At 62.4% G+C, this 115,343-nt stretch carries 97 protein-coding genes and 1 pseudogene (2 of these 98 only partly in view); 47 read left to right on the top strand and 51 right to left on the bottom strand.

The window, feature by feature from the left end; translation table 11 throughout:
- Nucleotides 1-2,828: the 5' portion of an acetoacetate--CoA ligase gene (locus tag B0G75_RS05470; protein WP_106301476.1), read on the bottom strand. The gene continues 238 nt to the left of window position 1, outside the view; only the first 2,828 of its 3,066 coding nucleotides appear in the window; it begins with the start codon at nucleotides 2,826-2,828; its stop codon lies beyond the left edge, outside the window.
- Between the two features lie 431 nt (nucleotides 2,829-3,259).
- Between B0G75_RS05470 and B0G75_RS05465 the strand changes: the two genes are divergently transcribed.
- Nucleotides 3,260-4,483 (top strand): GDSL-type esterase/lipase family protein, encoded by a 1,224-nt coding sequence (locus B0G75_RS05465; RefSeq protein WP_106301936.1) that lies wholly within the window; start codon nucleotides 3,260-3,262, stop codon nucleotides 4,481-4,483.
- Nucleotides 4,484-4,507: 24 nt separating this feature from the next.
- On the opposite strand, the gene B0G75_RS40520 is transcribed toward B0G75_RS05465, so the two are convergent.
- The 7 genes from B0G75_RS40520 to B0G75_RS05435 form a co-directional block, all read right to left on the bottom strand.
- Nucleotides 4,508-4,675: a hypothetical protein gene (locus B0G75_RS40520; RefSeq protein ID WP_181309166.1), complete on the bottom strand. Its 168-nt coding sequence runs from the start codon at nucleotides 4,673-4,675 to the stop codon at nucleotides 4,508-4,510.
- Nucleotides 4,676-4,928: 253 nt separating this feature from the next.
- Nucleotides 4,929-5,147: a hypothetical protein gene (locus tag B0G75_RS05460; protein WP_106301473.1), complete on the bottom strand. Its 219-nt coding sequence runs from the start codon at nucleotides 5,145-5,147 to the stop codon at nucleotides 4,929-4,931.
- Nucleotides 5,148-5,542: 395 nt separating this feature from the next.
- A complete protein-coding gene (locus B0G75_RS05455) occupies nucleotides 5,543-7,192 on the bottom strand; it encodes a hypothetical protein (protein ID WP_106301470.1) in 1,650 nt (549 codons plus the stop codon).
- Nucleotides 7,193-7,235: 43 nt separating this feature from the next.
- Entirely contained in the window at nucleotides 7,236-9,053 is a 1,818-nt protein-coding gene (gene glmS / locus B0G75_RS05450; RefSeq protein ID WP_106301467.1) for a glutamine--fructose-6-phosphate transaminase (isomerizing), read from the bottom strand.
- A gap of 176 nt (nucleotides 9,054-9,229) precedes the next feature.
- The gene (locus B0G75_RS05445; protein ID WP_106301464.1) at nucleotides 9,230-9,928 is read right to left on the bottom strand and encodes a FadR/GntR family transcriptional regulator; all 699 of its coding nucleotides are present in this window, start codon (nucleotides 9,926-9,928) and stop codon (nucleotides 9,230-9,232) included.
- Nucleotides 9,929-10,110: 182 nt separating this feature from the next.
- Nucleotides 10,111-11,247, bottom strand: a complete 1,137-nt coding sequence (locus B0G75_RS05440) for a glycosyltransferase (protein WP_106301461.1) — start codon at nucleotides 11,245-11,247, stop codon at nucleotides 10,111-10,113.
- A 315-nt stretch (nucleotides 11,248-11,562) separates the two neighbouring features.
- Nucleotides 11,563-12,624 (bottom strand): EpsG family protein, encoded by a 1,062-nt coding sequence (locus B0G75_RS05435; RefSeq protein ID WP_146142476.1) that lies wholly within the window; start codon nucleotides 12,622-12,624, stop codon nucleotides 11,563-11,565.
- Nucleotides 12,625-13,091: 467 nt separating this feature from the next.
- Here B0G75_RS05435 and B0G75_RS05430 point away from each other — a divergent pair, with 467 nt between their 5' ends.
- A complete protein-coding gene (locus B0G75_RS05430) occupies nucleotides 13,092-14,267 on the top strand; it encodes a glycosyltransferase (RefSeq protein ID WP_106301933.1) in 1,176 nt (391 codons plus the stop codon).
- A gap of 22 nt (nucleotides 14,268-14,289) precedes the next feature.
- On the opposite strand, the gene B0G75_RS05425 is transcribed toward B0G75_RS05430, so the two are convergent.
- The 9 genes from B0G75_RS05425 to B0G75_RS05385 form a co-directional block, all read right to left on the bottom strand.
- Entirely contained in the window at nucleotides 14,290-15,264 is a 975-nt protein-coding gene (locus tag B0G75_RS05425; protein ID WP_258194224.1) for a hypothetical protein, read from the bottom strand.
- Between the two features lie 67 nt (nucleotides 15,265-15,331).
- Entirely contained in the window at nucleotides 15,332-16,069 is a 738-nt protein-coding gene (locus B0G75_RS05420) for a DUF2334 domain-containing protein (RefSeq protein WP_106301452.1), read from the bottom strand.
- Between the two features lie 38 nt (nucleotides 16,070-16,107).
- Entirely contained in the window at nucleotides 16,108-17,298 is a 1,191-nt protein-coding gene (locus B0G75_RS05415; protein ID WP_106301449.1) for a glycosyltransferase family 4 protein, read from the bottom strand.
- Between the two features lie 71 nt (nucleotides 17,299-17,369).
- Nucleotides 17,370-18,494: a glycosyltransferase family 4 protein gene (locus B0G75_RS05410; RefSeq protein ID WP_106301446.1), complete on the bottom strand. Its 1,125-nt coding sequence runs from the start codon at nucleotides 18,492-18,494 to the stop codon at nucleotides 17,370-17,372.
- A gap of 52 nt (nucleotides 18,495-18,546) precedes the next feature.
- A complete protein-coding gene (locus B0G75_RS05405) occupies nucleotides 18,547-19,707 on the bottom strand; it encodes a glycosyltransferase family 4 protein (RefSeq protein ID WP_106301443.1) in 1,161 nt (386 codons plus the stop codon).
- Nucleotides 19,704-21,071: a murein biosynthesis integral membrane protein MurJ gene (gene murJ / locus B0G75_RS05400; RefSeq protein WP_106301440.1), complete on the bottom strand. Its 1,368-nt coding sequence runs from the start codon at nucleotides 21,069-21,071 to the stop codon at nucleotides 19,704-19,706. Before murJ ends, B0G75_RS05405 begins: the two co-directional genes overlap by 4 nt.
- 85 nt (nucleotides 21,072-21,156) lie before the next feature.
- Entirely contained in the window at nucleotides 21,157-22,188 is a 1,032-nt protein-coding gene (locus tag B0G75_RS05395) for an SDR family oxidoreductase (protein ID WP_106301930.1), read from the bottom strand.
- Between the two features lie 76 nt (nucleotides 22,189-22,264).
- Nucleotides 22,265-23,542, bottom strand: a complete 1,278-nt coding sequence (gene tviB / locus B0G75_RS05390) for a Vi polysaccharide biosynthesis UDP-N-acetylglucosamine C-6 dehydrogenase TviB (RefSeq protein WP_106301437.1) — start codon at nucleotides 23,540-23,542, stop codon at nucleotides 22,265-22,267.
- Between the two features lie 92 nt (nucleotides 23,543-23,634).
- Nucleotides 23,635-25,878, bottom strand: coding sequence for a polysaccharide biosynthesis tyrosine autokinase (locus tag B0G75_RS05385; protein WP_106301434.1), 2,244 nt, complete (start codon nucleotides 25,876-25,878; stop codon nucleotides 23,635-23,637).
- Nucleotides 25,879-26,445: 567 nt separating this feature from the next.
- Between B0G75_RS05385 and B0G75_RS05380 the strand changes: the two genes are divergently transcribed.
- Nucleotides 26,446-26,901, top strand: coding sequence for a ribonuclease (locus tag B0G75_RS05380; protein ID WP_106301431.1), 456 nt, complete (start codon nucleotides 26,446-26,448; stop codon nucleotides 26,899-26,901).
- A gap of 8 nt (nucleotides 26,902-26,909) precedes the next feature.
- On the opposite strand, the gene B0G75_RS05375 is transcribed toward B0G75_RS05380, so the two are convergent.
- The 3 genes from B0G75_RS05375 to B0G75_RS05365 all read right to left on the bottom strand — a co-directional run bounded on the left by B0G75_RS05375 (nucleotide 26,910) and on the right by B0G75_RS05365 (nucleotide 29,456).
- Complete coding sequence (locus B0G75_RS05375; protein ID WP_106301428.1) at nucleotides 26,910-27,407, bottom strand: CPBP family intramembrane glutamic endopeptidase; 498 nt, start codon at nucleotides 27,405-27,407, stop codon at nucleotides 26,910-26,912.
- Between the two features lie 266 nt (nucleotides 27,408-27,673).
- Nucleotides 27,674-28,075, bottom strand: coding sequence for a hypothetical protein (locus B0G75_RS05370; RefSeq protein ID WP_106301425.1), 402 nt, complete (start codon nucleotides 28,073-28,075; stop codon nucleotides 27,674-27,676).
- A 403-nt stretch (nucleotides 28,076-28,478) separates the two neighbouring features.
- Nucleotides 28,479-29,456, bottom strand: coding sequence for an SDR family NAD(P)-dependent oxidoreductase (locus B0G75_RS05365; protein WP_106301422.1), 978 nt, complete (start codon nucleotides 29,454-29,456; stop codon nucleotides 28,479-28,481).
- 122 nt (nucleotides 29,457-29,578) lie between these two features.
- On the opposite strand from B0G75_RS05365, the gene B0G75_RS05360 reads away from it, so the two are divergent.
- Nucleotides 29,579-30,157 (top strand): TetR/AcrR family transcriptional regulator, encoded by a 579-nt coding sequence (locus B0G75_RS05360; RefSeq protein WP_106301419.1) that lies wholly within the window; start codon nucleotides 29,579-29,581, stop codon nucleotides 30,155-30,157.
- A 39-nt stretch (nucleotides 30,158-30,196) separates the two neighbouring features.
- Here B0G75_RS05360 and B0G75_RS05355 read toward each other — a convergent pair whose 3' ends face one another.
- Nucleotides 30,197-31,000 carry a hypothetical protein gene (locus tag B0G75_RS05355; RefSeq protein ID WP_106301416.1) on the bottom strand — a complete coding sequence of 268 codons (804 nt, stop codon included), beginning with the start codon at nucleotides 30,998-31,000 and terminating at the stop codon, nucleotides 30,197-30,199.
- A 145-nt stretch (nucleotides 31,001-31,145) separates the two neighbouring features.
- On the opposite strand from B0G75_RS05355, the gene B0G75_RS05350 reads away from it, so the two are divergent.
- Complete coding sequence (locus B0G75_RS05350) at nucleotides 31,146-31,688, top strand: DUF488 family protein (protein WP_106301413.1); 543 nt, start codon at nucleotides 31,146-31,148, stop codon at nucleotides 31,686-31,688.
- Nucleotides 31,689-31,733: 45 nt separating this feature from the next.
- Entirely contained in the window at nucleotides 31,734-32,345 is a 612-nt protein-coding gene (locus tag B0G75_RS05345) for a uracil-DNA glycosylase family protein (RefSeq protein WP_106301410.1), read from the top strand.
- Nucleotides 32,346-32,384: 39 nt separating this feature from the next.
- Here the strand turns inward: B0G75_RS05345 and B0G75_RS05340 are convergent, their stop codons facing one another.
- Complete coding sequence (locus tag B0G75_RS05340) at nucleotides 32,385-32,573, bottom strand: hypothetical protein (RefSeq protein ID WP_106301407.1); 189 nt, start codon at nucleotides 32,571-32,573, stop codon at nucleotides 32,385-32,387.
- A 262-nt stretch (nucleotides 32,574-32,835) separates the two neighbouring features.
- On the opposite strand from B0G75_RS05340, the gene B0G75_RS05335 reads away from it, so the two are divergent.
- A complete protein-coding gene (locus tag B0G75_RS05335) occupies nucleotides 32,836-33,114 on the top strand; it encodes a DUF1488 family protein (protein WP_012426572.1) in 279 nt (92 codons plus the stop codon).
- Nucleotides 33,115-33,139: 25 nt separating this feature from the next.
- Entirely contained in the window at nucleotides 33,140-33,931 is a 792-nt protein-coding gene (locus B0G75_RS05330) for a phosphate/phosphite/phosphonate ABC transporter substrate-binding protein (protein WP_106301404.1), read from the top strand.
- A gap of 23 nt (nucleotides 33,932-33,954) precedes the next feature.
- On the opposite strand, the gene B0G75_RS05325 is transcribed toward B0G75_RS05330, so the two are convergent.
- The 4 genes from B0G75_RS05325 to B0G75_RS05310 form a co-directional block, all read right to left on the bottom strand.
- On the bottom strand, nucleotides 33,955-36,024 hold the full coding sequence (locus B0G75_RS05325; RefSeq protein WP_106301401.1) for an acetyl/propionyl/methylcrotonyl-CoA carboxylase subunit alpha: 2,070 nt from the start codon (nucleotides 36,022-36,024) through the stop codon (nucleotides 33,955-33,957).
- Nucleotides 36,025-36,104: 80 nt separating this feature from the next.
- A complete protein-coding gene (locus B0G75_RS05320) occupies nucleotides 36,105-36,890 on the bottom strand; it encodes an enoyl-CoA hydratase/isomerase family protein (protein ID WP_106301398.1) in 786 nt (261 codons plus the stop codon).
- Between the two features lie 41 nt (nucleotides 36,891-36,931).
- The gene (locus B0G75_RS05315; RefSeq protein ID WP_106301395.1) at nucleotides 36,932-38,539 is read right to left on the bottom strand and encodes a carboxyl transferase domain-containing protein; all 1,608 of its coding nucleotides are present in this window, start codon (nucleotides 38,537-38,539) and stop codon (nucleotides 36,932-36,934) included.
- A gap of 49 nt (nucleotides 38,540-38,588) precedes the next feature.
- On the bottom strand, nucleotides 38,589-39,770 hold the full coding sequence (locus B0G75_RS05310; protein WP_012426567.1) for an isovaleryl-CoA dehydrogenase: 1,182 nt from the start codon (nucleotides 39,768-39,770) through the stop codon (nucleotides 38,589-38,591).
- A 298-nt stretch (nucleotides 39,771-40,068) separates the two neighbouring features.
- Between B0G75_RS05310 and B0G75_RS05305 the strand changes: the two genes are divergently transcribed.
- The 3 genes from B0G75_RS05305 (at nucleotide 40,069) to B0G75_RS05295 (ending at nucleotide 42,996) form a co-directional block, all read left to right on the top strand.
- A complete protein-coding gene (locus B0G75_RS05305; protein ID WP_106301393.1) occupies nucleotides 40,069-40,818 on the top strand; it encodes a TetR/AcrR family transcriptional regulator in 750 nt (249 codons plus the stop codon).
- 92 nt (nucleotides 40,819-40,910) lie between these two features.
- Nucleotides 40,911-41,750: a DUF72 domain-containing protein gene (locus B0G75_RS05300; RefSeq protein WP_106301390.1), complete on the top strand. Its 840-nt coding sequence runs from the start codon at nucleotides 40,911-40,913 to the stop codon at nucleotides 41,748-41,750.
- Between the two features lie 127 nt (nucleotides 41,751-41,877).
- Nucleotides 41,878-42,996 (top strand): 3-deoxy-7-phosphoheptulonate synthase, encoded by a 1,119-nt coding sequence (locus B0G75_RS05295; RefSeq protein WP_106301387.1) that lies wholly within the window; start codon nucleotides 41,878-41,880, stop codon nucleotides 42,994-42,996.
- Between the two features lie 202 nt (nucleotides 42,997-43,198).
- Here the strand turns inward: B0G75_RS05295 and B0G75_RS05290 are convergent, their stop codons facing one another.
- Nucleotides 43,199-43,477 carry an HU family DNA-binding protein gene (locus B0G75_RS05290; RefSeq protein WP_006049832.1) on the bottom strand — a complete coding sequence of 93 codons (279 nt, stop codon included), beginning with the start codon at nucleotides 43,475-43,477 and terminating at the stop codon, nucleotides 43,199-43,201.
- 350 nt (nucleotides 43,478-43,827) lie between these two features.
- Here B0G75_RS05290 and B0G75_RS05285 point away from each other — a divergent pair, with 350 nt between their 5' ends.
- Complete coding sequence (locus B0G75_RS05285; RefSeq protein ID WP_106301384.1) at nucleotides 43,828-44,211, top strand: hypothetical protein; 384 nt, start codon at nucleotides 43,828-43,830, stop codon at nucleotides 44,209-44,211.
- Nucleotides 44,212-44,395: 184 nt separating this feature from the next.
- Nucleotides 44,396-46,369 carry a bifunctional diguanylate cyclase/phosphodiesterase gene (locus B0G75_RS05280; protein WP_106301381.1) on the top strand — a complete coding sequence of 658 codons (1,974 nt, stop codon included), beginning with the start codon at nucleotides 44,396-44,398 and terminating at the stop codon, nucleotides 46,367-46,369.
- Between the two features lie 29 nt (nucleotides 46,370-46,398).
- On the opposite strand, the pseudogene B0G75_RS41175 reads toward B0G75_RS05280, so the two are convergent.
- A pseudogene (locus B0G75_RS41175) lies at nucleotides 46,399-46,683 on the bottom strand (cytosine permease); the annotation flags it as partial.
- A gap of 49 nt (nucleotides 46,684-46,732) precedes the next feature.
- Nucleotides 46,733-47,464 (bottom strand): DUF899 family protein, encoded by a 732-nt coding sequence (locus tag B0G75_RS05270; RefSeq protein ID WP_106301379.1) that lies wholly within the window; start codon nucleotides 47,462-47,464, stop codon nucleotides 46,733-46,735.
- A gap of 236 nt (nucleotides 47,465-47,700) precedes the next feature.
- On the opposite strand from B0G75_RS05270, the gene B0G75_RS05265 reads away from it, so the two are divergent.
- Nucleotides 47,701-48,639, top strand: coding sequence for a LysR substrate-binding domain-containing protein (locus tag B0G75_RS05265; protein WP_106301376.1), 939 nt, complete (start codon nucleotides 47,701-47,703; stop codon nucleotides 48,637-48,639).
- A gap of 107 nt (nucleotides 48,640-48,746) precedes the next feature.
- The gene (locus B0G75_RS05260; RefSeq protein WP_106301374.1) at nucleotides 48,747-49,997 is read left to right on the top strand and encodes an MFS transporter; all 1,251 of its coding nucleotides are present in this window, start codon (nucleotides 48,747-48,749) and stop codon (nucleotides 49,995-49,997) included.
- A gap of 76 nt (nucleotides 49,998-50,073) precedes the next feature.
- On the opposite strand, the gene B0G75_RS05255 is transcribed toward B0G75_RS05260, so the two are convergent.
- On the bottom strand, nucleotides 50,074-50,679 hold the full coding sequence (locus B0G75_RS05255; protein ID WP_106301371.1) for a peroxidase-related enzyme: 606 nt from the start codon (nucleotides 50,677-50,679) through the stop codon (nucleotides 50,074-50,076).
- 180 nt (nucleotides 50,680-50,859) lie between these two features.
- Here B0G75_RS05255 and B0G75_RS05250 point away from each other — a divergent pair, with 180 nt between their 5' ends.
- The 4 genes from B0G75_RS05250 to B0G75_RS05235 all read left to right on the top strand — a co-directional run bounded on the left by B0G75_RS05250 (nucleotide 50,860) and on the right by B0G75_RS05235 (nucleotide 54,474).
- A complete protein-coding gene (locus B0G75_RS05250) occupies nucleotides 50,860-51,276 on the top strand; it encodes a cupin domain-containing protein (protein WP_106301368.1) in 417 nt (138 codons plus the stop codon).
- A gap of 335 nt (nucleotides 51,277-51,611) precedes the next feature.
- A complete protein-coding gene (locus tag B0G75_RS05245) occupies nucleotides 51,612-52,631 on the top strand; it encodes a VTT domain-containing protein (protein WP_106301365.1) in 1,020 nt (339 codons plus the stop codon).
- Between the two features lie 116 nt (nucleotides 52,632-52,747).
- A complete protein-coding gene (locus tag B0G75_RS05240) occupies nucleotides 52,748-53,281 on the top strand; it encodes a MarR family winged helix-turn-helix transcriptional regulator (RefSeq protein ID WP_106301362.1) in 534 nt (177 codons plus the stop codon).
- A complete protein-coding gene (locus B0G75_RS05235; protein WP_106301360.1) occupies nucleotides 53,278-54,474 on the top strand; it encodes an MFS transporter in 1,197 nt (398 codons plus the stop codon). The genes B0G75_RS05240 and B0G75_RS05235 overlap by 4 nt, the downstream gene beginning before the upstream one ends.
- Before the next feature lie 25 nt (nucleotides 54,475-54,499).
- On the opposite strand, the gene speB is transcribed toward B0G75_RS05235, so the two are convergent.
- The 3 genes from speB to B0G75_RS05220 form a co-directional block, all read right to left on the bottom strand.
- Complete coding sequence (speB, locus tag B0G75_RS05230; RefSeq protein ID WP_106301357.1) at nucleotides 54,500-55,468, bottom strand: agmatinase; 969 nt, start codon at nucleotides 55,466-55,468, stop codon at nucleotides 54,500-54,502.
- A gap of 115 nt (nucleotides 55,469-55,583) precedes the next feature.
- Entirely contained in the window at nucleotides 55,584-57,077 is a 1,494-nt protein-coding gene (locus tag B0G75_RS05225) for an aldehyde dehydrogenase (RefSeq protein ID WP_106301354.1), read from the bottom strand.
- 115 nt (nucleotides 57,078-57,192) lie between these two features.
- Nucleotides 57,193-57,744: a cupin domain-containing protein gene (locus B0G75_RS05220; RefSeq protein WP_106301351.1), complete on the bottom strand. Its 552-nt coding sequence runs from the start codon at nucleotides 57,742-57,744 to the stop codon at nucleotides 57,193-57,195.
- Nucleotides 57,745-58,188: 444 nt separating this feature from the next.
- On the opposite strand from B0G75_RS05220, the gene B0G75_RS41170 reads away from it, so the two are divergent.
- The 12 genes from B0G75_RS41170 (at nucleotide 58,189) to B0G75_RS05160 (ending at nucleotide 72,333) form a co-directional block, all read left to right on the top strand.
- Nucleotides 58,189-58,410: a hypothetical protein gene (locus B0G75_RS41170; protein ID WP_370577238.1), complete on the top strand. Its 222-nt coding sequence runs from the start codon at nucleotides 58,189-58,191 to the stop codon at nucleotides 58,408-58,410.
- Nucleotides 58,411-58,714: 304 nt separating this feature from the next.
- Entirely contained in the window at nucleotides 58,715-59,509 is a 795-nt protein-coding gene (locus B0G75_RS05210; RefSeq protein WP_106301349.1) for a gamma-glutamyl-gamma-aminobutyrate hydrolase family protein, read from the top strand.
- 32 nt (nucleotides 59,510-59,541) lie between these two features.
- Nucleotides 59,542-60,876 carry a glutamine synthetase family protein gene (locus tag B0G75_RS05205; RefSeq protein WP_012426550.1) on the top strand — a complete coding sequence of 445 codons (1,335 nt, stop codon included), beginning with the start codon at nucleotides 59,542-59,544 and terminating at the stop codon, nucleotides 60,874-60,876.
- A gap of 28 nt (nucleotides 60,877-60,904) precedes the next feature.
- Nucleotides 60,905-62,353, top strand: coding sequence for an aspartate aminotransferase family protein (locus tag B0G75_RS05200; RefSeq protein ID WP_106301346.1), 1,449 nt, complete (start codon nucleotides 60,905-60,907; stop codon nucleotides 62,351-62,353).
- 73 nt (nucleotides 62,354-62,426) lie between these two features.
- Entirely contained in the window at nucleotides 62,427-63,548 is a 1,122-nt protein-coding gene (locus B0G75_RS05195) for a polyamine ABC transporter substrate-binding protein (protein WP_106301343.1), read from the top strand.
- A 212-nt stretch (nucleotides 63,549-63,760) separates the two neighbouring features.
- On the top strand, nucleotides 63,761-64,924 hold the full coding sequence (locus B0G75_RS05190; RefSeq protein WP_106301340.1) for an ABC transporter ATP-binding protein: 1,164 nt from the start codon (nucleotides 63,761-63,763) through the stop codon (nucleotides 64,922-64,924).
- A complete protein-coding gene (locus B0G75_RS05185; RefSeq protein WP_106301337.1) occupies nucleotides 64,921-65,895 on the top strand; it encodes an ABC transporter permease subunit in 975 nt (324 codons plus the stop codon). Before B0G75_RS05190 ends, B0G75_RS05185 begins: the two co-directional genes overlap by 4 nt.
- The gene (locus tag B0G75_RS05180; protein ID WP_106301334.1) at nucleotides 65,892-66,803 is read left to right on the top strand and encodes an ABC transporter permease subunit; all 912 of its coding nucleotides are present in this window, start codon (nucleotides 65,892-65,894) and stop codon (nucleotides 66,801-66,803) included. The genes B0G75_RS05185 and B0G75_RS05180 overlap by 4 nt, the downstream gene beginning before the upstream one ends.
- Before the next feature lie 38 nt (nucleotides 66,804-66,841).
- Nucleotides 66,842-68,416, top strand: coding sequence for a DUF3138 family protein (locus B0G75_RS05175; RefSeq protein ID WP_106301331.1), 1,575 nt, complete (start codon nucleotides 66,842-66,844; stop codon nucleotides 68,414-68,416).
- Between the two features lie 71 nt (nucleotides 68,417-68,487).
- On the top strand, nucleotides 68,488-69,780 hold the full coding sequence (locus tag B0G75_RS05170) for an FAD-binding oxidoreductase (RefSeq protein WP_106301328.1): 1,293 nt from the start codon (nucleotides 68,488-68,490) through the stop codon (nucleotides 69,778-69,780).
- Complete coding sequence (locus B0G75_RS05165; protein WP_106301325.1) at nucleotides 69,780-71,120, top strand: FAD-binding oxidoreductase; 1,341 nt, start codon at nucleotides 69,780-69,782, stop codon at nucleotides 71,118-71,120. Before B0G75_RS05170 ends, B0G75_RS05165 begins: the two co-directional genes overlap by 1 nt.
- A 202-nt stretch (nucleotides 71,121-71,322) precedes the next feature.
- On the top strand, nucleotides 71,323-72,333 hold the full coding sequence (locus B0G75_RS05160; protein WP_106301322.1) for a DUF2891 domain-containing protein: 1,011 nt from the start codon (nucleotides 71,323-71,325) through the stop codon (nucleotides 72,331-72,333).
- A 198-nt stretch (nucleotides 72,334-72,531) separates the two neighbouring features.
- Here B0G75_RS05160 and B0G75_RS05155 read toward each other — a convergent pair whose 3' ends face one another.
- Nucleotides 72,532-72,957 (bottom strand): PRC-barrel domain-containing protein, encoded by a 426-nt coding sequence (locus B0G75_RS05155; RefSeq protein WP_106301319.1) that lies wholly within the window; start codon nucleotides 72,955-72,957, stop codon nucleotides 72,532-72,534.
- A gap of 227 nt (nucleotides 72,958-73,184) precedes the next feature.
- Here B0G75_RS05155 and B0G75_RS05150 point away from each other — a divergent pair, with 227 nt between their 5' ends.
- Together B0G75_RS05150 and B0G75_RS05145 are read left to right on the top strand one after the other, a co-directional pair.
- Complete coding sequence (locus tag B0G75_RS05150; protein ID WP_106301927.1) at nucleotides 73,185-75,560, top strand: DNA polymerase II; 2,376 nt, start codon at nucleotides 73,185-73,187, stop codon at nucleotides 75,558-75,560.
- Between the two features lie 49 nt (nucleotides 75,561-75,609).
- Nucleotides 75,610-76,590 (top strand): LLM class oxidoreductase, encoded by a 981-nt coding sequence (locus tag B0G75_RS05145; protein WP_106301316.1) that lies wholly within the window; start codon nucleotides 75,610-75,612, stop codon nucleotides 76,588-76,590.
- Between the two features lie 26 nt (nucleotides 76,591-76,616).
- On the opposite strand, the gene B0G75_RS05140 is transcribed toward B0G75_RS05145, so the two are convergent.
- The 4 genes from B0G75_RS05140 to B0G75_RS05125 are packed head-to-tail and all read right to left on the bottom strand — an operon-like array spanning nucleotide 76,617 to nucleotide 81,720.
- Complete coding sequence (locus tag B0G75_RS05140; RefSeq protein ID WP_106301313.1) at nucleotides 76,617-77,885, bottom strand: MFS transporter; 1,269 nt, start codon at nucleotides 77,883-77,885, stop codon at nucleotides 76,617-76,619.
- A gap of 1 nt (nucleotide 77,886) precedes the next feature.
- On the bottom strand, nucleotides 77,887-78,441 hold the full coding sequence (locus tag B0G75_RS05135; RefSeq protein ID WP_106301310.1) for a GAF domain-containing protein: 555 nt from the start codon (nucleotides 78,439-78,441) through the stop codon (nucleotides 77,887-77,889).
- Nucleotides 78,442-78,474: 33 nt separating this feature from the next.
- Nucleotides 78,475-79,887, bottom strand: a complete 1,413-nt coding sequence (locus tag B0G75_RS05130; RefSeq protein WP_106301307.1) for an MFS transporter — start codon at nucleotides 79,885-79,887, stop codon at nucleotides 78,475-78,477.
- Between the two features lie 48 nt (nucleotides 79,888-79,935).
- Complete coding sequence (locus tag B0G75_RS05125) at nucleotides 79,936-81,720, bottom strand: gamma-glutamyltransferase family protein (RefSeq protein WP_106301304.1); 1,785 nt, start codon at nucleotides 81,718-81,720, stop codon at nucleotides 79,936-79,938.
- A gap of 223 nt (nucleotides 81,721-81,943) precedes the next feature.
- Between B0G75_RS05125 and B0G75_RS05120 the strand changes: the two genes are divergently transcribed.
- Both B0G75_RS05120 and B0G75_RS05115 read left to right on the top strand, forming a co-directional pair.
- Nucleotides 81,944-82,600: a FadR/GntR family transcriptional regulator gene (locus B0G75_RS05120; RefSeq protein ID WP_106301301.1), complete on the top strand. Its 657-nt coding sequence runs from the start codon at nucleotides 81,944-81,946 to the stop codon at nucleotides 82,598-82,600.
- 279 nt (nucleotides 82,601-82,879) lie between these two features.
- On the top strand, nucleotides 82,880-84,811 hold the full coding sequence (locus B0G75_RS05115) for an SMP-30/gluconolactonase/LRE family protein (protein ID WP_106301298.1): 1,932 nt from the start codon (nucleotides 82,880-82,882) through the stop codon (nucleotides 84,809-84,811).
- 39 nt (nucleotides 84,812-84,850) lie between these two features.
- On the opposite strand, the gene B0G75_RS05110 is transcribed toward B0G75_RS05115, so the two are convergent.
- The 4 genes from B0G75_RS05110 to B0G75_RS05095 all read right to left on the bottom strand — a co-directional run bounded on the left by B0G75_RS05110 (nucleotide 84,851) and on the right by B0G75_RS05095 (nucleotide 90,502).
- Nucleotides 84,851-86,317, bottom strand: a complete 1,467-nt coding sequence (locus B0G75_RS05110; RefSeq protein WP_106301295.1) for an MFS transporter — start codon at nucleotides 86,315-86,317, stop codon at nucleotides 84,851-84,853.
- A 122-nt stretch (nucleotides 86,318-86,439) separates the two neighbouring features.
- Nucleotides 86,440-88,401, bottom strand: a complete 1,962-nt coding sequence (locus tag B0G75_RS05105; protein WP_106301292.1) for an aconitase family protein — start codon at nucleotides 88,399-88,401, stop codon at nucleotides 86,440-86,442.
- A gap of 200 nt (nucleotides 88,402-88,601) precedes the next feature.
- Nucleotides 88,602-89,504 (bottom strand): LysR family transcriptional regulator, encoded by a 903-nt coding sequence (locus tag B0G75_RS05100; RefSeq protein WP_106301289.1) that lies wholly within the window; start codon nucleotides 89,502-89,504, stop codon nucleotides 88,602-88,604.
- Between the two features lie 332 nt (nucleotides 89,505-89,836).
- Nucleotides 89,837-90,502 carry a GntR family transcriptional regulator gene (locus tag B0G75_RS05095; RefSeq protein ID WP_106301286.1) on the bottom strand — a complete coding sequence of 222 codons (666 nt, stop codon included), beginning with the start codon at nucleotides 90,500-90,502 and terminating at the stop codon, nucleotides 89,837-89,839.
- A gap of 243 nt (nucleotides 90,503-90,745) precedes the next feature.
- Here B0G75_RS05095 and B0G75_RS05090 point away from each other — a divergent pair, with 243 nt between their 5' ends.
- From B0G75_RS05090 to B0G75_RS05065, 6 genes are all read left to right on the top strand, one after another.
- Nucleotides 90,746-93,016, top strand: a complete 2,271-nt coding sequence (locus B0G75_RS05090; RefSeq protein WP_106301283.1) for an alpha/beta hydrolase domain-containing protein — start codon at nucleotides 90,746-90,748, stop codon at nucleotides 93,014-93,016.
- A gap of 26 nt (nucleotides 93,017-93,042) precedes the next feature.
- Complete coding sequence (locus B0G75_RS05085) at nucleotides 93,043-93,855, top strand: hypothetical protein (protein WP_106301280.1); 813 nt, start codon at nucleotides 93,043-93,045, stop codon at nucleotides 93,853-93,855.
- A 440-nt stretch (nucleotides 93,856-94,295) separates the two neighbouring features.
- The gene (locus B0G75_RS05080) at nucleotides 94,296-95,030 is read left to right on the top strand and encodes a gluconate 2-dehydrogenase subunit 3 family protein (RefSeq protein ID WP_106301277.1); all 735 of its coding nucleotides are present in this window, start codon (nucleotides 94,296-94,298) and stop codon (nucleotides 95,028-95,030) included.
- A complete protein-coding gene (locus B0G75_RS05075) occupies nucleotides 95,030-96,808 on the top strand; it encodes a GMC family oxidoreductase (protein ID WP_106301274.1) in 1,779 nt (592 codons plus the stop codon). The genes B0G75_RS05080 and B0G75_RS05075 overlap by 1 nt, the downstream gene beginning before the upstream one ends.
- A complete protein-coding gene (locus B0G75_RS05070) occupies nucleotides 96,805-98,160 on the top strand; it encodes a cytochrome c (RefSeq protein WP_106301271.1) in 1,356 nt (451 codons plus the stop codon). The genes B0G75_RS05075 and B0G75_RS05070 overlap by 4 nt, the downstream gene beginning before the upstream one ends.
- Nucleotides 98,161-98,354: 194 nt before the next feature.
- Nucleotides 98,355-99,548: a porin gene (locus B0G75_RS05065; protein WP_106301924.1), complete on the top strand. Its 1,194-nt coding sequence runs from the start codon at nucleotides 98,355-98,357 to the stop codon at nucleotides 99,546-99,548.
- A 59-nt stretch (nucleotides 99,549-99,607) separates the two neighbouring features.
- Here B0G75_RS05065 and B0G75_RS05060 read toward each other — a convergent pair whose 3' ends face one another.
- The 4 genes from B0G75_RS05060 to B0G75_RS05045 form a co-directional block, all read right to left on the bottom strand.
- Nucleotides 99,608-100,471 (bottom strand): helix-turn-helix domain-containing protein, encoded by an 864-nt coding sequence (locus tag B0G75_RS05060; protein WP_106301268.1) that lies wholly within the window; start codon nucleotides 100,469-100,471, stop codon nucleotides 99,608-99,610.
- A 113-nt stretch (nucleotides 100,472-100,584) separates the two neighbouring features.
- Nucleotides 100,585-101,133 carry a carboxymuconolactone decarboxylase family protein gene (locus B0G75_RS05055; protein ID WP_106301265.1) on the bottom strand — a complete coding sequence of 183 codons (549 nt, stop codon included), beginning with the start codon at nucleotides 101,131-101,133 and terminating at the stop codon, nucleotides 100,585-100,587.
- Between the two features lie 185 nt (nucleotides 101,134-101,318).
- Nucleotides 101,319-102,539: a porin gene (locus B0G75_RS05050; RefSeq protein ID WP_106301263.1), complete on the bottom strand. Its 1,221-nt coding sequence runs from the start codon at nucleotides 102,537-102,539 to the stop codon at nucleotides 101,319-101,321.
- A 58-nt stretch (nucleotides 102,540-102,597) separates the two neighbouring features.
- Complete coding sequence (locus B0G75_RS05045; protein ID WP_106301260.1) at nucleotides 102,598-103,140, bottom strand: hypothetical protein; 543 nt, start codon at nucleotides 103,138-103,140, stop codon at nucleotides 102,598-102,600.
- Between the two features lie 454 nt (nucleotides 103,141-103,594).
- Here B0G75_RS05045 and B0G75_RS05040 point away from each other — a divergent pair, with 454 nt between their 5' ends.
- Both B0G75_RS05040 and B0G75_RS05035 read left to right on the top strand, forming a co-directional pair.
- Nucleotides 103,595-104,296, top strand: a complete 702-nt coding sequence (locus B0G75_RS05040; RefSeq protein ID WP_106301257.1) for a GntR family transcriptional regulator — start codon at nucleotides 103,595-103,597, stop codon at nucleotides 104,294-104,296.
- Entirely contained in the window at nucleotides 104,293-105,600 is a 1,308-nt protein-coding gene (locus B0G75_RS05035) for a LysR family transcriptional regulator (RefSeq protein WP_106301254.1), read from the top strand. Before B0G75_RS05040 ends, B0G75_RS05035 begins: the two co-directional genes overlap by 4 nt.
- 31 nt (nucleotides 105,601-105,631) lie before the next feature.
- Here B0G75_RS05035 and B0G75_RS05030 read toward each other — a convergent pair whose 3' ends face one another.
- The gene (locus tag B0G75_RS05030; RefSeq protein ID WP_258194223.1) at nucleotides 105,632-105,898 is read right to left on the bottom strand and encodes a DUF1932 domain-containing protein; all 267 of its coding nucleotides are present in this window, start codon (nucleotides 105,896-105,898) and stop codon (nucleotides 105,632-105,634) included.
- Between the two features lie 95 nt (nucleotides 105,899-105,993).
- Here B0G75_RS05030 and B0G75_RS05025 point away from each other — a divergent pair, with 95 nt between their 5' ends.
- Nucleotides 105,994-106,590 carry a molybdopterin-dependent oxidoreductase gene (locus B0G75_RS05025; RefSeq protein ID WP_106301250.1) on the top strand — a complete coding sequence of 199 codons (597 nt, stop codon included), beginning with the start codon at nucleotides 105,994-105,996 and terminating at the stop codon, nucleotides 106,588-106,590.
- Nucleotides 106,591-106,661: 71 nt separating this feature from the next.
- On the opposite strand, the gene B0G75_RS05020 is transcribed toward B0G75_RS05025, so the two are convergent.
- The 3 genes from B0G75_RS05020 to B0G75_RS05010 are packed head-to-tail and all read right to left on the bottom strand — an operon-like array spanning nucleotide 106,662 to nucleotide 110,303.
- Nucleotides 106,662-107,768 carry a porin gene (locus tag B0G75_RS05020; protein ID WP_106301247.1) on the bottom strand — a complete coding sequence of 369 codons (1,107 nt, stop codon included), beginning with the start codon at nucleotides 107,766-107,768 and terminating at the stop codon, nucleotides 106,662-106,664.
- A gap of 52 nt (nucleotides 107,769-107,820) precedes the next feature.
- Nucleotides 107,821-109,149, bottom strand: a complete 1,329-nt coding sequence (locus B0G75_RS05015; RefSeq protein ID WP_106301244.1) for a uracil-xanthine permease family protein — start codon at nucleotides 109,147-109,149, stop codon at nucleotides 107,821-107,823.
- A gap of 38 nt (nucleotides 109,150-109,187) precedes the next feature.
- Complete coding sequence (locus B0G75_RS05010) at nucleotides 109,188-110,303, bottom strand: aryl-sulfate sulfotransferase (RefSeq protein ID WP_106301241.1); 1,116 nt, start codon at nucleotides 110,301-110,303, stop codon at nucleotides 109,188-109,190.
- 103 nt (nucleotides 110,304-110,406) lie between these two features.
- On the opposite strand from B0G75_RS05010, the gene B0G75_RS05005 reads away from it, so the two are divergent.
- Entirely contained in the window at nucleotides 110,407-111,363 is a 957-nt protein-coding gene (locus tag B0G75_RS05005; protein ID WP_106301238.1) for a LysR family transcriptional regulator, read from the top strand.
- Here the strand turns inward: B0G75_RS05005 and B0G75_RS05000 are convergent.
- Nucleotides 111,356-113,500, bottom strand: coding sequence for a tetratricopeptide repeat protein (locus B0G75_RS05000; protein ID WP_106301235.1), 2,145 nt, complete (start codon nucleotides 113,498-113,500; stop codon nucleotides 111,356-111,358). The genes B0G75_RS05005 and B0G75_RS05000 overlap by 8 nt on opposite strands.
- Before the next feature lie 271 nt (nucleotides 113,501-113,771).
- Between B0G75_RS05000 and B0G75_RS04995 the strand changes: the two genes are divergently transcribed.
- Together B0G75_RS04995 and B0G75_RS04990 are read left to right on the top strand one after the other, a co-directional pair.
- A complete protein-coding gene (locus B0G75_RS04995; protein WP_106301921.1) occupies nucleotides 113,772-114,182 on the top strand; it encodes a DUF2946 domain-containing protein in 411 nt (136 codons plus the stop codon).
- A gap of 82 nt (nucleotides 114,183-114,264) precedes the next feature.
- A protein-coding gene (locus B0G75_RS04990; protein ID WP_106301232.1) for a TonB-dependent receptor crosses the window boundary here: on the top strand, nucleotides 114,265-115,343 show its 5' end (the start). Its footprint extends 1,324 nt past the window's final position; 1,079 of the gene's 2,403 nt are visible here — the first part of the coding sequence; it begins with the start codon at nucleotides 114,265-114,267; its stop codon lies off the right edge, out of view.

Below are 115,343 nucleotides of genomic sequence, written 5' to 3'. Positions count from 1 at the left end.
TCGCGAACCTGCCGCAGTACCGGCGGCAGCCCCTGCGTGTCGGCTGCCGGCCTGGCGGCCATCCGGCCGAGCCGCATGCGAATCCGGTCCGCGGCTCCGAACACTCTGTCCTTCATGTAGGCCATGCGACCGCGCGCAGACAGTGCGCGGAACGCTCGCACGCGCTCCGCCATGACTTCGTACTGGAACGACAACCACTCGTGCAACGGCAAATAGCGTTCGTCCACGTAAGTATCGAGCAGACACAGCAACTCGATCTTCTCGCCCGCCGCAACAAGTTGCTGCGCCATCTCGAACGCGACCAGGCCGCCAAACGAATAGCCCACCAGCGCATACGGACCGCGCGGCTGCACCGCGCGCATCTGCCGGACATAGACCCTCGCCATCTCCTCGACGCATCGCTGCGGCTCCTCGTCGCCATCGAGCCCGCGCGCCTGCAGACCGTACACAGGCCGCTCGCTTTCCAGCGCGCCGGCCAGCGTCAGGCACTCCATCACCGAACCCGTGATGCTATGAAGCATGAACACAGGCCTTCCGCGGCCCGCGCGCATCGGCACGACGTTCGGATGCGCGTCCTGCGTTCGCTCGCCCGTGATGACGGTCGCGAGCCGCGCAATGGTCGGCGCGATGATGAGCGTGGCAAGCGGCAGCGTTCGGCCGGTTGCCAGCCGTATTTCGGCGAGCATCTGCGCGGCGAGCAGCGAATGGCCGCCGAGTTCGAAGAAGTTGTCGTCGCGACTGACCGGCGAGAAGCTGAAAAGCTGCTCCCAGAGCGCGCATAAATAGACTTCGACCTGCTCGGCCGACTCACGCGGTTCCGGCAACTCGCGACGTGTGCGGGCGAGCGCGGGATGCGCGCTGATCTTCTCGACGCATCCGGGGTTCGCCAGCGAAGACAGGTTGCGCACCGGCAAGCCGTTCACCGCATCACGCGCGGCCGCCTCCGATGCCTTGCCATTGTGCGTGACGGGCAGCGCTTCGACTTCGGCGATCACGTCCGGCACGAGCGCCGCCGAACCCTGCAGCATCAGTTCACGCCGCACGCGCGAAGCGAGTGCGGCGCTCATCTTCGCGCCCCGCCGCAACACGAGCAGCAGTATGACGCGCTGGCCTGATCCGCTCGCGTCATGGGCAGTCTGCGCGACGACCATCGACTGATTGATCTCGCCAATAGTGCTGACAATGCGGTAGATCTCGCCGGGGCTTACGTTGATGCCGCGCACATTCAGCACGCCGTCGCTGCGTCCGTGCAGACGCGCCGATCCCTGCGCCGAAAACTCGATGATGTCGCCGTGCGTCCACACGCCCGGGTTCGCCTTGAAATAGGCGGCGTGAAAGCGCGAGCCGTCCGCGTCGCCGAAGAAGCCAAGCGGGCGCGACGGAAACGGATTGACGCAAACCAGCTCGCCGGTCATGGAGGTGGGCGCGCCCTCGTTCCACGCCTGAACATCGAGGCCCAGACTCCTGCACTGTGCTTCGCCGGCATAGACCGGCAGATTCGGATTGCCCAGCACGAAGCAGCCGATGATATCGGTGCCGCCGGAAATGGACTGAAGCTGCAGCGGCTTGACGTAGGCGCGCACCCATTCGAACTGCGAGTCGTACAGCACGGCGCCCGTCGACATCATCGCGCGCAGCGAATCCAGCCCGAACTGCTCGCCGGGTTTCAGGCCCGCGTCCTCGCACATCTTCAGATAGGCGGGACTCGTGCCGAACACGGTCACGCGCTCATCGGCGACCAGCCGCCAAAGCGTGTCGACTTCCGAAACCGGTCCGTCGTACGTGACGATCTCGACGCCCGAAGCCAACACTGACAACTGCCAGTTCCACATCATCCATGAGCAGCTCGTGTGAAAGTACAGCTTGTCGCCAGGACCCAGGTCACTGTGCAACTGATGCTCTTTCAGATGTTCGAGCAAGGTGCCGCCGGCACCGTGCACGATGCACTTGGGTTTTCCCGTCGTGCCCGACGAGAACATGATGAAAAGCGGATGATTGAACGGAAAGCGACGCCATTCGAAGCGCGCGGCGTCGCCCTGAACGATGAGATCGCGCAGCGAATGCTGAGGCTGGCTCACCGTGCTCGGCAGCGGCGTTTCATCCAGGCAGATGACGTGCGTGAGCGTCGGCAGCGCCGCGGCCACTGCGGCGGCGTGCGAAGCGATCGAGCCGGCCGTGTCGAATGAGCGCTGCGTCGTGTGCGCGAACAGCATGCGCGGCGCGAGCGGCTCGAAGCGGTCGAGGATCGCCTGCACGCCCGTTTCAGGCGCCGCGGTGGAGAGCGTCGCGCCCAGCGCCGTCACCGCGAGCGCGGTAATGATTGCGTGCGCGTCGTTGCGCATCATCGCGACCACGCGGTCGCCCGGACGCAGACCGAGCTCGTTGAGCGAACAGGCAAGGCGCGCGACGCGCTCGCGCAGCTCGCCGCGCGTCATCGTTTCGCGACGGCCATCGGCATAACGCGCGGTGAGTGCCGGCGACTCGTCCGGCGCGATCTTCGACCCAAGAACGCTTTGGGCGTAATTCAACTCGACGTTCGGAAAGAAGGAAGCGGTCTCGCAATCGTCGCCGACGCAAGCCGGCTCCACCTTACCGCCCCATTCCATTCCCTCGGTCCACTGCAGAAAGCACTGCCAGAACCGGCGAAATTCGCGCGTCGAATAAGCATGCAGTTCTGGATAGTCCGCGAAACGCTCACCAGTGAAGTTTTCCAGCGCCGCGGTAAAGCGTGACATGCGTGATCCGGCGACGTGCTCCGGCAAGTTCTGAAATACGGGTTCGCGCGCATACATACGCATGCTGGCCCCGACGAAATTCTCGTGATTCATCCCGCCACCAGTTGTGGAATAAAGCGTTATATGTAGTTATCTGCCTGCCGGCCGGCGGGCGCCGGCGAACAGTCGCATTCCGACAATGCCTCTTATTTGGCCTTGGGCACTCTTCCCTCACAAACAGATTACTGCGCGAGACAACGATGCTATGTGCGACCTCACACAAAATTACATGCGTCGCCGCGCGACGTCCCGCGCACGATGTTCGACCGCCGGCTCTTTGCGGGCAAGTATCTGAATTCGCTCGCCGTCCGCCACAGTGTTGTCTACCGTACTGAACGCATATGCAAAGAACGTTTAAATCGACAGACAGCGAGTAGGCCTACCAAAGAGGATCAGGCTCGCGCGCTGCACGACAAGAACATTGTGCGATGCGTCTGCAACCGTCATTGCACTCACTGAAGCTCGCGTTCCACGAGGAAAAAGACGTGAACCGATGGATTCGGGCGCTTTTCAAAGCGGCCCTGGTCATCTCTATCGTGCTGCCTGGTACCGCCAGCAATAGCGTGCAAGGCGTCGAGACGTCCGCGCCCTGGATAGGCACGTGGTCGGCTTCGCCCTCCATCACCGACGATGCCGGCTTCAATAACCAGACGTTGCGGCAGATAGTGCACACCAGCATCGGCGGGACATCGGCGCGAATCCATTTGTCCAACCTTTTCGGCTCCGAGCCGCTGGTAATCGGCGAAGCGCGAATCGCGCGGGGCGCGCAAGGTCAGGAAACGGTGCCCGGCAGCGACCGCGCCGTCACGTTCGGCGGTCAGCCGAACGTGACGATTCCCGTGGGTGCTTCGGTCGTGAGCGACCCGGTCGCGTTCGAATTTCCTCCGCTATCCGATGTCGCCATCAGTCTCTATCTACCCGTGCGGACGGCGCCGCGCTCGACCGGCCACGTCGACGGCCTGCAAGATATCTATATCGCCGCTGGAGACGTTGCCGCCGACCCGGCCTTCACCGGCGGGAGCATAGTCTCCCCGGGCGGCCAGTCCTACTACTTCCTGACGAACGTCGACGTGTTGAACCCGGCCGCAACCGGGGCGGTGGTCACGTTTGGCGCTTCCATAACCGATGGCCTCGTGTCGAGTGTGAATGAAAACCGCCGCTGGCCCAATCGCCTCGCCATACGGCTGCAACAGGCCGGCATGACTGTGGGCGTGCTCAACCAGGGCATTAGCGGAAATAACTTCTTTACCGATAACTTTGGACAGGCCGGTCTCAAACGCTTCGGTCGCGACGTGCTCCAGCAAGCGGGCGCGAATTGGGTGGTCATCTCGGACGATGCAATCAACGATCTGAACGCCGACAAACCGCCCACGGCTCCCCGCTTGATCGGTGCACTGCGACACCTCATCGAGCGCGCGCATCGCGCCAACATCAAGGTGATCTGCTCTACGCTGACGCCGTTTGCCGCAACGGGACCCGTCGAAGCAGCGCGGCAAGACATTAACGCCTTCATCCTGAGTCCGACAAGCGGCTGCGACGCGGTACTCGATCAGGCGAAGGCCGTCAGCGACCCCGCCAATCCCGCTGTTTTGCTGCCCGCTTATAACAGCGGCGATAACCTCCATCCGAACGAGGCGGGCTTGCAAGCCATCGCCGACGCGATGGATCTGGATGCGCTCACAGCCGGGCCGCCCGTCCAGGCACCCTGATAACGGCTGCGCAGGCGAAACGACTCATTTACGCAAGCATCGTCGACGTCCGCCCAGTTTTCGCGCTCCAGCACCGGTCTTCAACATTTTCTTTTTATCGGACGTGAATAGCAGGACATCCATCACCGCCAACAGCGAGAGCAAGACAATCGCGACGAAAACAAACGTCCCGACGATGCTCAAAAGTGTCATATGTCCTCCGTGAGTTAAGGGAAGCGGGGATCGATGCGCACTTTATCATTCCCACGGGCGCGGCCGCGATTTGAACGCTGCCCGCTCCGCCACACCTGATCAGCCGGCTCAACCCTGCACTCTCCTATAACGCTCCATTAAGTTGTTAGCAAGACATGCACGTCCGACCTGGCGTCCTGCGCTGTGTCTCGGATGCGGACATACGCCATGCCGCAGCATGAATTACATCTTAAGAGTAAACCCACAGCGGCATTCACCACTCCCGGAGCACCGCCACCAGCCGGGTGTTTATTGTCCGCGCATTCCTGAGCAGTTTAATTTCTGTGTGCGCCGTGCCGCAGAACGGGCTCGCCTTTAGCTTCAACATCGGCACCAAATACATCAAAACGGGGGAGACAAAGTGGCAATCAGTAAATTTGAGGCACCAGGTTGAGTCGCCTGGATTGAACGCTTTACCGCTGTTCACGCCCATAAATCAATTCCAATATGCAGGCTCGCCATGTGCACATCAACCACAATCGTTGTCGTCGTTTCCGTATGGATCACCGTCGTAGTCCTGCTTTGGCTACTGGTTCGCAACGGCGCACTACGAGAGCGCGAGGAATATGAAAATCCGCTCGCCAGCAAGCAGAAGCGGCGTGCCGCGAACGAACGGCGTTATGGAGATGCCGATAACGGTCACGCAGACTCGCCCGATATTCACGGGCCGTCCGGAAGAAAGAGAACACCGTGAGATAAACGGACGCGAACAGAGACAGCCCCGGCGTAACGCGGGGCTGTCGCTTTAGTGCTCTCGTATCCTGGATCTGCCCGGATAGACGATCGCCGGAAGATCCGACGCCGCGCGCCGGATACGGAAGTGATTCGTTATTTACCGCGCTTTTTCATCCCGTCGATGAGGGTCAACCGCCCCACCCGGTTGAACGTGTGCACGCGATCTATGCTTGCGTCCCAGTTTGCTTCAATCCGGCTCGCCGGCGTTTCCTTATAGGTAGTCTCGTCGATCGCGTCGATACGCTGAAACGACAACGCGCGCCCGTACTTACCACTGCAATCTTGCGCGGGCCGATACCATTGCCCGTGATGTTCGAAGATGGTCCCCGCGGGGCGAGCAGTTCTGATATCCGACACGATCGGGTTGCAGGGATGAGGATGCCAGTCCTTGCTCAACAGCGTGTCCGACCAGAACAGAAACAACTCGTCGGACAGCGGTGCGTGCTCGTTTTCCCGCATGCAGGCGAACAGCCAATATTTTCCGTCGTGACGCCAGATCGTCGTGTCCACGGCCATAACGTCATCCATCAGGTTCATGACGTGTTCCCATTGATCCGGGAACCGCGTGCACCGATAAAGCTCGATGGCCTTGCTCTCGTTGGTCTCAGGAATCATGTAGAGTTCGCCGTCTTCCTCCAGCATGAATGGATAAGACAGGTGATAAGGCCGCTCCAGAATTTTCACGGGAGGCAGGATCGGCTGGTCGTTTGCATCGAAACGGATAACCGAGAGATGCCCCCTGTTCTTCGAATATTCGAGTTCTTCGATAAAGACCGCATACTCGCCATTTCTTTCGACCACGAAGGGGTCTGCCCAGAAGCGGTCCTTGGGCGGCAGCAGTTGCTTGAATTCGAAAAGACGCTCAGGGAGGTGATCGTTCTCGCCGAAGTGGTACAGCAGCATCCACTGTTCGAACTTGCGCAACCCGCTTGCCTTCTTTGCGACGGTTCTCGCCATCAACTGGCCAATGAACTTGCCGTAAGCGCCGCTGGTCGGTTCGGCGATTTTCTCTCCGGAATAGAACGCCGGTGGCGCATCAGCCTGCGTGTATTTCAGCCTGAATTTGTCTTCGCCGATCTCCCTCAGCTCGCGCAACTTTCGCGGCGCGAAAGAAAGCGTCTTCCAGTAGCAGTGGCTGCGATTCCTGTGAATCGACACAGGATAGGTCATCGACCATGATCTTTGCAGCGTGTGCGGGCGTTCGCCTGCCCGGGTCTGAAACTGCAAGGCGGATGCCGTCGTTGTGCGGTCCAGAAGAATGTCCCACACGCCGACGGGTCCATCACGTTCGACTACTTCATCGCCATGCCGATACGACCAGATGCCGCAAGAGGCCGTATCGAAGATCTCGCCGCACGGCCGCAACGGGCCCAGCCGCAGGAATACGGTGATGCCGTGCGCGGCGATTTTCGCGAGGTCGCGAGGATCGAAATGATCCCCGCATTCCTTGCTCTCCACCTCGACATTCAAGGTCGGCACTTCCGCCAGCGCCGGAGTCAACGACTCGGTCCTGAATGCGTCGTGCCCAACCTTAACGAGCCGCTTGTCTAGCGCCATCCACAGCGACAAGGGCCACGGACCGGCCTGCGAAGCGGTTTTCCTCGCCGGCCGCCGTTGGTACGCATATTTGACGACCAGGGCGATCTCCATTCCCTGCTCGGCGGCAATCAGTCCGAGCATGTGATTCACCCAGGCCGGCAACGCGACGTCGTCGACGAGAACCCCAACCTTTATCGTGTTCATCACTGATTGTCTTGATGGATCGATATGCAACGTGCCCCGCGCTTCATTCCACCGTCACCGATTTCGCGAGGTTGCGCGGCTTGTCGACGTCGGTCCCGCGCGTGCACGCCGTGTGATACGCGAGCAGTTGCAAAGGCAGCACGTGCAGGATCGGCGACAACGCCCCGTAGTACTCGGGCATCTGAATGACGCGCAACCCTTCCTCGTTCGACAGATTCGCATCGGCATCGGCGAAGACGTACACCTGGCCCCTGCGGGCGCGAACCTCCTGAATGTTCGACTTCAGCTTCTCCAGCAAGCCGTCGTTCGGCGCGGTCACGACGACCGGCATCGCATCGGTCACGAGCGCAAGCGGTCCGTGCTTCAGTTCGCCGGCGGGATAGCCCTCGGCGTGAATGTACGAAATCTCCTTGAGCTTTAACGCGCCTTCCAGCGCGATCGGGAAGTGCGATCCGCGGCCGAGGAAGATCGCGCTATCCGTGCGCGCGATCTCGTGTGCCCACGCGATGATTTGCGGTTCGCGCGCCAGCACGCCCTGCAGTGCCGTGGAGAGGCCCGAGAGCTGCGAGCGGTAGCTCGCTTCCTGCTGTGCATCGACGTACCCGCGTGCGCGGCCGAGCGTCACCGCGAGAACAAACAGCGCCACGAGTTGCGTGGTAAACGCCTTGGTCGACGCGACACCGATCTCGGGACCGGCTTGCGTAATGAACGACCAGCGCGACTGCCGCACGATCGCGCTCGTCGCCACGTTGCAGATCGCAAGCGTGTGGTCCTGACCGAGCGATTGCGCATGCATCAGGGCGCCGAGCGTGTCGGCGGTCTCGCCCGATTGCGAAATCGGCACTACGAGCGTGTTCTTGCCCGGGATCGTTTCGCGGTAGCGGTATTCGCTGGAAATCTCGACCTGCGTGGGAATCTTCGCGATCGACTCGAACCACGCCTTGGCGGTCAACGCGGAATAGTGGCTCGTGCCGCAGCCGAGCAGCAGGATGCGGTCGATCTGCGCGAACGCCTGCGGGTCAGTGGCGCCGAAGAGCGTGGCGTCGAACGCGCTGTTGCGGGGGAATGTTTTGGACACAGCCAGCGGCTGCTCGAAAATTTCCTTCTGCATGAAATGACGGTACGGTCCGAGCGCCGCCTCGGTGGGCGGATGGAGCAAAGTGCGCGCCTCGCGCACGACCGGCTGGCCGTCGCGGTTCATGACCCGGGTACCGTTGTGCGACAGATCGGCGATGTCGCCGTCCTGCAAAAAGATGAACCGGTCGGTGACGTCGGAAAGCGCGAGCGGGTCTGACGCAAGAAACGATTCCTTGCCGTTTATCCCGATCACGAGCGGCGAACCATACCGCGCCCCCACCACGCGCTCCGGCTCGGATTTGCAGAAGACCGCGATGGCATAGGCGCCACGCAGCTCGCTCACGGCGCGACGCACGGCTTCCGCCAGATCGCCCTGGTAGTAACTGTGAATCAGATGAGCGATCACTTCCGTGTCAGTCTGGCTGGCGAATTCATAGCCCGCGCCGCTCAGCGTGACTTTCAGCGCCTCGAAGTTTTCAATGATACCGTTGTGAACGATTGCGATCTCGTTCTGCGAGAAGATGGGATGCGCGTTCTGGGTCGCCGGCGCGCCGTGCGTCGCCCAGCGCGTGTGCGCGATGCCCGTCCAGCCTTCGAGCCCCATCTCGCGGACCTCGCGATCCAGAGAGCGGACGCGCGTCAGACTGCGCACGCGGTGTGGCGCGCCGTCCCGCAGCACGGCCACGCCGCAGGAGTCGTAGCCGCGGTATTCCAGCCGCCGCAAGCCTTCGAGCAATACCGGAACGACGTTGCGTTCCGCAATCCCAGCCACGATTCCACACATATTCCCCTCCGATGGTTTAGTCCGTTGCGCGACTCAACCGTGTTGGGATATCGCGTGGACTTCATAAAGTTTCTTCTGTTGCGCTAAAGCAGTCCGTTGCTTCGCGCATCCTTCTTCTTTATAGGCATCCGAATTAAATCGTCCCCTCCCGACACCGACGGCGGCCGGCACTCACCTCAAACCGTTTCCGCAAGCAACTGGTCCGCGCTATGGGTGATGAGTTGCATCATCGCCGCCTTGGCGCCGTCCGCATCTCCGACTTCGATCGCACGCACGACCTTGCCGTAGTCGGCGACCCGCGCCTCGTATGCGAGTGCTTGCATGCGGAAGACCGGCTGCATGGCCGTCAGCCCCATCCTGACGATGTGGCCCATCTGGCAGAGCAACGCGTCGCCGCTTGCGTCGATGATCGCCACCTGCAACGCGTCTTCGGCGGCCTTGCGCGCGACGGGATCCCCGCTCGCCTGCTGCAGATTCTGATACATGGCGGCGATGGCGATGCGCTGGTGCCGGCTCGCCCGGGTGGCCGCGAACGCAGCCGCGCGAGGGTCGACGAGCTTGCGGAATTCGATCAGCCCGTGCAGATACTCGGGATCGGGCGTGGCGCGAAGCCGCCACTCGGCAACCTCATGATCGATGATGAGCCAGTCTTTAGCCGGCTTGACGCGCGTGCCCGTCTTGGGCCTGACATCGAGAATCCGGCGCGAAATCAGGATGCTGATCGCTTCGCGCATGATCGAGCGGCTCACGCCGAGCTTCTTCGAGAGGATGACCTGCGGAGGAAGCATGTCGCCATCGAAATCCCCGTTGATGATGCCGGTCACCACCTGGTTGACCACTCGCTTGACTAGCGATGTTTCGTATCCGTGGTTCATTTTGTTTTCTCGTGGTCCTATGAGGCGTTACCTGCAAGGTCCGTCTTTTCCCGGATCCTCGCCGCGGTTTTCAAGGCTTGTCCCCGTGCCTTTGTATGTTCATATGGTGCATCGGGTTCCGTTCCCGCAACGTACGTCCTCACACACTACCTGCGTAAATGATTGGAAATCGCAGCGCCAGGTCAGTGGCGAGGCTCCTCCGCGCCACGCGGCGCGACGACCGGTGCGTGCCCCGTGATCACCAGCCAGCGCGGCGTCCTGATGCGTACGATCGCCACATAGATGTGAACGTAGATCGTAACGAAGGCGATGGTTGCCCCGGCGAGCGCGATAGGCGTGTCCCAGAAGAACGTAGCCGGCACGATGCTGACGAGGCTCAGCACCCACAGATAAACCGAGGTGCAGGAATTGCGCATCGCGCGCCGGCGCAGATTGCCACCATCGATACCCTTGCGCACCACACGCCGATACACGAGCGTATGCAGATGAAGTCCGTCCGGAGCGCCCGCCGGCCTTCCGCGCACGATCCTGCGGCGATAGATGGAAAAGAGCGTCTCGAAGGTCGGATAGATTGCGACGGCCATTGCGTACCACGCCGACACGCTCGGGTTGCGCACGATCAGCAGCACCAGCAGCTCCGCCATGATGAACCCGATGAAATAAGCTCCGCCGTCGCCAAGGAAGACGGAAGGCACCGGAAAATTCCAGAGCACAAAGCCGCCGATCGCTCCGATCATGGTCAGTGCCATGCTCATGACAAGCCAGTCGTTGACGCTGTGGGCCACGTAGCCGATCGAGGCGAAGATCAGCATGGTCACCACCGAGGCGAGTCCGTTGAAGCCATCGATGATATTGACCGCGTTCGTCAGCCCGGCCACGCCGAGCATCGTGAAGCCGATCCCGATCGGCACAATGCGCAGCCACTGATCGACGAGCGGCAAATCCACCCGCGTGAGCGTCGCGTGCATCAGCAGGCAGGCCGCGAGCGCCGAAGCGAGCGCGCACAGCAGCCGCACTCGCGGGCTCACGCGCTTGGTCATGTCCTCGATCACGCCGCCTGCGAACACCGGTACGGCGCACAACAGGAGCACCAGTTGGCCCGTGCCAGGGGCGGTCGCCCACAGCGGCTGGATGAGCGGAATGACAGTGGCGGCGCAGGCAATTCCAACTCCACCGATTCTTGGCACCGCATAGGCGTGGTTCTTCTGAATGCCGCGCAAGTCGTGGTCCATCGTCAGCGACCCGTGCAGCCCCGAACTTCGCACGATAAAAAAGATAACAAGGAATGAGACAACAAAGCCAAACGCAAGATTTAACATCTCGGTCTCCAACATAAACGGAGGAATTTTTATTTTCTTGTCGCTTTAAAAACGCATGCTTAGGACAAGGTTAGTGATGCACACCGTCTCTCACTTTGAATCTTTCCTCTGTGGCATTCCCAACACAACCCGGACACGATCATTTTATGAGCCGACAAATCAGCGTTAATACGATGTGCCATGGCATACGCCGGTTCAGCTTACCGGCGCATCGGAATATGTGTATGAAATGACCATTGCCCGCTTTTACTCGCGCTGCCCACAGGAGCGCGCTTTGCACCGGCAAGCATTACCTGGCGGCTAGCGGAGAACCGCTCAGAGAAAGTACTTATAAGTGTCCAGCAGATAATTCTTGTGAATGTCGTAAGTCAAAATAGCCAGGATAAAAGCGACGATCCACAGGATCAGCGAATTCTTGATACGGATCTCCGGCAGCATGAAGGCCAACAGCAGCGGTCCATAGTAGACAATGCGCTGAGTCCCGAATGGATAGACGAAGAAGGAGATGATCAGGAACATGATCAGCCCGATATGCATGATCGCGATCTCATGGACGACCATTTCGCGCACGACGTGCTCGATATGCTTTCGACGCAGCACGATCACGAGCACCGGTACGATCAGATACAGAGCGAGCGAGATCAGGAAGTTCACGGTGAATTCTTCCTGCTGCGTGTATTCCTCGAGCCGGCGGCCGCCGAACCTGGCGAACAGCCAAGCCGACGCCAGCGACATCGCGAGCGCCGCGCCGACCACGCCCACGATCGCCAGCGCCTTGCTTCGCCTCATGAGAAAGTGCGCGAGAATCAGGAACAAGGCCGGATACGCAAAGGTGGTGTGAACGATACTCGCGAGCAGCGCGCCTCGAACGGGTTGCTGCCGGCACATCGCGAAGTACATGGCGATCGAGAGGGCGAAGCCCTGGCGGATCTGGAATAACCCGACCGTCGCGAGGCCGGTGGGAATCAGCGCCCACAACAGCAGGCCGAGAAGGGGCCGGCGCGTCCGGCTAAGAGCAAGCGCCATGAGCACGTTCAGCACGACAACCGTCACGCGGACCGCGACGTCCGGTGAGAGGCCAAGTGAATCGAGGCCTAGCACCCACAGCCGCCAGCCGAGCTCATCCGTGATGGTCTTCACGATGAAAAGCACGACCGACTGGCTGCTGGACCAGAGATGGACGATCCAGAGCGGATCGGCGTCCCTGAAGTACGCAACGTAATTGTCCTGATCGAGCAGCATGCTCCGATCGCCGAGGGCGATCTTCAGGAGAATGAACGCCGACAGCGCCAGGAATCCAAGCATGGAAGGCCGCAGCCACCGGTAGCCGATTGAATGGATCTGGAACTTCGAGTTGAGTTGTTGTGCCACTTTCATCCCTCTCTTGCCCGTCAGCTTGCCGGTGCCGCGCAAACCGGAGGAGGTGCGTTGATTTTCTTGCCTCTCAGACGTGCTTTCGGCACTCGCCGTTCAGCGGACCGTGCCCGGTGATCGGTATTGCCATCTGCCCGTTGAACGGCCTTGAAACTAACTTTTCCTTACGCCCCTGCACGCTATCAGCTTTTGATTGGACCTTACGAGCGGAACGGCACATAAGATTTGCATCGATGCCGAAGCTCGGGTCCGTAGACTCGTATAAACAATAAATCGCATTCGGGCATAAGCAGGGGCAATTGTCCTGGCCTGTGTTCGATGCCGAACGGTATGGCGGCGGCTCGATCACTTAGCCTTCCATTGTCCTTTCGTGATTACGGATATCGAGTCCGTTAAAAACAAGCGGCTCAGATTGATCTGATTGAATAGCAGCGGTTCTACGTCACCGAATGCCGTACCGTGCAAACAAAATGAAAATTGTCCATATTATTTCGGGACTCGGAGTGGGCGGCGCCGAAACCTTGCTTCTGAACCTGGTTTCGGAGTCCCGCACCGCCGGCGGTACGCATGTCATCATTTCCCTGTCCGCCATCGACAAGATGGCGGACCGTCTGCGCGCAGCCGGCGCGGAGGTCAGGTTTCTGGGAATGCGGCCCGGTGTTCCGAATCCACTGCTCCTGATTCGACTGGCCAGGTGGATCGTCGAAGCGCGCCCCGATGTCGTCCAGACGTGGATGTATCACGCGGACATTTTCGGCGGCGTGGCAGTGTTGCTGGCGCGGCTCATGTTTCGGCTCAGCAGGCAGCGCCACCGCTTCGTGCTCGTCTGGGGCATCCATCGAACCGAAGTGCCCACGGCCAAAGTCGGGCGCGTTCTGAATACGCTTGCCCGGATGGGCGCGGCGACCTCCAACCGTTTGCCGGATTCGGTCATTTGCTGTGCCAACGCGTCGTTCCGAACTCACGTTGAGTACGGCTACGAGCGCACGAAGATGCGCGTGATCCATAACGGCTTCGATGTTCGCAAGTTCGTGCCGGACGCCACCGCAAGGACCGCACTGCTGAATGAGCTCGGCCTGCCGCCGGGTTCCATACTGATCGGAATCGTAGGACGCTCCAATCCCGCCAAAGACTACGATAACTTTCTGCGTGCGGCCGCGATGCTTCACCAGCGCGTGCCGGAATGCCATTTCGTCATGGTCGGTAAAGACGTCGATGCCAACAACAAAGCGCTCGCACGCACGATGAACGAGCTTGGCCTGACAGGCGTCTGCCACTTGCTGGGCGCCCGCAACGACCTGCATCGAATCATGCCGGCGTTCGACATGCTGTGCCTCTCGTCCCGAACAGAAGGTTTGCCCACGGTCGTGGGCGAAGCGATGGCTTGCAGCGTTCCGTGCGTGGTCACGGACGTGGGCGATACCGGCCAGCTGGTCGGCGACACCGGTCTGGTTGTTCCACCGCGCGATCCCGTCAGTTTGTCGGACGCGCTCGAGCAGATGGCGACGTTGAGTCTGGAGCAGCGCAAGACACTGGGAAGGCTGGCACGCGAGCGGATCGTCGAATCTTTTTCGATTACGGTGTGCTGGCAACAGTATCGGGACATGTACGCGACATTGCTACGCGCAAAAGGCGTGACGCGTTAAGCGCCACGACCCTTGCGAGCGGCTACCGGACGATGGTGGGATTCGTGATATCGATCCTGGGTCCCGCACGGTCATAGTCGGCGCTGACAAAAGCATCTCGCCTCGGACGAATCCACGTTGGCGAATTGCTCGTGATATAGCCGGTGACCACGCTGCCTTTCATCTTCAATCCGGATACGCTGAAGGCCGCTTCCCTGCTGTCTTCGTCCTTGTGTCCGCTGATCACGACGCTGACGTTCTTTTCCCGGCTTCCCGGCAGTGCTTCAAGATAGACCAGAATGCCGAACTGGCAGTGCCGTGTGGTCGGATTCACAATGCGGATGTTTTCCACGACGTCCGTGTTCGCGTTCGGCTCGATATCCAGTCCGGCGGAAGGAAGCGTGCCGGCTATGTTTTCCCACACCGGACTGTCGAACAGAATATTCTTGCCGCTGATAATCGAAACACCTTGCCGACGACAGCCGGACGCATAGTGATTCATTACCCGGATGTCGCTCGAATAGGGCAGACCGTTGCCGAAGCTGTTGGCGATATAGATGCCGTCTCCCCAACAGTTGATCGTGCTGGGCGACAATATCGTTATATCGGTGCTTCCCGCAATGGATATGCCCATGCCCCACTCTCCGCCCTTCACGGTGTTCAGCTCTTTACTGCCGTCGACGCGAGGATTTTCCAGCACCACGTGGCGCACGTCCCAGACACGGATGACCTCGTAGTTTTGGGTGTCATGCGGAAGGAGTTTGATCGAGGCGCCGGGAGCGAAGCGCACGCGGCTGTTGTTGCGCATGTGCAGCCCTTCCGCGTCGATCCGGCAAGGGCCCGTAATCACCAGCGTCTTGCCGATCGAATTATCGACCGCCTTCTGAAGCGCGGCGCGGTCATTCGTCTTGCCGTCCGCCGCGACACCGAACGATCGATCGATGACCTCGTCGGGCGCGGCATGCTTTTTGGTCACGACGTCGGCCACCGCGGCGAGAGGTCGCGTGATCGCACCCACCAGGCTGCTGAGGAGAAATGCATTTACCGCTCTCCGGCTGTTGCGCACCGTGCACCCCGTAAAGAATTCAGCCCCTCAAGCGGCGCATTGCGCGCAACGGGGTAGAGGTTAAAAAGCGCATCGCCATCGCGACGCCCGGGACAGGAGTTCTGACGCTCGCGGCTTCTTCAAAGGAGATGAACCGCGAGCGGTTCTTCTTCACGAAGCCGACAATCCTGTCGATCTCGGCCTCGCCGAGCGTATTGACATGCAGGCAGATGGAATACACGCCGAAACCAAAATGCAGCGGCGTTGCGAACAACTGCGGCACCGCCGTGAGAGCGCCGAATTTGTACGGATAGACGCCGCTGCCGTCCGTCAAATATTTGAAGTCGAGATCGGCCAGCGCGCGGAGCGTCGCTTCATCGAACGAGTGGGAGGGCGCCATGAATACCGGCTGCCAGACGCCCTCTCGCTGAAGAATCGTCTTTCCCGCCTGCAGCTTGGCGAACTGCTCCTCGTAGGAGAGACCGGCCAGCTCCGATTTGCTGCCCAGACGCAACAGCCCGGGATGCTCGGTAACGTACTGGTGGGTGTAGCCGTGCTGCGCGATGCTCCAGCCGCGATCGACCCAACCGCGCACCGTATCCCAGAACGCGTCTCTCGCCGGCTCGACGACGAGCGTCTGATCGAGACAGTTCGGCACGACGCCGACGAGCAACGGCAGGTCCTGATCCATGGAAAGCTCATCGAACGGATCGAAGCGCGACCAGGCCATTTCCGGAGTGATGTCATCGAAGCGCAATATGAATTTCGGAACGACCATGGCCACTCAATCTCCTTCAGGATGTTTCGCTGACACCGTTAAATCTGCCGCTCGCGCTGACTCGCCACGACGACGTCGCGAGGCGCCGGGTCCAGCAATTCGCTATAAACCCGCAGCGTCTTGCTGATTACGATCGATTCGTCGAATTCACTCAACGCTTTGGCTTGAGCCGCAAGCCCGAGTTTCCGGCAAAGCTTGCGATCGTCGTCGAGCAGGCGAATCGCATTGGCCAGCGCCGCGGCATCGCGCACCGGAATGAGCAAGCCATCGTCTCCCGTACCGCTGACGACTTCACGGCAGCCCGGGACATCGGTGGTGATCAGCGGCAACGCGCACGCGGCCGCCTCGATCAGCGTCTTGGGCAAGCCTTCCCGATAACTCGGCAGCACAACGACGTCCACTTCGGACAGCAGCTTCGGCATATCGCTGACGTGTCCCAGCCACGTGAGAAGCCCGTCGTTAGCCCAGCCTTCTACTAGCTCGCGGGGGACGGAGGCGGGATTGCCGTCGTCGGGGGAGCCGGCAAGAAGAAAGCGCACCGTGCGGTTTTCATCTCGCAGTGCGCGAGCCGCCTCGACGTACTCGGCAATTCCCTTGTCCCACAACAGGCGAGCAGCCAGTACGACCCGCAATGGAGCCTGGGCGTCCTCATAGGTCTCCGGCCGGGCCGAGAACCGCGAACAGTTCACGCCGGAGCCTTTAATGAGCTGTATCGACCGGTCGTCGACAATTTTCGCGCGTTTGAAAATCGCGACGTCGTCGGGATTTTGCAGAATCAGCGCATTGCGCCGGCCGTTAAGAGCGGACCGCATCAGTTGGCGCACGATAGGCCGCAGCATGCGAGCTTTCAAATCCCGGCTCGTGAAGACGTAGCCCATGCCCGCCACAGCGTTGATTCGCGCGGGCACGCCGGCCAGCTTGCTCGCGAGCGAGCCGTACACCGCGCTCTTGATCGTGAAGCCGTGGACCAGGTCGGGCTTTTCACGGCGCAGAAACCGGACGAGCCATGCGAGCACGCCCACTTCCCGCAACGGATTGAGGCTGCGGCGATTCATCGGCACCGCGTGCCAGCTAAACCCGAGTGCCTGCAGCTTCGGTCCGAATTCTCCCGGCGGCGACAGCAGGACCACGTCATATCCGTCTTGCCGCAGTCTCTGCGCCAGCGAGAGGCGGAAGTTGTAGAGATACCAGTCGGTATTGGCAAAGAGAACTACTTTACGTCCGTTCATGTCCGCTCCTGAATCTCTGAGCTGTATGTAAATACGGCAGGTCACGACCGCAACCAGGCCGCCGGGTTTATTCAGTGCGTCGACTCGGCAGCCTTCGCACGTGCCCCAACCCGTTCGAACAACTGGTCCCAGATATGCAATACCGCCTTCAACGAATAGCGCTCCCGTACCGACATGGCGGCCTTTCTGCCCAGCTCGGCGCGCAGCGGGTCGTCCGAAATCAGCCGGCGCAGCGCGGCAGCCATGGAGTTCGCGTCGCCTGGCGGAATGAGCAGGCCGTCCTCGCCGTTGCGTGTCAATTGCCTCGGTCCGCTAGGACAGTCGAAAGACACAACCGGCAGTCCGATCGCCATGCCTTCCATCAGCGCCATGGGCAAGCCTTCATGACTCGACGACATCGCAAAGACCTGGCCCTTGGCCAGTTCGCTCCACGGCGTCAGCGTCCGTCCCGGCAGGAAGATCCGCTCGCCCATGCGCAGTTGCGCGATCTGCGCCTCCAGCGCCGCGCGCTCCGGTCCTTCTCCCCAGATCCACAAGTCCCAGTCAGGCCACTCGTCCGCGAGCAGTGCAAAGGCGCGGATCAGCAAATCGAACTGCTTTGTCCTGTTCAGCCGTCCCAGCGAAATGACGCGCTTGCGCGCGGTGGCCGGTTGCCGTTGCTGCAGGAACAGTCCATCGGGCAATGGGTTGGGCATTACCGCGATGTCCTTCATGCCCGGCACGACTTTTCTGAACGGCGCGACCACGTCGTCGGTCAACAGCGTCAGCAGATCGGCCTTCGGATAGACGAACCGGCACAGCAGCCGCCATAGCAACGAACGGTTATCGGCAAGTGGATTCGTGTGCTCGCTCACGATGATGGGAATGCCGAGCCCTCGCGATGCGAGAATCGTCGTGACATTCACGTTGGTCAGAAACGATACGATCACATCCGCCTTGCTCTCGCGCATGAGCGCGCGCAACGCCCTCATGCGTTCGATATAGGCGAGCGGTCCCCGGCCGCGCCGCGTCACCAGGTCAGCCAGATAGACGAACTTAACGCCGGGCGAAACGGGGTAATTGCAGGCGCTGCGCCCGGAATACGTGGCGACGAGCGTGACCGAATCGCCGCGCTCGACCCAGGCGTTGACAAGCGTTGCGGCGACGCTCTCGGCACCGCCATCCTGCATCGCGCTAATGAACAGGACGATATTCATGAACGGTCCGGATTCGGTCCACAGGGTTGATGGAATGCAGCGCGCCCGGTACTCATTCCGTCACCCGCACGGAAGGACGATCGACGAGCCCTGAAGGTCTCGCGCCGGTTTGCGTGAACACGTCGCGCCACAGGGAGAAGACTCTCGCCACCGAGAACCGCTCGACGACAGCACGCGCTCGCGATGCCATCAGTGCCCGGGTCTCGTCATCCTTCATCAAGATCGACAAGGCATTGGCGAGTGCCTGCGGGTCGCCGACCTCGCGAACCAGCAGGCCGTCGTGGCCGTGCGTGATGATGTCGCCAGGGCCGGCGTCGCAGTCGAAGCTGACCACCGCGCAGCCGCTCGCCATCGCCTCGACGATCGTCATCGAGAAGCCTTCGAAGCGCGAACTCAGAACGTAAAGGTCGGCACGCTCGTACCAGTCAGGCATATTGCCGACCTGACCCGGCAGCAGCACGCGGTTCGCCAATCCCGCCGCTGCTACTTGTGCAGTGAGTGCGCGCCGGTCATCGCCGTCGCCGAGAATGACGAGATCCCACGCCGGAAAATCGCTCGCGATCCGGCCGAAGGAATCGATCAGGATATCGAAGCCCTTCTGTTCGGCCATCCGTCCCGCCGCGAGCAATACGCGACGCTGCGCGCCTACCACCGTCTGCGGCGACACGAGAGGTTCCACGACAGGAATCGGCAGCGAGATCGAATTCGGAATGACGGTGACGCTTTTGCAATGGCAGTGTTCCTGCAGCCATACCTTGCTTTTCTCCGTCAACGCGACCACCTTGTCCGCGAACGGGTAAGTCCAGCGGCGCAGGCATTCCCAGAATCTGCCTTCGAACAGCATCGGCGGATGAATGTGCTCGGTCGCGATCACCTTGCATGGCAAGCCGAAGCCAGCCAGGATCGCAAGAATCGAGGGCCTCGTCTCGATACCGAGCACCACGTCCGGGCGCACCTGTTTGAGCACACGCCGCAATGCCAGCATCCGGCTCGCATTCGCGAAGACCGCGCCCGCGAGGCCGCTAGTGGCGCCCGCGAGATCGAGCGTCACACGCTTGACCGAGTCGTGCAGCGAATAAAAGTCGCTCGCGGTGGAAGTCAGCGTCACGACACAGACTTCGTGACCTTGTGCCGCCCATTCGCTCGACAGGTTCATGGCCACGCGTTCCGCGCCGCCGTAATGCAGTGAATGGATGAACAGCAGAATCTTCATAGCGGACCTGCCTTTTTATTCTCTAATGATCCGTGTGACAGCGTGAGAGACAGATAGCACACGAACGAACTGGCGCCCATGACGCCGGTTGCAAGAACGACCCCCGTGATACCAAACCATCGAATCAGGAAGAAATTTGCAACTGCCTTTACAGCGAAGTTCACGGCCGCTATGGCGGCCATGGCTTTAAAGCGACCCTGGCTTGCGAAAAGCTGCACCAGCACCAGCACCGAAAAATAGAAAGGAATCTGAATCAATCCCCAGCGGAACAGGCTGGACACCGCTACCGTATCCGCCGCGCTAAAGGCGCCGCGCTGAAACAGCAACTTCACGACGAACGGCGCGAGAAGCCACGCCACCACCACCACCACGCCGCTCATCGCCAGCATGAACAGCGACCACTTTAGCGCGATGCTTCGGGCCCGAACGTTATCTCCTGCACTCAACAGCTCCGATAAAACCGGCAAGGTCGCCCTGCTGATCGCCACCGCGCCCATGCTGACCAGCAGGCCGAGCACGCGGCTTGCATAGCCGAGCGTCGCGATGTTGCCGTCGCCGAGACCGGCCACGAAATACTGATCCAGCGGCGTGGCCAGACTCATGACGAGCTGGCCGATCATGAACACACCGACCGCGCGGTACATGTGCGGCCACTGCGGCGAGCTGAGAGAGAAGCTGAGCCGCGCGCGGATCTGGTCGGCACGCCCGGAGAGGACGCCCAATAGCACCGCCTGGAGAATGAACCCGAGCGTGCTGCCCCAGATCAGCGGCGCCGGCGAGCTTGCGTCGTGCCAGGCCAGCACGAAGCCCAGCAACACGAGCGCCGGCACACACTCCAGCAGCGTGTTGACGTGCTTTTCGCGTGCCTGGAGGCGTGCGGCATAGACGCAGATCGTCAGCATGACGATGCCGACCGGCGCCATGCCGAGCATCATCCGGCGCGACATCACGCGGGTCTCTTCCGAGAGGTTGCGCGCCATCAGGTCGAGCGCATACGGCCAGGAGAAATAGAGAAGGACCGCGAACGCCATGCCGACGACAATCGCCATCACGTCGAGTTCGCCGAGAAACTTCGCTTGCTCCTGTTTGGGCCTCGAGCGCAGTTCGACCAGCGCCGGCACGAGCACGACGCTCAGCACAGCGACAAACGTAGCCGGCAACCAGGTGATCAGCGTGAGCGTGAGCTGATAGGCATCGACGACGTTGCTGATGCCATAGCGATACGCGATCGACATTTCCTTGAGCGCGCCCGCCGACTTGCCGATGAGCGCGAACATGGAAACCCAGATCGCACTGCGCGCAATCCGGCTATGGTCGGGATGAATCTGCGCGAGACGGTTTCGCCAACCTGCGATCTGAGACATTGACGTTACCGCCTTAAAAGAATCGACGCGTTCAGCATGAACCTGTCATGCCGAGTGCGGCGGTGAGCTTGGGCGACTGAAGGCATTACCGTTTCGATACGAATTCGATGTACCAGGGCATCGCTCTGGACAAGCCTTCGACGAAGGGGATCCTGTTTTCATAGCCCAAAAGCCGCTCCGCCTTGTCGACATTGGCCTGTGAATGCCTGACATCGCCGGCGCGAAACGGGCCGAACACCGGGCGCTTGTCGCAACGCACGCCGTTGTCGGTGAGCACGGACCGCAAGCCGTCGTAGAGCTGGATCAAGGTTGTGCGATCGCCGACGGCGACGTTGTACACCTCGTTCCTCGCCGCCTCGTCCGACATCGCCGCGAGGATGTTCGCCTGCACCACGTTGTCGACAAAGCAGAAGTCCCGGCTGGTTTCGCCGTCGCCATTGATCAGGACGTCGTCGCCGGCAATCAGCGCCGCTGTCCATTTGGGAATGACCGCGGCATACGCGCCGTCCGGATCCTGGCGCTTTCCGAATGCGTTGAAGTAACGCAGGCCGATCGTCTTGAAGCCGTACGCACGAGCAAACACCGACGCGTACAGTTCATTGGCGTACTTGGTGACGGCGTACGGCGAAAGCGGCTGGCCGATCTGGTCTTCGACTTTCGGCAAGCCGGGATGGTCGCCATACGTCGAACTCGACGCGGCATACGTGAAGCTCGACACTTGCGCGTCGCGCGCGGCCACCAGCATGTTGAGGAAGCCGCTGATGTTCACTTCGTGGGTCGCGATCGGATCGACCACCGAACGCGGAACCGAACCCAGCGCCGCCTCATGCAGCACGTGATCGACGCCATGAACCGCGCTCACGCAATCTTCCAGACGGCGGATATCGCCTTCGATGAATCTGAAGCGCTTCCATTGCTCCGGCGAAACAACGGAACGTACTTCGTCGAGATTGCGCTGGTAGCCGGTGGAAAAATTGTCGAGTCCGACCACGGTCTGATCGAGCTTGAGCAGCGCCTCCAGCAGATTCGAGCCGATGAAACCGGCCACGCCGGTAATCAGCCACTGCTGTGGGCGCCCGGCGAGTTGTTGCCGTATTGTGTCGTAACGATCGGGCATCATGCCTCCGGATCAGATGAGGAAGCCATCACGTCGTGATGGCGTTGCGTGCGATGTGCGTGGCATCTGGCATTGGTTAGAGACGCAGATCGCTGGCCTCGGGAGGCAGCAGGTATTTCAGGTCGTACAACACATGCTCGGGCTTGCCGAAGACGCGAATGGCTTCCGCGCCCAGTTCAAGGAACCGGCGGTGCGCGACGGCCACGATCGTCGCGTCGTAAACACCTTTGGCAGGATGCTCGATCGGGTCCAGGTTGTGTTCGCGACGGGCGTCTTCTTTCGAGACCCACGGGTCGTAGACATCGACTTCGACGCCATACTCCCGCAACTCGGCAACGATGTCGACGACCTTGGTGTTGCGCAGGTCGGGACAATTCTCCTTGAAGGTCAGACCCATGATCAGCACGCGGGCACCGGCGACGCCGATCTGCCGCTTGGTCAACGCCTTCACGAGCTGCGACGCGACATACCCGCCCATGCTGTCGTTCAGGCGCCGCCCGGCGAGGATGATCTCCGGGTGATAGCCGATCGCCTGCGCCTTGTGCGTCAGATAATACGGATCGACGCCGATGCAATGCCCGCCCACCAGACCCGGTCTGAACGGCAGGAAGTTCCATTTGGTTCCGGCTGCCTGCAAGACCGACTCCGTGTCGATTCCCATCTTGTTGAAGATGATCGACAGTTCGTTGATCAGCGCGATGTTGACGTCGCGCTGCGTGTTCTCGATGACCTTGGCCGCCTCCGCCACGCGAATGCTGCTCGCCTTGTGCGTGCCCGCGACGATGATCTCGCGATACAGCTGATCGACGAGTTCGGCGGTTTCCGGTGTCGATCCCGACGTGACTTTGCGGATATCCGTCACGCGGTGCGCCTTGTCGCCAGGATTGATGCGCTCCGGACTGTAGCCGACAAAGAAATCCACGTTGAATTTCAACCCGGAAACGCGCTCGAGAACCGGCACGCACTCCTCTTCCGTCGCCCCCGGATAGACGGTCGATTCATAAATGACCACGTCGTTCTTTTTCAGCACGCTGCCGATGGTCTCGCTGGCGCCGATCAAGGGCCTGAGATCGGGACGCTTGTAGTCGTCGATCGGCGTGGGAACGGTTGCGATGTACACGTTGCAGGCTTTCAGCTCTTGCGCGTCCGACGTGAACGTCATGCCCGTGGCGGCGGCCAGCTCTTCGTTGCAGACTTCGAGTGTGACGTCCCGTCCTTCACGCAACGCCGAGATGCGGGCACCGTTGATATCGAAACCCACTACCGGGCGATGCTTGCTGAACTCCACCGCGAGCGGCAATCCCACATAGCCCAGACCGATCACGGCGAGTTTCAGCTCGTTTAACGAATGCATGATTGTTGCTCCCCTTTATTATGGATTCGCGTCTTCGTCCAATCCCCGGGCGCGATTCAGCAGAACCGAATCTTTGCCCAGGGCCACGCGCGTTATTTCGTGACCGAATCGGAGTAGTAAGCGTCGTACGCGTAGCCGCCGTACCGGCGCGACTGAGCGTAATTGGCGCGGCTCACCTTGAATCCGTTCAGCAGAATGCCTTCGACTTTCGCACCCGTTTGCGCCAGACGTTTGACCGATTCCGAGATCTCGCCGGCACGCGTATCGGCGAAACGCGCGACCATGAAGATCGAATCGGCGACGGGCGCCATGGTCACCGTGTCCGACACGGCAAGAATGGCGGGCGCGTCGAGCAGCACGATGTCGTACTGCTCCGAAGCGGCGCGAATGGTTGCTCTGAAATTGGCGCTCAACAGCAGTTCGGCCGGGTCGTGCGGATACTCTCCGCACTGCAGGACGTCGAGATTCGGCAGAACTTCTTTGTGCACGGTATCTTCGAGCGAACGTTCACCCGTGATCAGATCGGCCAGCCCCGCGCCGCGTTCCAAGCCGAAGTACTGGTTCAGATGGCCGCGGCGCAAGTCGCCGTCCACCAGCAGCACACGCTTGCCGCCCGAGGCGAGCAAGGTGCCGAGATTCGCCGACAGGAACGACTTGCCGATGCCCGGCAGCGGCCCCGCGAGCATCACCACGTTGTTGCGCTCGCCGTTCAGCGCGAATTGCAGTGCTGCCCGCATCGTGCGCAGCGCTTCGACAGCCGGGTCCATCGGATAGCGGAAAGCCAGAGCCAGTTTCTCCGGGCCGCGGATCGCCATTTTCTGCGTCAGTTGCTCCTGCTGATCGCTGACCGGAATCGTCGCGTACACGGTCAGGCCGGTGCGCGATTCCAGCTCTTCAGGATCGGCCTCGCCCTTGAACAGATAGTCGCGCAGGAAGGCCAGCCCGATCGCGACGAACAGCCCCAGCACTGCCGAAATCAGCAGCACGAGCGTTTTTGCCGGCTTGACCGGGCGCTCGGGGACGTCCGCGGTATCGAGCAACTGCACCGAAGCGGACTGGCCGGCCTTGACCAGCCGCAGCGTGTCGATGTTGCTGCGCAACGCCGCGTACATGTCGGAGCTCATGCGCATGTCCCGCATCAGACGCAGCGCACCTTGCTCCGCCGTCGGCATGGACTTGACGCGTGCCGCGAGACTCTCGACGTACTTGTTGGTGCTGGCGATCTGCTGATCGATCGCCACCACGCTCGGGTGCTCGGCGGTCAGGTGAGCAGTGAGGTCCTGGCGCTGACGCTTGAGGTCATAGAGGCGCGAGTCCGCTTCAGTAGCCTGGCGCAGGATGAGCCGGCTTTCCTCGTCCGCATCCAGAAGACCGTGACTGTTGCGATAGGTGTTGTAGGCTTCTTCGGCCTGCTCCATCTGGCGCTTCGCGCCCGGCAACTGCTGCTCCAGGTAGTTCAGCGACTTCTCGGCGTTGGCACCCTTCTGGTTCACGTTCTGGCGCACATACACCGCACCGATATCGTTGAGGATGTTGGTGACGAGAACCGGATCGCGGCCTTCCAGCATGACGCCCAGCACATTCGACTTGTTGCCTTGCTCGTCGATCTGAAGGCCCTTTTGCAGCTGCTCGAGGGCCTGCTGCCGCGAGTGGCGCGTGAGCTTGAACTCCGCCCCGCTCTCGCCGTCGATCTTGCTCACGAGCAGATTGACCGGCCCGTGGCTGGTTTCGAATTGCTCGTCGACGCCGACGCGTCCGGTGACCGGCTGTTCCAGTCCCGGCCCGCGCAACTGGTACTGGCCGCCGGTCAATGCGGTGACGGTGTACGCGTTGCCCTCCTGCTTCCTCGGCACTTCGAAGGTCGACACGCTGATCGACTCGTCACCCCAGACGAAGCCGCCCCAGCCGAAGATTCCGGGCGTCATGCGTGTGTCGGTGTGGCGCGCGATCAGGCCGCCGAGCACAGGCAGGCGCTTCGGCTCGGCTTCGATGTAGAGCTTGAGGTAATCCACCGTCTGCATCGCGATGGCTTTCGACCTCAGGATCTGCATTTCGCTTTCGGCCGAGGACTTCTCCTGGAACAACGACGACGCATTGCGCACCAGATCCTTCGAATCCGGCAGCGCGGTCGGCGAATTGTCCTCGACCCTGATCGAAATACTGGCTCGATAGATAGGCGTCGCACAAAACGCGTACAGCGCGCCCACCAGAATGAATGCCATTGTTATAACGGCGATCATTTTTCGGTGATTAATCAACGTATCGATGATCGATCCGGGATCGAATTCGTCGTTACGTTCGGATAATCCCTCTGACGCTTGATATTTGAGTTTCATGGGCACGTCTCGTCACTGGTTTTATTTGACCGCTCAGGTAAGCGGATTCGAACGAGGGAAATGTGCGATTAACGGTATTGGTCCTTTCCCTGACGCAACAGTACGCATAAGGCTGCACCAAGTATGCGCGGTAGTGCACACAAAAAATCCCGGACTTTATTCGCTATAAACGACTTGCAAAGCGCCTCGGGAAGCGCGAAACGGATTCTTTGAAATAAGGGAAAACCACAAAATGTCCGACCAGACAGATCCGTGTTTTCACGTAAGGCAGAGGCGCCGCGGCCCGCTTCGTCTTCGGCTAGTTGCACAACCCGCTGCCAGCCGTCGAGATTGACCGTGGACGGCTCGCGCCCTTCGATCGCCATCCAGACGGCGCGAGCAGTGCTTCAAAAGCGACGTCGAACACCGGGGCAAAATCCGTTGCGTCAACCAGTTTCATAACTGGTGCATCACCCTGGTTGCGGTGTAAAAAGCGGCTATCTGCCGCCGAACATTGATTTGGTCCGCCATTAGCGATACCTTCTATTCTGGTCGTCGAACTGCGGTCAACGAGAGGAGACCCGTTTCGTGAAAAGAGCGTGGGCTTTCTCCGGCATCGTCGCCTTGAGCGCGATCCTCGGCGGATGCGGCAAGGGGGGATCGCAAAACCCCACCGAGGCGTCGGGCGCATCCGCGAGCGAGGCGTCGGCTCCGCCGGCGGCAAGCGCGAGCGGCACAGCCGTCGCGTCCGGCGCAGTCGGCACCATCACCAGGACACAGTTGCCGGCGGAGGCAACCGAAACATTGCGGCTGATTAAGGCGGGCGGCCCCTTCCCTTTCTCGGAAGACGGCGTCGTGTTCCGTAACAGCGCGGCATTGCTGCCGCAGCATCCACGCGGCTATTACCACACATACACGGTTCGCACGCCTGGGTCGACGGATCGCGGGCAGCGCCGGATCATATGTGGTGGACCACGCAAGCAGACAGCCGACTGCTATTACACCGACGATTACTACGTCAGTTTCAAGCGCATTGCAGAGTAACGCCGCCTTTACAGAACGAATAGCGTGATTGCTGCCGTTATTCCGTTGCGCAACGCATGCACAGCAAGCGTCGCGATAAAGGGATGACCTTTGCGCGAATCCTCAATCGCGAAGACCGTCGCTAAAATGCCACCCACAAGCGTGCCGAGTACAACGTACGGTGCACTGTAGCTATGACTCAAGCCGAATATCAGAGCCGAAATACAGATTGCGATGCCAGTCTTGCAACGGAGTTTGCCCAGGACCCGAAGACATCCCCACTGATGAATTGTGGTCTCGATGAGCGGTGCCGCAACGCACCCTATCGCAATCAATTTGAAGACGTTGCCTTTTCCTAAGTCGGGCCCGCCCAGCGTCTGCCCAGGCGTTAAAAAAGGAGCGCAAATTAGCAGCGGAATTATGGCCAGATACGTACCCGCCAACGCCAGCACTATCAGCTTTGCCGTCGGCAACTCCAGTAGCCAAAGTTTCACTCTCTGCAGGCATCTATGAGATGTCGTTAGCATGGGCGGTCCATGGTCTCTCAGGTCGTCGTTTTTTCCGTCTTGATTGTCAGCGATCCGGGCGTTGTTGTCGATCGGCGGCTCCTTGCGGGAGCGGTCTGACCGCGATGCGCCGAAGGGCTGTCGTCGCGTTCCGATACGTCAGCAGGTCCACGCTGAAACGATCGGAATTTTCTTCGTCAAGCATTGCTACATAATCGCCGTGGAAACGCCCGGTTTGCAGTTTGCTCAAGGACCTTCGACCGGTGGCCAGAGAGTCGACCGATAGGTCATCCGAAAACCCTGGCCCACGCCGCCCGAAGACGTCGCGCGCGGTCTTCAAAGAGATATGACGCAGCCAGCGTCAAGAGACCTGAAATAACACCCGTGACGATGTGCTCGACATAAGGGATGCGGTAGTGACTCACGTGTGCATAGGTGTCGCCCAATGCTGTCAGCAAGCCGACGATCAGCGCGTTGCCGTATCGATTGCCGTAGAGTTTCGCAGCGGGCGTGAAGGTCAGAAGCACGGCAAAGAGTCCGGTGAGCAGACCGGTATGGAATGCAATCGTCCAGTGGGCAAGGCTCATGATGTTGCCCCAGCTCCCCGGCATGCAGGTCATGCACGCGCTGGTCGGCTGCCAGAAACGCTGGACGAACAACTTGAAGCGGCGCTTCCACTCGATTGACATGAGGTTTTTCCCACCAATGCCGCTGTTACGGCCAACGCGAGCCTGGCTGCCGTTGGACGGCTTTGCAGACCTTTTGACCAGCCTGCCGTCCTCGTTATGGATAAGCCAGATCAGCACCGTCGAGGCCGCGCAATAGCGTGGACATGTGGGGATACTACACCGCGATTGGACAGCCGCCGTTTCAACCGGGATCGCAATTCGGCCCTTGCGATAAGCGGCCGCCCGTCGCAGCGCAGCGTCGCGCGAACCATCGCCCCAGCACGAGCGTGGTTCAACAAACTAATTCCGCACTGCATCTGCAAGTCGCTGTTCGCGGCGCGCCAAAGCGGCCGCGCGCCTTCGATTCTCAGACTGCCGCAGACGTTATGAAAAAGACACGCCGACAAGCCTCTACGGCCTGGCGTCAGAACGATTCACCCACCATTTCTTCACTCTTGCGCCAGAGCGCGTCAGCGTGCGCAGCGTCAAGCGCATATTGTCGGACGCCTTCGCTGACGGGTGTGATGACAACATCGTCGGCAACGGTTTCGCTGACATGGCAGTTCTCGCAGTATCTGCCGCCAACGGCATCAGCTGCCGCCACCACCGCCGCCCACACGGAAGTCGCCGCCCCTTGTGGCACGGTCTTGAACTGAAACGGCGCCTTCCCCTCCGACTCGAGCTGCTTGTTGATACCTTCGAGCAACGCAGTCATCTGGCCTTCGTCCATGTGACGAGCGAGTTCCGTGTGGATTCCACCCGGATGAACCGCGGTGGCGCGAACACCGCGCGCTCGATGCCGCTGATCGAAGGCCACCGCAAAGAGGATATTCGCCGTCTTGGCGCGCCCGTACGCAACGAACGGATCGTAAGGTGTTCGCTCGAAGCCCGGGTCGTCGAGATCCACGTCAGCGAAACGATGACCCGACGACGCGAGCATCACGACTCGACCACCCGATGGGATCAGCGACGCCAACCGGTTCACCAGCACGAAATGCCCCAGATGGTTCGTGCCGAACTGCGTCTCGAAGCCGTCCGCGGTTTTGCCGAAGGGCGTTGCCATCACGCCCGCGTTCGCGATGATGACGTCGATGGGTTTCCCCTCCTCCCGCAACCTGTTCGCGCAATGCCTGACGCTCTCGAGACTCGCGAGGTCGAGCGCAATCAGCTCGATGCTGCCGCCAGCCGCGGCGGCCTCCCGCCGCGCATCGGCGATTGCCTGGGTTGCTTTTTCCAGATCTCTAGCCGCGCCGATCACGTCGGCACCGCGCGCCGCCAGCGCCCGCGCCGTCTCTACGCCCAATCCCGCCGACACGCCAGTCACCAGAATTCGCTTGCCATGAAGATCGACGCCTGCGAGCACGTTGTCAGTCGTCGAAGTTGCCCCAAATTTCTCAATCATTTCCGCTGCTCCAACACAATGAAGGTTGACGTCATTCCCCGTCCGGGATAAAACGGAGCTTCCCTCCGTTTTTTTCGATATTAAACGGAGGCACCCTCCGTTTGCAAGGACCCAACGTGTAAATGACCGATTCAACGCCAAAAGAACGAAAACCCAGAGCCGACGCGCAGCGCAATCGCGAGCGCATCCTTGAAGAGGCAAAAACGGCGTTCACTCGCGCCGGTGGCGAAATCAGCATGGAGGACGTCGCGCGCCAGGCGGGGGTCGGTGCAGGCACGCTATACCGCCACTTCCCTACGCGCGATGCGTTGCTGGAGAGCGTCTATCGCGCCGAGGTGGCGAAGCTAGCCGAGGAGCAGCGCAGACTGTCCGACTCGCTGCCTCCCGCCGATGCGCTGCGATCGTGGATGTTGCTCTTCGTGGATTACATTGCAACGAAGAAGATCATCGCGCCGGCATTGAATTCAATCGTCGGAGGACCGACGAAGCTATTCGAATCGTCCGGTGCGCAGATCACGGAGGCGATTCACTCGCTCGTCACGAACGCCATCGCAAGCGGCGATGTCCGCTCGGACATCGAGCCACTGGATCTGCTTCGCGCGCTCGTCGGCGTTTCGAATGTCGCGTCGGCGCCGGACTGGCAGCAAAGCGCGAAGAGGCTGGTCGATATACTTTTGCTTGGGTCGAGGCCGACGGAATAGGTTTGGTAAGTTGGCGCGGAAGCGGCCATTCGAACGATATCAGCCCTTCCCATCCTCCTCTCTCGCCCCAATCGCCGCGACAATCCGGCTCTGTGCGGCAACGAGCTGGTCATCCGTAGTCGCCACCAGCCACAGACGTGCGCGCTCCGCGAGCCGGCGATTGTGGTCCTTCAACGGGCCCATCGCGGCAGCAGCCTTCCAGACCACCGGGCCGACCCGGCTTTGTCTGCCCGACGGCGCGCCGACAAGCAGGCAGTAAGGTCCCAGCGGAAGCGACACGAACGGAAGTGCCGGACTCGCGCTCACGCGCCAGTCGATAAAAGGCGTCTCGCTGATAAGCAGCGGTGCGGGCAAGCCGTAAAGCACGCTGTAGTCGTACAGCGCCAGCTGTTCCGGCATGCGGGCGTACCTGCGCCGGACGTCGTCGACAACCGCCGCGCGGATCTCGTCGTCGAACATGGGTTCCTGCGCATAGCGGGCAAATGCCTCTCGCGCCTCCCATTGATAGGCGCTGAACACGCCGAGTTCAACGCAATCCTGCACTGCGCGTTGAACCTCCGCGACAGAACCGGCTTCCTCCGGCTTGCCTAACTGCGCAGCCCGCAAAAACCGGGCAAGTCCCGCGTCCTGGATCGCGGGACCCTCCTCGGACACATCGTCTTGAGCGTCCTTGCCGAGGGGCACGTAGGTATATTTTTCGGCGGCGAAATGCGACTTCTTGCCTTCATCGAATTTGATCACGCCATCGACGCAATCCAGATAGCGAGTACCGACTCGACCATGCTCCCAAATCCAATTTTTCAGGAGTGGACGCAGTGGATGCGGTCTGTCTTGTTCGGCCATTGAAACCTCCAGGTGCCCCAGTATAGTTCCAAGTTGCGGATTGCTCCGTGGAGAACATGGCGATCGTTAGCGCCGGCACGTTGACCTTTCGCAACCCACGTTGTACACAACGTGGAATGGACGCAAGCGCTTCAGGAAGGCACCGATGAGCCGCCCCTTTTTCACGATTGGTCATTCCAACCGGCCGTTGCCCGAATTCGTGAGTCTGTTGAAGGAGGCGGAGATCGCGACGCTGATCGATGTGCGCAGTATTCCTCGCTCACGAACCAATCCGCAGTTCAATCAGGACACGCTGCCGGATGCGCTCGCGCCGGAACATATCGACTACGTGCATCTTGCAGAACTGGGTGGGCGCCGCAGCAGGTGCAAAGACGATGCAGCGTCGCCCAATGTGTACTGGACTCATCCGGCGTTCCGCAATTACGCGGACTATGCGCTGCGCGACGCTTTCCGCGATGGTCTCGCGCAGCTTCTCGCGCTCGGCCGCCGGCGCCGCTGCGCGATCATGTGCGCGGAGGCGGTCTGGTGGCGCTGTCACAGGCGTATCATCACGGATTACCTGCTGCTGCACGGCGAAACCGTACTGCACATCATGGACGCGCGTCACACAACCGTTGCAACGATGACACCGGGCGCGCAACCTCAACCCGACGGCACGCTAATCTATCCGGCTCCAACCACGGCCTGAGCCGGCACGCGAAGCGACTGCCCGTCCGCTGTATTGCACGATTGCATGACTGTCACCACACAAGCCACGTCGCTCGATATCCTTCTTCGCGAGATTCGCGCCTGCACACTCTGCTCGCCGGTGCTGCCGCACGCCCCGCGGCCGGTGCTGGCGGCATCCGCGCAGGCGCGCATTCTGATCATCGGCCAGGCGCCGGGGGCGCGCGTCCATGCGTCCGGCGTTCCGTGGAGCGACGCGAGCGGTGCGCGGCTGCGCGCATGGCTCGACGTCGACGACTCCACCTTCTATGACACGTCGAAATTCGCCGTCGTGCCGATCGGCTTCTGTTTTCCAGGCCGCGGCGCGAGCGGAGATTTGCCGCCGCGGCCCGAGTGCGCCGCCCGCTGGCACGAGGAGTTGCTCGCGCACATGTCGTCGGTCCGGCTCACGCTGCTGGTCGGACAATACGCGCAGCGATTCGGACTGGGCAACGCATTCGGGCCGACCTTGACGGACACGCTCGTGCGGTGGCGCGAATTCGGCCCACAAGTTGTGCCGCTGCCGCATCCGTCGCCGCGCAACATTGCCTGGTTCAAACGCAATCCGTGGTTCGATGCGAGCGTTTTGCCGACATTGCGCGAGCGAGTCGCGGCGGCATTGGCGACGCCCGACGCGTGAAAGTCTGGGCTGATCGACAGGCCAAGTCTGGTTTATCCGTCAGCGGCAACCGATCGCGCAGCCGAGCAGACTGAACGCGCCGACAATCCCGACGCCCGCGCCAAGCCCGAACGTTTCGAGCGACGTGGCGCAACCTTGCAGACCGCAGGCGCCCGCCAGCGCGGCCACCATGAGAAGTTGCCGGATGCGGCTGCGCGCAAGCCCGCTATAGCGAGTGCTGTGGATCATCGTTCCCCTCCCGTGTTGATTGGCCTGTGCCAACGCGAAACGCCGCAGCGAGTGTAGCCAGCCGGCTTCATCGCGAAACGGTCGAATACCGGGGACAAAGAGGGAGCCGATTACAAAAGCTTCCGCGGACGTATTCGGTTTCTGCTCCGCACAGCCCGTAAAGTCGCGGCCATTTCACACCGAATGCCGGTTTTCCCACATACCGACAGCTTACGGCTTGTCATCCTGATGGCTCAGGCGTGTGTTTTGGCGGGAGATGGCTATGTCGGTCTATGTCGATGAAGGGTTCAGGCCCTGTGTGACGGAATGCGCGACGGTCGCGTTCCGGGTGTGCTGTGACGATCGCGCGCAGATTTTCGAGGTCAGCGCCGACGCACTCGTAACCTTTTGCGGCGCGGCGAGCAAGCGCAAGGAGGATCTGCTTGTCGCATTCGAGGATGCGCAGTTCGAGATCCTCTCGGTCGCGGCGCAGAAATGGGCATTCAGACCGACGGAGCCGGTGCGTCTCGGCCTCGACGAATTCCGTATGGTCAGACATTAAACAGCAGATATGCCAGAATCGCATCATGACCTGGATCGCCGCCTTGCCAATGTATAACGTCACGGCCTCGCTCGACCTCGAGTGGCGCGAGTGGCTCGCCGACGTGCTGCGCATGGTGAAGCCCGCGTGCCGCATCGTCGAACCGGACGAGGAATTGCACGGCTTCTGGCGGCGTCCCAATCTGCTGATCTCGCAGACCTGCGGTTATCCGTTCATGCATGGTCTGCAGGAACAGGTTCAACTGGTCGCGACGCCGCGCTTCGACGCACCCGGCTGCGAAGGCGCGCATTACTCGAGCGTGCTGGTCACGCGTGCCGACGCGCGGTTCGATACGCTCGCGGCCTGCCACGGCGCGCGCGCCGCCTACAACCAGGACGATTCGAATAGCGGCATGAACGTGTTTCGCCACGCGGTGGCGCCGTTCTCGCGCGCCGGCATGTTCTTCAGCTCGGTGTTGCGAACCGGCTCGCATCTCGGCTCGTTGCGCGCGGTGGCGGAAAATCGCGCGGACGTCGCCGCGATCGATTGCGTGACCTTCGCTTTCGTGTGCGACGAAATGCCGGAACTGGCCCGCCAGGTTCGCCGGATCGGCATGACAGCACCCTCGCCGGGCCTGCCTTTGATCGCCTCGGACACGGTGCCCTCGGCGACGATCGAGGCACTGCGCGAAGCGCTGAACGAGGCGCTCGCGATCCAGCCCGAACGCGCAAAACGCCTGCGTTTGCAGGGCTTTTCCGTGTTGCCGCCCTCGGACTACGAGCGCATCGAGCAACTCGAAAACGAGGCGCGCGCCGTTGGCTATACGCGCCTCGCCTGAGGCCTGAAGCCTGAGCCGCGGAATTACTGCTGCTGCACGTCCAGCACCAGAAGCTGCGCGCCATCGGCAACCTGATCACCGACCGCATACAGCACCTCCGACACCGTACCGGCCGCCGGCGCACCGATGGTGTGCTCCATCTTCATCGCTTCCATCACGATCAGCGGCGTGCCCTTCTCCACCACGGCGCCAGGCTCGACCAGCACCGCGATCACCTTGCCCGGCATCGGCGCGGTCAGGCGGCCTTCGCCGCCTTCGGCATCCGCGGCGTGCGCAAGCAGGTTCTGCCATTCGAACGACAGCGCTTCGCCGAGGCAGAACACATGGAACGTATCGCCATCGACGAACACGCGGCCCGTTGCGCGCGCATCGCCGATCGTCGCGCGGTATTCATGCAGGCCGCTGCCGTCGGACCAGCTGAAGTCCTCGCGCACGCCGTCGTGTTCGAGCGTTTGCGTGCCGCCGTCGCGCGCGAACGTGACGGTGAAGGTGCTTTCGTTGTCGTTACCCGCGCTGCCACTGTCAATATCTCGCCAGCCGAGCGTCTGCGTGTAGCCGCCATTCAGGCGCCAATGCGACAGCGCATCCCACGGCGACGCGCCATGCGCCGTGCCGCCTTCGCGCTTGAGCAAGGCCGCGCAAGCCAGCGCGAGCGCTTCCTTGAACGGTTTCTTGCGCGGCGCGAACAGGGCGTCGTGATGACGTTCGATCAAACCGGTGTCGAGATCGCCCGTTGCAAACGGCTCGCTCGCCACGATGCTTTGCAGGAACTCGACGTTGGTATGCGGGCCGACCACCTCGCAGGCATGCAACGCGCGGCTCATACGCGCAAGCGCCTCTTCACGCGTCGCGCCGTGCACGATCAGCTTGGCGATCATCGGATCGTAGAACGGTGTGATGGTGTCGCCTTCACGCACGCCGCTGTCGATACGTACCGGCGCCTTGCGTCCAGATTCGCCGAGGCCCGCCGCGCCCGAGCCGGCCGCGTCGAGGGTGAACTCCACGCCTTCCGGCATGCGCAGATGCTTGAGCGTGCCGGTCGACGGCAGGAAGCCGCGCGCCGGATGTTCGGCATAGATACGCGCCTCGATCGCGTGGCCGTCGATCTTCAACTGTTCCTGCGTGAGCGGCAGCGGTTCGCCGGCGGCCACGCGCAGTTGCCATTCCACCAGATCCTGGCCGGTCACCATCTCCGTGACCGGGTGTTCGACCTGCAGGCGCGTGTTCATTTCCATGAAGTAGAAGTCGCCCGTGCCGGTCATGATGAACTCGACCGTGCCCGCGCCGACGTAATTCACCGCGCGCGCCGCCGCTACCGCCGCCTCGCCCATTTCGCGCTTGATTTCAGCGGCCAATCCGGGTGCCGGCGCTTCTTCCAGCACCTTCTGGTGACGCCGCTGCACGGAGCAATCGCGATCGAACAGATAGACTGCGCCGCCGTGACGATCCGCGAACACCTGCACTTCCACGTGACGCGGACGCGTCAGATACTTTTCGATCAGCACGCGATCATTGCCGAAGCTGCTTGCCGCTTCTCGCTTGCACGACGCCAGCGCCGCGTCGAAATCCTCGCTGCGTTCCACCACGCGCATGCCCTTGCCGCCGCCGCCCGCGCTCGCCTTCAGGAGCACCGGATAACCGATCGCGTCCGCCTCGCGGTGCAATAGTTGCGCGTCCTGATCGTCGCCGTGGTAGCCCGGCACGAGCGGCACGGCGGCTGCATGCATCAGCGCCTTCGCGGCAGCCTTCGAACCCATCGCCGCGATGGCTTCGACCGGCGGTCCGATGAAGACGATGCCGGCCGCCTCGCACGCATGCGCGAAGTCCTCGTTCTCCGACAGAAAGCCGTAGCCCGGATGCACCGCCTGCGCGCCGGTGGCGCGCGCGGCTTCGATAATCCGTTCGACGCGCAGATAGCTTTCCGCCGCCGTCGAGCCGCCGATGTGCACCGCCTCATCGCACGCGGCCACGTGTTTCGCGTTGGCGTCCGCATCGGAATAGACGGCCACGCTCGCGATGCCGAGCCGCTTGCAGGTCGCGGCGACGCGGCACGCAATCTCGCCCCGGTTGGCAATCAGGATCTTGTTGAACATGAAGTGTCTCGATGAAGTGAGCCGTTTTTTTCGGGGCTGTTGTTCTGATCAAGGCGCGGCGGCGCCCTGGAATAGGTGCTTCAGTTGCGCCAGGCCGGCGTGCGTTTTTCGAGGAACGACGCGACGCCTTCGCGGCCTTCCGCGCCGGCACGCGTACGTGCGATACGCGCCGCCGTGTCCTCGATCATCGCGTCGTTCAACTCGCGGCCCGCGATGTCCTGCACGAGTTGCTTGCACGCGCGCACTGCTTGCGGACCGTTGGCGCAAAGCGTATCGGCAATCTGCCGCACGGTGGCGTCGAGTTGTTCCGTGCTCACCGCTTCGCTGACGAGCCCGAGACGCAACGCCGTCGCGCAATCGAACTGCTCGGCGGTCGTGAAATAGCGGCGCGATGCCTGCTCGCCCAACGCGCGAATCACGTACGGCGCGATGGTGGCCGGTATCAGACCGAGCCGAGCTTCCGAGAGGCAGAAGCGCGCGCTTTCGACCGCCACCACGATGTCGCATGCCGAGATCAAGCCCATGCCGCCTGCGTACGCGTCGCCGTTCACGCGCGCGATCACCGGTTTGTTGCAGCGATAGATAGACGACAGCATGTTCGCCAGCAGCATGGCGTCGGCGCGGTTCTCGTCGTCCGAGTAACCGGCCATCTTCTTCATCCAGTTCAGATCCGCGCCCGCGCAGAACGCCTTGCCGTTCGCGGCGAGCACCACCGCGCGCACGTCGTCGCGCTCGTCGAGCGCCGTGAAGGCCGAGGTCACTTCGGCGATCATCGTTTCGTTGAACGCGTTGCGCACGTCCGGACGATTCAGCGTGACCGTCGCGATCGCTCCGGCGAATTCGACATTCAGTGTTTCGTATTGCATCGTCGCTGCTCCTGCGCGTGGTTGCGTTGCCTGGCGCATCGTCACATTCTGAACACGCCGAACCGCGTGTCTTCGATCGGCGCATTCATCGTGGCCGACAAGCCGAGACCGAGCACGTCGCGCGTTTGCGCCGGGTCGATCACGCCGTCGTCCCACAGACGCGCGCTCGCGTAGTACGGGTGGCCCTGATGTTCGTATTGGTCGCGGATGGGCTGCTTGAACGCCTCTTCTTCTTCGGCGCTCCACGAACCGCCCTTGCCTTCGATGCCGTCGCGCTTGACCGTGGCCAGCACCGACGCCGCCTGTTCGCCGCCCATCACCGAGATGCGCGCGTTCGGCCACATCCACAGGAAGCGCGGCGAATACGCGCGGCCGCACATGCCGTAATTGCCCGCGCCGAACGAACCGCCGATGATCACCGTGAACTTCGGCACCTTGGCCGTGGCCACGGCTGTCACCATCTTCGCGCCGTTACGTGCGATGCCTTCGTTTTCGTATTTGCGGCCCACCATGAAACCGGTGATGTTCTGCAGGAACACGAGCGGAATCTTGCGCTGGCAGCACAGCTCGATGAAGTGCGCGCCCTTGAGCGCGGACTCCGAAAACAGAATGCCGTTGTTCGCGATGATGCCGACCGGGTGTCCCCAGATATGCGCGAAACCGGTGACGAGCGTGGTGCCGTAGCGCGCCTTGAATTCGTCGAAGGCGGAGTCGTCGACGATCCGCGCGATCACCTCGCGGATATCGAACGGCTTGCGGGTATCCACGGGAATCACGCCGTACATGCTCTTCACGTCGTAGCGCGGCGGCTTCGGCTCCTGCAACGCAACCGGCACCTGCTTGCTGCGATTCAGATTGCCGACGATGCTGCGCGCAATCCCCAGCGCATGCGCGTCGTTCTGCGCGAGATGATCGACCACGCCGGACAGACGCGTGTGCACGTCGCCGCCGCCGAGGTCTTCCGCGCTCACCACTTCACCGGTGGCGGCTTTCACCAAAGGCGGGCCGCCGAGAAAAATCGTCCCCTGATTCTTGACGATGATCGACTCGTCGCTCATTGCCGGCACATACGCGCCGCCCGCGGTGCACGAACCCATCACCACGGCGATTTGCGGAATGCCTGCCGCCGACAGATTCGCCTGGTTAAAGAAGATGCGGCCGAAGTGATCGCGGTCCGGAAACACGTCGTCCTGATTCGGCAGATTCGCGCCGCCCGAGTCGACCAGATACACGCACGGCAAGTGATTTTCCGCGGCGATTTCCTGCGCCCGCACGTGCTTTTTCACGGTGATGGGGTAGTAAGTGCCGCCCTTGACCGTTGCATCGTTACAGACGATCACGCACTCCTGCCCGGCGATCCGGCCGATACCCGTGATCACGCCCGCGCCCGGCGCATCGTTGTGATACATGCCGTAGGCCGCGAGTTGCGAGAACTCCAGAAACGGCGTGCCCGGATCGAGCAGCTTCTCGATCCGCTCGCGCGGCAGCAGTTTGCCGCGGCCCGTGTGTTTGTCGCGCGCGGCCTGACCGCCGCCCAGTGCGAGCTTCTCGACTTTCGCGCGAAGGTCGGCGACCAGCGCTTCGAGCGCCGCCGCGTTGGCGCGGAAGTCGTCCGAGCGCGGATTCAGCTTTGATTCGATGATCGGCATTACGTGGCTCTCCTGTTCACCGCTTCTTATTCGCTTCGGGCCATGGCGCTCATGCCGTTTCGGCGAACAACTCGCGGCCGATCAGCATGCGGCGGATTTCGCTCGTACCGGCGCCGATTTCATAGAGCTTCGCATCGCGCCACAAGCGGCCGACCGGATACTCGTTGATGTAGCCATTGCCGCCGAGAATCTGGATCGCCTCGCCCGCCATCCACGTGGCCTTTTCGGCCGTGTAGAGAATCACGCCCGCGCAGTCTTTACGGACCTGGCGCACGTGTTCCTTGCCGAGCGTGTCGAGTTGGCGGCCCACCGCGTAGAGATACGCGCGGCACGCCTGCAACGTGGTGTAGAGATCGGCCACCTTGCCCTGAATGAGCTGGAATTCGCCGATCGACTGGCCGAACTGCTTGCGGTCGTGGATATACGGCACGACCGCGTCCATGACGGCGACCATGATGCCGGTCGGGCCGCCCGCGAGCACGGCGCGTTCGTAGTCGAGACCGCTCATCAGCACCTTCGCGCCGCCGTTCAACTGGCCGAGAATGTTTTCTTCCGGCACTTCCACGTCCTGGAACACGAGTTCGCCGGTATGCGAGCCGCGCATGCCGAGCTTGTCGAGCTTCTGCGCAACGGAGAAACCCTTCATGCCCTTCTCGACGATAAACGCGGTAATGCCGCGCGAATTCGCTTCGGGATCGGTTTTTGCGTAGACCACCAGCGTGTCGCAATCCGGGCCGTTGGTGATCCACATCTTGGTGCCGTTGAGCACGTAGTGATCGCCCTTCTTCTCGGCGCGCAGCTTCATGCTGACCACGTCCGAGCCGGCGTTCGGCTCGCTCATGGCGAGCGCGCCGACGTGCTCGCCCGAAACGAGCTTGGGCAGATACTTCTGTTTTTGCGCTTCCGTGCCGTTGCGATGAATCTGGTTGACGCACAGATTCGAATGCGCGCCGTAAGAGAGACCGACCGAGGCCGACGCGCGCGAGATCTCCTCCATGGCGATCATGTGCGCCGTGTAGCCCATGTTCGCGCCGCCGTATTCTTCCGAGACCGTCATGCCGAGCACGCCCAGATCGCCGAACTTGCGCCACAGGTCCATGGGAAACTGATCCGTGCGATCGATTTCCGCGGCACGCGGGGCGATCTCTTTGGCAGCGAATCCCGCAATGCTGTCGCGCAGCATTTCGATTTCTTCGCCGAGCGGGAATTGCAAACCGGGCAGGTTGCTCATTGCTGTGTCTCCAGAGTTCGTTGGCGGCCGGCCTTGGGTGGGCGCCGGCCGGTCCGGTTGCGGCTCGGCGGACGGCGGCGGCCTTGTGGGCCGACGCTGTCGTCACGCGCGAGGCGCGAAACGTTCAAGGCGCATTTCACGCTAGATTTACGTAAGCGTCAATAGGTATTTTTGAGTGTTACTCAGAAACTGAAGCGACCGCCTACAACATCACTATGGCGTGATAGCATCGCACTCATCAGGCTCGATCCGCGCCTACGTGGACGCAATAAGCCTCACAAATCTGAACTGGACTCATATGACGGTTGCCACGAAGGCCGAGTTACCCGCGTCGCGCCGCCAGCCGGCCGGGCGCAAGTCGCAGCAACGCGTGAAGGAGATTCTTCAGGCGGGGCGCGACGTGTTCTCCGAAAAGGGCTACGAGCGCGCAACCACCGCCGAAATCGCGCAGCGCCTCGGCATTTCCGAGGCGACCGTGTTCAGCTATTTCCGCGGCAAGCGCGAGCTGTGCGCGCGGGTGATCGGCGACTGGTACGACGAGATCATCGAAGCGATCGAATCCGGCTTGCCGCGCGACGGCAATGTGCGCCAGCAGTTTGCATTCATCGTTCGCACGCACTTGCGGTTGATGCTGGTGAACGGCACGGATCTCTGCGCGCTGGTGTTGTCCGAAGGCAGGGCGCGGCACCATGAGCTGAGCGAGGCGCTCACCGAGTTGCAGCGCCGCTATACCGCGCCGTTGATGCGCGTGCTGGCGCAAGGCCAGGAGAGCGGGCAGATTCGTGCCGACATGCCGTTGCGCCTGTTGCGCTCGATGGTGTTCGGGCCGATGGAGCATGTGCTGTGGGATGCCACGCTCGCAAACCGGCACATCGATATCGATGCCACGGCGGATCAGTTGATCGACGTACTGTGGGCCGCGCTGACACCGCCGGATCTCGCGGTGAGCGCGTTGCAGCAGTTCAGGGTGGAGGTGGCGGAGGCAAACCGTCGGTTCGAGAAGGCTACACGCGAAGCAACGGATACACCTGTTGACGGCGGCGAATAGCGGCCGCAATTTCGTAGCTGTGCACTTCGGTTCTACGACGAAAAAACGGCTAATCTACTGCTTCCCCGCGCGAAGTCAGATGGAGAAGCCAAGTGCCGAAAGAACCAGCCGAAAAGACGACAAAGACCTCAAAGACCGCAAAAACCTCGAACATCCGCATCGGCATAGGCGGCTGGACCTACGCGCCCTGGCGCGGAACCTTCTACCCGTCCGACCTCACGCAAAGTCGCGAACTCGAATACGCGAGCAGGAACCTCACATCGATTGAAATCAACGGCACGTTTTACGGTTTGCAAAAACCGGCGAGCTATGAAAAGTGGTACCAGGAAACCCCGGACGATTTCGTCTTTTCGCTGAAGGCGCCGCGTTACGCGACCAATAGAAAAGTGCTCGCCGACGCGGGCGAAACGATTGAACGCTTCTTCGGCAGCGGAGTGCTGCTGCTCAAACAGAAGCTCGGTCCAGTCAACTGGCAATTCGCGCCCACCAAGAAATTCGACAAGGAAGACTTCGAAGCGTTTCTGAAGTTACTGCCGGCCAGTATCGAAGGCCAGAAGCTCAGGCATGCGATCGAAGTCCGCAACGACACCTTCAAGACGCCGGACTTCATCGCGCTGGCCCGCAAATACAAAGTTGCCATCGTCCTCGCCGGCGACAGTGAATACCCACAGATCGCCGACATCACTGCGCCCTTCGTGTACGCCCGCATCATGGGCACCACGGACAAACAGGCCAAAGGCTATTCGACCAAAGCGCTCGACGCGTGGGCCGAACGCGCGCGGCAACTGGCGGCAGGCATCACACCGGACGACCTGGAAACCTCCGCGGAGGCACCCGCGAAAGCCGCCGCGCGCGATGTCTATCTCTACGTGATCAGCGGCTTCAAGGAACGTAATCCGGCGGCCGCCATGGCGCTGATCAAACGGCTCTGACACGCGGCTCCCGGCCGCATGGCGCGAGTGTCATAATCCCGGCAGCGAAGACAAGCACAATCGACGCACCCACACACACGCAGTCAGGCCGCGAGGCCGCTTCATCACCAAGGTCCGGGAGAATATTTTGAGCGCCATCGACAATCCTTTGCACGATCAGGAAGTCGGCTCGGCCGACGCCACCCAGGACACCACGCGCATCGACGACGTTCGGATCGGCGCGGTCCGTCCACTGATTTCCCCTGCCCTGCTGCAGGACGAGTTGCCCGTACCGCCTTCGGTGCAGACGCTGGTCGAAAAGACCCGCGCGGAAATCGCCGACATTCTGCATGGCCGCGACGACCGGCTCGTGATGATCGTCGGACCGTGTTCGATTCACGACCACGACCAGGCAATCGAATACGCGCACAAACTGAAAGTCGCCGCCGACACCTACAAAGACGACTTGCTGATCGTCATGCGGGTCTACTTCGAGAAGCCGCGCACCACGGTCGGCTGGAAAGGCTATATCAACGATCCGCGTCTGGACGGCAGTTTCCGCATCAACGAAGGTCTGCGTCTTGCGCGGCAACTGCTGCTCGACATCAACGGTCTTGGCTTGTCCACGGCCACCGAGTTTCTCGATCTGCTGAGCCCGCAGTACATCGCCGATCTGATCGCGTGGGGCGCCATCGGCGCGCGCACGACGGAGAGCCAGAGCCATCGTCAGCTGGCTTCGGGACTGAGCTGCCCGATCGGTTTCAAGAACGGCACGGACGGCGGCGTGCAGATCGCCGCGGACGCGATCGTCGCCGCACGCGCGAGCCACGCGTTCATGGGCATGACGAAAATGGGCATGGCCGCGATCTTCGAAACGCGCGGCAATGACGACGCGCACGTGATCCTGCGCGGCGGCAAGAAAGGGCCGAACTACGACAGCGCGTCGGTGGAAGCCACCTGCGCGGCGCTCAAATCAGCGGGTTTGCGCGAGCAGGTCATGGTCGACTGTTCGCATGCGAACTCCGGCAAGTCGCATTTGCGTCAGCTGGAGGTGGTGCAGGATCTGGCGCAGCAACTGTCGCAGCGCGAGCGCCGCATTATCGGCGTCATGCTGGAAAGTCATCTGGAAGAAGGCCGTCAGGATCTGAAGCCAGGTGTGCCGTTGCGTCACGGCGTGTCGATCACGGATGCCTGCGTGAGTTGGGCGCAGACCGAGCCGGCGCTCGAAACACTCGCCGAGGCCACCCGCAAACGTCGCGCGGGCTGAGCGCGCGGCGGGCCGCAAACGCCGCGTCGAGCACGCCCCCGAGGAAGCCCCTTGGGGGAGAGTACAAAACACACGCGCCGCACCATCCGCCGATCGGTCCACCTTACCGGGGTTGGGCAGCGCGTGATTCCTCACGCCCGATACATCGCTCGCCGTGCGCCATGGCAGCGCGCGTGGATGCTCCGGCGCGAAGCGCGTTGCATTACGACGCGTTGACAGCTTCCTTGAACGCCTTGCCAGCGGTGAACTTCACCGTCTTGGCAGCCGCGATCTGGATCTCGGCACCCGTCGACGGATTGCGGCCCACGCGTGCTGCGCGCGCGCCAGTCGAGAAAGAACCGAAACCGACCAGTTGCACCGTATCGCCACCCACCACGGCTTTGGTCACCGCTTCGACGATCGCGTCGATGGTTTGGCCGGTGGCCGCTTTGCTTTCGCCCGTCGCTGCGGCGACTGCATCAATCAGTTCCTGTTTGTTCATAGCACTTCCCGTATGGTAATCATGGAACCGGCGCCACATCTGTTGCGCCGGGACCGACACACTAACGCATAGGCGCGGGTTCGCGCAAACCTTGGGTGTAAGCCTTGTATCACCCGCCCACAGGCAATTTGACGATTTTTTCCGGCAAAGTGCCATAAGAATCACGCCCTTGGCCGCTTCTTCGGCTAGATACGGGTTTTCGCGTTATCACAATCCGTTGCAATTTCAATGCTTTAGCGCGTCGCAAGCCACTACCGGCGGGCTTTTTTACTATGTTATGGTGGATCGGGAGGCTCGGTATTTGTCAGGCGGGGCGGCGCTAAATAAAGAATCCGGGAGGGAATAAAAAAATGAAATTTCGCCATATTGCAACATGTGCACTGCTCGCCGTGACGTCCTGCGCGGCCCTCGCAGCGGACGAGAAAAGCTGCGCCACGCTCGTCGGCACGGCAAATTCACCCGCACCGCAGAGCTTTCAGATACGTGACGGCGAGCCGGTCGACCTCGTCAGCGGCGCCGCAACGGTGCACGGCAAGCTGCTGGTTTTCGCCGACGGCGGCGTTTTCCGGGCCTATTGGCAGCCCGAGAACAGCGCGGAAAAATATGTGCTGGCGGATGCCGGTGCAAACAGCGTGCGGCTCGTCTCCACACCGCCGCAAGGCACGCCGGCGCAGAATGGCCAACCCGGCACGACGCTCGCGCCGCAACGCGTGCTCTCGTGCCCGGCCCTTTGACTCGGCGAACCTGTCACTTTAGTCGTCTGGACACGGCACAAATGACGTACGAAGCACTCCAGCCCGGTCGTCCTTACCGTTCATTCGCACAGCAATCGATTTCTATGTGACCCGCCCTCAAGGTCCCATCGGTCCTGCCGATATACAAAGCTGCGTGTGCTGCGCAAACGTTTAAGGGACGGGGATGATTCTGTTAGCTAAATTGAGGGAGGCGCTGTCGGTCGCGGATCGCGACCCCGAGCTCGTACGTTCGCAGCTCGAAGCATTCGGCCACCAGGTCCCGCTTCTCTATTTCATCCTGCTCGTCAATACGGCGGCCGTCGCCATCACGCACGTGAACTGCGCGCCGGCCTGGCTGTCGATCTACTTTCCCGGGGCGCTGTGCACCCTGTGCATCATCCGGTGCATACGCTGGTGGCGTCTTCGGCACCGCGTCCTGACTCTCGACAAAGCGGTGCCCGAACTGCGCAAACTGACCTGGCTTGCGGGCCTCTTCGCGGTCGCATTCAGCGCCTGGTCGTTGTTCCTTTTTCCCTACGGCACCGCGTATGAACAGACCCAGGTGGCGTTTTATATGGCGACCACGCTGGTCGGCTGCGTGTTCTGCCTGATGCACCTGCGCGCGGCGGCCATGCTGCTGCTGTCGATCGTCATCCTAAGCTTTTCGATGTTTCTGGTGTTCACAGGCTATCCGGTATTCATTGCGATGGCTGTCGACATGACCCTCGTCGGCGTTGCGCTCGCCTTCATCATTCAGCTGTATTGCCGGACCTTTGCCGATGTGGTGCATGCCCAGCGCGAATTGCAGGCGAGTCAGCAGAAGACGCAGCGCCTGAGCGACGACAACTTCCGGCTCGCAAGCATCGACAGTTTGACGGACCTGCCTAACCGGCGCAGTTTCTTCGCCTCGTTGCGCGCGTTGTCCGAACAGGCGATCGGCACAAGTAGCGGCTTCAATGTCGGACTGATCGATCTGGACGGTTTCAAACAGGTCAACGATATCTACGGCCACGCCAGCGGCGACCTCGTCCTCCAGGAAGTCGGCTCGCGGTTGCTGGCGCTTGCCGAGCCCGGCATTTTCTTCGCACGGCTCGGCGGCGACGAATTCGGCGTGCTGGCGCAGCACAAGCTGACGGACGAGACGCTCGTCGAGTTGGGCGAGCGCATCTGTGAGGCGCTCGGTCAGCCGTACCGGGTCGCCGGCAATGTCGCCGAGTTGTCGGGCACGATCGGCTGGGCCGCGTTTCCCGAGGCCGGCACGACGGTGGCGCAGGTGTTCGAACGCGCCGACGCGGCGCTGTACGTCGGCAAGGAAAGCCGGCGCGGCACGCCGGTCATCTTCTCGACTGAACATGAAACCCGCATCCGGCGTTCGAGTCTCGTGACCCAGGAACTCCGTCACGCGGACCTCGAGTCGGAACTGTTTCTGGAATTTCAGCCCATTTACGACGTGGTGACGCAACGCACCCTCGGCATGGAAGCGCTCGGCCGCTGGCATAACGCCAGGCTGGGCGCCGTGAGGCCGGAAGAATTCATTCGGATTGCCGAGCGCACCGAACTGATTCTGCGCATCACGGAGGTGCTGCTGCATAAAGCGCTCGACGAAGCCGCGCGCTGGCCGTGCGAGCTTTATCTCTCGTTCAATCTGTCGGCGATCGATATCTGCACTTCCGCGCGCGCCCGCCGGCTGATCGATATCGTGTTGGCTAGCGGTGTGCCGCCGCATCGCGTGTCGTTCGAAATTACCGAGACCGCCGTCACGCGCGATTTCGAACAGGCCCGCAGTTCGCTCACCATGATCAAGAAAGCCGGCTGCCGCGTATCGCTCGACGACTTCGGTACCGGTTATTCGAGCCTCAGCTACGTGCACCGCCTGCCCTTCGATACGATCAAGATCGACCGCAGCTTCATGACGGACGTGGATACCAACAGCGCGTCGAAGAAGATCGTCAAGTCGGTACTCGACCTGTGCCGCAACCTTGGACTCGAATGCGTGGTGGAAGGACTCGAGACGGCATCGCAGGTCGAGGTCGTCAAGGTGCTTGGCGCACGCGCGGTGCAGGGTTATCTGTTCAGCCGGCCGATGCGGGCGAGCGCAATTGCCGCGTATCTGCAAACGGCGCAGGGGCACGACTACGCTGTGCAAATGCTGCCGTAGTCGATCGCCCCGTCTTGTCCGCCTGCTCTCTATTGCCCCACGCTGTCCGCGCCGCCGAATTCACGCGGCAAGATCATCTGCTCGGGAATGTCAGTGCCTTTGACGCGCGCGGCGAAGTAGTACAGCAACGCGGGCGCGGCCAGCCCGACAATCCACGAAATATCGACGCCGCCCAACGATTCCACCAATGCGCCCGTTTAGAAGCTCGTCGCGATGAACGGCATCTGGATCAGCACGCCGAACGCATAGACCGCAATGACCGTCATATTCCAGCGGCCATAGCGGCCATCGGGATCGAATAACGCCGGCACTTCTTCCGCGATGTGCGGGCGGCGCGGCACCTCGCCGCCTCCACCACGGTGCTTAACGCGCCGCGTTCTCGTATTCGAGCTTCGGATACCAATCCGTGCCGCGCCCGCCCGGCGTCATATCGAGCACGGTCCAGATGGGCATCACGTCCGGCGCGCCGCGTGGATCCTGCCCGGGGTCCGCAGTCGACGGTCCCATCTCCTCTGCCCAGAAGTGCCGCACCGTGCCGCCCGAGCGCGTGAACACGTTGAACGCGGGGTTGTCGTCGCCGGCCGGATCTTCCGCCGCATAGTCGCGATTGAAGGTGTTGCCGCCCGACGAATACAGCCGCAGATGCCGCCAGCCGCGCTCCTGCTTGAACGCAACCAGCTTCTCGATCGGCGAGCGCGCGATGATGGCAAATGCCACGCGCTGCAGCATGTCGGGCATTTCGCCGTCGTATGCGCTCAGCAGCGAGGTGCACATCGGACACGGCCGGGCGCGCTGCGGGCCGAACATCCAGTTGTAGATGACGAGCGTGTCGTGTTCGCCGAACATGTCCGATAGCTTCACCGGGCCTGCTTCACTCATGAAAAGGTAATCTTCCGGCACGACGCCGCCGGGCGGCAGCGCGCGGCGCTGTTCGGCGACCCGTTCGATATGGCGGCGCAACTCGATTTCCTCGGCGAGCAATTCGTTGCGCGCGCGGCGATAGTCGGCGCTTTCACCGGGAAAGCGGCTCGGTGTGCCGGCCGCCAGTTGCCGGGCCGGCTTCAACGTTTGTGCGGATGCGGATACGTCAGTCATCAGCCATCTCCTGTTACGGAAAAAGGATAAAGGACGCAAGCAGCGCGCCGCGACCGCGAGCGCATTCTCGTCCTCCATGTAGTCACGACGAATCACACGGCGGCAAATCGACAGCATCGATCGAAACTTTTTGCTGCAACGCTCCCACCTGCCGCAACGGCAACCCAAAGCGCCCGGCAAGGTATCCTTTAGCGCAACAGTACGCGCTCCGGGCGCGCCGTCCATGGAGATGCAACATGCCGCTTCGTCTGCCACCGCTGCCGGCGCTTCGTTTCTTCGAAGCGGCCGGCAGGCATCAGAGTTTCAAACTCGCCGCCGCGGAACTGAATGTCACGCCGAGCGCGATCAGCCACGGCATTGTCGGCCTGGAACAGGCGCTCGGCGTTGAACTGTTCGTGCGCGAGCCGCGCGGCATCTCGCTCACGGCGAGCGGCGCGGATTATCTGTCGTACGTCTCCGAAGCATTTTCGCTGATCGCCATCGGCACGCAGCGTCTGCCGAATCACCGCGCGGATCGCCCGATCGCACTGAGTTGCGCGCCGACGTTCGCGTCGCGCTGGTTGCTGCCGCGCCTCGCCGGCTTCCGCGCGCGCTGGCCGAATGTGAACGTGAGCGTCGACACCTCACATCGGCAAGTCGGCTTTCCCGTCGACGGGTTCGATTTCGCGGTCCGCATGAGCCGGGCGCCGGTCGCGGGCACCGCGTGGACGCGGCTGTTCGGCGAGCGCTTCGTGCCTGTATGCAGCCCCGCGTATCTGGCGAATTTGCGCGACGAGCAGGGCAACGCGGACCTGCGTCGCGCGACGCTCATTCAGGTCAACGCCGCCAGCGAGGACTGGCAGGCATGGCTCGATGCGACCGGCACCGAAGGCATCGATACCACCGCGGGCCTGCGTGTCGACACGATCCAGCTTGCCTTCGAAGCCGCGGCAATGGGCCTCGGCGTCGCGCTCGGCAGACGGCCGCTGGTGGATCGCGACATCGACAACGGCACGCTGGTGCAAACTTGCGCGGCGACGATCGCGTCCACCACGGCCTACTGGTTGGTGAGCGCGGAAAACGCGGATCGCCGGCCGGAGCTTTTCGATTTCAAACGCTGGCTGGTGAGCGAGGCCGAGCACTTCGACACTCACACTAACGCTGCCGACCAACCACTGCAAAGCGCCGCCAACTAAACCGCATGTCCGTTCACACAGGTGAGTCACGCTCACCTGTCGTCGAAAACTTATCTTTTGCCGCTTCTGACGCTCGCTGCGACCATATGTCGAAGGAGATCAGAACCATGTCCACCGCCGACAGCAAACGCTTCGCCCCAGCCTTCAATCAGACGACGCTAGTGATCCTCGCCGGCGCGCTCATTCTGAGCGCCGCGATGGGCATCCGGCAGACCTTCGGCCTCTTCATCGGACCGTTCTCGTTCGACCGCGGCTTACCGGTCACGCTGATCGCGTTCGCGATCGCGCTGCACAATCTCGTGTGGGGTTTCGCGCAGCCGTTCGCCGGCGCCGCCGCGGATCGCTACGGCTCGGCGCCGGTGGTCGCATTCGGCGCGACCACGTTCGCGGCGGGGCTCGGCCTCGCGGCCGTGGCGCCCAGCGGCGCCATGCTGATCGTCGGCATGGGACTGCTGGTGGGCATCGGCGTGAGTTGCACGACCTTCGGCGTGGTGCTGCCGGCGGTCGGCCGCATCGCTTCGCCGGAAAAACGCAGCATGGCGATGGGGCTCGTGAGCGCCGGCGGCTCCGCGGGCCAGGTGCTGATGGTGCCGCTCGTACAAGGTATCCGGCTCAGTTCGGGCATCGCGACGTCGCTCTTCGTCCTGGCTTTCCTGATGCTGCTGATCGCCCCGCTCGGCATGGTGCTCGACCGGCGCGCACGGGTCGGCACGCCCGTTCAGGAAACGCCCGCCGCGCCGCTTCGCAAGGTGCTGGGTCAAGCGGCCGGGCATCGCGGGTACCGGCTGCTGTCGCTCGGTTTCTTCACTTGCGGGTTCCAGCTTGCCTTCATCGCCACGCATCTGCCCGAATATCTGTCGCTTTGCCATATGCCGGTCGGACTCGGCGCCACCGCGCTCGCGCTGATCGGCCTGTTCAACATGGCGGGCAGTTGGGCGTGCGGCTGGCTGGGCGGCCGCTTCCGGCAGCACTATGTGCTCGGCTGGCTTTACGTGATTCGCAGCGTGACGATCGGCGCGTTCTTTCTACTGCCGAAAAGCCCCGCGTCGGTAGTGGTCTTCGCGGCCGTGATGGGTCTGACCTGGCTCGGCACCGTGCCGCTCACGAGTGGACTGGTCGCGAAAGTGTTCGGCACGCGCCATCTCGGCAGCCTGTTTGGGGTTTGCTTTCTGAGCCATCAGATCGGCTCCTTTCTCGGCGCGTGGCTCGGCGGTCTGGTGTTCGATCTGACGGGCTCGTATTCGCTGCTGTGGGAAGCGACGGTCGTCGCGGGCCTCGTCGCCGCCATGCTGCACTTTCCGATCGACGACACTACCGTCAGCACGCCCGCGCTTCGAGCCGAACCGGCGGCGGCGTGAGCGTGTGTGCCGGCGGTGTTCGCAGACGCAGCCACCGGCATTAAGTCAAACAACAGCAGAAACGCCCTTTGCGTGGCTATTTTTTTTGCGCCTCCACCGCGGCTTTCGGCACACGTCCCATCAGATAGAACTCGTCGTTCGGACGCATGGAAATGACGTTGGCCATGCGGTTCGATAACCCGAAAAACGCGGTGATCGCCGCGATATCCCAGATGTCTTCGTCGGAAAAGCGATGGTCGCGCAGCGCTTGAAAGTCGGCGTCGCCGACCGTGCCGGACGCGCTGCAAACCTTGACCGCGAAGTCGAGCATCGCCTTCTGACGCGGCGTGATATCCGCCTTGCGATGATTGACGGCGACCTGATCGGCCACCAACGGCGCCTTTTCGTAGATGCGCAGAATGGCGCCGTGCGCGACCACGCAATACAGGCACTGGTTGATCGCGCTGGTCGCGACCACGATCATCTCGCGCTCGCCCTTGCTGAGGCCACCCTCTTTCAACATCAACGCGTCGTGATAGGCGAAGAACGCGCGGAACTCGTCCGGGCGGTGCGCCAGCGTCAAAAACACGTTCGGCACGAAGCCAGCTTTCTCCTGAACTTCGAGAATGCGCGCGCGAATGTCGTCCGGCCATGCATCCGGTTTGGGCACGGGGTAGCGGCTGATCGGCTGAGGCTTTGCCATGCTGTGTCTCCGTCGTATCTGTGTGGGTATGACGACGATTCTAGCAAGCCGCGCAGCCGCAGCATGCCCGCGCTCGACAAGGTCCGATATCGACGCCCATATCGTCTAGACTTTGCACTCAGGGGAGCATGAGCCGCGCCGCGACGACCGGCGCCGGCCGGATTTCAGCAGGAGCTGACCATGTCAGACGTTTTGCACGACGCGCGAGCGCCCGTCGTCAAGGTTCGACCCGAGCGGGAAATGGCGACGGCGCAGCGGCTGCCTTACTTTGTCGGCATATCCGCCGGCACCGCGGGCAGCACGAGTTTGTCGATGTATATGGTCGTGGTGCCGCCGGGCGGCCATGCCGAGCCGCATTTTCACGCCACCTACGAAACTGCGATCTACCAACTCGAAGGCAAGATCGAAACCCGCTACGGACCCGGCTTGCGGGAGTCCGTGATTACCGAACCGGGCGATTTCCTGTTCATTCCGCCGGGCGTGCCGCATCAGCCGTTCAATCTGGACGCGACCACCGCGGCGCGCGCGATCGTGGCGCGCAACCATGCGGACGAGCACGAACGGGTTGTGCCGTACGACCCGGCCTCCGACTCGTGATCCTGCGTCAGACGCAGGAGGCTTTAAATGAAGGCGGCGGGACCCGCAGCGGCTAACGGCCTGCTACATCGGTCTCGCCGCCGACTACGACCCCACGCATTCTCCTCCGCGCCATCCCGCCACAATCGCCCCGGCATGCCGCCTTCCCCGCAGCGCCGTTTTGCCACCTGTGCTTAAATCCGCTTTTCATATCTTTTTTGTACCATGGCGGCCGCCTGCCGACGCGGCGTGGCGCTCGCCGTCGTGCGGGAACGGAGCATCCGCGGCCTGTTTGCCATGCGCCGCCCGGGCGTGGACGTTTCAAATCCCTTCAGTGCATTCTCAGGAGCGCGGTTGTGTGGCATTTTCCGGTTGCTATTCCACCCTCGCTGGGCGTGTGGGCCGTGTTCGTGAGCGTGCTCATCACGCAACTCGGCGTGCCGATGCCGGCCGCGCCGATGCTGATTCTCGGTGGAACCATGGCCGCCATGGGGCAAACCTCGTATGCGAGCGTGGTGTGCGCCGCGGTCGCCGCCACGCTGATCGCCGACTCGCTATGGTTTTTCACCGGACGGGCCTACGGCCGCCGCATGCTGAACTACCTGGTGCGCTTCTCTCTCTCGCTCGACACTACGGTCCGGCTCGCGCGCAATGCCTATGAACGGTACGGCGCGCCGATCCTCACCGTTGCGAAGTTCCTGCCCGGCCTCGGCCTGGTCTCCGCGCCGCTGCTCGGCACGACGGCCATCAATGTCGGCGTGTTTTTGCTGTGGGATTTTGTCGGCGCGACGCTGTGGGCGAGTGTATGGGTGATCGGCGGCGCCGCGCTGCACGACGAGATTGTGCAACTGATGCTGCTCGTGCGCCACAACGGCGGCACGATTTTCGATGCGTTCGCGGCGATCTTCGTGGCCGTGCTGCTGTATCGCTGGGTGCGCCGCTGGCAATTTCGCCGCTGGCTCGCGCATACGCGCATTTCGCCCGACCAGCTCGACGAGATGATGAAGTCGAACGAGCCGCCGCTGATCTTCGACGCGCGGCCACGCAGCGTCCGCGCAAAAGAATCGCACCGGATCGCCGGCGCACGGCCGCTGGATCTCGATTCGCCCGAGCCGATCGACCCCGAGCTGCTGAAGCGGCCGATCGTCGTCTACTGCGTGTGTCCGAACGAAGCGACGGCTAAGCGGATCGTCGAGCAGTTGCATCGCAAGAATATCCATCATATCCGCGCGCTCAAGGGCGGCCTCGATGCGTGGCAGAAGCGCGGTTATCCGGTCGAACCGTTGCCGGCCGACTTCCACACCGCGAAGGCCCACATGATCGAGGACGAAGGCGGAGAAGGCGAATACACGGTTCGGGCGCGGCTGGCGAAGTAACGCTTTCGCGCGTGCCTTGCGAATAGCGCCGCGTTGCGGTTAAAAAAACAGCTTGCGCTTCACCTTCAATGTGTGCAACATGCATATATGCACGTTGCACACATTGAGGTTCTCCCATGACGCAGCGCACAGAAAATCTGCTCGGCGTGCTCGCCTTGCTGGTCACGGACGAAATGAACGCGCAACCCACCGTTGACGCGCTCGCCGGCCCCACCGCCCGCGCCATGCTCAACGCGATTGGCCAATATCCCGATTCATCGATTGAAGTGCTGCGCGAGGCGGTCGACCTGTCGCATCCGGCCGCCGTGCGCGCTGTGGCGGGATTGGTCGAGGCGGGTCTCATCGAGAAAAAAGCGGGCGCTGACAAGCGGGCTGTCGCACTTGCCTTGACCACGGCCGGAAAACGTGAGGCCAAGCGTCTGCAAACGGCGCGCGACAAAATGCTGCAACGCATAGTCGGCCGGCTCGAAGACAGCGAGCGCGACGTGCTGGAAAGCCTGCTGATCAAGATCTTGTGGAACGAGACTCGCGACCCCGCGCACGCCATGCAACTGTGCCGCCTGTGTGACGACGGTCCATGCCTGAAAGCCGGCTGTCCGGTCGAATGCCGCGAACAGGGCCTGCCCATGCCCGCGCGGAGCAGCGCATGAAATCCGCCGCGCCGGTGCGCTGGCCCGCAATCGCGGCGCTGACCGCGGTGTCGGCGCTCTCGCAGGTCGGCCAGTTCGGCATCGGCTTCATGGTGCTGCCGGTGTGGCTTGCCCATCGCGGTCTGGACGCGCCACGCGCCGGCCTCTTTTCCGCCGCGCAATGGACCGGCATGCTGACCGGCTTGCTGATCGCGCCGTGGCTGACGGCGCGCATCGGCGCGAAACGCACGGTGTCGCTGGGTTTGCTGGCCACGCTGGTGGCGTTCGCCATCATGGGTACGTTGTCGTGGCCGCTGTGGCTCGTGCCCGGTCTGCTGACGGGGTTCGGCATCGGTTTGCGCTGGATCGCCAACGAAACCTGGCTCTACAGTCTGGTCCCCGCTGAATCGAGTGGACGCGTGGTAGGCGTGCACGAAGCGCTCATTGCCACCGCGGGCGTCATCGGGCCGGCGCTCGCAGTGTGGTGCGATGTCGATGGACGCATCACGTTCGCGGCCGGCGCGGCCTTCACTTTCGCAGCGGCGCTGCCGCTGTGGCTGACTGCATCGGATGAAAAACCGCCAGCTTTGCAAGAAACGCCGACCGCGCGAAGAAAGAGCGCTCAACGACGCCTGGCCGTCGGCCCGCTAGTGAGCCTCGGCCTGGTGGTCATCGCGGCAGGCGGTATCGGCGACGGCGCGCTTTACGGCCTCTTCCCGCTAGTCGCCGACTCGCACGGCCTCAACGCGACGCAAACCGCCACGTTGCTGACGCTGTTCGGGGTCGGCGGCATGGCGCTGCAATTTCCGGTCGGCTGGCTGGCCGATCGCGCGGGGCTCGCGGCCACGGTGATCGTGTGCGCCGCGCTCAGCACACTGGCCATCTGCGGCTTCGCGCTGGCCGCGCCCGCATCCTGGCTCGCGGCGGCGAGCGCGCTCTTGCTCGGCGGCATGAACAGTTCGTTCATCACACTCGGCATGTATGCGGCTGCTTGCAGCGACAAGGCCGCGCTCACACGCAACATGCGGCTGTTGTCGCTCACTTTCACCGCAAGTTCGATCGTGGGGCCGCTCGTCGCGGGCTTCGCGATGAATGCGCGCGGCAGCGATATGCTGATGTGGCAACTCGCGCTGACGAGCGGCGCGCTGGTGATGTATACGCTCGGGTTGCGCGAAGGCCGGCGCCGGCCCGAACATTCGTCGTCAATGGGCTGAGCCGGTTCGCCTCGATTGGTGCCGCCTAAGCCTCGCGTTTTGCAACCTTGCGCTGTCGCCACAGACACAGCAGATCACACGCGATATGCGCCGCGGCAATCGCCGTGATCTCGCTCTGGTCGTAAGCCGGCGCCACTTCCACGACGTCCGCACCCACCAGATTCAACGCACCAAGCGCGCGCACGATCGCGAGTCCCTGCGCCGACGACAAACCGCCCGCCACCGGCGTCCCCGTACCGGGAGCGAAGGCCGGATCGAGACAGTCGATATCGAATGTCAAATACGCGGGACGTGCGCCCACAATCGACGTGATCCGCTCCACCGCCACTCGCGCGCCATGCTCGTGCACCCATGCGGCGTCGAGAATATTGATGCCCATGAAATCATCGTTCCATGTGCGAATGCCGATCTGCACCGAGGTCTTCGGGTCGATCAGACCATCCTTCACCGCCTTGTAGAACATCGAGCCGTGGTTCAGGCTGTCGGGACTGTCGTCGGCCCAGGTATCGCAGTGGGCGTCGAAATGAATCAGCGAGAGCGGTCTGCCGTACTTCTCCGCGTGCGCGATCAACAGCGGATAGGTGATGTAGTGATCGCCGCCGAGCGTCAGCATCTTCGCGTCCGAACGCAGAATCGTGCGCGCATGCTCGACGATGGACTCCTTGATCGTGAGCGGATTGTGCGCGTCGAACCAGCAATCGCCATAGTCGGTCACGGCGAGGTCGTCGAACGGATTGAAACCCCACGGATACGGATGCAACTCCGACAACTGCACGCTGGCCGCGCGCACCGCGGCGGGCCCGAGACGCGCGCCGGGGCGAAACGTGGTGGCCAGATCGAGCGGCACGCCGGAGACCACGACGTCGACGCCGTCGAGTTCGCGTGTGTACTTGCGGCGCATGAACGACAGCACGCCCGCATAGGTGTTTTCAATCGACGAGCCATAGAGCGACGGGCGACGCATCGCGCCGTCGCCATAGACGAGTTCAGTCATGGATGAGCTGATACCTTTAGGCAGTCCGGCGCGGCACACGCAACACCGGCTTCGGATTCATTGGGAACGCGACGGCGCGCATCACACGCGCCGCCGCGCTGGCTTCGCGAATCCTTTAGCGCAGCCGCACGAGCGTGGACTTCAGCTCGGTGTATTTTTCCAAAGCATGCAGCGACTTGTCGCGGCCATTGCCCGATTGCTTGTAGCCGCCGAACGGGAAGTTCATGTCCCCGCCTTCGTCGTAGCAATTGACCCAGACCGTGCCGGCGCGGAGTTTGCGCGACACCTCGTGCGCGGTGGTCAGGTTCGAGGTCCAGACGGCAGCGGCGAGACCATATTCGCTGTCGTTAGCGATCCTGATCGCCTCCTCCACCGTGTCGAACGTGATCACCGACAACACCGGCCCGAAGATTTCCTCACGCGCGACCTTCGCGCCGGAAGCCGGAATCTCGAAGATGGTCGGCTCGATATAGAAGCCACCGGTTTCCTCTTTCACGCGCGCGCCACCGAGCAGCAGTTTGGCTTCGGCACGGCCTGCCTCGATATAGCCGAGCACGCGTTCGAGCTGAACCTTGTCGACAATCGCGCCCATCGACGTGTTCGGATCGAGCGGATTGCCCGGCGTATAGGTGCACGCCGCGGCGATCAGCTTGTCGACGAATACGTCCTTGATGTCGCGATGCACGAGCAGGCGCGACCCCGCCGTACACATTTCGCCCATGTTGTAGAAGATCGCACCCGCTGCCGCATTCGCCGCGCGGTCCATATCCGGGCAATCCGGCATCACGATGTTCGGCGACTTGCCGCCGAGTTCGAGCCACACTCGTTTAAGGTTCGACTGCCCGGCGTACTGCATGATCAGCTTGCCGACGTTGGTCGAGCCGGTGAAGGCGAGGCAGTCTACGTCCTGATGCAGCGCCAGCAGCTTGCCCGGTTCGCCCGCGCCCGGCACGACGTTGAACACGCCGGCGGGAATGCCTGCCTCGAGTGCGAGTTGCGCGAGGCGGATGGCGGTGAGCGGCGACTTCTCCGATGGCTTGAGCACCACGCTATTGCCCGCCGCTAACGCCGGGCCGAATTTCCACGACGCCATCAGGATCGGGAAATTCCACGGCACGACGGCGGCCACCACGCCGATCGGCTCGCGCGTGACGAGTCCGACCAGATGATGATCGGCCGGCGCGACTTCGCCGCCGATTTTATCGATGGCTTCAGCGAACCATTCGACGCAATACGCCGCGCCTGGTACGTCGACGCTGGTGGTGTCGGCGATCGGCTTGCCGGCGTCGAGCGTTTCGAGCAGCGCGAGTTCGTCCATGTGCTCGCGAATCGACGCGGCCCAGCGCAGCAGCACGGCTTTACGCTGGCGCGGGTTGAGGCCCGACCACACGCCGGAGTCGAACGCGCGGCGTGCGGCCGCAACGGCGGCATCGACGTCGGCCGCGCCGCTGTCGGCGACTTTGGCGAGCAGCCTGCCGTCGATCGGGCTCAGGCAGTCGAACGTGCGGCCGCCTTCAGCATCACGGTATTGGCCGTCGATAAACGCGCGGCCTTCGATCGATAGCGTAGCGGCCTTGTCTTGCCAGAATGCGAGAGATTTCTTGTCCATCAGGATGCCTCAATGTTATGCGCTCGACGCAAACCCGCATCGACTTCATGCGGCACTGAACTGCGGCAATGAGTTGCGGCAGTGAATCGAGTCGAGGCGCGTTGGCGCGGAGTCTTTAGAAAGTGGGCGGCGAATTGGCCGACACGATCTCGCAGAGATGCTCCGCGCTGGGATTGCGAAAACGGTGCGGAAGACGGCTTTCGAAGTAGTAGCTGTCACCGGGGTCGAGCAGCCACGTGGTGCCGTCCACCGTCAGTTCGATCTGACCGCTGACTACCACCCCACCCTCGTGCCCTTCGTGCTCCAGCATTTCCGGCCCCGTGTCCGACAACGGCTGATAGACCTCGCGCAGAATGCCCATGTTGCGATCTTTCACGCTCGAACCCGCGAGATAGAACTCGATCGACTCATTGCCGAGGTTCGGCATGTCGGCACGGCGCGACACCACCGAACGGTCCACTTCCACTTCGAAGGTGAAGAATTCGGCAAGACTCATGGGTATGCATTCAAGCAGTTTCTTCAGCGAGCCCACCGAGGGACTCACACGATTCTGTTCGATCAGCGAGATCGTGCCGTTCGTCACTCCCGCCCGTTTCGCCAGTTCACGCTGGGACAAGCCGTTCTTCTTGCGGATGTATTGCAGACGGGTCGCTACTTCTATGGACATCGCTAGGTTCTCTGACATTGAAGACGATCGGGCGCTGGGTGAGCAGATGAAATGAAACACAAGACTCGGGCAACGCGCTGCTCGCGAGTGTTGAATATTCTAATCACTTTCATCTTTGCGCCGCTGGGGAAAACCCTGAAAGGATTCCGAAATATGAATGGCGCAACGAACGTTCCCGCAGCGCGGGATTCTAGCCGGACCCTCGGGAAAGCCCTGATAAATGTTTTATCAAAAAGGGTTTGACGGCTTTATTGGCTCGTATATGCTGGTTCCCAGGCGATCGTCATGCCGGCGTCATGAGGCACCCAAAGGTGTTTCGCGGCGCAGCGAATTCAGTTCGCATCGGTTCAAGGCGATCATCCCAGCGTCCTGTTTCTTTAAACGCCCCGTGCGAATTTCGAGCAGGTCGTTCAATACTTTCAACGTCGCTAGTCGAGTGTAATCGTGAGAGTCCGAGGCCCTTTGGTGAGATGGAATCGTAGTCAGGCGAGTTGTCCTCGCGCTGACGGCGCCATCGCCGACGGCAGCAGCGGCAGCCTTGCGTTCCGCCGCTTTCTGTCCGTCTTCACGATCCTGTCCCGCCGTTCAGTTCGACGTCACAACTCTATCTCCGCGCGCGCCTTCATTGCCGTGCGTACGGACGAAGTCGCCTCGCTGCTGCCGTAGCGCCTCCCCCTTTTCGCCGTTCGATTCATCCGTCTGCGTGAGCGCGCTCTTTCGAGCCGTGCGTTCCTGCCTGTGCGGTGCTGTTTGCCGCCTGTGCAATCCATGCCCATCGGACCGGTTGCGCACCGTAGCGGATCGAATCGAACAGCCCATCTGTCTATCACGCGCGGCGCGTTTCAGTTGACGACGACCGCCTGCACTACACCGGTGGCTTTGCGCACAGCGCACGGCTGCGGAATCGTGCCGCGCTGTGTTTAACGTTGTTCATGCCGCGTCCCGCGGGGAACACACACGTCTATTCGTTATGCGAAAGAAACCCTTGGTCGGCATCAGCGCTGACAGAACGATGATGGGAGTCCACCCGTCGCATGTGGTCGGCGAGAAATATATCGCCGCGATCGTGGACGGTTCACAGGCGCTGGCCATGCTGCTGCCGGCGCTCGGCGAGCGTCAGTCCGCCAAAGACGTGCTGGCGACGGTCGACGGCCTGTTGTTTACAGGCAGCTATTCGAACGTCGAGCCGCACCGCTACGGCGGCCACCCCAGCACGCCGGGCACGCTGCACGACGCCGCACGCGATGCGACGACGCTGCCGCTGATGCGCGCGGCGATCGCCGCCGGGGTGCCGGTGCTGGCCGTCTGCCGGGGCTTCCAGGAAATGAACGTGGTTTTCGGTGGGACGCTGCATCAAAGCGTTCACGCGGTGGACGGTCTGAACGACCATCGCGAGAACAAGGAAGACGACCTCGACGTGCAATACGCACCGTCGCATTCGATCACGCTGACGCAGGGCGGCTTGTTGCAGCGCCTCGCGGGCGGCGCGAATGAGGCGCGTGTGAATTCATTGCACGGCCAGGGCGTCGAGCGGCTGGGCGTGGGCCTCACGGCCGAAGCCAGCGCGCCGGACGGCTTGATCGAAGCGGTGAGCGTGAATGATGCGCGCGCCTTCGCGCTGGGTGTGCAGTGGCACCCAGAGTGGAAGCATGCCAACGACGCACTATCCACCGCGATCTTTCGGGCCTTCGGCGACGCCTGCCGCGATCGAATGCGCACCAAGGCCGGCTATGGCGCGGCATCCGCCGCTGCCACGCATGCCTGAGCCGGTCGCGCACCAAAACAGAGAGAATAAACATGCATGACATCGACGATTTTCTGAAGAAGAACCGTGTCACCGAAATCGAAGCGATCATTCCGGATATGGCCGGAATCGCGCGCGGCAAGATCATTCCGCGCAGCAAATTCGAATCGGGCGAGTCCATGCGCTTGCCGCAGGCGGTGATGATCCAGACCGTCACAGGAGACTATCCGGAAGACGGCACACTCACCGGCGTGACCGATCCGGACATGGTGTGCGTTCCCGACGCCAGCACCATCCGCATGATTCCGTGGGCCGTCGATCCGACCGCTCAGGTGATCCACGATTGCGTCCACTTCGACGGCACGCCCGTCGCGATCTCGCCGCGCCGTGTGCTGCGCCGCGTGCTCGAACTCTACAAGGCCAAAGGCTGGAAGCCGGTTATCGCTCCCGAACTCGAGTTCTATCTGGTCGATATGAACAAGGACCCGGATCTGCCGCTGCAACCGCCGATCGGCCGTACAGGTCGTCCGGAGACCGGCCGTCAGGCTTATTCGATTGAAGCGGTCAACGAATTCGATCCGCTGTTCGAAGACATCTACGAGTACTGCGAGGTGCAGGAACTCGAAGTCGACACGCTGATTCACGAAGTCGGCGCAGCGCAGATGGAAATCAACTTCATGCACGGCGATCCGCTCAAGCTCGCCGACAGCGTGTTCCTCTTCAAGCGCACGGTGCGCGAAGCCGCACTGCGCCACAAGATGTACGCGACTTTCATGGCCAAGCCGATGGAAGGCGAACCGGGCTCGGCGATGCACATGCACCAGAGCCTCGTGGACGAAGAAACCGGTCACAACCTGTTCACCGGCCCCGACGGCAAACCCACCTCGTTATTTACGAGTTATATCGCCGGCCTGCAGAAATACACGCCTGCACTGATGCCGATCTTCGCGCCGTATATCAACTCGTATCGCCGCCTGTCGCGTTTCATGGCCGCGCCGATCAACGTGGCGTGGGGCTACGACAACCGCACGGTGGGTTTCCGCATTCCGCATTCGGGACCGGCTGCGCGCCGCATCGAAAACCGTATTCCGGGCGTGGACTGCAATCCGTATCTGGCGATTGCCGCGACGCTCGCCGCCGGCTATCTCGGCATGACGCAGAAGCTCGAAGCCACCGAGCCGCTGCTCAGCGACGGTTACGAATTGCCCTACCAGTTGCCGCGCAATCTCGAAGAGGGTTTGACGTTGATGGGCGCATGCGAGCCGATCGCCGAAGTACTCGGTGAGAAATTCGTCAAAGCCTACCTCGCTCTGAAGGAAACCGAATATGAGGCGTTCTTCCGCGTGATCAGTTCGTGGGAACGCCGGCATTTGCTGCTGCACGTGTAAGGCAAACGCAAAAAAATTGGAGGCAGTAATGAGCTACAGAACGGAAGAAGTCGCTTACGTGCAACCGGCCCAGCCGGCCGCGAGCGCACCGGCAGCACAAGCCGCGCAGCAACAACGCAGCACCGCCGAATATCGCGCACTGGACGCCGCGCACCACATCCATCCGTTTTCGGATATGGGCTCGCTCAACCGCAGCGGCAGCCGCGTGATCGTGAAGGCGCAAGGCGTGTATTTGTGGGACTCGGAAGGCAACAAGGTGATCGACGGCATGGCCGGCCTGTGGTGCGTGAACGTCGGTTATGGCCGCAAGGAACTGGCCGATGCCGCGTACAAACAGATGCAGGAACTGCCGTACTACAACACTTTCTTCAAGACGACGCACCCGCCGGTGATCGAGCTGTCGGCCTTGCTTGCGGAATTGGCGCCGGAAGCGTTCAATCACTTCTTCTACTGCAACAGCGGTTCCGAAGGCAACGACACGGTGCTGCGCATCGTCCACCAATATTGGGCGACGCAGGGTAAGCACTCGAAGAAGTTCGTGATCTCGCGCAAGAACGGCTATCACGGTTCGACCATCGCGGGCGGCACGCTCGGCGGCATGGGCTACATGCATGAACAGATGCCCTCGAAAGTCGAGAACATCGTCCACATCGACCAGCCGTATTTCTTCGGCGAAGCACAGGGCAACCTGACGCCGGAAGAATTCGCACTGGCCCGTGCACAGCAACTGGAAGCGAAGATTCTCGAAATCGGCGCGGACAACGTTGCCGCGTTCATTGGTGAGCCTTTCCAGGGAGCGGGCGGTGTGATCTTCCCGGCGTCGACGTATTGGCCGGAAATTCAGCGCATCTGCCGCAAGTACGACATTCTGCTGGTCGCCGATGAAGTGATCGGCGGTTTCGGCCGCACCGGCGAATGGTTCGCGCATCAGCACTTCGGTTTCGAGCCGGATCTGATCACGCTGGCGAAGGGCCTGACGAGCGGCTACGTGCCGATGGGCGCGGTCGGCCTGCATGACCGCGTGGCCAAGGCGATCATCGAAAACGGTGACTTCAATCACGGTCTCACCTATTCGGGGCACCCGGTCGCCGCCGCCGTTGCAGTCGCCAACCTGAAGCTGCTGCGCGACGAGAAGATCGTCGATCGCGTGAAGAACGACACAGGTCCGTACTTCCAGAAACAGTTGCGCGAAACCTTCGCCAATCACCCGATCATCGGCGAAATCTCCGGTACGGGTCTGGTGGCCGGCCTGCAACTCGCCCAAGACCCGAAAGCACGCAAGCGTTTCGCCAATGGCGGCGACGTCGGCACGATCTGCCGCGACTTCTGCTTCAATGGCAACCTCATCATGCGCGCCACCGGCGACCGCATGCTGCTGTCGCCGCCGCTCGTGATCAATAAGCTGGAAATCGATGAAATCGTTTCGAAGGCCAAAAAAGCCATCGACGCGACCGCACAACAACTCGGCATTTCGTAACGGCAGTCCGTTCCGGCATGAGCACACCCACAAAACACGCTCATGCCGGTTCTTCACATCAAGGGAAAAAACCATGAGCGTTAGTCATTTTCGTCATGCGGTCGCGGGGGCCGCGCTTCTCGCCTTCACGGGTTTTGCGGCGCTGTCGGTTACGCCGGCCCTTGCGGCCGACACGGAACTGAATGTGTATAACTGGTCGGACTACATCGCGAAGGATACGATTCCGAACTTCGAGAAGCAAGACGGCATCAAGGTCAAATACGACAACTACGATAGCGACGACACCCTGCAAGCCAAGCTGCTCGCCGGCAGTTCGGGTTACGACATCGTAGTGCCGACTTCCAACTACATGGCCAAACAGATTCAGGCCGGCGTGTACCAGAAGCTCGACAAATCGAAGCTGCCGAACCTCGCAAATCTCGACCCCGTACTGATGAAGATGATCGCCGACGCGGACCCGGGCAACCAGTACGGTGTGCCTTGGGCATACGGTACGGACGGCATCGGTTACAACGTGCAGGCCGTGCAGAAAGCGCTCGGCGCCAATGCGCCGGTGGATAGCTGGGCACTCATATTCGATCCGGCCAATCTCTCCAAACTGAAAGGCTGCGGCGTGTCGATACTCGATCAGGCCGTCGACGTCTTCGCCGCCACGCTGCAATACATGCACAAGGATCCGAACAGCACGAACCCCGCCGACTATCAGGCCGCTTACGAAGTGCTGAAAAAGATCCGCCCGTATATCACCCAATTCAATTCGTCCGGCTATATCAACGACCTCGCCAATAACGACGTGTGCGTCGCATTCGGCTGGTCGGGCGACGTCGGCATTGCCAGCCGCCGCACCGAAGAAGCCAAGCGCTCCTACCAGATCAAGTTCTCGAACGTGAAGGAAGGCGGCTTGTTGTGGTTCGACGTGATGGTGATCCCGAAAGACGCACCGCATCCCGAAGCCGCGTTGAAATGGATCAACTACATTTCGGACCCGAAGGTCAACGCCGCGATCACCAACGAAGTGTTCTACCCCACCGCGAACAAGGCCGCGCGCCAGTTCGTGACGCCTGCCGTTGCACAGGACAAGACCGTTTATCCCGGCGATGAAGTGTTGAGCAAAATGACGCTCATGAAGCCGATGCCGACCGACATTCTCCGCCTTGAAAACCGTCTTTGGGCGCAGCTTAAAACCGGTCATTAACCTGGCCACATTAATTAATCGATCCCGCGCTCAGGGATCGCTTGAACCCTGAGCGCATGAATAGCCGTAACGGTAGTCAGCCTGCGCGTTTGTTTTAGCAGTCCCACCCGCGCGCAGTCCCATGTTTTCCGATCGCAGCGCACGTTGCGAGACGCTTCCCGCGCCTCGTATGGAGACACTTGCGCCCGCGATCCGCAAGGAATGGTTACATCATGAACTCGACGACCTCAAAAAGCGCAGCCGGCGCCACCCAGATGGCCCGCCCCGCAGTGACGACAAAATCGAAATCGGACGAATTCGTTCGGATCGAAAATGTCGTGAAGAAATTCGGCGACAGCACCGCTGTCGACAACGTCAACCTGAGCATCGCCAAGAACGAGTTGTTCGCGCTGCTCGGCAGCTCCGGCTGCGGCAAGTCCACGCTCCTGCGCATGCTCGCGGGGCTCGAGACGGTGACCTCCGGGCGTATTTTCGTCGACGGCGAAGATCTCGCCGCGATGCCGCCGTACAAGCGGCCGGTCAACATGATGTTCCAGTCGTATGCGTTGTTCCCGCACATGAGCGTGGAGGCGAACATCGCCTTCGGTCTGAAGCAGGAAGGCACGCCGAAGAACGAGATCAAGGAACGCGTCGCCGATGCGCTCAATCTCGTGCAGATGAGCAAATACGCGCAGCGTAAGCCGCATCAACTGTCAGGCGGCCAGCAGCAGCGTGTGGCGCTCGCGCGTTCGCTCGTGAAGCGCCCCAAGCTGCTGCTGCTCGACGAGCCGATGTCGGCGCTCGATAAAAAGATCCGCCAGAAGACCCAGCTCGAACTCGTGAACATCATCGAGAAGGTCGACGTGACCTGCGTGATGGTCACGCACGATCAGGAAGAAGCAATGACCATGGCCGGCCGCCTCGCCGTGATGAGCGAGGGACGCATCGTGCAGATCGGTTCGCCGAGCCAGGTCTACGAGTTTCCGAATAGCCGCTTCTCCGCCGAGTTCATCGGCTCGACCAATCTGTTCGAAGGCACGGTGGTCGCGGATGAACCGGACCATATTTTCGTGGAAAGCGAAGAGCTCGAATCGCGCATTTACGTGAGCCATGGCATTACCGGACCGCTTGGTATGCCGGTAGGGATCTCGGTGCGTCCGGAGCGCATCAAGGTCTCGCTCGACAAACCGACCACGCCGCACAACTGGGCGCGCGGTGTGGTCTCGGATGTGGCGTACATGGGCAGTTATTCGCTCTATCACGTGCGTCTGCCGAGCGGTAAGACCGTGGTGTCGAATCTCTCCAGCTCGCATCTGATGGCCGAAGGTGCGCCCTCCTATAACGACGACGTGTTCGTCTACTGGTCGCCGGCTAGCGGCGTGGTGCTGACGCAATGAGCAATCCCACTACCTCGTCCACCGCGGCGCTCGGCGCGCCGTCCGGCAGCCGCCTGCTCGGTTCGCTGAGAAAACGCCTGTCGACGTTCGTGCCGTCGGGCCGCTCGACCGTGATCGGCGTGCCGTTCCTCTGGCTTACGGTGTTCTTCGCGTTGCCGTTCGTGCTGGTGCTAAAGATCAGTTTCGCCGATCTGCGTCTGGGCATTCCGCCTTACACGGATATCGTCACGGTCAAGGACGGCATGGTGCATTTCGCCATGCAACTCAGCCACTACGCGTTCCTGCTGCAGGACGATCTGTACGTCGCCACGTATATCAGCTCGCTGAAGATGGCCGCGGTCTCGACCTTCTTCTGCCTGTTGATCGGCTATCCGATTGCGTACTACATCGCCCGCTCGGAACCGACGAAACGCAACCTGCTGATGATGGGCGTCATGCTGCCGTTCTGGACGTCTTTCCTGATTCGCGTCTACGCATGGATCGGCATTCTGAAAGACGACGGCCTGCTCAATCACACGCTGATGGCGATCGGCATGATTCATTCGCCGTTGCGCCTCTACCACACGGATATTGGCGTCTATATCGGCATGGTCTATTCGTACCTGCCCTTCATGGTGATGCCGCTGTATGCGCATCTCGTGAAGATGGATCTGACGCTGCTCGAAGCCGCCTACGACCTCGGCTGCAAACCGTGGACCGCGTTCACGCGCATTACGTTGCCGCTGTCGAAGAACGGCATTATCGCCGGCAGTCTGCTGGTGTTCATTCCGGCGGTCGGCGAATACGTGATTCCGGAACTGCTCGGCGGCGCCGACACGCTAATGATCGGCCGCGTGATGTGGGATGAATTCTTCAACGACATGGACTGGCCGATGGCATCCGCCGTCACCGTCGCAATGGTGCTACTGCTGCTCGTGCCGATGGCCGTGTTCCAGTACTACCAGGTCAAGGAACTGGAGGGCGCGAAATGATCAAGCCTAATAAGACGCTTTCCAATAGCGTGCTGACGTTCGGATTTCTGTTTCTTTACATTCCGATCATCAGCCTGATCGTGTATTCGTTCAACGAGTCGAAACTCGTCACGGTCTGGTCCGGCTTCTCGCTCAAATGGTATGGCGCGCTGTTGCAAGACGGCGAGTTGCTGAACGCCGCGTGGCTTTCGCTGAAGATCGGTCTGTTGACCGCGTGCGCCTCGGTTGTGATCGGCACATGGGCCGGTTTCGTGCTCGCGCGCTTCGGACGCTTTCGCGGTTTTACGCTGTTCGCCGGCATGATCAACGCGCCGCTCGTGATTCCTGAAGTGATTCAGGGCATCTCGCTGCTGCTGTTGTTCGTCGCACTCGAACAGATGCTCGGCTGGCCCAAGGGCCGCGGCCTCTTCACGATCTGGATCGGCCACGTGATGCTGTGCGTCTCGTACGTGGCAATCATCGTGCAGTCGCGTGTGAAAGAGCTCAACAAGTCGCTCGAAGAAGCCGCGCTCGATCTCGGCGCAACGCCCTTCAAGGTGTTCTTCCTGATCACTCTGCCGCTGATTTCGCAGGCGCTGATGTCGGGCTGGCTGCTGTCGTTCACGCTGTCTTTCGACGACCTCGTGCTCTCCGCGTTCCTCTCCGGCCCCGGTTCGACCACGCTGCCGCTCGTCGTGTTCTCGCGGGTGCGTCTCGGCCTGAATCCGGAAATGAACGCGCTCGCCACGATCTTCATCACCACGGTGACGATCGGCGTGATCGCCGTGAACCGCTGGATGCAATTGCGCGAACGCAAACGCAATCGCGACATGCAGATGGCTTTCGCCCTCGCCGAAGCCGCCGACCCCTTGCCCGCCGCACCACAACAAGCCGCCGCACGAAAATCGCTCGATACGGCACGCGCATAAGAAGTCCATTCGCAATACGACCAATAAGGAGAATTTGAATGAGAAAGAAGCTCATCTGTCTGTTGGTGGCGGGGAGTCTGCCTGGCATGGCCATGGCGGATGCCACCAGCGACCAGATCAAGGCGCTCCAGGCCCAGCTCAATGCACTGCAAAAGGAGGTCAAGCAGTTGCGGGCAGAAGTCGCCACCAAGCCGAAGGCAGCCACGGCGACGGCGGCGACAGCGGCCCCCGCCCCGGCGATAGTGGCCGCGCCGGTGGACGTCTCGTCGCCTGATTACGGCAAGGCTCAGGCGACGCTGACCAACGACGACGTGACGGCGATGAAGCAGCAGATCGCCAATCAGCAGTTGAAGGTCGATTCGCTCGAAGACGCGGCGCAGACGGGGCCGATCGCCGGTTTGTCGGTGACGGGTTATATCGACCCGACCTATCTGTATAACCGTGCACAGAGCAGCTCGTCGTTCCTGTTCGCGAACCACGAAAGCAGCTATAACTACTTCAACAGCACGTTCGGCGATCTGTACCTCGACATCAAGAAGACCTTCGGTGTCGGCCCGATGGCGCCGTCGGCTGAAATCACGTTGATGCCGAACCGCGGCAACGGCATTACGCTGCTGCAGAACTCGCACGGGGATATCGGCAACAACATCCTGAACACGGCCGTGGTGAATGTGCCGTTGACGGCGAGCACGACGCTCGTGGCCGGTTTGATTCCGAGCTTCGGCGGCTATGAAGTGCAGCAGTCGAATCAGATGCTCACGCTCACGCACAACCTGCTGTATGACTTCTCGGATCCGGGCAGCTACATCGGCATCGGCGCGAACTACACGGCCGGCAACTGGGCGTGGAAGTTCTTCCTCGGCAACGAGCAGTACCGCACATTCGGCGCAGTCACGCAGACGGGCACGAACGCGCTGGGCGATCCGATCACAACCAGCAACAAGATTCCGACGTTCACGGCTCGCACCGATTACACGTGGTCGAGCGCACTGGATCTCGGCGCGTCGATCAACATCGGCCGTCAGACCCTGCCTAGCTCGATCGACGCAAACGGCGCGGTCAGCTACGGCGTAGGCGGCCAGGCGCCGAGCTCGGGCGGTACGTTCTTCTTCACCGAAGCCGACCTGACCTACACGCTCGCCGACGTGCAGTACAACGCCGAACTCGACTACGGCCAGCAGCAGAACGCCGCGTATAACGGCGGCCAAGCCCAATGGTACGGCCTGTCGCTGCTCGCGCACCGCAAGTTCAATCTGCCGGTGGTGGGCCGCATGGGCGCGACGGTGCGTTATGACCTGCTGGTCGACAGCAAGAACGGCGGCGGCGGCGGTGGCATTGCGTTGAACGGCAACGGCATGGACACGGCAAACGGCTTCGGTATCGGCGCGGACTGTCTCGCCAATTCGCAGGCGAACGGTGGCCTCGGTTTCGAATGCAAGGGCGCGACCCGCCAGGACGTTTCGCTCGACCTGCTGTTCTATCCGACCCAGCAGATCACGGTCAAGGTGGAATACCGCCACGACTGGGCCAACAAGCAGGTGTTCCTGAAGAACGACGGTTCGTATGGCAAGTCGAACGACCTGCTCGCGACCCAGTTCATCTACTCGTTCTAATCTGTTTTGCCGGCGCGTGGCCTTGCTGTCGAAAAGGCCACGCGTACAGGCTCTTTCTGCATGCTCTGCCTATGCTCCGATTCTCGAACCAGCCTCACGTCGCCTCGTACTACGCCGCCACTGCCAACGACTGCACCCGCCATCCCGCGCTCGATGAAACGATCAGCGTCGACGTTTGCGTGATCGGTGCGGGACTGACCGGCATTTCCACGGCGCTCAATCTTGCTGAACGCGGCCATTCGGTCGCGGTGCTCGAAGCATCGAAAGTCGGCTGGGCGGCGAGCGGCCGCAACGGCGGCCAGTTGATCGGCGGCTTCGCGTGCGATATCGATACGTTCGCGAAATACTTGCCCGCGGACGACGTGAAGCGTGTTTGGGACATGGGGATCGAAACCCTCGACATCGTCAAGGAACGCGTCGCGAAGCATCAGATCGATTGCGATCTGACCATCGGCTATCTGACCGCGGCGAATAAACCGCGCGATACCGACGCGCTGCAAAAATGGCGTGACGAAGCGCAACGGCGCTTCGGCTACGACCGCTTCAGTTATGTCGATGCGGACGGCGTCGGCAACTATGTTCAATCGCAGCGCTACCTGGGCGGCCTGTTCGATGCCGACAGCGGCCACCTGCATCCGTTGAATTACACGCTGGGCCTGGCGCGCGCGGCGCGCGAAGCGGGCGTGCAAATTTTCGAGGACAGTTGCGTCACGGCCTTGCGTGAAGAAAACGGCCGGCATGTGGCTGAAACTGCACGCGGCCGGGTGCAGGCACGCTTCGTCGTGCTCGCCTGCAATACTTATCTCGGCCAGCTCGCGCCGGACGTGGCGAACAAGATCATGCCGGTCGGCACCTACGTGATCGCCACCGAACCGCTCGACCCCGATCGCGCCGAAGCACTGATGCCCGCCAAAGCCGCCGTGTGCGACAGCCGCTTCGTGCTGGATTATTTCCGCCCGGCGCCCGATCACCGCCTGCTGTGGGGCGGCAAAGTGAGTTATTCGAAGCTCGCGCCGCGTAACCTCGGCGAAGCGATGCGCCGCGATATGCTGAAGACTTTCCCGCAACTGGACGACGTCAAAATCGACTATGCGTGGGGCGGTTTCGTCGACATCACCATGAACCGCGCGCCGCATTTCGGCCGGCTCTCGCCGACCGTTTATTTCGCGCAAGGGTTCTCGGGACACGGTGTGAATACCACCGGTCTCGCGGGCAAACTGATCGCCGAAGCGATCGACGGTCAGGCGTCGCGCTTCGATCTGTTCGGCAAGATTCGTCACCGCGACTTCCCGGGCGGCGCTACACTGCGCACCCCTGCCCTCGTACTCGCGATGGCCTGGTATCGAATGAAGGACCTGCTTTGATGAATGCTCCGACTCCCGGCCTCAACGCGCGCAACACGCTTAACACGCTCGACCGCCGCGCCGATGCGCTGATCGCCAACTCCTACTATGAAGCGAGCGCGGCCCGTCCGCTCGCCGACGACCCCGCGCTCGACGGTACGCTCGAAGCCGATGTATGCGTGATCGGCGCGGGCTTCTCCGGTTTGTCGGTGGCGCTGGAGTGCCGGGCGCGCGGCTTGTCGGTGGTCGTGCTCGATGCGCATCGGCCCGGCTGGGGTGCGTCGGGCCGCAACGGCGGGCAGACGCTGGTGGGTTTCGCCAAAGACGAGATCATGGAACGCCAGCTCGGTCTCGACGGCGCGCGTGCGGCATGGGCGATGTCGGTGGAAGGTGTTGGGCTGGTTCGCGAGCGCATCGAACGTTACGGCATCGATTGTGATTTCACGTCCGGCTATCTGACCGTCGCCACCAAACCAAAACGCGTGCCCGATTTGCGTTCGTGGATGGAGTCGGCTTCGCAACGCTGGGGCTATACGAAACTCTCCTGGCTCGATACCGACGAGGTCCGTTCGCGCGTCGCTTCGAAGCGCTATCTGGCCGGCGTCTACGATCCGTTTTCCGGCCACCTGCATCCGCTCAAGTACTGTCTCGGTCTCGCCGACGCGGCGCGCCGCGAAGGCGCGCAATTGTTCGCGCATTCGCCGGTGATCGAGGTCGTGCGTGGCGCGCGGCCTGTCGTGCGTACCGCCCGTGGCGAAGTGCGCTGCCGTTTCGTCGCGGCATGCGGCAACGCCACGATCGGCGATGTGCTGCCCGCGCCGGTGGCCGCGCGAATCGCGCCGATCGCGTCGTATATCGTTGCTACGGAACCGCTCGGCAAGGAACGCGCGGATGCGCTGATCAAGGGGCGCGAGGCCATTTGCGACAACAACTTCTTCCTCGATTATTTCCGGTTGTCGGCGGACCATCGCGTGCTGTTCGGCGGCCGCGCGAGTTCGACCGGTGCTTCACCGGTGCAGCTCGGTGAAGAGATTCGCCAGCGCATGATTGGCGTGTTCCCGCAACTCGGCGACGTGAAAATCGACTATGCGTGGGGCGGTTTTGTCGACGTGACGCGCAATCGCGCGCCCGATTTTGGATCGATCGATCCGAATTACTTCTATGTGCAGGGGTTTTCCGGGCACGGCGTCGCGTTGACCGGTATTGCCGGGCGCGTGGTGGCTCAAGCAATGGCCGGTGAGACGAAAGCCTTCGATCTGTTCGCGCAGTTGCGGCACGCGCGCTTTCCAGGCGGCCCGGCGTTGCGGGGGCCGGCGCTGGAATTGGGGATGATGTATCACCGGATTCTGGAGATGTTTTAGGCGTCGCCGGCAAGCGGTGCGGCTTTTACGCCGCCCCGGCAACCGGGACGGCACCCATCCTCCATATCACGCCGGCAGCGCCGCTGTAGCGTCGTAACGGGGCACGGCGCAATCCGGCCGCAAATGCCCACTGCTTTACTATTGGTGGCCCTCAACAGCATACTGTCATACTTATTCGTATGCCGCTTTTGAGGAGGCGCCGATGACCACTCAACTCACTCGCGAATTCGCGTCGAAATTCGCCAACCTGGCGCTTGCCCATCTCACGCGCGAATACCCGAACAAGCTGACGCATTCGCTCGCCGGGCCGCAAGACGTGCAAGGCCCGCGTGCGCTGCATCCGATTTTTTACGGCAGCTACGACTGGCATTCGTGCGTCCACGGCTACTGGTTGATTTTGCATCTACTCGATCGTTTTCCCGATCTGCCTGAAGCGGCGCGCATCGTCGCGGTGGTCGACGAGCATTTCACCGCGGCTAACGTGGCCGGTGAAGTTGCGTATCTCGAACTGCCGCACAACCGTGGTTTCGAGCGCCCGTATGGCTGGGCCTGGCTGCTCGCGCTGAGCGCACAAATCAGTTCGCTGAAGCTCTCGGAAGCCGCGCGCTGGTCGAAAACCTTTGCGCCGCTTACCAAACTGTTTGTCGAGCGCTTCGAGGACTTTCTGCCGAAAGCCACCTACCCGCTGCGCGTGGGCACGCACTTCAACATGGCCTTCGCATTGGCGTTGACGCTGGATTTCGCGCGGCAAACATCGCGTGATTCACTGGAAGCGCTGGTCGTGAATACCGCGGAACGCTGGTTTGTGAACGACGTCGCGTGTCAGGCATGGGAGCCCGCCGGCGACGAATTCCTCTCGCCTTCGCTCATGGAAGCCGAGCTCATGCGCCGCATATTGCCACCGGCCCAGTTCGTCGACTGGTTCGGCCGCTTTCTGCCGGATCTCGGCGCGAAAAAGCCCGCTACGCTGTTCGAACCCGTCAGCGTGACGGATCGCACCGACGGCAAGATCGCGCATCTGGACGGCCTGAATCTCAGCCGCGCATGGTGCCAACGTTCGCTGGCGCGTGCCCTGCCCGCAGGCGATATTCGCCGAACCGTTCTGTTCGACGCAGCCGAGCGGCATCTGCAAACCGCACTGCCGCACGTGGCCGGCGACTATATGGGCGAGCACTGGCTCGGCACATTCGCCACGCTTGCGTTGGAAGCTTGAATAAAGGCCTGATTCGAGACTTCGAACCGAACTCGACGGGCGGCATGGTCAACTGAAAAATACGAAAGCGGCGCCGCACGCGCGAAACGGTTTCTCACACCAACCGATTCACGCTGCGAGCGCCGCTTTTCCACTGTTGCTTCAATGCAGAACCGCTTCTTGCGGCTCAACCGGCGACGCTGCGCCGGCCTCCCGCATTTACTGCCCCGTCAGCTTTTTAGGCTTCGGCGGCGTCTGAACCTTGTTGTACTGGAACTCGGGCGTTGCCTTCAAGGCGTCTTTGGTAGCGCCCGCCAGATAGAAATTCCCCTCGCGGATGTCCAGCGCCGCGATAGGCACCGCCACGTCGTGCGATGCCACGCCCAGGAAGCCACCTGCGGAGACGATGGCCGCGGACAGCGAGCCGTCCGGCGCGATCACCAGATCGCGGACCGTGCCGATTTTTGCGTTCTGGTCGTTGTAGACCGATTTGCCGAGAATGCTCTTCTTCACACTCCAGCCGCTCAAGAGCGCATTCGACTGCTCGACTGTGACGCTCAGCGGTTGTGTGCCGGCGACTTGCGCCTGTGCACCAAGGCTGGTTGCAGCTACCGCGACGACAACAACAAGTTTGCCCAAAGTCATATCGCTTACTCCGTTCTTAGTAGACTTGACCGGCGCGTGGCCCGCGCCGAATGGAATCGCTGCACCACGATCATACAGACTGCGCGGCGCGGTTGCATCCAGCGTGCCGGAAGGTCGCACGCGCACCTCACGAGCCCACGCCGCGACGCCCGGTGATGACGTCACGGCCCGCAGCGCATGGCGGTAAAATCGCGCAAGGCGATCACGCCGGTTTTAGAGGTGGCAGTTTGACTGAGCTTGAACAGGGTTTCATCTTGACCCGGCATTGGCGGGACACGCCCGCCGGCACCGAAGTCGATTTCTGGCTGGCCACGGACGGCGGGCCCCGGCATGTGCGCTTGCGCCCTCAGCCTTCGGTGGCGTTCATTCCCGCGGAACATCGCGAGCGCGCCGAGACGATTCTGCGCCGCGAAGCGCCGCTCGATCTGCGAACGCTCGATCTGTGCGACTTTCAGCATCGGCCGGTCATGGGACTTTACTGCCCGCAGTACCGGCAATTGACGGGCTTCGAGAAACGCCTGAAGCAAGGCGGCGTCGACATCTACGAAGTCGATATCTTTCCGCCCGAACGCTACATGATGGAGCGCTTTATCACGGCGCCGGTCTGGTTTAGCGGCGACACGCAGAGCGGCGGAAAGAGCGGCCCGCTCGTGAACAGCGAACTCAAGCCGGCCGCCGGCTATCGTCCGCCCTTGAAGCTGGTGTCGCTCGATATCGAAACCAGCGCTCACGCCGAGTTGTATTCGATCGCGCTGGAAGGTTGCGGACAGCGTCAGGTGTACATGCTGGGGCCGCCGAATGGCGAGGCGGGCACGCTCGACTTCGACCTCGAATACTGCGAAACCCGCGCACAGTTGCTGGAAAAACTGAACGCGTGGCTCGAACGGCACGATCCCGATGCGATCATCGGCTGGAATCTGGTGCAGTTCGATCTGCGTGTGCTGCAGCAGCATGCCGAACAATATCGCGTACCGCTGCGGCTCGGCCGTGGCGGCGCCGTAATGGAATGGCGCGAGCATGGGCTCAAGCAGAACCACTTCTTTGCCGGCGCCGCGGGACGGCTGATTATCGACGGCATCGAGGCGCTGCGCTCGGCGACCTGGAGTTTCCCTTCGTTCAGTCTCGAACATGTCTCGCGCACAGTGCTGGGCGAAGGCAAGGCGATCGACAATCCGTATCAGCGCATGGACGAAATCCAGCGCCGCTTCGACGAGGACAAGCCCGCGCTCGCGCGCTACAACCTCAAAGACTGCGAACTGGTCACGCGCATCTTCGCTAAAACGGAGTTGCTGCCATTCCTGCTGGAACGCGCGAGCGTGACCGGTTTGCCGGCGGATCGCAGCGGCGGATCGGTGGCGGCGTTCACGCATCTGTATATGCCGCGCATGCATCGGCAAGGCTACGTCGCGCCCAATCTCGGCGATGTGGCCGGCGCTGCGAGCCCCGGCGGTTTCGTCATGGATTCGCGCCCCGGTCTCTATGATTCCGTGCTGGTGCTGGACTACAAGAGCCTGTATCCGTCCATCATCCGCACGTTTCTGATCGACCCTGTCGGCCTTGTCGAAGGCATGCTGAATCCCGCCGACGATCAGTCAGTCCCGGGCTTTCTCGGCGCGCGCTTTTCACGCACGCGCCATTGTTTGCCGTCGATCGTCGGGCAAGTGTGGCAAGGTCGCGAAACGGCCAAACGCGAGAACAACAAGCCGCTTTCGCAGGCGTTGAAGATCATCATGAACGCCTTTTACGGCGTATTGGGATCGACCGGCTGCCGCTTCTTCGATCCGCGTCTCGCCTCGTCGATCACCATGCGCGGCCACGAAATCATGCATGCCACGCGCGAACTGATTCAAGGCGAAGGCTATGAAGTCATTTACGGCGACACGGATTCGACCTTCGTGTGGCTGAAACACGCGCACAGCGAGGAAGACGCGAGCCGCATCGGCCGCGCGCTGGTCGAGCATATCAACGCATGGTGGCGGCAGAATCTGCAGGAAAGATTCGGGCTCGACAGCGCGCTCGAACTGCAATTCGAGCGGCACTATCGGCGCTTCTTCATGCCGACGATTCGCGGTGCCGAGGAAGGCAGCAAGAAACGCTACGCGGGCCTCACTATTTTGCCGGACGGCAGCGAAGACATCGTCTATAAGGGACTCGAAACGGTACGCACCGACTGGACGCCGCTCGCGCAGCAGTTTCAGCAGGAACTGTATCGGCGCATTTTCACGCAGCAACCGTATCAGGATTACGTGCGCGACTATGTGCGCGACACGCTCGACGGCAAGCTCGACGATCAGCTCGTGTATCGCAAGCGGCTGCGCCGCCCGCTCGAAGAATACGAGCGCAACGTGCCGCCGCATGTCCGCGCTGCGCGCGTGGCGGACGAGTTCAACCGGCGGCAAGGGCGCCCGCTGCAATACCAGAACGGCGGCTGGATCAGCTATGTGATGACCGTTGCCGGACCCGAGCCGCTGGAAACGCTGCGCTCGGCAATCGATTACGAACATTATCTGACGCGTCAATTGCAGCCCGTCGCCGACGCTATCCTGCCGCTCCTGCGCGACGATTTCACGACCTTGATGTCAGGGCAGAAGCAGTTGTTCTGAGGCAGTGCTAGCATCGGGCGTATCGACGACGCACAGGAAAAGGTCACGCATGAACGAGTCGCATCCGATCGCGGCAGACGAGTTGAAAGCCCAGCCGCAAAGCGCCGCGAACCGCGTGTTTTCAGACGGTGCGCTCAGTCTCGGACTCACTCTGCCGATGCTGCGTGCCGGCACGATCGTGGCCGATTTCGACGAGCAGCTGGCGCTCGCGCGTCTCGCCGACGAACGCGGCTTTCGCGCACTCTGGATCCGCGACGTCCCGCTGAACAGCGCGGACTACCCGGACCCTGTCGGCCACCTCGACCCATGGGTGTTGCTCGGTGCGCTCGCTGCAAACACGCGGCGTATCGCGCTCGTGAGCGGCGCCATCGTGCTGACGCTGCGGCATCCGCTGCATATCGCCAAGGCGGCGCTGTCCGTCGATACGCTCAGCCACGGACGCTTCATTCTGGGTCTGGGTTCAGGCGACCGTCCGCCGGAATATGCCGCATTCGGGCGCGATTCCGAAGAGCGGCGCGAGCTGTATCGCAGTCACTGGGAGACGGTTGCCGCCGCGCTCGGCGAGCCGTCACGCGTGATTCCCGATCGCACGCCTGAAGGTGCGCCAACCTTTGAGCTGTTGCCCGCGCACTCGCACGCGGTGCCGCTGCTGGCAGTGGGTTCGGGCGGTCAAAGCGTCGACTGGATCGCGCGCCATTCGCTGGGGTGGATGACCTACCACCGCGAGCCCGACGCTCAGCGCGCCCGTTACAGCATGTGGCGCGCCGCCGTCGAACGCGTGGCGCCCGAAGCGTTTCGTGCGTTCGGCGTCGCGATGCGGCTCGAACTCAGCAGCGATCCGCATGAGCCGGCTCAGGCCGTGACGCTCGGCTACCGGACCGGCAGGCTTGCCTTGATCGACATACTCAAAGCGCTGCGCGCGGACGGGACACACCATGTGACGTTCAATCTGTCGTCGGAGCGTCCCGTCGCCGAGATCATCAACGAACTCGCCGATGAGGTGTTGCCGCAGTTTCACCAGGAGACGTAGAAAGCGCGTTGGGCACCTCCTTCGACTCAGGGCGTGGATGGCCGGTCCGTGTCGTACAGGCGGTCCGGGATGAACAGCGCGGTCACGCCACTCAGGAAGAACACCGCGCCGACCACGAGAAAGCCCAGACCGATGGAAAACTGCGTGGCCAGAAAACCGATCACGATAGGCGCCGCCCCCGAGCAGAAGCGCCCGAGGTTATAGGACCCGCCCACCGCAGTGCCGCGAATGGAAGTGGCGAAACTCTCGGACATGAACGTGCCGATCGTGCCCAGTGGTACGCCGTACAGGAACCCGAAGAAAAGCATGAGAACGGCAATGTTCTCCCGTGTGTGCCAGAAGATGATCACCGGCAGAAAGAGCGCGGCGCCCACGCAGCCGAGGACATACACGCCGCGCCGGCTCCAGCGGTCGCCCAGCCAGCCGGCGAAGATTTTGCCGATGAACGCGACGACGTAAGTCCCGATCATGTACCCGGTCAGTGAGCTGAACTTGATATGCAGCTCTTTTTCGAGGTAGGTCGGCAGCCAGTTGTTCAAGCCGTAGAAGCCGGAAAGAATGAAAACCGAGGCCAGCGTCCACAGGATAAACAGAGTTCGCGTCTGTCGACTGCTGAAAATCAGGTGGTAGCGGCTGTCGCGCCAGCGGCGCTGGCTCGTGCGCTCGATCGCCTGGCTCGCCCGCCAGCTAGCCGGCTCGGGCACCGCGAACTTGATCGCCAGAGCAAACACCACGGGTATCGCCGACACGTAGTACAGCGTGCGCCAGCCGTAGTGCGGCAAAATCCAGCTGCTCAGCGCAATGACCACGATATAGCCGGCCGAAATGCCGGTCTGCAAGGCGCCCAGAATCAGCGAGCGCCGCTCCGTGGGCACGTATTCGGCAACGAGTGTCGTGACCAGCACCATGGAGCCGATGCCCAACGAACCGATGAAGCGGACAATCGCGAACTCCACAAAACTGTGCGTGAGTCCAAGCAGCCCCGCGCCGAGCGAAAAGAGCGCCAACGCCCAGACCACCACCCTCACGCGCCCTATGCGATCGCTCGCCCAGCCGCCGAGAATGCCGCCGACTGCCATGCCGAGCAACGTCAGGCTGCCCAATGCGCCGGCCTGGACATTGCTCAGTCCGAAGTCGTCCTTGATGCGCGTCAGCGTGAGGCCGTACATCATTACGTCCGCGCCATCGGCCATGAGCGCAAGATAACCGAGGATGAAAACAAGCAGCCAGCGTCCTTGCGACACGGAAGTCTGGCTCGCCGGCGACGCTGTCGCAACACGTTGGGTAGTGGTCATGTCAGAGCGGAGTCAAACTGCTGGCGGTTACCGTATGGCGCGAAACGAGAGCGGGAGCCAGGAAGGAACCGATCAGCAATCCCAACTCTTCGTGCCGCCTCGTGTACCACCTCTCCTGATGCGTCAGGTTCATCGTGCCGATGCACACGCCGTCGTACGCGATCGGAATGTTCAGTATCGATCCGAGGCCCATGCCGGTCATCACGGTGTGATCGTCGAACGCTTCGCGGATGCCCTGCGGGGTTTCCGCGCGAAAGGGCTTGAGGTCGAGCAGGATCTGTTTGGCCCACGGCGTGCCGTGCTTTTTCTTGCGCCCGCCAACCGGATAGACGTCGGGCATGTTCGTATAGACGCGCTCCACCTCCTGGTTTTGCGCATCGTAGGACATGATCGTGAAAAGGCTGAAACCGATTGCGCTTGCCGCCACGTCATGAACCGCACGGAAAATCGCCATTGGCTGACCCTTGACCCGCATGGCCCTCGCGAGCTGTTCAAGGTTCGACATGTCCAGCGCTTGCGGGGCGGGCGGCGCAGTTTCGATCCGGATGCCTTGCATGGTCTGTGTGGGAAAGTTAGCGAATCACGGCATTCAGCCGTGTATTTCCGTGGAACTGAGCGGGCCTCGAACATCTTGCGTGCGACCGGATTCTTCGGCCTCGATGTCTTCGAGCGAGCGGTTGCGAGTCTCGATACCCAGGAAGAACACCACGCAGGCCCCGATCAGCAGAACCGTCGTGGTCATCGCGAACACGCCCAGGAAGCCGAGCACGGGATAGACGAGGCCGACCAGAATGGGCGCGCTCACCGAGCCGATGCGGCCGAACGATGACGACGAGCCGGTGCCGGTCGTGCGCACTGCGGTCGGGAATACTTCCGGGGTGTACGCATACACGCCTGCGAACGCACCGTTCATGAAGAACGACAGGCAGATGCCCGCGATCATGATCCCGATTCCAGTATGAGAGAACGCGAGCGCGATCGCCGCTATGCCGCCCAACAACATGTACGACGCGACCACCGCCTTGCGCCCGATCCGTTCGTTGAGCCATGCGGCCGAAAAATACCCCGGAATCTGCGCGCCATAGATCGCGATCGAATAGCCGAAGCTCTTCGTCATGGTGAGCCCTTCTTTGAGGAGCAGGCTCGGAATCCAGGAGAAGAACGAGTAATACGCGAACGCGACCGAGAACCACATGAGCCAGCTGACTGCCGTGGTACGCGCGAGTCGCGGCGACCATAACGTAAGCACGTTCTGCAACGCGCTGCCGCTGGCGCGCGCCGATGCGGGAAGCACGCCGACGGAGCCGACCGGCGGAAGATGAATGCCTCGGCCGGCAAACCATGACTCGATCGTATTGACGATCCGGTTCGCTTCATCCGTCCGGCCCTGGCTTTCGAGCCAGCGCGGCGACTCAGGCAGCGTTCTGCGCCACCAGAGCAGCATGACGACCGGCAACGACGTCACCACGGCCAGGTAGCGCCAGCCGTCGGCATAGTTTCGCACCACGACGAAGCCGAGGATGGACGAACTCAGATAGCCGAACGACATGAAGCCGACCAGCGCCCCGCAAAACATCCCTCTGTAGCGACGCGGCACGAATTCCGCGAGGAATGGCGCGATCACCACCGTCTCCGCGCCGGAACCAAATCCCGCGACGATGCGCAGCGCGAAGAACGTGTGCCAGTCTGTCGCGGCCGCACTCGCGAGCGACGCGACACAGTAGATGGCCAGCGCCGTCATCATGATGCGCCGACGGCCGATCAGATCGGCGAATACGCCCGACAGGAACGCGCCGAAGAAGTAGCCGATATAGGTGCTGCTCGCGACGAGCCCCGTTTCGGCGCTGCTCAGGTGCCATAGCTTGCTCACGACCGGCAGCAAAAACGCGAGCGACGATGAATCGAGTCCATCGAACAGATACCCCAAGCCTCCGATGAGCAGGAGTTTGCGGTGAAAGCCCGATAACGGAAGTCTTTCAAGACGAGCGGCTACGGCAGACACGGTAACTTTCTCCCTGAAGGAATGGACACGATTTCCGCCATGCCGAGGCTATCGCCCGACCGCGTAGGCTTGCATCTGGCGAGGCGTCGCCGCGCCACGCATCAGACCGTTTCTGATTCCGACCGCGCAGACGCGCCCGAGCGACCAGGGTTCGGCCACCGTCAGGTCGTGGCCGCGCGCGCGCAATTCGGCCAGGGTGCTTTCCGGAAAACGGGACTCGGCGGACATCTTGCCGAGGTGCATCGCGCGCGGGTAGAACGACCCCGGAAAATGCGCGGTCTGAAACGACGGCGAATCCGCGGCTGCCTGAAAATTCATGCCGGCGTGCACGTGTTTGAGGAAGAACTGGATCGACCATTGATCCTGCTGATCGCCGCCGGGCGTGCCGAACGCCGCATAGGGCTTGCCCGCGCGAGTGACCAGCGTCGGCGAAAGCGTCGTGCGCGGACGGCGACCCGGCCCGAGCGACGACGGCAAGCCCTCCTCCATCCAGAACATCTGCGCGCGCGTGGTCACGTTGAAGCCGAGGCCGGGCACCGCCGGCGACGCCTGCAGCCAGCCGCCCGAAGGCGTGGCCGACACCATGTTGCCCCAGCGGTCGACGACATCGAGATGAACCGTATCGCCGCGCAGTTCGGGCAACGGCGCGAAGGTCGGTTCGCCCTGGCCAAAGCCGCCGGACTGTTCCTTGCCGGCCATCGCCATGATGCGCGCGGCGCGGCGCTCGCTGTCGCCGAACGTGCCGGGACGGAATTCGAGCGACGCCCGCCGCGGGTCGATCAGCCGACGACGTTCGTCGTTATAGGCGTTGCTCAGCAGCATATCCATGGGTACATGCGCGAACGCTGGGTCGCCGTAGAACACCTCGCGGTCGGCGAATGCGAGCTTCGAGCATTCGATGATCGTATGCACGAAATCCGGTCCCATCGGGTCCATGGCCGCGAGATCGAAGCCCTTGAGCAGCGCGAGCTGCTGCAGGAACATCGGCCCCTGGCCCCACGGGCCGGTCTTGTGGATACGGAGGTCGCCATAGTCGTACGAAACGGGATCTTCGTAGGACGGTTCCCAGCGCGCGAGGTCGCCGGCGTCGAGCAGGCCGCGGTTGCGCTGACCCGACGTGTCGAGAACGGCCGTCGCACCAAAATACTGGTCGATGGCATCAGCCACGAAGCCGCGATAAAAAACCTCGCGGGCGCGTTCGCACTGTTCGCTGCGGTCGCGCCGGGTATTCGCTTCTCGCAGAATGCGCTTATACGTGTTCGCAATGGCCGGATTGGCGAAGAGCTGGTTCGGCATCGGTGCGTCGCCGTCGCGCAGCCATTGCTCGGCCGAAGTCGTCCACTCGGTCCGGAAGAAATCCTTGATGGCGAGGATCGATGAGGTCATGCGCGGCAGCACCGGGTAACCGTTTTCCGCATAACCGATTGCGTAGCTCAGCACGTCTTCGAGCGGCAACTGGCCGTAATCGCGCAGCATGGCCATCCACCCGCCGAACGCACCAGGCACGACGGCAGGCAGCAGTCCCGTGCCCGGCACGACTTCCAGCCCTAACTTGCGCATGCGCTCGATGGTCATGCTCGCGGGCGTTACGCCCTGCCCGCACAGCACGCGCACGCGGTCTTCGCGCGCGCTGTAGAAGACGACCGGCAGTTCGCCGCCCGGACCGTTCAGATGCGGCTCGACGATCTGCAGAACAAAACCGGCGGCGGCGGCGGCATCGAATGCGTTACCGCCTTTCTCGAGCACGGCCATGGCCGACGCGCTGGCCAGCCAGTGCGTGGAAGCCACCATGCCGAATGTGCCGATCAGTTCCGGGCGGGTGGTGAACGACATGCGCTGCTCCTTTGCGATCGCGGACGACTGGCGGCTGAACCAATCACGATAGGTACCAGTTGAACGAACGACGACGATACTGCCCAAACCAACGAATTCACGTGATGCTAACCCGAAATCTGCTTGCAATATACCGGGTCAAAATATTTTCGGGAAACTGCGCGCCACCTTGCGTCAATTCTGCTATCTTTGGTACCAATAAACATTGGTTCGACTGGGTAAAATGGAACAGACGGCATTGGAAGGATTGCTCGGCTATATCGCCCGCCATCAACTCAAGGACGGCGACGCGCTGCCGCCTGAAAGAAAGCTGGCCGAAGACCTTGGCGTCAGTCGAAGGGAACTGCGCTCGGTGCTGGCTTCACTGGAGGCGTCGGGCCGGGTGTGGCGCGGTGTCGGGCGCGGCACCTATCTGGGCGCGCGGCCGCTGAAATTCGGTCCCACGCTGCGTGGACTGCGCGCGGGAACCAGCCCGGCGGACATCGCCGAAATGCGGCTGCTGTTCGAGCCCGCCCTTGCGGAACTCGCCGCGACCAAAGCCAGTCGGGACGATCTGCTGGAACTGGAAAAGTGCGCGCGCAAAAACGCTGCCGCGAAGAACGACGAAGAGTGGCAGCAATGGGATCATCGCTTTCACTTACTGATTGGGCAGGCCACTCGCAATCCCGCACTCATTGCGCTGATGGAAGTCATCAACAGCATGCGCGTCAAACCGGACGTACGTGAAAAGACGGTGGCTCAGGAGACCCGGCAGTATTTCGCCCAGCAGCATCAGGCTGTCGTCAATGCGATGAAAGCGCGTGATGGAGAAACAGCGGCCCGCTGCATGCGTGAGCATCTGCTGAGCGTTCAAGGGCGGGCATCGGGTAAGGCGAGCTGAGTTTCGTGAAGACCGGGCAGTCATAACTTCAACCGCGCGAGTTCCTTTTCATTCTTGAGTCCATCCGCAATTTGAGCTAGAAATGAGGAGGCGCAAATGTGCCCGTTATTCGTATTGAGTTAAACGAGTCATTCTCCTGCCACTTGCCGATAGTACGCTGCATGCAATTAAGGCTGCGCGAGACAGTCTTGAGAAAGCTTTTACCCATCACGCATTCCAGGAAACAACGTTAGCCGACGAGTCACATCAATCATCGCTACGCTCAGGAGAGCATCAGTCATGGTCGCAAGAAAACGAATTCATGCTGCGCTCCTCGCCGCGATGATCGCCACGATTGCGCCGGCCGGTCAGGCGCAAAACACCACTGATTGGCTCGCGAACACTTATGGCACCCTTACCACCCATGTCGGCAACGCCGCGCGTTCCATGTGGGTCGCGCCTGAAGGCGTGATCTATACGGCCTCCATGTGGGACGAGTACGAGGGCGGCGTCGCGATCTATCAGAACCACCGCAGCGCCGGCTCTATCGGTGCCCATGGCGAATTTCAGGGCAGCGCCATCACGGGTAATGCCAAGTCGATTTTCGTGGCGCTGCAGTACAGCGCGTCGTACGGAAGCGGCGCGGTGGGACGATACAACCGCACCACCGGCGCTCGCGATCTTTTCATTCAGGTCACTGCGTCGAAGAACCAGCCGCGCGTCGACGTCGTCACCGGACTTGCCACGGCGGGCTCGCTGCTATATGCGAGCGACATCGACGGCAATCGCGTGCGGATCTTCACCACCGACGGTATCTGGCAGAAAGACATCAACGTCCAGAGCCCAGGGGCGCTTGCCGTGGACGGCGCCGGCAACGTCTGGGTCGCGCAGAAAAGTGCGGGCACGATCGTCGAGTTCAGTCCAAACGGGGCGCTGCTGAATACCATTCAGATGCCCGGCGGGTCGCAGCCGTCGGCGCTCTATTTCGATGCGTCGTCGGGACAGCTCATGGTGGGAGATGAAGGCCCCGACATGAACATCAAGCGCTACACGCTCTCGGGTACGCCGACGCTAGCGGGTACGTTCGGCATTCAGGGCGGTTATCTCGACACCACCACGGGCATCAAGGGCCAGGTAGGCGCAAAGCGCTTCACCCGCGTCGCCGGCATCGGCAAGGACACCGCCGGCAACCTCTATGTGCTCAACAACCCGTGGGGCGGAAGCTGGGACCTCGGCCGCAACGGCGGCACCGACATTCATGCGTATAGCAGCGCCGGCAATCTGCAGTGGACGCTGCGGTCCCTCAACCTCGAGGGCGACGCCGTACCGGACCCGCTCACGGACGGCACAATGTTCTATGGCGGCACCAACATCTACAGCGGCAGCGCCGGCGGCGCCTTCGTCGCGAACACCGTCGATCCGTTCGCCTATCCGTCGGACCCGCGCATCGACATCAACGATACTTCACGGGACGAGCACTTCGCTCACCTGGCCACGGTCGGCGCCAACCGGATCCTCGTGGCGTCCGGCCAGAATCCCGATGTCTACTACTTCTTCCACTTCAATGCCGCGAATGGCTACATCGCAATACCGGACGCCACGCTTCCTGGCGCGGCGTTCAAAACCATCGCCCTGGTCAGGGACGGATTCTGCATCGACAGCAAGGGCGGCGTGTGGGCCGGTCTGGACAGGACCGGCAACATCTATCACTACCCGCTGACCGGCTTCGACGCCAGCGGCAAGCCGACTTGGGGACCCGGCATTCCCATCCGCATTCCCGCGAGCATCCAGCCGCTGACGCGCATCCTCTACCTCGCGGACAGTGACACGATGATTCTCGGACAAGGCGTCGTCGGGAGTACGGACTGGACTGGGATAGGCACGCGGATCGAGGTGTATCACGGCTGGAGCGCGGGCAATACCACGAAACCCAATCCGGTGATCAACCTGCCCCACGCCGGCGCCAAGTCGATCGACGCGGCCGGCCGCTATCTTTTTGTCGGCTACTGGTTCGGCAGCGGGCAAGCTTTGCCGGACATCGACGCGTTCAATCTCTCCACAGGCAACCTCGACGCAACGCTGGTCAACACCAGCAGCCGTACCGTGGACGCCAGCAGCGCCATCGATGCGATGTACAGCGTCAAAGCCTACCTTCGATCGACCGGCGAGTACGTGGTCACGAAGAACAACGTCAAAGGCTCCAGCATTACTGTCTTTCGCTGGACGCCGTGACCGGGTGTAAAGACGTCAGTCTTTACGACCGTGAAGTTGCTACCGCGAGATTTTTTCCAGCGCGATACCCTTCGTACGCGGCCCCATCAAACCGATTGCCAGCATGACGATCAGCATCGCGCCAGCAATAAAGACGAACACCCCAGTGGTGCCAAACTGCTTTAACACGGCGGCAATCAGAAACGCCGTGAAGATCGCCGAAAAACGGCTCCACGAATAGACGAACCCCACCGCGCGCGCCCGAATGCTGGTCGGAAAAAGCTCGGTCTGATACGCATGGTAGCTGTACGAAATGATGTTGCCCGCGAGCGTCAGACACACACCGAGACTCACCAGCAACACCGCGCCAGACGCCTGGCTGAAGCACAAGCCGCAGACAATATTTACACCCGCCATCACCACGATCACTGTCTTGCGCTCGAATCGGTCACCGATGAAAAGTCCGATCAGCGGACCTACTGGCGCAGCCAAAGCGATCACGCTCGAATACATCAGGCTCGTGGTGATCGTAATGCCCTGCTTGATCAGCAGCGTGGGCACCCAGTTCGCAAAGCCGTAGAAGCCGACGGTCTGGAAGATATTGAAGATCGTCATCATCAGCGTGCGGCTGCGGTACGGCGGCACCCACATATCGCGGAAGCTGCCGCGCGGTGCGACCGGTACCGGTGGCGCGGGCGGCGGCAACTCGCGTCCGTATTCGCGGCGCACTTTAGCTTCGAGCGCCGTCATCACGCGGTCGGCTTCGGCAAGACGTCCTTGCTGTGCGAGCCAGCGTGGGCTTTCCGGCAACGCGCGACGAATCCACCACACGAACAGCGCGCCATGCGCGCCGATCAGCACGACCCAGCGCCAACCGTCGAGACCAAGCAATGTACGCGGCACCAGCAGATACGACAGGAACGCCACCACCGGCACAGCGGTAAAGCCGACCGCCTGCTCGCACGCGAACGCGCGGCCCCGGATCTGCTTGGGCACCAGCTCGGAGATGTATGTGCCGATCGTCACCAGTTCGACGCCGATGCCGATCCCTGCCACGAAGCGCCAGAAGTTCAAGCCGGTCGCCGTTTCCTGAAATGCCATCACGACATTGGCCGCCGTATACCAAAGCAGCGAATACGTGAACACAGCGCGGCGTCCGAAGCGATCCGCGAGAAAGCCGCACGCGATCGTGCCGATAAAGAGGCCGCTGAACAGCGCCGCGATGAAACTCGCGACACCGGTCGAGCCGAACAGGCCGTGCGTGGTCGCGCTCAGCAGACCGCTTTTGACGAGGCCTGGCGCGACATACCCGGAGTACAGCAGATCGTAGAGTTCGAAGAAGAAGCCGAGGCTCAGCAACACCACGAGCTTCCAGACGGAGCGCGTGGCGGGCAACCGGTCGAGACGCGCGGAAATGCTGCCGGCGTCGAGCGGCGCGGCCGCGGCGGTGCGATTGACCGTACTATCGGAATGCGCCGCGCCGCCGCTTTGCTTCGCGACGGACCCGGCGTGATCGGGGGATGCCATGTTGTTTGTCTCCTGGTGATACTCGCGAAACGATAGGGCTCGCTGGACCGGTCTTGCCGGCCTCTTGTACTTTCGCGCGTCACACGCACCACGATGCCGGGCCCCAAGGTCCGGCCAGCATTCTAGCCGCGTGCGCGCTTCAACTGTTCGAAGGTCGTGATTTTTCCGGCCAGCGCGCTCGCCGCCACCGTGTACGGACTCGCGAGCCACACATTGCCCGGTCCCGAACGGCCCGGGAAATTGCGGTTGATCGCGCTGATCGTCACTTCGTTCGCCTCGGCCGATTGGCCCGGCCCGCAGTTCGCGCACGACCCGCAGCCCGGCATGACGAGCGTCACGCCCGCGCGCTCGAAGACCGGCAAATAGCCGCGCTCCTCGCAATACGCGCGCACCGCCATGGTGCCGAACTGCAAGTAGAGACGCGTCCCCTTCGGCACGCTAAGACCTTGCTCGACGCCCCAATGCAGCACCTCGTGATAGAAATCGAAGTCTTCGCGTTTGCCTGCCGTGCACGAGCCGCCGTAAGCGATATCGATGGCGACATCCCGTTCCAGTTGCGGTGCCGGCACGCCGTTGCCGGGGTCGCCGGGACGCGCGAGCATCGGTTGGATCGCGCTTGCGTCGATACGGATCGTGTCGCGATAGGTGGCGCCCGCATCGCTTTTCATCCAGTTTTCAAGGGCGAAATCGACACCGCGCCGCTCTTTGAGAAACGCCGCCGTGCGCTCGTCCGGTTCCACGATGCCGGTGAAGCCGCCCAGTTCCGCGACCATGTTGGTCAAGGTCGCGCGCTCGTCGATCGACATCGCCCGCACCACCGAACCGCCGTATTCGAACACGAGGCCGATCGCGCCGCCCGAGCGGATCGCGTCCATTTGCAGCAGATACAGCACCACGTCCTTCGCGGTCACGCCGTCGCGCAAATGACCGCTGATTTCGATGCGCAGCGTCTCCGGCACTTTGCAGCGCACATAGCCCGTCACCCAGCTATTGGCGATTTCCGTTGCGCCGGCACCGAATGCGAGGCAGCCGAGCGCGCCCGAATGCGGCGTATGCGAATCGGTGCCGCACGCCACCTGTCCCGGCAACGCGTATTGCTCGGCCATCAACGCATGACAGATGCCTTCGGAGCCCGGCATGCCGTCGAGCGCGCCGTGCGAGCGCACCGGATAGTCGCGCGAGAACGACGTGTGCCCTTCCATCAGATTGGCGACGCCTGGCAGCAGGCCGTCGCGCACGTGCGGAATGCTTTGCGATGCGAGCACCAGATGATCCTGGAACGCGATGATGTGATCCGGCTCGTGCAGCGGCGCGGGCTTGCCGAACGCCCGATGCATCAGATGCGCGCACATGCCGGTGAAGTAATCGTGGCTGAAACGCCAGTCCGCGGCGATGAACACGCCGTCGCCGCGCTGCGCGCCCACGCTGGCCGGATGCAGATGCCGCTCGATGATCTTCTCGACCAGCGTCTTCGGCTGCGCGGCTTGCGCCATGTCAGCGTCAGCGTTAGCGCTATCGCCCACGCGCGGCGCGGGCCAGTCGGCGAACTTGCTGTACGCGAGCAGGCCGCCGCTGCGAATGATCTGCTGCGTGAGCGCGTCGCGTCCTTTGAGAAATTCGTCGATCGGCACCGCTTCTCCCGCGCTCAATCGATCGAGCACGGAAAAGTCTGTGGTGGTGAGAATGCCGATGTTGTCGCAATTCTGTTGATAGATCCGCTCGAAGCTTTCCGCAACGATCAGCCGGATGCCGGCCGAGAGTTCCGCCAACGGACTCGATTCGCGCGACGATCCCTTGCCGTAGCGCTTGCCCGCCACCGTCACCTGGAAGCCGCCGTTCTTCACCGCATCGCGGCCGATCGGCATGCTCTCGCCGGCCTTGAAGCCCACATACGGAAACTGGCCGAGGCGCTCGTCATAGGTGAGCATGACGGTGACCGGCGTGATCTCATCGGTGGAGACGTCGTCGCGAAGCGGACCGGCCGCGGCGCGCGTGAAGTTCTCGCCGGCGAGTTGCGCCTCGATCACCGCGGGGTCCTGGGACAGGTACAGTACGCGGCCGTCCAGACGAATCGTGTCGCTCATATGCCTTCTCCTTGCGATCACTATACGGCGCGCGCGGGCAATGCCGAAGTGCCGGTGCGGCAACGCAGACCTCTCGTTTGGCGATGATTGGCGCATCGTGCTGGACACGGTGGTCCGGGCGTTGGCGCGTCACCGCCGGCATACGACAGCCGGCCACCGGCGCAGACACGCCTGCGCCAATTCGCGCGCCGTGGCTCGCGTCAACCGCCCTTGCCGAGAAACCCGACCAGCGCCGCCGCGCTCGCGCTCAACTGATCGCGCGCCTTGAAGATCATGATGAGGCGGCGCACCGCCCACGCATCGCTCAGAGACAGCAGGCTCACGTCGAGCGCATTTAAATAGAGCAGCCCGACCTGTTCGGGCACGATCGCGATGCCGAGCCCGGCATGCACCATCCGGCAGAGTGCGTCGAGACTGCTGACGCGAATCTTCACGTCGAGTTGCCGCCCCACCCCGGCTGCCTGCTGCGTGAGCAGTTGCGTCAGCGCGCTCTCGCTGCGCAGCCCGACGAAGCTGTCATCGAGCAGGTCGTCGAAGCTCACCCGCAACGCGCCGGCGAGCCGATGGCCGCCCGGCACCAGCACCGCCAGCCGATCCTGCCGGTACGGCACCTGCTCGAACGTCTCGCTGCCCGCCACCGGGTTGCAGATGCCGAAGTCCGCCGCGTGTTCACCGACAATCCGCAGCACGTCGGCGCTATTTTCCTCTTCCAGTTCGATCGACACCTCCGGAAACGCGCGCCCGAACGCGGCCACGTCTTCCGGTAGAAACTGCACGATCGAGGACAGATTCGCCACCACCCGCACGCGCCCTTTCGCGCCCGACGAAAAGCGCGACAGCTCCGCGCTCATCTGCTCGATATTGCCGATGATCGCCAGCGCGTAGCGCAGCACGGTCTCGCCGACCGGCGTCACGGTGATGCCGCGCGGCTGGCGCTGGATCACCGGCAAGCCGATCACCGCCTCGATCTCGGCGATGCGCCGGCTTACCGCGGACGATGCGATGAACTCGCGCTCCGCCGCGCGCGCGATATTGCGCTCCTGGCAGACGGCGACGAACAGGCGCAGCGAGGTGAGGTCGAGTTTCTTGAGAAGGTTTTCCATTGTTGCTGCTTCATACGCGGTGAGCCCGAAGAACCCGGCGTCGGCATGAAGGGAGCCTGGCAAAAAAGATGGGCAAGTGTAACGCCCTTCTCCGGGCCGGCCGGTCATTCCCACAACCGGCTTTCGATTAGCCTCTTTGCTGCCTACACTACGCAACGAACACCGTAAGACGCGTCGACGCCGGCGGAACCCGGCCATGCCTGGTTCCCTATAAGCCAGAAAAAGTCATCCGCAGACACGACATGACCTCAGTGCAAGGACACCGGCGCTTTCTCGGCGCGGCGTGAGGTAAAAGAACTCGCCGCGTCGCACACGAGGCAAGCGCCACGCCGCTATTGCGCGCTGACTTGCGCAAGCGCGGCAATCAGGTCGCCGAAGCGTTCGCCCTGAACCAGAATGTGCCCTCTCAACGCGGCGGCGGCAGCTTCGCCATCGCCGGCTTCGAGCGCATCCACGACCGCCTGGTGTTCATCGAACGAGGCGGCCACGCGCCCTTTGACGCGCAACTGCAAACGCCGGTACGGGCGCAGCAGTTTATGGAGCGCCTTCGCCTGGTCATGCAGAAAACTGTTGTGGCTGCCCTGATAGATCAGGCAGTGAAAGCGCTCGTTCAGATGGAAATACTCGTCCGGGCTGCCGGCGTCGCGCGCTTTCTGACAGGCGACATGCGCCTCGCGCAGCGTCTGCAACTCCTGCGCGTTCATGCGCCGCGCGGCAAGGCGGCTGCACATCGCCTCGAGTTCGGCCATCACCTCGAACATCTCGATCAACCTGTGCAGGCTGATCTTCGCGACCACGGCGCCATGCCGCGGCCGCATCTCCACCATACCTGCAGCCGCCAATTGGAGAAGCGCTTCGCGCACGGGCGTTCTGGACACCTCGAAGCGCGCGATCAATTCGGCCTCGTCGAGCCGCGCGCCCGGCGGCAGGTCGCCGGTCGCAATGGCTTCCTCGATGGATTCGCGCAGCCGGTCTGCGAGCGTGAGCTTGTTTGTCATGTTTGGACTCCACACGGAATCGAGTTGACCACAACGAGCATCCTGCCACCGTACGCGTAAACGATAGTTGAGAACAGTGTCGGTCGAATTATAAATACGGATGAGGCTTATAAATATAAAGATAAACGCCTTACAAAATATTGACAGGCCAATTTGGGCATATCGGCGTTGTTCGCCCGATCACGGTCCGTCGCATCCACACGCGCGCATTCCTTTTCCCTGACCGTGTTCGGAGGCCTGACCATGAAGGTGCAGTCGGTAGCTGTATCCGTAGGAGTCGGTGTCGGAATCGCGTTGCTCGCTGGCTGCGGGCACGACAACGTGTCGTCGTCCTCGCCCGCCACGGCGAAGGGCGCCGGCTTCATCCAGAGCTTCCAGATCGTGTCGAGCGCACCGGCGTTCGGCGGCGCGACGCCGGCCGGCGCGGCGGGGCCCTACCAGGTGATCAGCGCGGTCGTACACGGCGAACTCGATCCGAACGACCCGCTCAATGCGGGCATCGTGAACCTCAAGAACGCGCCGGTCGGCAGCGACGGCTACGTCGCCTATACGACCGACGTGGTGATCCTGCGCCCGCAGAACGCGTCGGCCGCCAAACGCGTGCTGTTCTACGACGTCGTGAATCGCGGCAGCAAGATCGGCGCGGCGTCGTTCGTGGGCGGCGGCGCGCTCGATACCGGCGCGGCGCCCTCGTCCAGCTTCCCATCGCTGCTGCGCAACGGCTATACGATCCTGTGGAGCGGCTGGCAAGGCGACGTGCCGCTCGCCGGCAACAGCACCACGTCCGGCGCCGGCCTGCTCGGCGCCAGCTTCCCGGTGGCGACCAACAAGGACGGCACGCCGATGACCGGCCTGAGCCGCGAGGAATTCATCCCAGACTATGCGGGCGGCCCGCCCACCACTATTCCGTTGACGTATCCGCCGGCCAATCTGTCCGACAAGAGTTCGGTCACGTTCACCGCGCGCCAGTCGTGGCTCAGCACGTACGGCAGCATTCCAGGCGGCCTCGAAACCTATACCGCGCCGTCGCAGCCGGTGACGACCTGGAGCTACGTCAGTACGCCGAACAATGTCTACGAAGGCAATTATTCCGTCACCTTCACGCCGCCCGCCAGCGTGCCGGGCCCGAACGGCACGCAGGTTGCGCCTGACGCGGGGACCATTTACAGCTTCGTCTATCAGGCCGCCGCGCCGACCGTCGACGGCATCGGTTTCGCCGCCTTGCGCGACCTGGTGTCGTTCCTTCGATACGATGCGGCCGACGCGCAAGGCGTCGCCAATCCGCTCAACGATCTGAAGAACGCGGGATGCGCGGCCACGACCTGCTCGACCAGCACGAACTTCGATATCGCGATCGGCGAAGGGATTTCGCAATCGGGCCGCTTCATGAAGGACTTCCTGTATCAAGGCTTCAACGTCGACAAGCACGGCAAGATCGTGTTCGACGGCATGTTCCCGATCATCTCGGCTGCGCGCCGCACGTGGACCAACGCGGCGTTCGCGCAGCCCGGCCGCTGGTCGAAGCAGCACGAAGATCACTTCATGCCGGGCTTCCAGTTCCCGTTCACTTACGCGACCACGACCGACCCCGTCAGTGGCGCCACCGACGGCATTCTGAAAGCATGCACGGCCACCAACACCTGTCCGAAGATCATGCAGCTCGACGGCGCGTTCGAGTGGTGGGGCGGCGCGGCGTCGCTGGTCGTGACCGACGGACGAGGCAACGACATCCAGCTGCCCGCGAATGTGCGCTACTACCTGGTGGCAGGCACGCAGCACGGCGGCGGCAGTGGCGTCACGACCGGCAACATGACCGTTCCGGCCGCGGGCAGTCTATGCCGGTTGCCGGGCTCGCCGGTCGAAGAAACACCCGTCGAACGCGCGCTGATCCCGGCACTCGTTGCCTGGGTCGGCAAGGGCACGCCGCCGCCCGCTTCGCAATATCCGACCGTAGCGGCCGGCACGCTGGTCGCGCCGACCCAAGCCGCGGTGGGTTTCCCATCGCTGACCAACGTCATGGTGCCAAGCGGTGCCGCCGCGACGCCCACCTCGCTGCAATTGACCTTCAATGGCGAGTACAACCAGTTGTTCGTGACCGACTATAGCAACGCGGTTCCCGTGGTGAACACCGCGCAGGCGTACACGATTCTCGTGCCGAAAGTGGATGCCAACGGCAACGAAACGTCAGGCGTGCTGGTGCCCGACGTCGCCGCCCCGCTCGCCACTTACACCGGCTGGAACTATCGTGGCGCAGGACATGCGATCGGCGACGGCTGCATTTCGAACGGCGCCGCGATTCCGTTCGCGGTGAACGCCGCCGCGCAGGCCGGCGGCACCGATACGCGCACCACGCTCGCCACGCTGTATGGCGGCAGCCGCTCGAAGTATCAGGCCGCGGTCGCGGCCGCGGCGAACGCGCTGGTCAGCCAGGGCTATCTGCTGCAGGACGACGCCACCAACGTCTTCATTGCGAACGCGAGGGCCGTGTCCGCGACTTTGCTGCCGCAACCTTGAGAGGCCGCGCGCCGGGAGCGAACGACATGATGCACAGAGCAGGATGCACCGCCGCCGCGTTCGCCGTCGCTGCGCTGGTTGCCGCATGCGGAGGCGGCGGTGGCAGTGGTGGCAGTGGTGGTGACAGTGCCGGTGCGCCGCCCGCTCCGTCTTCGAATGCGTCGGCGTATCAGAACAGCACGACGCTCGGCGGCGTCGGTGCCGTTTCGCTGTCGGTCATCGCGGCGACGACGACCGTCAACGCCATGCTGGTGAGTCCCGTCGCTGCCCCGCTGCTCGTAGCGGGCAACAACGCGCTCGTGTCGACGCATCTGGCCACCAACGTCGCGGGCGCCGGCACGGCATGTGTGTCGGCGCCCACGAACAGTATCGGCACGGTGAGCGGCGTCAACGCGGGCGTCAATATCAAGAGCGTGGCCGCGCTGCTGGACAATACCTGGAGTGCGTCGGCCACGCCGTCCGCAAACTGGACGACGCTCGGCGCAAGCGGCGCTGTGTTCGACGGCTGGGAAAACTGCGGCGCGAAGGCAGAAGGCGCGCCTTCACCGTCGTCCACCTTGACGGTCAACGCGGACGGCAGTTTCTCCGATAACGTGTTCGACGGCAATCCGTCCACCACCGTCACGACAGTCAATCAGAGCTTCACGGCGGCACAGGCTGCCTCGATGTTGTCGGATGCCGGCTATCTCGACAGCAGACAACCCGCGAATCCGCAGACCATCAGGTTGAGGATTTACCACAACGCCGCGCAGCAGACCGTGCTGGTCGAACAAGGCATTCCGGCGAGTGGTGCGACGAATCAGAATCCGGGTTTCGTGGCGATTTACTTTCCGCGCTGACGGCGTGCCGCCCGCGATCGTTACAAGACCACCGTTAGCGACATCAGAAACATGTGCGGCGTGAGTCGCGTCAAACACGCCAGCATCCACCGTCCTAACCGGCTCGACGTACACCGACAGATCAATGCCGCGAATAACGCAGCGCGCTGTCACACACGCCTTCGCCCCCTCAAAGACCTCGACACGTTCCTGTTTCGTTCTCACAACAGGCGCCTCCCGTCACTAGCGTTTGAAGAAAAGCCGTCGCCGCCCTATTCTGGTTTGGCACTCCCCTTGATTTAAAAGGGTTTTTTGCCGACATGCGACATTTCATCACTCCACGAAACAAGTTATTGTAAAAAAGTCGCAAGACTTTGGAACCGGTTCCATCTATCATCCCGCCGGCAATCCGATGACTGCCGGAACGCAATTGCGCGCTCCAATATGGTGACTAGAACAACATGCCTTCATCTCCTATTAGCTCTCGCCGCGGCTTTTTACGTACGGCCATCGCTCTGGTTCCGGCCGGCACGCTCGCCGGCTGCGAGGTCAAGCAATCCACGACGGCCTCCGCGCCGGGTTCGAGCGAAAGCGCGAACGCGGGCCGCGCGTCCGGCGTGGACTACAAGCCGCATTTCTTCGACGCGAAGGAATGGGCGTTCATCCACGCCGCGGTCGACCGTCTGATTCCGTCGGACAGCGAAGGCCCCGGCGCCGTCGAAGCCGGCGTGCCCGAATTCATCGACCGGCAGATGGAGACGCCGTACGCGCACGGCGCGCTCTGGTACATGCAGGGCCCGTTCACGCAGGGCGCGCCTGAACTCGGCTACCAGTTGAAACTCGTGCCACGCGATCTGTACCGCCTCGGCATCGCGGCAGTCAACGCGTACTGCACGAAGACTTACGCGCATCCCTTCGATGCCCTCGATCCCGCCACACGCGACACCGTGCTCGGCGCGCTCGAGAAAGGCAAGGTCGATCTGGACAACGTGCCGGCCGGAGTGTTCTTCGGACAACTGCTGCAAAACACGCGCGAAGGCTACTTCTGCGATCCGATCCACGGCGGCAACCGCGATATGGGCGGCTGGAAGATGATCGGCTTCCCCGGCGCGCGCGCCGATTTCATGGACTTCGTCAATCAGAACGGCGCGGCTTATCCGTATGGCCCCGTGTCGATCGAAGGAAAGCGCAGCTGATGTCTACTCAAACCAAACCGCACGTCGACGCGGTGATCGTCGGCTTCGGCTGGACCGGGGCGATTCTCGCGAAGGAACTCACCGAAGCCGGCCTCAAAGTGGTCGCGCTCGAACGCGGCGAGTATCGCGACACCTATCCGGACGGCGCGTATCCGAACACGATCGACGAGCTGACTTACAACGTCCGCAAGAAACTCTTCCTCGATCTCTCGAAGACCACCGTGTCGATCCGTCATGCACCAACCGATACCGCTCTGCCGTATCGCCAGTTGGCTGCATTTCTGCCGGGCGAAGGCGTCGGCGGCGCGGGCCTGCACTGGTCGGGCGTGCACTTCCGCATCACGCCGGAAGAGCTCCGTCTGAAGAGCCACTACGAGGAACGCTACGGCAAGCGCTTCATTCCCGAAGGCATGACGATTCAGGATTACGGCGTCAGCTACGACGAACTCGAACCACATTTCGACTTTGCCGAGAAAGTGTTCGGCACCTCGGGCCAGGCGTACAAAGTCAACGGCAAGGTAGTCGGCGACGGCAACATTTACGAAGCGCCGCGCAGCGACAATTTTCCGCTCGCCGCGCAACTGAACACGTATTCGGCGGAGCGCTTCGGCAAGGCCGCGCGCGAACTCGGGCTGAATCCGTACCGGCTGCCATCGGCGAATACGTCGGGGCCGTACACCAACCCGTACGGCGTGCAGATGGGCCCGTGCAATTTCTGCGGATTCTGCAGCGGCTACGCGTGCTACATGTATTCGAAGGCGTCGCCGAATTTGAACATTCTGCCCGCGCTGAAACAGTCGCCGAACTTCGAGTTGCGCTCGCGCTGCCACGTGCTGCGCGTCGAACTCGACGACACGAAAAAGCGCGCCAAGGGCGTGACGTATGTCGATCCGGCGGGCAACGAGGTGTTTCAGCCGGCCGATCTCGTGATCGTCGCGGCGTTCCAGTATCACAACGTCCATCTGCTTCTGCTCTCGGGTATCGGCAAGCCGTATGACCCTATCTCCGGCGAAGGCGTGGTCGGCCGCAATTTCGCGTACCAGAACCTCTCGACCATCACCGCGTTCTTCGACAAGGACACGTTCACCAATCCGTTCATCGGCGCGGGCGGCAACGGCGTCGCGGTCGACGACTTCAATGCCGACAACTTCGATCACGGCCCGCTGGGTTTCGTCGGCGGATCGCCGTTGTGGGTAAACCAGGCGGGCGCCAAGCCGATCAGCGGCATCGCCACGCCGGCCGGCACGCCGAACTGGGGCGCCGACTGGAAGAAGTCGGTGAAAGACCACTACGCGCACACCATTTCGATGGATGCGCACGGCAGCAACATGTCGTACCGCGACGTGTTCCTCGACCTCGATCCGACCTACCGCGATTCATACGGCCAGCCGCTGCTGCGCATGACCTTCGACTGGAAGGACAACGACATCAAGATGGCCCGCTACGTGACCGGCCAGATGCAGAAGATCGCGCAGCAGATGGGCCCGAAGTCGATCAACGTCTACACGCGCGAATTCGGCGCGCACTTCGACTCACGCCGCTATCAGACCACTCACCTGGTGGGCGGCGCGGTGATGGGCACCGATCCGAAGACGAGCGTGCTGAACCGCTACCTGCAAAGCTGGGACGTGCACAACGTATTCGTGATGGGCGCCTCGGCATTTCCGCAGGGCATCGGCTATAACCCGACCGGCCTCGTCGCGGCGCTGGCTTACTGGTCGGCGCGGGCGATCCGCACGCAGTATCTGAAGAACCCCGGGCCGCTGGTGAGCGTATGACGAAGAAGATCGATATCCAACGCCTCGCGCAGGCGTTCAAACGCGTGGGCGCGGCGGCCGTGCTTGGCATGACCACACTTGCCGCCCACGCGGCAGCGCCACAAAGCCCGAACGACGCAACGCTGATCGCGCACGGCGAGTATCTCGCGCGGGCCGGCGATTGCATCGCGTGTCATTCGGCGCCCTCAGGCAAGCCTTTCGCCGGCGGGCTGAAATTCGACACGCCAATCGGCGCGATCTACTCGACCAATATCACGCCGGACCGCAACACCGGCATCGGCTCGTGGACCTTCGCGCAGTTCGATCGCGCAGTGCGCGCCGGCGTGAAGCCGAACGGCGACACGCTGTATCCGGCCATGCCGTTCCCATCGTATGCACGCCTGAGCCAGGACGACATGCACGCGCTGTATGCGTACTTCGCACACGGCGTCGCGCCGGTGAACCAGAAGAACAAACCGGTCGACATCGTCTGGCCGCTGTCGATGCGCTGGCCGCTCGGCATCTGGCGTCACCTGTTCGCGCCCGAGCCGGTTTCGTTCGACGCGAAGCGTTACGCCGATCCCGTGATTGCGCGCGGCGCCTACCTCGTGCAAGGGCTCGGTCACTGCGGCGCGTGCCACACACCGCGCGCGGCGACGATGCAGGAGCGCGCGCTGAGCGACCTCGACGGCCCGGCGTTTCTCGCGGGCGGCGCGGCGATCGACGGCTGGGTCCCCTCGAGCTTGCGCGGCAATCCGCGCACCGGCGTCGGCGCGTGGAGCGAAGCCGATCTCGTGCAGTTCCTGAAGACCGGACGCACGCAGCACAGTGCGGCGTTCGGCGGCATGACGGACGTCGTGCAGCACAGCATGCAGCACATGAACGACGCCGATCTCGCCGCGATCGCGCGTTATCTGAAGACGCTGCCGTCGACCGATCCGCAGGAGACGCCGTACGCGTACGACGACACGGCCGCGCGCGCCCTGCGCATGGGCGACGCCACCGCACCGGGCGCGGCCGTCTATCGCGACAACTGCACGGCCTGCCACCGCAGCGACGGTCGCGGCTACAACCGCGTGTTTCCGGCATTAGGCGGCAATCCGGTTGTGCAGGGCAAGGACGCCGCCTCGCTGATTCACGTGCTGCTCACCGGCAGCACGCTCGAAGGCACGAAGACCGCGCCCTCCTCGTTCACGATGCCGGCCTTCGGCTGGCGCCTGAACGATCAGGAAGTCGCGGATGTGACCAACTTCGTGCGCACCAGTTGGGGCAACACCGGTTCAACGGTCAGCGCGACGGATGTCGCAAAAGTCCGCAAGACCGTTACGGTGCACGCGCCCGACATGCCGCCAGGCGCAGCGCTGAGTAACTGATCGCACGCGGCCTCGTGTGACGCGTCCCACTCAAGGGACGCGTCACGCGCATGGCAAGCGCCGCTGCGCCCACCTTCCCCTGCTTCACATAGTCCGCACCGTTGCTTAGGAGCGGGCATCAGTGCGCGCGGAGAAAAAGAGAGATCGCCATTCAGGCGACTTGAGATAGAAGTTCCAACAAGGCTATGAATACGATGAAAAAGCAATGGATTGCCGCCCCCCTGTTGATGTCGTTCGCCGGCATTGCGTCCGCGCAGAGTTCCGTCGTGCTGTACGGCATCGTGGATGCGGGCGTTTCGTACCGCAGCAACGAGCGCACCGGCACCACCCGAAACTATAGCGGCCACTCGAACGTCGCCGTGACGAGCGGCAACCTCTCCGGAAGCCGCTGGGGCATCAAGGGTCGGGAGGACCTGGGTGGCGGCTGGAATGCATTGTTCCAGCTCGAGGACGGCTTCGATATCACGAACGGCAAGACCGGCCAGAACGGCGGCCTGTTCGGCCGTCAGGCGTACGTGGGCGTCGGCAGCAAGCAGTACGGCACGATCACGCTGGGCCGTCAGTACACCTCGCTGAACGACTTCGTTTCGCCTGTCGCGCCGGTGGCGATGGTCGGCGGTTACGGCGCGCATCCGGGCGATATCGACGATCTGGATCAGACCGCGCGCGTCAACAACTCTATCAAGTACACGAGCGCGAACTATGCGGGTTTCACGTTCGGCGCACTGTACGGTTTCGGCGGCCAGCCCGGCAGCCTGAAGCAGCAGAACACCTGGAGCGTGGGTGCCGCCTACGGCAACGGCCCGTTGCATGTGGGCGTCGGCTACGAACGCTCAGACAACAGCAAGACCGGTACGCAGGATACGACTTACGGCAAGTGGAACGGCACGGACGACGGCCTGTTCAATTCATCGATCAACGAAGGCTACGCGAGCGCGCAATCGCAACAGATCATCGCGACGGGCGCGACGTACGACTTCGGGCCGGCGATCGTCGGCGTGAATTACAGCAACGTGCAGTATCGCTCCGGCGCGGACTCGCTGTTCAAGGGGCACGCCACGTTCAATATCGCGGGCGTGTTCGGACAATGGACGATCCGTCCCGCCGTGCAACTGTTCGCGGGCTACAGCTACACGCGTGGCGGCGAAGTGGATGGCGTGGATGAGCGCGCGCAGTATCACAACGTGACGCTCGGCGGGCAATATGCGCTGTCCAAGCGTTCGACTGTCTATCTGATGGGTGGTTACCAGCACGCGTCGGGCGGCACGCTGGATGCGCTCGGCAATCCGGTCACGGCTACCGCATCGGTTAGCGACAAGGGTAATGGCCACTCGTCGGCGGCGCAGTCGCAGGCGATTGTCAGCATCGGTGTGCGGCATAAGTTTTAAAGCTTCAACGCGGCGCCGCGGTTCAACGGCGGCGGCTGCGGCGGCGCTTGCCAATTAACCTAGCGCTGCGACTGCGACGCCGCGTCGAGCATCTCCAGATGACGGGCTTCGGTTTCGTCGTCGGCGGGGAACATGCATTCGAGACGCAACTCCTGCGCTGCGATCGTCTGCGGCGTGCCTACGGTCGCGACCATCGAGAAATACTTCATGACGTAGCCGTTTTTGACGAAGCCGATCGGGATCACCGGCATGGCCGCCGCCGACGCGGCCCCGGCGGCCGATTCGGGATGCCCCGGCTCCCTGTTCTTTGCCACATCCGGGTAGGCGCGCAACGCGTCGAGCAATTCGCGCGTCCGATCATCGATCACGCGCCCTACCGACTCGCGGTAGACCCGCTGAATCAGACTGGCCGCCACGGTCTGCCAGTCGCTCACGAATGGGCGCATACCGTCCGGATCGAACACCAGATGCAGCATGTTGCGCGGCCCCTTGCGCGCCGCCATGTCGATGAAGCAATTGAAGAAGCGCGGCGCCGCCTCGTTGGTCATCAGCACATTCCAGTAGCGGTCCATGACCAGTGCCGGAAACGGTTCATGCTGACGCAGCATGCGTCCGAGCGCATTCGTGACGCTTTGCATTTCTCGTGCATTCCAGGCGGCGTCGGCATACATCGGCGCGTAGCCTGCGGCCAGCAGCAGCGTGTTACGTTCGCGCAGAGGGATGTCGAGTGCCTGCGCGATGTCCATCAGCATCTGGCGGCTGGGCGCGCTGCGTCCGCTTTCGATGAAGCTGATATGACGCTGTGACACGCCCGCGTTAAACGACAGGTCCAGTTGGCTGATGCCGCGTACATCCCGCCAGTGGCGCATCAAGACGCCGAGATCGTTCGGTGGCGTTTTTTTGAGTGGGTTCGCAGGATTCATCGTGTGTTCCTGTCCGCAAAACGATACAGATAACGGGTTCGGCGAGCGCAACTCGGCCGAACCTCGTCGGTCAGCATACTCGCTAGCGCCGAGCGCGCCTTGCCTTACGAAAATCAAGCCGTCCAGGCGTGGACCTGGAACTGCGCTTCCAGCGGTGGTTGCGTGATGCTTCCCACGTAGTTCGTGATCGTCGAGGCCGCCGCCACCGCGAGCACTTCGAGTACCTGATCGCGACGGAAACCGGCTCCCAGAAATGCGCTCACGTCGCGCTCGTCGAGATGGCCGCGCTTCAGGATCGCGGTTTTCGTCAACGTGGAAAGCGCGGCATGCTGGTGGTCCGCAGGCGCCCGGCCGGCTCGAAGCGCTTCGACATCGGCGGGCGCGAGTCCCTCGTTCAACGCCAATGCTGTGTGAAATGCTACCGCCCACGTGCATGCATTGGTGACGGCGTTCGTCAGCAACAGCGTCTGGATCTGCGCTTCCGTGAACGTGCCCGAATGGACTTTCTGAAACAGATTGATGAACGCACCGATCAGCACGGGCGATTCGGCCATGGCGCCCGCGATGTTTGGGATGAAGCCAAAGGTCTGCTGGAGTTGGTGCAATACCGGTTTGGATTGTTCCGGTGCGGAGTCGATGGTGTGAACCTGAAACGTCGACATGATGTGTCCTCGATAGTGAGCGCGTTCGGGGTGAACCGCGCGACAACCGAAGATTAGGCGCGGGGGTGAGGGTCGGCAATTACCTGGGATGTAATAGAAACGGCGCGGCGAGGAAACGCACGCGCCAATAAAATGGCCGGGTGTGTCAGTCGCAACCCGGCCCATGTCATCACGAAAACTTTAAATCAGAACCTATGAATAATCCCCACCCCCACCGCCACCTGGCTGCCTGACGAAGACGGCGTCGAGTTATAACCATCGCCGAGCGTCGCCGTGGCGTCGATGATCTGCCCCGCGCCATTGGTGCCCAGCGTCTTGCCCTTCGCCTTCTGATACGCCTCCAGCGCGTACAGACCCGTGCGCTTGGACAACGAGTAGTACTGGGACAGATTGAACTGGTGATATTGCGCGTTGTCGTCGATGCCGTTCGCGCGCGTCGCACGCGTGTAGCTGTATCCCGCGCCGAAGTCCCAGGGAATCGCCGGCTTCCAGTGCAACACCAGACCACCGGTGTTCCATATCTCCGTATCATGGAACTTCGAACCCGTGCCCGGAATGTACTGCACGTTCGAGTATGTGGCCGTGACATCCCAGGCGCTATTGAACGTGTAGCCGCCGCCAACCGCAAACCGTTGCTGTGCCTGCGCGGTCTGATAGCCGTTCGTCAGCGCGGAGACGCCGATCTGCGAGCCGCCGTTGGTGGTGGTCGAATCCGCGCCCCACGCTCCGCCGCCCAACGTCGAGTTGTTGATCCGCGAGAAGCCGACCGCGAGGCCCACCGGACCCATTGCATACTGCACCGCCGTCGACCACGTCGAACCACGGTTCGTGCTGCCCGCCACACCGCCCAGCGAATACGAGGCGCTCGCCGTCAAACCATAGAACTTCGGCGACGTGTATTCCAACGTGTTGTTCGCGCGGTAGATCGTGTCGAGGCCGTCGATATCGCCCGGGTGAGCGCCGTAGTAGCCGGTGATCCAGGTGGTCGGGCTGTACGGCGAGAGCAACTGGTAATACGACGCGTACTGCCGGCCCGCCGTGAAGGTACCGTACGCCGGATTCGTCACACCGACCCACGCCTGGCGGCCGAACATCGCGTTGGTGTATTGCTGGCCGCCCGTCGCCGAATTGAAACCGGACTCGAGCTGGAAGATCGCCTTCGTGCCGCCGCCCAGGTCCTCGCCGCCCTTCAGGCCGAAGCGGCTGCCGGCCCATACGCCAGGGGTCATCTTGACATCCGATTTGCCGCCCTTGGTCGAGCCGAGCGTCGACTGATTGTTGGCGTACGACAGGCCGTTGTCGACAATACCGTACAAGGTCACGCTGCTTTGAGCAAAAGCCGGCACGGCGGCTGCAATCGCCGCGCCGAACAGCACGGCGTCGACACGTCTGATACTTTTTTTCATGCTACAGATCTCCAATTGCTACGTCTTTTGTTGAAATACTTTTCTGCCGGCGCCCTGACTATTGCGTGGCCTGTTGCAGCCGCCGTTTGACCGTCAAGGCCAGCGGCACGGTGAAGAAGATGTGCGACATGAACCCGCCGATGATCACCGCCGGGTCGTAATAGTTCGGATGGTTGTCGGAAGCGATCATGATCGCCACATGCATGGCGATCCACGCCAGCACCGCGTAGAACAACGCCACCAAAGTCGCTTCATAGCCGCGTCGGCAGAAGTACGGCCAGATGGCCGCGAACAGCACGCCCCACGCACTCGCGAAGACAAAGTGAATCGCGGTGCCCACCACGTATGCCCAGATCCCGAGCGATGCCTGCACCTCTTTGCCGAATACGAGGCCAGTCGCGTTGCGAGGAATGCCCGCGAGCGGCATCATGTGTTGCGCGCCCACCCACACGAGCGCCTCATAAATCCAGATGACCACCGCGCCGATCAACCCGCCGGTCACGCCGGCGCGAATCATCGCGGCGCGACTCGGCCATGCCGATTGCGACGCGGCCGGCCTGCCGGCGTGTTCCGCTCCGCCCACACTGAAATTGCCACTCATGTCTCTCTCCTTGAAACGCGTCTCACATCAGGGATGCCGTACGGATAACAGCGCGCGAAGTCTCGCAAGACGCTTTGTGCCGCGCAGGAACCGCTCGTCGATCGGATAAGCCGCCGTCAGCAGCGAGGAGTCCGTGACAACCGTCTTGGGATCCGAAGATAAGAATCGCGCGGGGTTGTAGAAAGTGCGGGTAAACCTGAGACGAGCCGGGTAATTTCGTCCATAACGGCCTGAATCGCGGGTTTCGCGCGTTCAAGGCGACGCTACAACCCGCGCGGCGAATGGCCTCGTCGGTATCCCAAGTGTGTACAGGCGGTCTTGGGCCGAGTTTCCACCCCGCCGCTCGCAATAAACAAAACAGATGATCCTCAAACAAAGTCGCAAGCCTCCCGGGAAGCGTGGTGAAGCGCCGTTTGCATGGCTATACTTGACGGCGTCCAACCAGTTGACAGCAATGAACGAGACCACCCAACAGGCGATTGTCCAGACCCTGCGCGAGAAGATTCTGGCGGGCGAACTGTCGCCCGGCCAACGGCTCGTCGAAGCGCAACTCGCGCAATGGCTCGGCGTATCGCGCACGCCGCTGCGCTATGCGCTGAGCGTGCTGTCATCGGAGGGGTTGCTGGACCGTTCCGGCGGGCGCGGCTATGTCGTGCGCCGCTTCAGCGTCAAGGACGTGCTGAACGGCATCGACGTGCGCGGCGTGCTCGAAGGACTCGCCGCGCGTTCAGTCGCGGAGAGCGGCGTGGGCCCGGCGCTGGCTGCCTCGCTCGATGAGTGCCTGCGCGAAGGCGACGAGATCTTTGCCAAGGGGCATCTGAACCAGGGCGACGACGCGCGCTACGCCGCCATGAACGGGCGCTTTCATGCGCTCATCATCGAGGCCGCGCAAAACACGGCCGTGAGCGCGGCCTTGAGCCTGAACGACAAGATCCCGTTCGTCTCGCCCGCCACGATCGCCTTCGACGAATCCGCCCGGGAGCGCCAGTTCATGATGCTGATGTACGCGCATCGCCAGCATCACGCGATTGCGGACGCGCTGAAGAAAGGCGAAGGTGCGCGCGTGGAAGCCTTGATGAAGGAACACACGCACATCTCGAAGGAAAGCCTGAACCTGTCGCTGCCCACGCTGCATCTGATCGCGGGCGCGGCATGACGGGCGCCACGACGTCCTCCGTCGACAACCCGGCGTCGACCAGAACGCCGTCGCCCTCGGGCAGCAAGGAGTTGCTCAACCTCGCGCAGTTGCGCGCGTTTCGACTCGTCGCCGATATGGGCAGCGCGACACGCGCCGCCGCCGCGTTGTTTCGCGCGCAGTCGGCGATCACGCGTTCCGTGCAGGAGCTGGAGTCCGCGCTCGGCGAGCCGCTCTTCGACCGCGGCCCGTCGGGCATGCTGCCGACACCCGTGGGTCGCGCCGTGCTGCAGCGCTGCGAACGGATTTTTGCGGAGCTGGAAGAGCTCGCGCACTGGTGCGGCGCGCGGCAGGCACGCCGCCGACCCGCCGCGGAAGGCGCATTGCCGGCCTACCTACTCAACACGCGGCGGCTGCAACTGTTCGTGGCGCTGGCGCGGCACCGGCACATGCCGAGCGCTGCGAAGACCTTCGGCATCAGCCAGCCCGCCGTGAGCACCGCGATTCGCGTGCTGGAAAGCGGCTCCGGCCTGAGTCTTTTTCACCGAAGCCCGCGCGGCATTCTGCTCACCACCGAAGGCGAAACGTTTTTGCTGCACGTGCGCCGCGCGCTAAACGAACTACGTCACGTGCCCGACGATATCGCCGCATTGCACGGCAAGATTCAGGGCTCGGTGACGGTGGGCGCGCTGCCGCTCGGCCGCACGCTGATCCTGCCCAAAGCGATCGCACGCATGACCTCGGAAAATCCAGGCGTGCGGGTCGTCACCGACGAAAGCAATTACGAAGCTCTCGTCGCGGGTCTGCGCGCGGGGGACATCGATTTCATTCTCGGCGCGCTGCGCGACAACGACGCCAGCAGCGGCCTGAAGAACGAGCGCCTGATGTCGGAAGATATGGTGGTGCTGGTGCGCCGCGATCATCCGCTTGCGCAGGCGCGCAACCTGACCATCATGGATCTGCGCGACGCGCAGTGGATCGTGCCGCGCAGCCACGCGCCGGCGCGCGCGCTGTTCGAAGCGCAGTTCAAGCGCATGAAAGTGAAGCCGCCCATGCCCAAGGTCGAAACCGCGGACCTCGCGGTGATTCGCGGTCTGCTGTTGGGCACCGACATGGCGGCCGCGCTATCGGCGCAGCAATTGCATCATGAGGTGCAATCCGGGCAACTGGTGGTGCTCGACGTGCAGTTGCACAACACCCGGCGCGAGATCGGCCTGACCGTGCGCGCGACGGGCACGCCCTCGCCTGCCGCGCGCGCATTGATCGATGCGATTCGCCTGTCGGTGGTCGATGTGACGCGCACGATCAGCATCGCGGCGAGTTAGTCGCGGTGGACGCGTGCGATCGTCTGAATGCTTAATCCGGCAGACCGTCGAAGAAAGCGCGCCAGTCGAATGGCGTGGCTAACGACCCTAACGAGCCTAACGAGCCGTAGTCGATACCAGCTTCCTGCATCGCATCCACGATATTGTCCTGCAGGCGCGCGCACGCGTCGCTCATGAACGGCGTGATGCCGGCTTCTTCCAGCGTCTGCGAGACTTCGCGCATTTCCGCCGCGCGCCGCCGGCCATGTTCCGCGACGCGGCTGATCAGATAGCCGGGCACGTCGGCGTCGGCACGCATCTTCGTGAACGACAGTGAGCGGCAATTACCCGACAATAGAGGCCGCGACGATCTGGCCGAACCTCGTCGCCCTGCTCATCGTCCGGAGACCAGCAATGAATAAACGCAATTTCCTGACCAGCGCTGCACTGCTGGGCGTGACAGCTGCGCCTGCTTTCGGCGCTCAGCGCGTCCGGAAAGAAGCCTGTGCGGCATTGCCCGTCGTTCTGACGATCACCGGCGCGATCAAGCGCCACAATCGCGGCGCGCTCGATCCGGCATTCGACCAGTTGCTCGCCAAGCATCAGGTGAAGTTCTCGGAAGCGTACGCCGTCGATTTCGCTTCGCTCGCCGGCATGCCGGCGGTGACGATCAAGCCCACCACCGAATACGATTCCCGTCAGCACACCTTGAGCGGCCCGCTGCTCACGAATGTGCTCGAACACGTCGGCGCGCCCAGCGCGGGCAGCACGCAGATCGTCATGCACGCGGTGGACGGCTACGCAGTCGCGACGACGCTCGACAAGGTGCGCGCCTATCGATTCATCGTGGCGACGCGGATGGACGGCAAACCGCTGCCGCTTGGCGGAGTCGGTCCGCTGTGGGCTACCTACGACGCGGACAACATCCCTGAGTTGTCGGGCAAGCCGCTCAAGGACCGCTTCGAACTGTCGCCCTGGGGCTTGTATCATCTGCAGGTAACCGAGGCTTAAGGGCTAAGCTGCGCCGCCGGGCGCGACTGAGTGCTCACCTACGACGGCGAACCCGGCTCACGCGCGCGGCCTCAGAACAAATGATGAATCCCGGCAAGAACCACCGTCTGCCGTCCACCTGACGCAGCCCCAATCCCAAGCGTATTCGCCACCGCGCCGCCGCCCGCGGTCTCGAACATCAGGTCAGCGTAAAGCTGCGTCGTCTTCGACAACGAATACACGTTCGCCACCGTGAATTGCGTCCAGCGATGCCCATCGAGCGTCGCGGTCCAGGCTCCGGCCGCGACTTCCTCGGCCGGCGTCAGCCGCAGATTGGCGCCGCCGTCGAAGCTGCGAAAGTGCTCGCTGCCGCCGTTCGAGGCGATTCGCACATCGGTGGCGAGCGCATGCAGCGTCACCCGCTCGAACCGGTACGATCCGCCGATGCCCATCTCGCGCACCTGTTTTGCGTTGAAGGTCGCGCCGGGTGCGAGCGTCTGCCCTTCGAACGAAGTCAACCCGAGTCCGTTCGACAGCGGCAGCAAACGGTCGCGATACTCGGAATACGTCGCCACCAGTTTGAGCGGACCATTCGTATAGTTGGCGCCGAAGCTGATGGTCCGCCCGTTGGTATTGCTGGCCGCCGCGCCGGGAAATCCATACAGCGCGCCGAGCGTCAGGCCGCTATAGCTGGCGCTTTTCCATTTCACCGTGCTCGACAACTGCACGGGCAAGGTGCTGCCGAGACCATCCAGATTGCCGGGGTGAAACGCGGAGAAGTCGCCGAGTAGCTGTCCCGTCGAGACCGAACCGAGCCAGTCGAAATTCCAGTCGGTCTGACGGCCGAGCGTCACCTTACCGAACAGCGGATCGGATAGCCCCACGTACGCCTGGCGATTGAAGAACGTCGTGCTGCTCGCGGAGGCGCCAGTCGTCGTGACGAAACCGCTCTCGAGTCTGAACACGACCGAACGGCCCGCGCCGATATCCTCCACACCCTGTAGGCCGAACCGATCGGCCTGCAGGGTGCCCTGCTCCGCGATATAAGCCGATGAGCCGTGCAGATTGCTCACGTAACCGAGACCTGCGTCGAGACTGCCATACAGCGTGGCACTGCTCTGTGCAAAGGCCGTCGAGGAAACGACGAGCGCAGCCGAGCCCGCGACGAGCGTCGCGAGGAAAGCGATTTTGATTTTCATGGCGTGTGGTGAAACGTTGGAAGGAAAACTGCGTGGGCGTGGAAAGCCGGAATCAGATGGTTTGCACTTTCTCCGCCGGTGCTAGGCGCCATGCGCCGAACACCAGATTGACGACGATCGCCGTGAGCGTGCCCGCGGCCATGCCGTTGCCCAGCACGATCTGCAACGAGCCCGGAAACGCCGCATAAACATTCGGCACCAGCACCGGTATCAGTCCCACGACGAGCGCCGCGGCCAGCGTGTACTGATTGCCGCGCACATGCAGGTCGACCTTGCCGAGCAGATTGATGCCCATCACGCCGATCATCGCGAAGACGATCAACGCGGTGCCGCCGACCACCGGCGCCGGAATCGCGTAAGCAAAGCGTGCGAGCGGCGCGAACAGCGCGATGAGCATCAGCATGGCGCCCGCGGTCGCGGTGACGTAGCGCGAACGCACGCCCGTGGTTTGCACGACGCCGATATTCTCCGCGCTGGTGATGATGAGCGAAGTGCCCAGCAGCGCGCCGATTGATGACGCCAGCGCATCGCCGCGAATCGTGCGCGGCACGTCGCGGCGCATGTCGATCTTCCTGCCCGTGATCTCGCCGACGGCCACCGTCTGGCCCGTTGCTTCGGCCATCGAGATCACGCTGAAGATCAGCATGGGCAGCGCGGCCAGCACGTCGAAACGCGGCATGCCGAACGGCAGCAGCGTCGGCAGCGTGAAGAGCGGCCCGCTCCACAGCCCATTGGCGGGCATCAACCCAATCGCCCAACCGGCGAACGTGCCGGCGGCAAGACCTAGCAGCACCGCAAGCCGGCCCACCGTGCCCTTGAACAGACGCGCTACGGCAAGCGTGGCCACGATCGTGAGCAGCGCAAGTCCAAGCGATTGGGGCCGCGCGAAACCCGGCGTGCCCGGCTGTCCAACCACGATACCGGCATAGATCTTAATCAGGCTCACCGACACGAGGACCAGCATCGTGCCCACCACCACGCGGGGAAAGAACCGCAAGCAGCGCGCGAATACCGGCAGCACGATCCAGTAGAACAGACTGGTGAGAATCGCTGCGCCGGCCGCCGTGCGCAAATCCGTTTGCGTCGCGATGACCGCGAACAGCATCGCGGGCGCGCCGCCCGGCACCATCACGAAGGGCAGACGCGCGCCGATCGATCCTGCTCCGAGCGATTGCAGCAGCGTGCCCGCCCCGCACACGAAGAAAGTCGCGCCGATCAGATGCACGGTCATCTCCGATGGCAGCGACAACATGCGCGACACCAGAAACACCGCGGTGACGGGCGAAGCGGCCATCGAGAGCACATGTTGCAGGCCGAACAGCGCGAGCTGCCACGCGGGCAAGCGCGCGTCGACGCTATGAATGGCGGGTTCTGGATTCACGTTACCCTCGCAGTTTGAAGCGCAATGAAGCGCGGCAGTTACGCGCGCAGCCACGGCAATTGCTCGCGGCTGTAGCGGAAGGTCTGAAACACGCTGTTCAACTGGCCCGGACCGGTTTTACGCGCCGCTTCATCCGGGTATTCGCCGAACCACGGAATCACGTATTCCCACACCACGTCCCCTGCCGGAGTCACTTCGAATAAACGCCCCGTGGCCGACTCGGTAATGTGCGTATTGCCGTTCGCGAGGCGCTGCGCGTTCCCCATGAACGCGCTGTAGAACATGTTCACCATGTCGTCCGCGTATGACCACACCACTTCGCGGCTAACAGGATCGATCTCCAGCACTCGCGAAAACACCACGTGCGCGCCAGCGCGGAAATTGCCGTTGTCGAAGGTGAGAATGTTGCCGTTGGCGAGCGCCACCGGCGCATGCTGATGCGAAACCACGCTCGGTGGAATATGCATTTTTACGGCGCCCGTTTGACGATCGACCGCGATGATGCCCGACGTGGTGCGCAAACTCATCAGCACCTCGCCCTGCGCGTTCACACCGAGCCCGTTCACGAGCGGCCAGTGATAGCGGCCGAAGCCGGGCGCGATAGGAAAGTCCTTGGGATTCAGATGCTCCCAGGCCTTCCATTCCCATACAAGCTCGCCCGCTCGATTCACTTCGCGAATCACGTCGCCGTACATCGCTTCTTCGGGACCATGCGCGGTGCCACCCGGCACGCGATCCGCGAAACCTGCCGGCACCGGCGCGCACGCGGCATAGAGCAGATTGCCGTTCGGCAGCCACTGCGCGTCATGGTGATGCGCCGGGTCTTCGTAACGCCAGACCACTTCGCCTTGCGGCGTGACCTCGTAGAAATCGCCGCCATGCCACATCGACCACGGTGCGTAGCGATCTTCCGAGTCCGCATGATTGCCGTTGTAGCCGAGATTGCCGTTCGGCAGAATCACCGCGTGACGGCCAGGACGCACCGGCATCTGCCATTCGTGCACGACCTCGCCGCCGATATCCACGAGATACACGCGCCCGCCTGCTGTCTGTGGCGCGATCAGCGTGTAGCCGCCGGCGGACAGTTTCGGGTCGTGAGCGATGAGGCCGACGCCGCGGCGGCGCTGGGTAATTTGGTCGACTGTGGTGGTCACGATTCGCTCCGTTAAGATGGTGGAACAAATCTAGGCCATTCGATGCGTCAGGAAAATCTGATTGTTCTATACAGGCCGTTCGAGAAAACTATACAGTCCAGTCATGCGTCCAATATCACAGACATTCCGCTGTTTCGACGAGGTAGTCAGACGCGGGTCGATCCGGAAAGCAGCGGAGGCGCTGCATCTGACCGCTGCCGCAGTGCACCAGCAAATCCTCAATCTGGAGGAGCAGGTCGGCTCGCCGCTGTTCGACCGCTTGCCGCGCGGCATGCAGCTCACCACCGCCGGCGAAATCATCATTGCGGCCGTGCGGCGCGGCCAGCGCGATTTCGACAACGCCATGACGCAGGTGGAAGATCTGCGTTCGCTGCGACGCGGGCATGTCAATCTGGCGGTGTCGCCGTCGTCCGCTGAGCAATTGGTGCCCGATGCGATCCAGGCCGCGATGGAACGTTATCCGGGCGTGACCTACAGCGTGCGCTCGGGCAACGGCGAGAGCATCCTGAAGTGGGTGGAGACGGGCGAGGCCGACATCGGCTATGGTCTGCGCCGCAAGCCGCCGCCAGGCGTGGTGGAAGTGCGGGCGTTCGCGCAGTATCTCGGGCTGGTCACGCCGCCGGGGCATCCGCTCACGAAGCTGCAGAAACGTCCACGCCTGCGCGAATGTCTCGACTACCCGCTCATCCTGATGACGCCGGATACCGAACTACGCGCCATGGTGGACCAGATCGATCACCGCGAAAGACGCAAGGCGCGTCCTCTGGTGGAAACCAGTTCTGTTTCGATGGTGCGACGGCTCGTGGCGGACGGCGTCGGCATCGGATTTCTGATTGCGGAGAACGTCGCCGAAGACGTCACCGAGCGCAAGCTGGCATGGACGCCGCTCGCCGATGCGGGCGCCCAGTCGTTCAGCTGTCTGTATCAGCGCTCGGATCTGACGAGTACCGTCGCGATGAGCATGTTTCTGCAGTTCCTCGGTCAGGCGATCGAAACGATCGAGGACCGCTTTCACACGTCGACGCAATCCGCCCGCAAGCGTGGCACGCGCGTCAGGTAGACGTACGGGCCGCCGCGCCGAATCGTTCGACGCACGCCTGACGCACCCGTTCGACCGGCATCGACCAAACCTCGCCCGGCGCGCGTCGGAACAGACGCAGCGTGTGCGGATACCACGGCGAATCGCTGCGATCGTGCAGCCAGCGCCAGTCGATATCTCTTTCCGGCAGCATCACCCAGCACGGTTTGCCGAGCGATGCGGCCAGATGCGCGGTAGACGTGTCCACGCAAATCACCAGATCGAGTTGCGCGATGATCGCGGCGCTGTCCGCGAAATCCGTCACGCGCGAGCCGAGGTCGAGCAGCGGTTGAGCGGCGGGTGGCTGGCGCGCCTCGTCCTCGCCGCGCCCTTTTTGCAGACTCACGAAGCTCACGCCGGGCACGCTCCAGAGCGGCGCCAGTATGGCGAGCGAGGGTATCGAACGGTTCGCATCGTTATGATGGTTCGCGTTGCCTTTCCATACCAGGCCGATCTTGCGGCCGGAAGGCAGCGCGTCCAGCATGGGACGCCACCGTTCGACCAGCGCCGGCTCGGCCGCGAGACGCACGGCGCGCGGAATCGTGTCCACGCTCGTACGCAAATGCAGCGGCGCACTCAGCAGACTCGTCCAGCAGTCGTAAGCGGACGCTTGTGCTCGCGCGGTGTCGTGATCGAGCACGGTATCGACGCCGTCGACGCATGCCATCAGCCTGTGCAGCGACGGAGCGCACGCGAAGGCGATATGCGAGGCGCCCTGCGCTTTCAGCAAGGCGAAATAGCGGCTGAACTGGATCATGTCGCCGAGACCGTCCTCCTGCCACACCAGCAGCGACTTGTCGGCAAGCGTGTCGCCTTGCCACCGCAGGCAACCCAGCATCGCCGCAGTCTTGTGATGGACGAAACCGGGCTGCTCGTAGCGGCATTCGTAAAGACGCCAACCCTCTTCGAAGCGGCCCATGCCGAGCAGCAACACGCTGAGGCCGAATTTCGCATCGCCGTAATCGGCACGTAAAGCGAGCGCTCGCCGATACGCGTTTTCGGCCTCGGGCAATTGCATGAGTTGCGCCCGCGCCGCGCCGAGGTTGTAGTGCGCCTCGGCCATGTCGGGGCACACACTGAGCGCTTGCTCGAAAGCGTCGACCGCCGCCGGCAAACGATCCAGCCGGCGCAGCACGCACCCCAGGTTGTTGTGCGCGTGAACGAGATCGGGCCGCAGGCGAATCGCTTCCCGGTAAGCCGCTTCGGCCTCGAACAGATGCTCCATCTTGCACAGCGTCACGCCGAGGTTGTAGTGCGCTTCGGCGTAGTCGGGACGTTGTGCGATGGCGCCGCGATAAGCCGCTTCCGCTTCGGGCAAACGTTCGAGATCGGCCAGCTCGGTGCCGAGATTCAGGAGGGCTTCCGCGTAATCCGGACGAATGGCGAGGGCGAGGCGAAAAGCCAGTTCGGCTTCGGTGTGACGAAGCGTCGCCTTCAGCACGCCACCGAGGTTGTTGAGCGCCTCCGGATACTGCGGCCGAATTGTCAGCGCCTCGCGATAGGCAGCGTCCGCTTCGGCGAGACGGCCCAATTCCATCAGCACGTTGCCCAGATTGTTATGGACTTCGGCATGAGCCGGCAGTCCCGGCAGCGCGTCCCGGAACGCCGCTTCCGCTTCCTGCAGGCGGCGCAATTCGTGCAGCACGATGCCGCGATTATAGTGGGCTTCGGCGTAGTCGGGGCGAATGGCCAGCGCCTCGCGATACGACGCCTCCGCTTCCTCCTTGTAGCCGAGCCCGTACAGTACGGCGCCGAGATGATTGCGGGCGTCCGCGTCGCCGGGCCGCAGCGCGACAAGTTGCCGGTACATCGCCTTGGCCGCCGACAGGCGTCCGAGCGACTTGAGCAGCATGCCGAGACTGCCGTACACCTCGGCATAGCCCGGTTTGAGTTGCAGACAGCGACGCCAATAGCGTTCCGCCTCCGCGGGACGCTGCAAAGCGAACGAACAGGCCCCGGCGATATTCAACGCGTCGGCGAGGGCGCTGTCCGGCATCGCATCGCCTTCGACGAGCGGCGTCACGATCGACAAAGCCTCGGCGAATTGGCCGGCCGAGAACGACGAGACGGCACGCTGGTTGATATCGTCAATCGCGGATGCGAGCTGCGTGTGGTTCATGAGTCGTGGTAACTGGAGTCGGCGATGATCCGCCGGTGAGGTCGCATGCGCCGCGCCCTCACCGGTCTTCGGCTGCCGGATCTGGCGTGCCAGAGTCTCCGTGCGGGCGCGAAAGCGGAACATGTACCACGCAGCTTACGTGAATCGGCGCGCCTGTAACGCGGCGAAATGAGCGGCTTTCGGCCTTCTAATCCCATGCTATAACGAGCATTACGAACAAAAAGACGGCGCGGCAATGTTAGAATCGCCCGCGTCTTTTACGCCCGACATCATGAATCCACGCTCTCGCAACCACTTGACCGCATGGCTTGGCCTGTTCGCCATGTGGCTCGTCGTGTTCGCGCCGGTCGTGAGTCAGATGTTGATGGCGAACCGCGCGCATGAGCCCATCGCCGCGCTCTGTTCGGTATTGCAGCCGCGTAATTTCAGCGTGGTCGGCACGGCGAGCGCGACCACGCAGGCCGCCCCGGCACCGGTCAATCTCAGCCATGACGACGCGTTCGGCGCGTGCGGCTACTGTCATCTGCTGCAACACCACGTCGCCATGCCGACGGTCGCCGCCGCGGAGCCGCCGGCCGCCGTAGCGCTTGCCGGCACCGCGCCGCTCACGCTCTCCACCCGCTTCACGCCGCTCGGCGCCTTTCCGTCCGGCCGTCCTAGAGCTCCGCCCGTCGTTTCCTGATCGCCATCGGTCCTGATCGCGCATTCGTCGCACCCGTCGAGGGGGCGCGCGATCGTCTGTTCCATGCATCGAGGAAACGTTCATGTTCAACTTCGCCCTGCGAAGGCTGCCCTTTTGCGCCCGCCGTGGCGCGCGCGGCGTCTCGCTTCAACCGCTGCCCCGGCCGTTCGTGTGCGGCTCTCTGCCTGCCATCATTCCGGCGTTCGTTCCCGCGTTTGTTCCAGCATTTGTTCCGGCCTTCATCGCCTCGTCCGCTCATGCGCAGAGCGCGAGCGCCGACGCCGCGCTGCCCGCCATCAACGTCAGCGCGAATGCCGCCGCCGCGCCGCGCGCCGTCGATCCCAACCTGCCGGCCTCGGTCGAAACCGTCACCCGCGAGCAGTTCGACAACTGGAACGTCGTCAACACCGAAGACGTCCTGAAGTACATGCCGAACCTCGCCGTGCGCAAGCGCTTTATCGGCGATCTGAATTCGATCATCGCCGTGCGCGGCACCAGCAACACGCAAAGCGCGCGCGGTCTGGTCTACGCGGACGGTCTGCTGCTCAGCAATCTGCTCGGCAACAGCTACTCGTTTCCGCCGCGCTGGTCGATGGTGTTTCCGGACGAGATCCGGCAGGTCGATGTGATCTACGGACCGTTTTCTGCGCTCTATCCGGGCAATTCGCTCGGCGCGACCGTGCTCATCAGCACGCGCATGCCGAAACAGTTCGAAGCGAGCGCCGACGTCAAGGCCTTCACGCAGCACCTCAGCCTGTTCGGCGTGAACCAGAATTTCGACGGCAGTGAAGCGAGCGCGACACTCGGCAACCGCATCGGCAAGTTCTCGTTTCTGCTCGGTGTAAATCACCTGGAAAACACCAGCCAGCCGCTGCAATTCGCCACGCTCGCCAAGTCCGGCACGCCCGCCAAAGCGGGCGACACGCCGGTCACCGGCGCCTACTTCTACAACAACCAGACCAACACGCCGACAGCGGTGCTCGGCGTGAACGGCGAAGGCATCGAACACACGGTGCAGGACCAGTTCAAGCTGAAGATGCAGTATGACTTCACGCCGACACTGCAGGCCGGCTTCACGCTCGGCTATTGGCATCAGACCTACAACAGCCAGACCTCGAGCTTTCTGCGCGATGCGAACGGCAATCCGGTCTACAGCGGCAA

Origin of the sequence: Paraburkholderia sp. BL18I3N2 (assembly GCF_003001875.1) — a bacterium.
GTDB lineage: Bacteria > Pseudomonadota > Gammaproteobacteria > Burkholderiales > Burkholderiaceae > Paraburkholderia > Paraburkholderia phytofirmans.
Note: the sequence above shows the minus strand (reverse complement) of the source record. Positions and strands in the feature narration are given on the sequence as shown.

Bases quoted from the DNA above. Each gene is read 5' to 3' on its own strand.
- B0G75_RS05405 (WP_106301443.1), bottom strand. From the start codon at position 19,707: ATGAAGATTCTGCTGTTCATCCATTCACTGCATTACGGCGGCGCGGAA.
- B0G75_RS05330 (WP_106301404.1), top strand. From the start codon at position 33,140: ATGACCTGGATCGCCGCCTTGCCAATGTATAACGTCACGGCCTCGCTC.
- B0G75_RS05225 (WP_106301354.1), bottom strand. From the start codon at position 57,077: ATGGACAAGAAATCTCTCGCATTCTGGCAAGACAAGGCCGCTACGCTA.
- B0G75_RS05255 (WP_106301371.1), bottom strand. From the start codon at position 50,679: ATGGCAAAGCCTCAGCCGATCAGCCGCTACCCCGTGCCCAAACCGGAT.
- B0G75_RS05185 (WP_106301337.1), top strand. From the start codon at position 64,921: ATGAGCAATCCCACTACCTCGTCCACCGCGGCGCTCGGCGCGCCGTCC.
- B0G75_RS05240 (WP_106301362.1), top strand. From the start codon at position 52,748: ATGACGCAGCGCACAGAAAATCTGCTCGGCGTGCTCGCCTTGCTGGTC.
- B0G75_RS05315 (WP_106301395.1), bottom strand. From the start codon at position 38,539: ATGCCGATCATCGAATCAAAGCTGAATCCGCGCTCGGACGACTTCCGC.
- B0G75_RS05435 (WP_146142476.1), bottom strand. From the start codon at position 12,624: ATGAAAGTGGCACAACAACTCAACTCGAAGTTCCAGATCCATTCAATC.
- B0G75_RS05165 (WP_106301325.1), top strand. From the start codon at position 69,780: ATGAATGCTCCGACTCCCGGCCTCAACGCGCGCAACACGCTTAACACG.
- B0G75_RS04995 (WP_106301921.1), top strand. From the start codon at position 113,772: ATGAATCCACGCTCTCGCAACCACTTGACCGCATGGCTTGGCCTGTTC.
- B0G75_RS05170 (WP_106301328.1), top strand. From the start codon at position 68,488: ATGCTCCGATTCTCGAACCAGCCTCACGTCGCCTCGTACTACGCCGCC.
- B0G75_RS05260 (WP_106301374.1), top strand. From the start codon at position 48,747: ATGTCCACCGCCGACAGCAAACGCTTCGCCCCAGCCTTCAATCAGACG.
- B0G75_RS05440 (WP_106301461.1), bottom strand. From the start codon at position 11,247: ATGTTAAATCTTGCGTTTGGCTTTGTTGTCTCATTCCTTGTTATCTTT.
- B0G75_RS05455 (WP_106301470.1), bottom strand. From the start codon at position 7,192: ATGAACACGATAAAGGTTGGGGTTCTCGTCGACGACGTCGCGTTGCCG.
- B0G75_RS05090 (WP_106301283.1), top strand. From the start codon at position 90,746: ATGAAGGTGCAGTCGGTAGCTGTATCCGTAGGAGTCGGTGTCGGAATC.
- B0G75_RS05305 (WP_106301393.1), top strand. From the start codon at position 40,069: ATGACGGTTGCCACGAAGGCCGAGTTACCCGCGTCGCGCCGCCAGCCG.
- B0G75_RS05345 (WP_106301410.1), top strand. From the start codon at position 31,734: ATGACTGTCACCACACAAGCCACGTCGCTCGATATCCTTCTTCGCGAG.
- B0G75_RS05375 (WP_106301428.1), bottom strand. From the start codon at position 27,407: ATGCTAACGACATCTCATAGATGCCTGCAGAGAGTGAAACTTTGGCTA.
- B0G75_RS05000 (WP_106301235.1), bottom strand. From the start codon at position 113,500: ATGAACCACACGCAGCTCGCATCCGCGATTGACGATATCAACCAGCGT.
- B0G75_RS05070 (WP_106301271.1), top strand. From the start codon at position 96,805: ATGACGAAGAAGATCGATATCCAACGCCTCGCGCAGGCGTTCAAACGC.
- B0G75_RS05075 (WP_106301274.1), top strand. From the start codon at position 95,030: ATGTCTACTCAAACCAAACCGCACGTCGACGCGGTGATCGTCGGCTTC.
- B0G75_RS05320 (WP_106301398.1), bottom strand. From the start codon at position 36,890: ATGCAATACGAAACACTGAATGTCGAATTCGCCGGAGCGATCGCGACG.
- B0G75_RS05195 (WP_106301343.1), top strand. From the start codon at position 62,427: ATGAGCGTTAGTCATTTTCGTCATGCGGTCGCGGGGGCCGCGCTTCTC.
- B0G75_RS05095 (WP_106301286.1), bottom strand. From the start codon at position 90,502: ATGACAAACAAGCTCACGCTCGCAGACCGGCTGCGCGAATCCATCGAG.
- B0G75_RS05145 (WP_106301316.1), top strand. From the start codon at position 75,610: ATGAACGAGTCGCATCCGATCGCGGCAGACGAGTTGAAAGCCCAGCCG.
- tviB (WP_106301437.1), bottom strand. From the start codon at position 23,542: ATGCATTCGTTAAACGAGCTGAAACTCGCCGTGATCGGTCTGGGCTAT.
- B0G75_RS05040 (WP_106301257.1), top strand. From the start codon at position 103,595: ATGAACGAGACCACCCAACAGGCGATTGTCCAGACCCTGCGCGAGAAG.
- B0G75_RS05235 (WP_106301360.1), top strand. From the start codon at position 53,278: ATGAAATCCGCCGCGCCGGTGCGCTGGCCCGCAATCGCGGCGCTGACC.
- B0G75_RS05270 (WP_106301379.1), bottom strand. From the start codon at position 47,464: ATGACTGACGTATCCGCATCCGCACAAACGTTGAAGCCGGCCCGGCAA.
- B0G75_RS05460 (WP_106301473.1), bottom strand. From the start codon at position 5,147: ATGGGCGTGAACAGCGGTAAAGCGTTCAATCCAGGCGACTCAACCTGG.
- B0G75_RS05265 (WP_106301376.1), top strand. From the start codon at position 47,701: ATGCCGCTTCGTCTGCCACCGCTGCCGGCGCTTCGTTTCTTCGAAGCG.
- B0G75_RS05160 (WP_106301322.1), top strand. From the start codon at position 71,323: ATGACCACTCAACTCACTCGCGAATTCGCGTCGAAATTCGCCAACCTG.
- speB (WP_106301357.1), bottom strand. From the start codon at position 55,468: ATGACTGAACTCGTCTATGGCGACGGCGCGATGCGTCGCCCGTCGCTC.
- B0G75_RS05365 (WP_106301422.1), bottom strand. From the start codon at position 29,456: ATGATTGAGAAATTTGGGGCAACTTCGACGACTGACAACGTGCTCGCA.
- B0G75_RS05420 (WP_106301452.1), bottom strand. From the start codon at position 16,069: ATGGTCGTTCCGAAATTCATATTGCGCTTCGATGACATCACTCCGGAA.
- B0G75_RS05035 (WP_106301254.1), top strand. From the start codon at position 104,293: ATGACGGGCGCCACGACGTCCTCCGTCGACAACCCGGCGTCGACCAGA.
- B0G75_RS05200 (WP_106301346.1), top strand. From the start codon at position 60,905: ATGAGCTACAGAACGGAAGAAGTCGCTTACGTGCAACCGGCCCAGCCG.
- B0G75_RS05085 (WP_106301280.1), top strand. From the start codon at position 93,043: ATGATGCACAGAGCAGGATGCACCGCCGCCGCGTTCGCCGTCGCTGCG.
- B0G75_RS05065 (WP_106301924.1), top strand. From the start codon at position 98,355: ATGAAAAAGCAATGGATTGCCGCCCCCCTGTTGATGTCGTTCGCCGGC.
- B0G75_RS05370 (WP_106301425.1), bottom strand. From the start codon at position 28,075: ATGTCAATCGAGTGGAAGCGCCGCTTCAAGTTGTTCGTCCAGCGTTTC.
- B0G75_RS05135 (WP_106301310.1), bottom strand. From the start codon at position 78,441: ATGCAAGGCATCCGGATCGAAACTGCGCCGCCCGCCCCGCAAGCGCTG.
- B0G75_RS05210 (WP_106301349.1), top strand. From the start codon at position 58,715: ATGCGAAAGAAACCCTTGGTCGGCATCAGCGCTGACAGAACGATGATG.
- B0G75_RS05100 (WP_106301289.1), bottom strand. From the start codon at position 89,504: ATGGAAAACCTTCTCAAGAAACTCGACCTCACCTCGCTGCGCCTGTTC.
- B0G75_RS05360 (WP_106301419.1), top strand. From the start codon at position 29,579: ATGACCGATTCAACGCCAAAAGAACGAAAACCCAGAGCCGACGCGCAG.
- B0G75_RS05060 (WP_106301268.1), bottom strand. From the start codon at position 100,471: ATGAATCCTGCGAACCCACTCAAAAAAACGCCACCGAACGATCTCGGC.
- B0G75_RS05175 (WP_106301331.1), top strand. From the start codon at position 66,842: ATGAGAAAGAAGCTCATCTGTCTGTTGGTGGCGGGGAGTCTGCCTGGC.
- B0G75_RS05030 (WP_258194223.1), bottom strand. From the start codon at position 105,898: ATGCGTGCCGACGCCGACGTGCCCGGCTATCTGATCAGCCGCGTCGCG.
- B0G75_RS05055 (WP_106301265.1), bottom strand. From the start codon at position 101,133: ATGTCGACGTTTCAGGTTCACACCATCGACTCCGCACCGGAACAATCC.
- B0G75_RS05050 (WP_106301263.1), bottom strand. From the start codon at position 102,539: ATGAAAAAAAGTATCAGACGTGTCGACGCCGTGCTGTTCGGCGCGGCG.
- B0G75_RS05205 (WP_012426550.1), top strand. From the start codon at position 59,542: ATGCATGACATCGACGATTTTCTGAAGAAGAACCGTGTCACCGAAATC.
- B0G75_RS05340 (WP_106301407.1), bottom strand. From the start codon at position 32,573: ATGATCCACAGCACTCGCTATAGCGGGCTTGCGCGCAGCCGCATCCGG.
- B0G75_RS05430 (WP_106301933.1), top strand. From the start codon at position 13,092: ATGAAAATTGTCCATATTATTTCGGGACTCGGAGTGGGCGGCGCCGAA.
- B0G75_RS05110 (WP_106301295.1), bottom strand. From the start codon at position 86,317: ATGGCATCCCCCGATCACGCCGGGTCCGTCGCGAAGCAAAGCGGCGGC.
- B0G75_RS05285 (WP_106301384.1), top strand. From the start codon at position 43,828: ATGAAATTTCGCCATATTGCAACATGTGCACTGCTCGCCGTGACGTCC.
- B0G75_RS05415 (WP_106301449.1), bottom strand. From the start codon at position 17,298: ATGAACGGACGTAAAGTAGTTCTCTTTGCCAATACCGACTGGTATCTC.
- B0G75_RS05355 (WP_106301416.1), bottom strand. From the start codon at position 31,000: ATGGCCGAACAAGACAGACCGCATCCACTGCGTCCACTCCTGAAAAAT.
- glmS (WP_106301467.1), bottom strand. From the start codon at position 9,053: ATGTGTGGAATCGTGGCTGGGATTGCGGAACGCAACGTCGTTCCGGTA.
- B0G75_RS05025 (WP_106301250.1), top strand. From the start codon at position 105,994: ATGAATAAACGCAATTTCCTGACCAGCGCTGCACTGCTGGGCGTGACA.
- B0G75_RS05190 (WP_106301340.1), top strand. From the start codon at position 63,761: ATGAACTCGACGACCTCAAAAAGCGCAGCCGGCGCCACCCAGATGGCC.
- B0G75_RS05280 (WP_106301381.1), top strand. From the start codon at position 44,396: ATGATTCTGTTAGCTAAATTGAGGGAGGCGCTGTCGGTCGCGGATCGC.
- B0G75_RS05325 (WP_106301401.1), bottom strand. From the start codon at position 36,024: ATGTTCAACAAGATCCTGATTGCCAACCGGGGCGAGATTGCGTGCCGC.
- B0G75_RS05310 (WP_012426567.1), bottom strand. From the start codon at position 39,770: ATGAGCAACCTGCCCGGTTTGCAATTCCCGCTCGGCGAAGAAATCGAA.
- B0G75_RS05445 (WP_106301464.1), bottom strand. From the start codon at position 9,928: ATGAACCACGGATACGAAACATCGCTAGTCAAGCGAGTGGTCAACCAG.
- B0G75_RS05115 (WP_106301298.1), top strand. From the start codon at position 82,880: ATGGTCGCAAGAAAACGAATTCATGCTGCGCTCCTCGCCGCGATGATC.
- B0G75_RS05180 (WP_106301334.1), top strand. From the start codon at position 65,892: ATGATCAAGCCTAATAAGACGCTTTCCAATAGCGTGCTGACGTTCGGA.
- B0G75_RS05220 (WP_106301351.1), bottom strand. From the start codon at position 57,744: ATGTCCATAGAAGTAGCGACCCGTCTGCAATACATCCGCAAGAAGAAC.
- B0G75_RS05155 (WP_106301319.1), bottom strand. From the start codon at position 72,957: ATGACTTTGGGCAAACTTGTTGTTGTCGTCGCGGTAGCTGCAACCAGC.
- B0G75_RS05005 (WP_106301238.1), top strand. From the start codon at position 110,407: ATGCGTCCAATATCACAGACATTCCGCTGTTTCGACGAGGTAGTCAGA.
- B0G75_RS05395 (WP_106301930.1), bottom strand. From the start codon at position 22,188: ATGCCCGATCGTTACGACACAATACGGCAACAACTCGCCGGGCGCCCA.
- B0G75_RS05335 (WP_012426572.1), top strand. From the start codon at position 32,836: ATGTCGGTCTATGTCGATGAAGGGTTCAGGCCCTGTGTGACGGAATGC.
- B0G75_RS05140 (WP_106301313.1), bottom strand. From the start codon at position 77,885: ATGACCACTACCCAACGTGTTGCGACAGCGTCGCCGGCGAGCCAGACT.
- B0G75_RS05105 (WP_106301292.1), bottom strand. From the start codon at position 88,401: ATGAGCGACACGATTCGTCTGGACGGCCGCGTACTGTACCTGTCCCAG.
- B0G75_RS05080 (WP_106301277.1), top strand. From the start codon at position 94,296: ATGCCTTCATCTCCTATTAGCTCTCGCCGCGGCTTTTTACGTACGGCC.
- B0G75_RS40520 (WP_181309166.1), bottom strand. From the start codon at position 4,675: ATGACACTTTTGAGCATCGTCGGGACGTTTGTTTTCGTCGCGATTGTC.
- B0G75_RS05125 (WP_106301304.1), bottom strand. From the start codon at position 81,720: ATGTCGTTCACCACCCGCCCGGAACTGATCGGCACATTCGGCATGGTG.
- B0G75_RS05020 (WP_106301247.1), bottom strand. From the start codon at position 107,768: ATGAAAATCAAAATCGCTTTCCTCGCGACGCTCGTCGCGGGCTCGGCT.
- B0G75_RS05410 (WP_106301446.1), bottom strand. From the start codon at position 18,494: ATGAATATCGTCCTGTTCATTAGCGCGATGCAGGATGGCGGTGCCGAG.
- B0G75_RS05385 (WP_106301434.1), bottom strand. From the start codon at position 25,878: ATGAAACTCAAATATCAAGCGTCAGAGGGATTATCCGAACGTAACGAC.
- B0G75_RS05045 (WP_106301260.1), bottom strand. From the start codon at position 103,140: ATGAGTGGCAATTTCAGTGTGGGCGGAGCGGAACACGCCGGCAGGCCG.
- B0G75_RS05350 (WP_106301413.1), top strand. From the start codon at position 31,146: ATGAGCCGCCCCTTTTTCACGATTGGTCATTCCAACCGGCCGTTGCCC.
- B0G75_RS05120 (WP_106301301.1), top strand. From the start codon at position 81,944: ATGGAACAGACGGCATTGGAAGGATTGCTCGGCTATATCGCCCGCCAT.
- murJ (WP_106301440.1), bottom strand. From the start codon at position 21,071: ATGTCTCAGATCGCAGGTTGGCGAAACCGTCTCGCGCAGATTCATCCC.
- B0G75_RS05290 (WP_006049832.1), bottom strand. From the start codon at position 43,477: ATGAACAAACAGGAACTGATTGATGCAGTCGCCGCAGCGACGGGCGAA.
- B0G75_RS05250 (WP_106301368.1), top strand. From the start codon at position 50,860: ATGTCAGACGTTTTGCACGACGCGCGAGCGCCCGTCGTCAAGGTTCGA.